Annotated in this window: 121 protein-coding genes and 1 pseudogene (2 of these 122 only partly in view); 68 read left to right on the top strand and 54 right to left on the bottom strand. The window is 63.6% G+C overall.

Going from position 1 to position 110,010, the window contains the following annotated elements; all coding sequences use genetic code 11:
* The 3 genes from CK224_RS23655 to CK224_RS23645 all read left to right on the top strand — a co-directional run.
* A protein-coding gene (locus CK224_RS23655) for a GSU2403 family nucleotidyltransferase fold protein (RefSeq protein ID WP_067001056.1) crosses the window boundary here: on the top strand, nt 1-477 show its 3' portion. The gene continues 612 nt to the left of window position 1, outside the view; 477 of the gene's 1,089 nt are visible here — the last part of the coding sequence; its start codon lies beyond the left edge, outside the window; its stop codon occupies nt 475-477.
* An 82-nt stretch (nt 478-559) separates the two neighbouring features.
* A complete protein-coding gene (locus tag CK224_RS23650; RefSeq protein ID WP_127215790.1) occupies nt 560-907 on the top strand; it encodes a hypothetical protein in 348 nt (115 codons plus the stop codon).
* Nucleotides 908-1,150: 243 nt separating this feature from the next.
* Complete coding sequence (locus CK224_RS23645; protein WP_095783411.1) at nt 1,151-1,363, top strand: hypothetical protein; 213 nt, start codon at nt 1,151-1,153, stop codon at nt 1,361-1,363.
* A gap of 94 nt (nt 1,364-1,457) precedes the next feature.
* On the opposite strand, the gene CK224_RS23640 is transcribed toward CK224_RS23645, so the two are convergent.
* From CK224_RS23640 to CK224_RS23630, 3 genes are all read right to left on the bottom strand, one after another.
* Nucleotides 1,458-1,709 (bottom strand): DUF2934 domain-containing protein, encoded by a 252-nt coding sequence (locus CK224_RS23640; RefSeq protein ID WP_095778871.1) that lies wholly within the window; start codon nt 1,707-1,709, stop codon nt 1,458-1,460.
* Between the two features lie 108 nt (nt 1,710-1,817).
* Nucleotides 1,818-2,027, bottom strand: a complete 210-nt coding sequence (locus CK224_RS23635) for a hypothetical protein (protein ID WP_067001047.1) — start codon at nt 2,025-2,027, stop codon at nt 1,818-1,820.
* Between the two features lie 74 nt (nt 2,028-2,101).
* On the bottom strand, nt 2,102-2,401 hold the full coding sequence (locus CK224_RS23630) for a DUF1236 domain-containing protein (RefSeq protein ID WP_067001089.1): 300 nt from the start codon (nt 2,399-2,401) through the stop codon (nt 2,102-2,104).
* Nucleotides 2,402-2,604: 203 nt separating this feature from the next.
* Here CK224_RS23630 and CK224_RS23625 point away from each other — a divergent pair, with 203 nt between their 5' ends.
* Nucleotides 2,605-2,958 (top strand): DUF982 domain-containing protein, encoded by a 354-nt coding sequence (locus tag CK224_RS23625; protein ID WP_245426151.1) that lies wholly within the window; start codon nt 2,605-2,607, stop codon nt 2,956-2,958.
* A 157-nt stretch (nt 2,959-3,115) separates the two neighbouring features.
* On the opposite strand, the gene CK224_RS23620 is transcribed toward CK224_RS23625, so the two are convergent.
* Nucleotides 3,116-3,334, bottom strand: coding sequence for a hypothetical protein (locus tag CK224_RS23620; protein ID WP_095778872.1), 219 nt, complete (start codon nt 3,332-3,334; stop codon nt 3,116-3,118).
* 260 nt (nt 3,335-3,594) lie between these two features.
* Nucleotides 3,595-3,897, bottom strand: coding sequence for a DUF1236 domain-containing protein (locus CK224_RS23615; protein ID WP_067001081.1), 303 nt, complete (start codon nt 3,895-3,897; stop codon nt 3,595-3,597).
* A 221-nt stretch (nt 3,898-4,118) separates the two neighbouring features.
* Here CK224_RS23615 and CK224_RS23610 point away from each other — a divergent pair, with 221 nt between their 5' ends.
* Together CK224_RS23610 and CK224_RS23600 are read left to right on the top strand one after the other, a co-directional pair.
* A complete protein-coding gene (locus CK224_RS23610; protein WP_095783410.1) occupies nt 4,119-5,003 on the top strand; it encodes a DUF1236 domain-containing protein in 885 nt (294 codons plus the stop codon).
* A 961-nt stretch (nt 5,004-5,964) separates the two neighbouring features.
* Nucleotides 5,965-6,312 (top strand): hypothetical protein, encoded by a 348-nt coding sequence (locus CK224_RS23600; protein WP_245426149.1) that lies wholly within the window; start codon nt 5,965-5,967, stop codon nt 6,310-6,312.
* Between the two features lie 282 nt (nt 6,313-6,594).
* Here the strand turns inward: CK224_RS23600 and CK224_RS23595 are convergent, their stop codons facing one another.
* The 5 genes from CK224_RS23595 to CK224_RS23570 all read right to left on the bottom strand — a co-directional run bounded on the left by CK224_RS23595 (nt 6,595) and on the right by CK224_RS23570 (nt 11,141).
* On the bottom strand, nt 6,595-7,002 hold the full coding sequence (locus CK224_RS23595) for a hypothetical protein (RefSeq protein WP_095783408.1): 408 nt from the start codon (nt 7,000-7,002) through the stop codon (nt 6,595-6,597).
* Nucleotides 7,003-7,742: 740 nt separating this feature from the next.
* On the bottom strand, nt 7,743-8,684 hold the full coding sequence (locus CK224_RS31480) for a hypothetical protein (protein ID WP_348628406.1): 942 nt from the start codon (nt 8,682-8,684) through the stop codon (nt 7,743-7,745).
* 385 nt (nt 8,685-9,069) lie between these two features.
* Entirely contained in the window at nt 9,070-9,480 is a 411-nt protein-coding gene (locus CK224_RS23580) for a TadE/TadG family type IV pilus assembly protein (protein WP_095783407.1), read from the bottom strand.
* On the bottom strand, nt 9,470-9,859 hold the full coding sequence (locus CK224_RS23575) for a TadE/TadG family type IV pilus assembly protein (RefSeq protein ID WP_245426147.1): 390 nt from the start codon (nt 9,857-9,859) through the stop codon (nt 9,470-9,472). The genes CK224_RS23580 and CK224_RS23575 overlap by 11 nt, the downstream gene beginning before the upstream one ends.
* Nucleotides 9,860-9,914: 55 nt before the next feature.
* The gene (locus CK224_RS23570; RefSeq protein WP_095783405.1) at nt 9,915-11,141 is read right to left on the bottom strand and encodes a pilus assembly protein TadG-related protein; all 1,227 of its coding nucleotides are present in this window, start codon (nt 11,139-11,141) and stop codon (nt 9,915-9,917) included.
* 279 nt (nt 11,142-11,420) lie between these two features.
* On the opposite strand from CK224_RS23570, the gene CK224_RS23565 reads away from it, so the two are divergent.
* Nucleotides 11,421-12,638 carry a TadE/TadG family type IV pilus assembly protein gene (locus tag CK224_RS23565; RefSeq protein ID WP_095783404.1) on the top strand — a complete coding sequence of 406 codons (1,218 nt, stop codon included), beginning with the start codon at nt 11,421-11,423 and terminating at the stop codon, nt 12,636-12,638.
* A gap of 24 nt (nt 12,639-12,662) precedes the next feature.
* Here the strand turns inward: CK224_RS23565 and CK224_RS23560 are convergent, their stop codons facing one another.
* Nucleotides 12,663-12,899, bottom strand: coding sequence for a hypothetical protein (locus CK224_RS23560; protein WP_095783403.1), 237 nt, complete (start codon nt 12,897-12,899; stop codon nt 12,663-12,665).
* A 483-nt stretch (nt 12,900-13,382) separates the two neighbouring features.
* On the opposite strand from CK224_RS23560, the gene CK224_RS31675 reads away from it, so the two are divergent.
* From CK224_RS31675 to dinB, 3 genes are all read left to right on the top strand, one after another.
* A complete protein-coding gene (locus CK224_RS31675; RefSeq protein ID WP_210199671.1) occupies nt 13,383-13,667 on the top strand; it encodes a hypothetical protein in 285 nt (94 codons plus the stop codon).
* Between the two features lie 758 nt (nt 13,668-14,425).
* Nucleotides 14,426-14,806 (top strand): cupin domain-containing protein, encoded by a 381-nt coding sequence (locus tag CK224_RS23550; RefSeq protein ID WP_095783402.1) that lies wholly within the window; start codon nt 14,426-14,428, stop codon nt 14,804-14,806.
* A 361-nt stretch (nt 14,807-15,167) separates the two neighbouring features.
* A complete protein-coding gene (gene dinB / locus CK224_RS23545) occupies nt 15,168-16,430 on the top strand; it encodes a DNA polymerase IV (protein WP_095783473.1) in 1,263 nt (420 codons plus the stop codon).
* A gap of 235 nt (nt 16,431-16,665) precedes the next feature.
* On the opposite strand, the gene CK224_RS23540 is transcribed toward dinB, so the two are convergent.
* The 7 genes from CK224_RS23540 to CK224_RS23510 form a co-directional block, all read right to left on the bottom strand.
* Nucleotides 16,666-17,550 (bottom strand): aldose 1-epimerase, encoded by an 885-nt coding sequence (locus CK224_RS23540; RefSeq protein WP_245426144.1) that lies wholly within the window; start codon nt 17,548-17,550, stop codon nt 16,666-16,668.
* Nucleotides 17,537-18,292 (bottom strand): SDR family oxidoreductase, encoded by a 756-nt coding sequence (locus CK224_RS23535; protein ID WP_095783400.1) that lies wholly within the window; start codon nt 18,290-18,292, stop codon nt 17,537-17,539. Before CK224_RS23535 ends, CK224_RS23540 begins: the two co-directional genes overlap by 14 nt.
* 10 nt (nt 18,293-18,302) lie before the next feature.
* The gene (locus tag CK224_RS23530) at nt 18,303-19,034 is read right to left on the bottom strand and encodes an ATP-binding cassette domain-containing protein (RefSeq protein ID WP_066993169.1); all 732 of its coding nucleotides are present in this window, start codon (nt 19,032-19,034) and stop codon (nt 18,303-18,305) included.
* A 3-nt stretch (nt 19,035-19,037) separates the two neighbouring features.
* A complete protein-coding gene (locus CK224_RS23525) occupies nt 19,038-20,015 on the bottom strand; it encodes an ABC transporter permease (protein ID WP_095783472.1) in 978 nt (325 codons plus the stop codon).
* Between the two features lie 113 nt (nt 20,016-20,128).
* Nucleotides 20,129-21,106, bottom strand: coding sequence for a sugar ABC transporter substrate-binding protein (locus CK224_RS23520; RefSeq protein WP_095783399.1), 978 nt, complete (start codon nt 21,104-21,106; stop codon nt 20,129-20,131).
* Between the two features lie 39 nt (nt 21,107-21,145).
* Complete coding sequence (locus CK224_RS23515; protein WP_095783398.1) at nt 21,146-22,348, bottom strand: mandelate racemase/muconate lactonizing enzyme family protein; 1,203 nt, start codon at nt 22,346-22,348, stop codon at nt 21,146-21,148.
* The gene (locus CK224_RS23510) at nt 22,348-23,067 is read right to left on the bottom strand and encodes a FadR/GntR family transcriptional regulator (protein WP_095783397.1); all 720 of its coding nucleotides are present in this window, start codon (nt 23,065-23,067) and stop codon (nt 22,348-22,350) included. Before CK224_RS23510 ends, CK224_RS23515 begins: the two co-directional genes overlap by 1 nt.
* Before the next feature lie 106 nt (nt 23,068-23,173).
* Here CK224_RS23510 and CK224_RS23505 point away from each other — a divergent pair, with 106 nt between their 5' ends.
* The 8 genes and pseudogenes from CK224_RS23505 (at nt 23,174) to CK224_RS23470 (ending at nt 32,621) form a co-directional block, all read left to right on the top strand.
* Entirely contained in the window at nt 23,174-24,073 is a 900-nt protein-coding gene (locus CK224_RS23505) for an SMP-30/gluconolactonase/LRE family protein (RefSeq protein ID WP_095783396.1), read from the top strand.
* A gap of 110 nt (nt 24,074-24,183) precedes the next feature.
* Entirely contained in the window at nt 24,184-24,627 is a 444-nt protein-coding gene (locus CK224_RS23500; protein WP_066993153.1) for an SRPBCC family protein, read from the top strand.
* A gap of 170 nt (nt 24,628-24,797) precedes the next feature.
* The gene (locus tag CK224_RS23495) at nt 24,798-26,033 is read left to right on the top strand and encodes a patatin-like phospholipase family protein (RefSeq protein WP_095783395.1); all 1,236 of its coding nucleotides are present in this window, start codon (nt 24,798-24,800) and stop codon (nt 26,031-26,033) included.
* Nucleotides 26,034-26,154: 121 nt separating this feature from the next.
* Nucleotides 26,155-26,859 (top strand): SDR family oxidoreductase, encoded by a 705-nt coding sequence (locus tag CK224_RS23490; RefSeq protein ID WP_095783471.1) that lies wholly within the window; start codon nt 26,155-26,157, stop codon nt 26,857-26,859.
* A gap of 108 nt (nt 26,860-26,967) precedes the next feature.
* Nucleotides 26,968-27,622, top strand: a pseudogene (locus tag CK224_RS23485) (pyrroline-5-carboxylate reductase dimerization domain-containing protein).
* Nucleotides 27,623-27,977: 355 nt separating this feature from the next.
* The gene (locus CK224_RS23480) at nt 27,978-29,489 is read left to right on the top strand and encodes a family 16 glycosylhydrolase (RefSeq protein WP_095783394.1); all 1,512 of its coding nucleotides are present in this window, start codon (nt 27,978-27,980) and stop codon (nt 29,487-29,489) included.
* 51 nt (nt 29,490-29,540) lie between these two features.
* Nucleotides 29,541-31,298 (top strand): type I secretion system permease/ATPase, encoded by a 1,758-nt coding sequence (locus CK224_RS23475; protein ID WP_095783393.1) that lies wholly within the window; start codon nt 29,541-29,543, stop codon nt 31,296-31,298.
* Nucleotides 31,299-31,301: 3 nt separating this feature from the next.
* Nucleotides 31,302-32,621, top strand: a complete 1,320-nt coding sequence (locus CK224_RS23470; protein WP_095783392.1) for an HlyD family type I secretion periplasmic adaptor subunit — start codon at nt 31,302-31,304, stop codon at nt 32,619-32,621.
* Between the two features lie 46 nt (nt 32,622-32,667).
* Here the strand turns inward: CK224_RS23470 and CK224_RS23465 are convergent, their stop codons facing one another.
* Together CK224_RS23465 and CK224_RS23460 are read right to left on the bottom strand one after the other, a co-directional pair.
* Nucleotides 32,668-33,198, bottom strand: coding sequence for a dihydrofolate reductase family protein (locus CK224_RS23465; protein WP_095783391.1), 531 nt, complete (start codon nt 33,196-33,198; stop codon nt 32,668-32,670).
* Between the two features lie 99 nt (nt 33,199-33,297).
* Complete coding sequence (locus tag CK224_RS23460) at nt 33,298-34,188, bottom strand: LysR family transcriptional regulator (RefSeq protein ID WP_095783390.1); 891 nt, start codon at nt 34,186-34,188, stop codon at nt 33,298-33,300.
* Between the two features lie 210 nt (nt 34,189-34,398).
* On the opposite strand from CK224_RS23460, the gene CK224_RS23455 reads away from it, so the two are divergent.
* From CK224_RS23455 to CK224_RS23425, 7 genes are all read left to right on the top strand, one after another.
* The gene (locus CK224_RS23455) at nt 34,399-35,334 is read left to right on the top strand and encodes a DMT family transporter (RefSeq protein ID WP_095783470.1); all 936 of its coding nucleotides are present in this window, start codon (nt 34,399-34,401) and stop codon (nt 35,332-35,334) included.
* A gap of 30 nt (nt 35,335-35,364) precedes the next feature.
* Nucleotides 35,365-36,087: a haloacid dehalogenase type II gene (locus tag CK224_RS23450; protein ID WP_095778896.1), complete on the top strand. Its 723-nt coding sequence runs from the start codon at nt 35,365-35,367 to the stop codon at nt 36,085-36,087.
* A 216-nt stretch (nt 36,088-36,303) separates the two neighbouring features.
* Nucleotides 36,304-36,735, top strand: coding sequence for a hypothetical protein (locus CK224_RS23445; protein ID WP_066993122.1), 432 nt, complete (start codon nt 36,304-36,306; stop codon nt 36,733-36,735).
* A 264-nt stretch (nt 36,736-36,999) separates the two neighbouring features.
* A complete protein-coding gene (locus tag CK224_RS23440; RefSeq protein ID WP_095783469.1) occupies nt 37,000-37,878 on the top strand; it encodes an ABC transporter permease in 879 nt (292 codons plus the stop codon).
* A gap of 13 nt (nt 37,879-37,891) precedes the next feature.
* Nucleotides 37,892-38,734 carry an ABC transporter permease gene (locus tag CK224_RS23435; protein WP_095783389.1) on the top strand — a complete coding sequence of 281 codons (843 nt, stop codon included), beginning with the start codon at nt 37,892-37,894 and terminating at the stop codon, nt 38,732-38,734.
* Nucleotides 38,731-39,873 carry an extracellular solute-binding protein gene (locus CK224_RS23430; protein ID WP_066993114.1) on the top strand — a complete coding sequence of 381 codons (1,143 nt, stop codon included), beginning with the start codon at nt 38,731-38,733 and terminating at the stop codon, nt 39,871-39,873. The genes CK224_RS23435 and CK224_RS23430 overlap by 4 nt, the downstream gene beginning before the upstream one ends.
* Entirely contained in the window at nt 39,866-41,026 is a 1,161-nt protein-coding gene (locus CK224_RS23425) for an ABC transporter ATP-binding protein (RefSeq protein ID WP_082980399.1), read from the top strand. The genes CK224_RS23430 and CK224_RS23425 overlap by 8 nt, the downstream gene beginning before the upstream one ends.
* A gap of 36 nt (nt 41,027-41,062) precedes the next feature.
* Here CK224_RS23425 and CK224_RS23420 read toward each other — a convergent pair whose 3' ends face one another.
* Nucleotides 41,063-42,043 carry a GlxA family transcriptional regulator gene (locus CK224_RS23420; protein WP_095783388.1) on the bottom strand — a complete coding sequence of 327 codons (981 nt, stop codon included), beginning with the start codon at nt 42,041-42,043 and terminating at the stop codon, nt 41,063-41,065.
* Between the two features lie 200 nt (nt 42,044-42,243).
* On the opposite strand from CK224_RS23420, the gene CK224_RS23415 reads away from it, so the two are divergent.
* The 9 genes from CK224_RS23415 to CK224_RS23375 all read left to right on the top strand — a co-directional run bounded on the left by CK224_RS23415 (nt 42,244) and on the right by CK224_RS23375 (nt 51,967).
* Complete coding sequence (locus CK224_RS23415) at nt 42,244-42,930, top strand: GntR family transcriptional regulator (RefSeq protein ID WP_066993109.1); 687 nt, start codon at nt 42,244-42,246, stop codon at nt 42,928-42,930.
* A gap of 376 nt (nt 42,931-43,306) precedes the next feature.
* The gene (locus CK224_RS23410) at nt 43,307-43,555 is read left to right on the top strand and encodes a hypothetical protein (protein WP_141245855.1); all 249 of its coding nucleotides are present in this window, start codon (nt 43,307-43,309) and stop codon (nt 43,553-43,555) included.
* Nucleotides 43,556-43,983: 428 nt separating this feature from the next.
* Nucleotides 43,984-44,976 (top strand): glycine betaine ABC transporter substrate-binding protein, encoded by a 993-nt coding sequence (locus CK224_RS23405; RefSeq protein WP_095783386.1) that lies wholly within the window; start codon nt 43,984-43,986, stop codon nt 44,974-44,976.
* 146 nt (nt 44,977-45,122) lie between these two features.
* Nucleotides 45,123-46,010 (top strand): proline/glycine betaine ABC transporter permease, encoded by an 888-nt coding sequence (locus CK224_RS23400; protein WP_095783385.1) that lies wholly within the window; start codon nt 45,123-45,125, stop codon nt 46,008-46,010.
* On the top strand, nt 46,003-47,043 hold the full coding sequence (locus CK224_RS23395) for a betaine/proline/choline family ABC transporter ATP-binding protein (RefSeq protein WP_095783384.1): 1,041 nt from the start codon (nt 46,003-46,005) through the stop codon (nt 47,041-47,043). Before CK224_RS23400 ends, CK224_RS23395 begins: the two co-directional genes overlap by 8 nt.
* Nucleotides 47,044-47,152: 109 nt before the next feature.
* Entirely contained in the window at nt 47,153-48,073 is a 921-nt protein-coding gene (locus tag CK224_RS23390) for a dihydrodipicolinate synthase family protein (protein WP_095783383.1), read from the top strand.
* Entirely contained in the window at nt 48,058-49,575 is a 1,518-nt protein-coding gene (locus CK224_RS23385; protein ID WP_095783382.1) for an aldehyde dehydrogenase, read from the top strand. The genes CK224_RS23390 and CK224_RS23385 overlap by 16 nt, the downstream gene beginning before the upstream one ends.
* Nucleotides 49,572-50,903, top strand: coding sequence for an FAD-binding oxidoreductase (locus CK224_RS23380; RefSeq protein WP_095783381.1), 1,332 nt, complete (start codon nt 49,572-49,574; stop codon nt 50,901-50,903). Before CK224_RS23385 ends, CK224_RS23380 begins: the two co-directional genes overlap by 4 nt.
* 68 nt (nt 50,904-50,971) lie before the next feature.
* Nucleotides 50,972-51,967 carry a 4-hydroxyproline epimerase gene (locus tag CK224_RS23375; protein ID WP_095783380.1) on the top strand — a complete coding sequence of 332 codons (996 nt, stop codon included), beginning with the start codon at nt 50,972-50,974 and terminating at the stop codon, nt 51,965-51,967.
* A gap of 43 nt (nt 51,968-52,010) precedes the next feature.
* Here the strand turns inward: CK224_RS23375 and CK224_RS23370 are convergent, their stop codons facing one another.
* The 4 genes from CK224_RS23370 to CK224_RS23355 form a co-directional block, all read right to left on the bottom strand.
* Nucleotides 52,011-53,039 carry a GlxA family transcriptional regulator gene (locus CK224_RS23370; RefSeq protein ID WP_176478001.1) on the bottom strand — a complete coding sequence of 343 codons (1,029 nt, stop codon included), beginning with the start codon at nt 53,037-53,039 and terminating at the stop codon, nt 52,011-52,013.
* A gap of 82 nt (nt 53,040-53,121) precedes the next feature.
* Nucleotides 53,122-54,675, bottom strand: coding sequence for a trimethylamine methyltransferase family protein (locus CK224_RS23365; RefSeq protein WP_095783378.1), 1,554 nt, complete (start codon nt 54,673-54,675; stop codon nt 53,122-53,124).
* Between the two features lie 234 nt (nt 54,676-54,909).
* Complete coding sequence (locus CK224_RS23360) at nt 54,910-55,674, bottom strand: glucose 1-dehydrogenase (protein WP_095783377.1); 765 nt, start codon at nt 55,672-55,674, stop codon at nt 54,910-54,912.
* A gap of 8 nt (nt 55,675-55,682) precedes the next feature.
* On the bottom strand, nt 55,683-56,450 hold the full coding sequence (locus CK224_RS23355; protein WP_095783376.1) for an SDR family NAD(P)-dependent oxidoreductase: 768 nt from the start codon (nt 56,448-56,450) through the stop codon (nt 55,683-55,685).
* A gap of 252 nt (nt 56,451-56,702) precedes the next feature.
* Between CK224_RS23355 and CK224_RS23350 the strand changes: the two genes are divergently transcribed.
* Nucleotides 56,703-57,758 (top strand): LysR substrate-binding domain-containing protein, encoded by a 1,056-nt coding sequence (locus CK224_RS23350; RefSeq protein ID WP_348628405.1) that lies wholly within the window; start codon nt 56,703-56,705, stop codon nt 57,756-57,758.
* Between the two features lie 454 nt (nt 57,759-58,212).
* Here the strand turns inward: CK224_RS23350 and CK224_RS23345 are convergent, their stop codons facing one another.
* The 5 genes from CK224_RS23345 to CK224_RS23325 form a co-directional block, all read right to left on the bottom strand.
* Entirely contained in the window at nt 58,213-59,166 is a 954-nt protein-coding gene (locus tag CK224_RS23345) for an EamA family transporter (RefSeq protein ID WP_095783374.1), read from the bottom strand.
* 137 nt (nt 59,167-59,303) lie between these two features.
* The gene (locus CK224_RS23340; RefSeq protein WP_245426166.1) at nt 59,304-59,873 is read right to left on the bottom strand and encodes an EF-hand domain-containing protein; all 570 of its coding nucleotides are present in this window, start codon (nt 59,871-59,873) and stop codon (nt 59,304-59,306) included.
* A 135-nt stretch (nt 59,874-60,008) separates the two neighbouring features.
* Complete coding sequence (locus CK224_RS23335; protein WP_095783372.1) at nt 60,009-61,160, bottom strand: FAD-binding oxidoreductase; 1,152 nt, start codon at nt 61,158-61,160, stop codon at nt 60,009-60,011.
* Nucleotides 61,161-61,184: 24 nt separating this feature from the next.
* Nucleotides 61,185-62,504: an aspartate aminotransferase family protein gene (locus CK224_RS23330; protein ID WP_095783371.1), complete on the bottom strand. Its 1,320-nt coding sequence runs from the start codon at nt 62,502-62,504 to the stop codon at nt 61,185-61,187.
* Between the two features lie 225 nt (nt 62,505-62,729).
* Nucleotides 62,730-63,635 carry an alpha/beta hydrolase gene (locus CK224_RS23325; RefSeq protein ID WP_095783370.1) on the bottom strand — a complete coding sequence of 302 codons (906 nt, stop codon included), beginning with the start codon at nt 63,633-63,635 and terminating at the stop codon, nt 62,730-62,732.
* A 196-nt stretch (nt 63,636-63,831) separates the two neighbouring features.
* On the opposite strand from CK224_RS23325, the gene CK224_RS23320 reads away from it, so the two are divergent.
* The 4 genes from CK224_RS23320 to CK224_RS23305 all read left to right on the top strand — a co-directional run bounded on the left by CK224_RS23320 (nt 63,832) and on the right by CK224_RS23305 (nt 66,416).
* Nucleotides 63,832-64,980 (top strand): amidohydrolase, encoded by a 1,149-nt coding sequence (locus tag CK224_RS23320; RefSeq protein WP_095783369.1) that lies wholly within the window; start codon nt 63,832-63,834, stop codon nt 64,978-64,980.
* Nucleotides 64,981-65,171: 191 nt separating this feature from the next.
* Nucleotides 65,172-65,534: a VanZ family protein gene (locus CK224_RS23315; RefSeq protein WP_067321824.1), complete on the top strand. Its 363-nt coding sequence runs from the start codon at nt 65,172-65,174 to the stop codon at nt 65,532-65,534.
* Nucleotides 65,531-65,857: a hypothetical protein gene (locus tag CK224_RS23310; protein WP_095783368.1), complete on the top strand. Its 327-nt coding sequence runs from the start codon at nt 65,531-65,533 to the stop codon at nt 65,855-65,857. The genes CK224_RS23315 and CK224_RS23310 overlap by 4 nt, the downstream gene beginning before the upstream one ends.
* Entirely contained in the window at nt 65,847-66,416 is a 570-nt protein-coding gene (locus tag CK224_RS23305) for a DNA-3-methyladenine glycosylase (RefSeq protein WP_095783367.1), read from the top strand. The genes CK224_RS23310 and CK224_RS23305 overlap by 11 nt, the downstream gene beginning before the upstream one ends.
* A gap of 18 nt (nt 66,417-66,434) precedes the next feature.
* On the opposite strand, the gene CK224_RS23300 is transcribed toward CK224_RS23305, so the two are convergent.
* Nucleotides 66,435-66,725 (bottom strand): DUF982 domain-containing protein, encoded by a 291-nt coding sequence (locus CK224_RS23300; RefSeq protein ID WP_095783366.1) that lies wholly within the window; start codon nt 66,723-66,725, stop codon nt 66,435-66,437.
* Nucleotides 66,726-66,874: 149 nt separating this feature from the next.
* On the opposite strand from CK224_RS23300, the gene CK224_RS23295 reads away from it, so the two are divergent.
* Entirely contained in the window at nt 66,875-67,234 is a 360-nt protein-coding gene (locus CK224_RS23295) for a hypothetical protein (protein WP_095783365.1), read from the top strand.
* A gap of 96 nt (nt 67,235-67,330) precedes the next feature.
* Here the strand turns inward: CK224_RS23295 and CK224_RS23290 are convergent, their stop codons facing one another.
* The gene (locus CK224_RS23290) at nt 67,331-67,933 is read right to left on the bottom strand and encodes a cupin (protein ID WP_095783468.1); all 603 of its coding nucleotides are present in this window, start codon (nt 67,931-67,933) and stop codon (nt 67,331-67,333) included.
* Nucleotides 67,934-68,152: 219 nt separating this feature from the next.
* Here CK224_RS23290 and CK224_RS23285 point away from each other — a divergent pair, with 219 nt between their 5' ends.
* The gene (locus CK224_RS23285; protein WP_141245854.1) at nt 68,153-68,671 is read left to right on the top strand and encodes a hypothetical protein; all 519 of its coding nucleotides are present in this window, start codon (nt 68,153-68,155) and stop codon (nt 68,669-68,671) included.
* Nucleotides 68,672-68,732: 61 nt separating this feature from the next.
* On the opposite strand, the gene CK224_RS23280 is transcribed toward CK224_RS23285, so the two are convergent.
* Genes CK224_RS23280 through CK224_RS23260 form a run of 5 tightly spaced genes read right to left on the bottom strand, consistent with a single transcriptional unit; the run spans nt 68,733 to nt 73,056 of the window.
* Entirely contained in the window at nt 68,733-69,890 is a 1,158-nt protein-coding gene (locus CK224_RS23280; RefSeq protein ID WP_245426141.1) for an arabinose transporter, read from the bottom strand.
* A gap of 48 nt (nt 69,891-69,938) precedes the next feature.
* Entirely contained in the window at nt 69,939-70,955 is a 1,017-nt protein-coding gene (locus tag CK224_RS23275) for a zinc-dependent alcohol dehydrogenase family protein (RefSeq protein ID WP_095783362.1), read from the bottom strand.
* A 28-nt stretch (nt 70,956-70,983) separates the two neighbouring features.
* On the bottom strand, nt 70,984-71,379 hold the full coding sequence (locus CK224_RS23270; protein WP_095783361.1) for a cupin domain-containing protein: 396 nt from the start codon (nt 71,377-71,379) through the stop codon (nt 70,984-70,986).
* A 19-nt stretch (nt 71,380-71,398) separates the two neighbouring features.
* The gene (locus tag CK224_RS23265; RefSeq protein ID WP_095783360.1) at nt 71,399-71,869 is read right to left on the bottom strand and encodes a cyclophilin-like fold protein; all 471 of its coding nucleotides are present in this window, start codon (nt 71,867-71,869) and stop codon (nt 71,399-71,401) included.
* Complete coding sequence (locus CK224_RS23260) at nt 71,866-73,056, bottom strand: MFS transporter (protein ID WP_095778933.1); 1,191 nt, start codon at nt 73,054-73,056, stop codon at nt 71,866-71,868. The genes CK224_RS23265 and CK224_RS23260 overlap by 4 nt, the downstream gene beginning before the upstream one ends.
* A 147-nt stretch (nt 73,057-73,203) precedes the next feature.
* On the opposite strand from CK224_RS23260, the gene CK224_RS23255 reads away from it, so the two are divergent.
* The 4 genes from CK224_RS23255 (at nt 73,204) to CK224_RS23240 (ending at nt 77,392) form a co-directional block, all read left to right on the top strand.
* Nucleotides 73,204-74,097: a LysR family transcriptional regulator gene (locus tag CK224_RS23255; RefSeq protein WP_095778934.1), complete on the top strand. Its 894-nt coding sequence runs from the start codon at nt 73,204-73,206 to the stop codon at nt 74,095-74,097.
* 147 nt (nt 74,098-74,244) lie between these two features.
* The gene (locus CK224_RS23250; RefSeq protein WP_245418747.1) at nt 74,245-75,072 is read left to right on the top strand and encodes a transporter substrate-binding domain-containing protein; all 828 of its coding nucleotides are present in this window, start codon (nt 74,245-74,247) and stop codon (nt 75,070-75,072) included.
* A 49-nt stretch (nt 75,073-75,121) separates the two neighbouring features.
* Nucleotides 75,122-76,402 (top strand): FAD-binding oxidoreductase, encoded by a 1,281-nt coding sequence (locus CK224_RS23245; RefSeq protein ID WP_095778987.1) that lies wholly within the window; start codon nt 75,122-75,124, stop codon nt 76,400-76,402.
* Nucleotides 76,403-76,420: 18 nt separating this feature from the next.
* On the top strand, nt 76,421-77,392 hold the full coding sequence (locus CK224_RS23240; protein WP_066993007.1) for an amino acid ABC transporter permease: 972 nt from the start codon (nt 76,421-76,423) through the stop codon (nt 77,390-77,392).
* A 3-nt stretch (nt 77,393-77,395) separates the two neighbouring features.
* Here the strand turns inward: CK224_RS23240 and CK224_RS23235 are convergent, their stop codons facing one another.
* Together CK224_RS23235 and CK224_RS23230 are read right to left on the bottom strand one after the other, a co-directional pair.
* Entirely contained in the window at nt 77,396-78,211 is an 816-nt protein-coding gene (locus tag CK224_RS23235) for a PfkB family carbohydrate kinase (RefSeq protein WP_095783359.1), read from the bottom strand.
* 32 nt (nt 78,212-78,243) lie between these two features.
* Entirely contained in the window at nt 78,244-79,257 is a 1,014-nt protein-coding gene (locus CK224_RS23230; RefSeq protein WP_095783358.1) for an SIS domain-containing protein, read from the bottom strand.
* A 186-nt stretch (nt 79,258-79,443) separates the two neighbouring features.
* On the opposite strand from CK224_RS23230, the gene CK224_RS23225 reads away from it, so the two are divergent.
* The 4 genes from CK224_RS23225 to CK224_RS23210 all read left to right on the top strand — a co-directional run bounded on the left by CK224_RS23225 (nt 79,444) and on the right by CK224_RS23210 (nt 83,383).
* Entirely contained in the window at nt 79,444-80,175 is a 732-nt protein-coding gene (locus CK224_RS23225; RefSeq protein ID WP_095783467.1) for a GntR family transcriptional regulator, read from the top strand.
* 433 nt (nt 80,176-80,608) lie between these two features.
* Nucleotides 80,609-81,175: a TetR/AcrR family transcriptional regulator gene (locus tag CK224_RS23220; protein ID WP_095778938.1), complete on the top strand. Its 567-nt coding sequence runs from the start codon at nt 80,609-80,611 to the stop codon at nt 81,173-81,175.
* Between the two features lie 39 nt (nt 81,176-81,214).
* On the top strand, nt 81,215-82,489 hold the full coding sequence (gene fabF, locus CK224_RS23215; protein ID WP_095783357.1) for a beta-ketoacyl-ACP synthase II: 1,275 nt from the start codon (nt 81,215-81,217) through the stop codon (nt 82,487-82,489).
* 78 nt (nt 82,490-82,567) lie between these two features.
* A complete protein-coding gene (locus tag CK224_RS23210; RefSeq protein ID WP_095783356.1) occupies nt 82,568-83,383 on the top strand; it encodes an oxidoreductase in 816 nt (271 codons plus the stop codon).
* A gap of 72 nt (nt 83,384-83,455) precedes the next feature.
* On the opposite strand, the gene CK224_RS23205 is transcribed toward CK224_RS23210, so the two are convergent.
* Nucleotides 83,456-85,405, bottom strand: a complete 1,950-nt coding sequence (locus CK224_RS23205) for a GGDEF domain-containing phosphodiesterase (protein WP_245426137.1) — start codon at nt 85,403-85,405, stop codon at nt 83,456-83,458.
* A 403-nt stretch (nt 85,406-85,808) separates the two neighbouring features.
* Between CK224_RS23205 and CK224_RS23200 the strand changes: the two genes are divergently transcribed.
* Entirely contained in the window at nt 85,809-87,344 is a 1,536-nt protein-coding gene (locus tag CK224_RS23200) for an FAD-dependent oxidoreductase (RefSeq protein ID WP_095783354.1), read from the top strand.
* A 268-nt stretch (nt 87,345-87,612) separates the two neighbouring features.
* On the top strand, nt 87,613-87,798 hold the full coding sequence (locus CK224_RS23195) for a hypothetical protein (RefSeq protein WP_066992988.1): 186 nt from the start codon (nt 87,613-87,615) through the stop codon (nt 87,796-87,798).
* A gap of 54 nt (nt 87,799-87,852) precedes the next feature.
* Here the strand turns inward: CK224_RS23195 and CK224_RS23190 are convergent, their stop codons facing one another.
* Nucleotides 87,853-88,185, bottom strand: a complete 333-nt coding sequence (locus CK224_RS23190; protein WP_141245853.1) for a hypothetical protein — start codon at nt 88,183-88,185, stop codon at nt 87,853-87,855.
* Nucleotides 88,186-88,510: 325 nt separating this feature from the next.
* Between CK224_RS23190 and CK224_RS23185 the strand changes: the two genes are divergently transcribed.
* The 4 genes from CK224_RS23185 to CK224_RS23170 all read left to right on the top strand — a co-directional run bounded on the left by CK224_RS23185 (nt 88,511) and on the right by CK224_RS23170 (nt 90,361).
* Nucleotides 88,511-88,741: a hypothetical protein gene (locus CK224_RS23185; protein ID WP_066992985.1), complete on the top strand. Its 231-nt coding sequence runs from the start codon at nt 88,511-88,513 to the stop codon at nt 88,739-88,741.
* A 363-nt stretch (nt 88,742-89,104) separates the two neighbouring features.
* Nucleotides 89,105-89,410 (top strand): hypothetical protein, encoded by a 306-nt coding sequence (locus CK224_RS23180; RefSeq protein WP_066992982.1) that lies wholly within the window; start codon nt 89,105-89,107, stop codon nt 89,408-89,410.
* 342 nt (nt 89,411-89,752) lie between these two features.
* Nucleotides 89,753-90,052: a DUF982 domain-containing protein gene (locus CK224_RS23175; protein WP_095778944.1), complete on the top strand. Its 300-nt coding sequence runs from the start codon at nt 89,753-89,755 to the stop codon at nt 90,050-90,052.
* Nucleotides 90,053-90,073: 21 nt separating this feature from the next.
* Nucleotides 90,074-90,361 carry a DUF982 domain-containing protein gene (locus CK224_RS23170; RefSeq protein ID WP_095778945.1) on the top strand — a complete coding sequence of 96 codons (288 nt, stop codon included), beginning with the start codon at nt 90,074-90,076 and terminating at the stop codon, nt 90,359-90,361.
* 50 nt (nt 90,362-90,411) lie between these two features.
* On the opposite strand, the gene CK224_RS23165 is transcribed toward CK224_RS23170, so the two are convergent.
* On the bottom strand, nt 90,412-90,921 hold the full coding sequence (locus CK224_RS23165) for a DUF892 family protein (protein ID WP_066992977.1): 510 nt from the start codon (nt 90,919-90,921) through the stop codon (nt 90,412-90,414).
* Nucleotides 90,922-91,133: 212 nt separating this feature from the next.
* On the opposite strand from CK224_RS23165, the gene CK224_RS23160 reads away from it, so the two are divergent.
* Both CK224_RS23160 and CK224_RS32385 read left to right on the top strand, forming a co-directional pair.
* Complete coding sequence (locus tag CK224_RS23160) at nt 91,134-91,322, top strand: DUF3606 domain-containing protein (protein ID WP_095778947.1); 189 nt, start codon at nt 91,134-91,136, stop codon at nt 91,320-91,322.
* A 44-nt stretch (nt 91,323-91,366) separates the two neighbouring features.
* Nucleotides 91,367-91,489, top strand: a complete 123-nt coding sequence (locus CK224_RS32385; RefSeq protein ID WP_259979811.1) for a hypothetical protein — start codon at nt 91,367-91,369, stop codon at nt 91,487-91,489.
* A 289-nt stretch (nt 91,490-91,778) separates the two neighbouring features.
* Here CK224_RS32385 and ligD read toward each other — a convergent pair whose 3' ends face one another.
* Nucleotides 91,779-93,548, bottom strand: a complete 1,770-nt coding sequence (gene ligD / locus CK224_RS23155; protein WP_095783353.1) for a DNA ligase D — start codon at nt 93,546-93,548, stop codon at nt 91,779-91,781.
* A gap of 239 nt (nt 93,549-93,787) precedes the next feature.
* On the opposite strand from ligD, the gene CK224_RS23150 reads away from it, so the two are divergent.
* A complete protein-coding gene (locus tag CK224_RS23150; protein ID WP_095824617.1) occupies nt 93,788-94,006 on the top strand; it encodes a hypothetical protein in 219 nt (72 codons plus the stop codon).
* Nucleotides 94,007-94,253: 247 nt separating this feature from the next.
* Here CK224_RS23150 and CK224_RS23145 read toward each other — a convergent pair whose 3' ends face one another.
* Both CK224_RS23145 and CK224_RS23135 read right to left on the bottom strand, forming a co-directional pair.
* Nucleotides 94,254-94,511 (bottom strand): helix-turn-helix domain-containing protein, encoded by a 258-nt coding sequence (locus CK224_RS23145; RefSeq protein ID WP_066992962.1) that lies wholly within the window; start codon nt 94,509-94,511, stop codon nt 94,254-94,256.
* Nucleotides 94,512-94,700: 189 nt separating this feature from the next.
* The gene (locus CK224_RS23135; RefSeq protein WP_066992956.1) at nt 94,701-94,895 is read right to left on the bottom strand and encodes a DUF3606 domain-containing protein; all 195 of its coding nucleotides are present in this window, start codon (nt 94,893-94,895) and stop codon (nt 94,701-94,703) included.
* A 393-nt stretch (nt 94,896-95,288) separates the two neighbouring features.
* Between CK224_RS23135 and CK224_RS23130 the strand changes: the two genes are divergently transcribed.
* The 5 genes from CK224_RS23130 (at nt 95,289) to CK224_RS23110 (ending at nt 100,789) form a co-directional block, all read left to right on the top strand.
* On the top strand, nt 95,289-96,287 hold the full coding sequence (locus tag CK224_RS23130; RefSeq protein ID WP_095778950.1) for a L,D-transpeptidase: 999 nt from the start codon (nt 95,289-95,291) through the stop codon (nt 96,285-96,287).
* Nucleotides 96,288-96,435: 148 nt separating this feature from the next.
* Nucleotides 96,436-98,874, top strand: coding sequence for an FAD-dependent oxidoreductase (locus CK224_RS23125; RefSeq protein WP_095783352.1), 2,439 nt, complete (start codon nt 96,436-96,438; stop codon nt 98,872-98,874).
* Nucleotides 98,874-99,983, top strand: coding sequence for a mandelate racemase/muconate lactonizing enzyme family protein (locus CK224_RS23120; protein ID WP_095783351.1), 1,110 nt, complete (start codon nt 98,874-98,876; stop codon nt 99,981-99,983). Before CK224_RS23125 ends, CK224_RS23120 begins: the two co-directional genes overlap by 1 nt.
* A 97-nt stretch (nt 99,984-100,080) precedes the next feature.
* Nucleotides 100,081-100,404 carry a DUF2934 domain-containing protein gene (locus CK224_RS23115; RefSeq protein WP_095783350.1) on the top strand — a complete coding sequence of 108 codons (324 nt, stop codon included), beginning with the start codon at nt 100,081-100,083 and terminating at the stop codon, nt 100,402-100,404.
* Between the two features lie 100 nt (nt 100,405-100,504).
* Nucleotides 100,505-100,789 carry a photosystem reaction center subunit H gene (locus CK224_RS23110; RefSeq protein WP_095778953.1) on the top strand — a complete coding sequence of 95 codons (285 nt, stop codon included), beginning with the start codon at nt 100,505-100,507 and terminating at the stop codon, nt 100,787-100,789.
* Nucleotides 100,790-101,001: 212 nt separating this feature from the next.
* Here the strand turns inward: CK224_RS23110 and CK224_RS23105 are convergent, their stop codons facing one another.
* Together CK224_RS23105 and CK224_RS23100 are read right to left on the bottom strand one after the other, a co-directional pair.
* Complete coding sequence (locus CK224_RS23105) at nt 101,002-101,274, bottom strand: PilZ domain-containing protein (protein ID WP_095783349.1); 273 nt, start codon at nt 101,272-101,274, stop codon at nt 101,002-101,004.
* A gap of 166 nt (nt 101,275-101,440) precedes the next feature.
* On the bottom strand, nt 101,441-101,590 hold the full coding sequence (locus tag CK224_RS23100) for a hypothetical protein (RefSeq protein WP_095778956.1): 150 nt from the start codon (nt 101,588-101,590) through the stop codon (nt 101,441-101,443).
* 204 nt (nt 101,591-101,794) lie between these two features.
* Between CK224_RS23100 and CK224_RS23095 the strand changes: the two genes are divergently transcribed.
* The gene (locus CK224_RS23095; protein WP_066992937.1) at nt 101,795-101,977 is read left to right on the top strand and encodes a hypothetical protein; all 183 of its coding nucleotides are present in this window, start codon (nt 101,795-101,797) and stop codon (nt 101,975-101,977) included.
* Between the two features lie 178 nt (nt 101,978-102,155).
* Here CK224_RS23095 and arsC read toward each other — a convergent pair whose 3' ends face one another.
* Genes arsC through CK224_RS23080 form a run of 3 tightly spaced genes read right to left on the bottom strand, consistent with a single transcriptional unit; the run spans nt 102,156 to nt 103,608 of the window.
* On the bottom strand, nt 102,156-102,566 hold the full coding sequence (gene arsC / locus CK224_RS23090) for an arsenate reductase (glutaredoxin) (protein ID WP_067321933.1): 411 nt from the start codon (nt 102,564-102,566) through the stop codon (nt 102,156-102,158).
* Nucleotides 102,563-103,261, bottom strand: a complete 699-nt coding sequence (locus CK224_RS23085; protein WP_095783348.1) for an MIP/aquaporin family protein — start codon at nt 103,259-103,261, stop codon at nt 102,563-102,565. Before CK224_RS23085 ends, arsC begins: the two co-directional genes overlap by 4 nt.
* A complete protein-coding gene (locus CK224_RS23080; protein WP_067321941.1) occupies nt 103,258-103,608 on the bottom strand; it encodes a metalloregulator ArsR/SmtB family transcription factor in 351 nt (116 codons plus the stop codon). Before CK224_RS23080 ends, CK224_RS23085 begins: the two co-directional genes overlap by 4 nt.
* A 42-nt stretch (nt 103,609-103,650) precedes the next feature.
* Here CK224_RS23080 and CK224_RS31470 point away from each other — a divergent pair, with 42 nt between their 5' ends.
* Nucleotides 103,651-103,791, top strand: coding sequence for a hypothetical protein (locus CK224_RS31470; protein WP_176478000.1), 141 nt, complete (start codon nt 103,651-103,653; stop codon nt 103,789-103,791).
* Between the two features lie 492 nt (nt 103,792-104,283).
* Complete coding sequence (locus tag CK224_RS31465) at nt 104,284-104,442, top strand: hypothetical protein (RefSeq protein WP_164747355.1); 159 nt, start codon at nt 104,284-104,286, stop codon at nt 104,440-104,442.
* Nucleotides 104,443-104,458: 16 nt separating this feature from the next.
* Here the strand turns inward: CK224_RS31465 and CK224_RS31460 are convergent, their stop codons facing one another.
* Entirely contained in the window at nt 104,459-104,641 is a 183-nt protein-coding gene (locus CK224_RS31460) for a hypothetical protein (protein ID WP_176477999.1), read from the bottom strand.
* 558 nt (nt 104,642-105,199) lie between these two features.
* On the opposite strand from CK224_RS31460, the gene CK224_RS23075 reads away from it, so the two are divergent.
* A complete protein-coding gene (locus tag CK224_RS23075; protein WP_066992923.1) occupies nt 105,200-106,600 on the top strand; it encodes a sensor histidine kinase in 1,401 nt (466 codons plus the stop codon).
* Nucleotides 106,597-107,241, top strand: a complete 645-nt coding sequence (locus CK224_RS23070) for a response regulator transcription factor (RefSeq protein WP_066992920.1) — start codon at nt 106,597-106,599, stop codon at nt 107,239-107,241. Before CK224_RS23075 ends, CK224_RS23070 begins: the two co-directional genes overlap by 4 nt.
* Nucleotides 107,242-107,410: 169 nt before the next feature.
* Here CK224_RS23070 and CK224_RS30880 read toward each other — a convergent pair whose 3' ends face one another.
* The 3 genes from CK224_RS30880 to CK224_RS23055 form a co-directional block, all read right to left on the bottom strand.
* On the bottom strand, nt 107,411-107,923 hold the full coding sequence (locus tag CK224_RS30880; RefSeq protein WP_141245852.1) for a hypothetical protein: 513 nt from the start codon (nt 107,921-107,923) through the stop codon (nt 107,411-107,413).
* 592 nt (nt 107,924-108,515) lie between these two features.
* A complete protein-coding gene (locus CK224_RS23060) occupies nt 108,516-109,094 on the bottom strand; it encodes a hypothetical protein (RefSeq protein ID WP_348628407.1) in 579 nt (192 codons plus the stop codon).
* A gap of 245 nt (nt 109,095-109,339) precedes the next feature.
* Nucleotides 109,340-110,010 carry the 3' portion of a DMT family transporter gene (locus CK224_RS23055; protein WP_095783347.1) on the bottom strand. It continues 214 nt past the right edge of the window, so the window shows 671 of its 885 coding nt (coding positions 215-885); its start codon lies off the right edge, out of view; its stop codon occupies nt 109,340-109,342.

Genomic DNA, 110,010 nt, shown 5'->3' with positions numbered 1-110,010 from the left:
TTCCTCACTCCGAACCGAGGCAGCGACGAGCATGCTGACCATGCCAGCCCGATGCCGTCGCTGGGCGGCGCCTCGGCCCAGCCCTTGCGCTTCCTCGATTTCCTGATCCGAGACCCGGTGCGGGCAGTGCTGCTCCACCGCTCCGGCGTGCCGGTGCTGGTCCCCTCGCCCGAACGCTTTGCGGCCCACAAGCTGATCGTCGCGGCGCGACGCGCGGGAAGCGCTGCCGCCAAGCGGGAGAAGGACCTGCATCAAGCAAGCCTGCTGGTCGAGGCGCTCGAGACCACGCGTCGGCAAGACGACCTCGCCCATGCCTTCGCGGAAGCGTGGAACCGGGGCGAAGCGTGGCGTGAGGCGCTGCGCAAAGGCTTGCAACTGCTTCAGCCTGACAGGCGCGAGATGGTGGACCTGGTCCTCGGCAGGGCGCTCGACGAAGCGCGCATCGAGCTCGACGGTTTCATGAGACGGTCCAAGTGAGTTATCGTTCAAATTGTACGAAACGTTCTTGACCACTTTTCGTACCTAATGTACGATATTGCCCTTCGTTGAGGGGATGTTCTTGAACACCGCGAACCATGCCGCTTTCGCCGACCTTTCCCGCCCATTGCTCTCGCCTTTGCCGCTCGCCGAGCGCGAACGCCTGGCCGGCGCGTGGCGCATGGCCAGCCAGGACATCGCCGACGACATCCGCTTCATCCGGCAATATCTGAAGGTGATCGCGGAGAAGGACGACCGGCTTTCGACCGGCACGCTGGTGCACGGCCGCGCCTATGTCGAGGCCTGCGCGGCCTGGCTGCCCGAAACGATCGCGCGATATTTGAGGAACCTCAGGCTGATCAGCGAATGCGAGTGCGCGATGACTGCGGCGGGCGTGCGCTTTGCAAAATCGAGCGATGCCTGGGAGTGAGATGTCCTTCCTGCTTCGCGGAGGAATACCACCAAACGCGACGAAACAGAGGGGCGCGAAGGAGCGCGGCGAAACGGTTTCCGCCCGCGCCGGGTGCAGAGAATTCGCTTTTGCAACTTTCGGATGCACCTCGACAAATGTATCGTTTCACACAATTGCCAATTGGTGGACGCGGGCGGGCGGCCGGTAGTTAATTCCTTTCGGGCCAAGGAAGGCATAGTCGCGTACCAGGGAGGAACTCGTTTGATAGACCAGCAAATCGACATCGGCGCACCAGCCGACGATCAGCCTTACGAAGTCACCTCATTCGCCATGAAGCATGGGCTGACGATCCCGATCGCGGACGCGGTGCTTTTTGCCAAGGGTCCGTCGCCGTCGCGGGCGGCCTGCGATACCGCCGCGCTGGCTTTCCTCTGCGCCGTTGCGCAATACGCCAGGAAGCAAGGGAGGCGATAGCCGTTTAGTCTCCACCTCCGCGCCCTATATCTTCGGGCGCGGGCTTGCTACATTTCGATTGTGCGGATGGCAGCGGCGGAACGGCCGCTGGGGGTCAGGCCTTGGCTTTCGGCTTGGCAGGAGCCTTGGCCTTGGCGGGGGCTTTGGCGGGCGTTTCGGCCTTGGCCGACTTCGGCTTGGCGGCGGCCGTCTTTTTGGGCGCGGCCTTGGACTTCGGCTTTACTTCGGCGTCGATCTCGGCGGCCGCCTGGTCCCAGTGCTCCATATGCGCGCCTTCCGGCCGGCCGGCCTGCTCCCAGATCTCGTGCGCCCGCCGGCGAATGCGTTCCTGCCTGTCGTCCGTCACTGTCGCCTCCTTTGAGTGGGGCCGCTCCCCGACGGAAACATTAGCTGAATTTTCCGGTGGCGTCTTGCGCATCGACGCGTAGGTGCCTGAACTTCGGCAGCGATTTCTTCAGTGCACGTCGGAGACGATAGCGACGCCCAGATACGCCGCCTTCTTTGTAATCAACGCGGCCAAATCGGCGTCAGAGCGTTCGGTTCCGGTGCGCCTGCGCAACAGGCCAATCGCTTCCTTCATCGATAAGAGGCCAGTGCGGCGTTCGGCCAGAAGCTGGTCGACCGCCTTTGCACAGTCGACTGATTCGACATGGGGGTGATGCATGGCTGCGACTCCTTCCTAGGAGCCGGCATCCCCCCGCCGGCATGGCGGGAGGATCGGGGCTCGTAAGCGTAAGATCACTCGATGACGTGGATGACCCTGCGTGTACCAGGATCGATCAGGACAGTGCGATCGTTGACCACGGCATATCTGTACTGAACGTCCGGCACCTCCCGCAGCTCGACCGTGTCAGGCACCGTCGAGCCAACGCCCAGTTCCAGCCCCAGTATGTTGACCGAGGCGATCGGGTGCTTGTGGACATATTCCTTGACGACAGTCTGCTGCTCCGGCGTGACGATGATCTGGTCCGCAGCGGCAAAGCCTACGCCGGCGATCAGAGCAAGGCCGGCAACAGCAGGAATAAGGGTGCGTTTCATCATAAGTCTCCTGTTGTGTTGGCGAGCTCCGCCCGCCTCCGCCGTCGCGGAAACCTGGCAGGTCGAACATAGGAGCTCCCGGGGCAAACGCGTGCATTGGGGTCTTGTTCCGTCTGCGGCGCCTAATTGATTGTTGCCGGCGGAACCGCCGGGGCAGCTTCGCATTGTTTGAATTGAATAAATTCGACCAGCAAAGGCCCGCCATGACTGCAGTTCACATCACAAGCGACATGCCGCTCCGCGCGCCGGTGGCGATCGCAGTCGGGGCCGGTTTCAAGCGCGAGATCGCTTCCCTGGCGGCGATGCAGAATTTCCTCAAAGAATGGCCGCCGGAGATGCGCGGCGACTGTTATGCCGCGGCCGTGCAGACCTGCGAGGCAGCGCGGACAGGCGAGAGGAAACTCGGGGAAGCGCGGCAGGCCTTCGTGGCATTCGCTCAGAAGGCCGGCATTCTGTGGACCGGCGTCGACCCCGTCACCGCGCTACGCGAAGCCAAGATCAGACGTCTCAAGGCCAGGAGCATAAGCCAGCAGCGCCGGCAATGGCCGCTGGCGTGACAGGCTGCTGAAGTCCGGGCCTGTAGGATCGGTCTTATCGAACCAAGCATCATCGAAAAAGCCCTCGCGGCCGAAGGCTTTTGTCGCACCAAGCGGCGTAGCGCCGCTCACTGCCGCCCAGTGCTGGACGGCAGCCAGTCGACATCGATGACGGCTGTCAGTTCAGCGAAGCTTCGCACGACTCGGTGAGGAAAGATGCGGCGATCAGATCGTCCGCATCGATGCGTAGGGAGCCATCGCCGCCCCCCATGATGGCCGCGACCTTCTGGAAGGTCTGTATTTCATGTGCGGTGATGTGGGCGTCTTCCATCCTGGCCCGCAACTCGGCGACGCGCATCCCGAGCGAGCGGGATGTTCCGATTTCTCGTTTCGACATGTTAACTAGTCCTCCTCGCCCCTGCCCATGCCTGTTCGCCGCCGCCCGATTCTGCTTTCTGCCACCGGTTTGTGTTGCCTATGAGACAGGTTTGTTTCTGCCACTGGTTTGTGTTGCCCATGAGACAGATTTGACCCAAAGCGCCCAACTTGGGTGTGGGTCAAAGGTTCCGTTAGGATATCGTAAATTAATAATTTTCCGTTAACCGCCCGCCGCCGTGACCGGCGGCGGGCCATCCGTTCGGCCGATTACGCTATCGGTTAATTGAGCACCTTGATGATCTTGCGCGTGCCGGGGTCGACGATCACAGTCCGGTTATCGACCACGACATAGCGATATTTGACGTTCGGCACCTCGTGCAGTTCGACCGTCTCGGGAAGCGTGCTGCCGATGTTCAGCTCGATGCCGGGAACCTTCACCGAAGCCAGCGGCTGCTTTTGCACATATTCCTTGATGACGGTTTCCTGCTCGGGCGCGATCACGACGGTGTCCTGCGCAGCGACGGCGCCAGCGCCGGCGAGAAGCAGGAGGGCCGCGGCGGCGGTGGTGATGTGCATTTTCATGGTCGTCTCCTTTGTGTGGTCAATCGCCTCCTCTGCTGCGCCTGCGATTTCCACAGCCGATCGGCACCGTCCTAACGCCGAGGGCCACGGCTTGTTCCTGCAAAATTCCGCACATCCGCCGGCGTAAGAACGCCGCCGCCGCTTGGCAAAACAATCTCGGAACAATGCCTTCCAAGTCGTGTTTAACCAACGAAGGGACCGACTTTCCGAGGAGAAATCAGATGAAGCATCTTCTGATCACGAGCATGATCGCGCTCGGCGTCGGTTGCGGCGCCGCGATGGCGCAGACCGAGTCCGTGCAGCCGAGCGGCGGCGATAGTTGTGCCGCCGGCCAGGCCGACTGCCCGAAGGGCGGCAAGGCTGGCGAGCAGGCCCAGGGCAAGATGAAGTCTCAGACCGAGCAGAATGCCCAGGGCACCACCAAGATGAAGACTGAGCAGAATGCCCAGGGCGAGGCTGGCGCCAGCACCGAGCAGAACGCCGAGGACAATACGCAGCTGAAGAAGAAGCAGCAGGCGCAGGGCAAGACCGACACCAAGACTGAGCAGAATGCTCAGGGCAGCACCAAGGTGCAGACTGAGCAGAATGCTCAGGACAACACCACGCTGAAGAAGAAACAGCAGGCCCAGGGCAAGACCGGCACCAGCACCGAGCAGAATGCTGACAGCAACACCAAGGTGCAGACCGAGCAGAATGCTCAGGGCAAGACCGGCACCACCGACCAGAACGCCCAGGGCACCACCAAGATGCAGACCGAGCAGAACGCTCAGGGCAAGACCGGTACGACCACCGAGCAGAGCGCTCAGGGCAACGTCCAGACCGACCAGGACAAGACGGCCTCGATCACCAATGTGACGGTCGAGCAGCGGACGCAGATCACGCAGATCATCCGCGAGACCAACGTCCAGCCGGTTCGCGATGTCAGCTTCGACATCTCGGTCGGCGTCGAGGTTCCGCGGCAAAAGATCCGGCTCCATCGCCTGCCGCCCCGCATCGTCAAGATCGTCCCGGCTTATGAAACCTATATGTATTTCGTGCTGGCCGACGGGCGCATCGTGATCGTGGATCCGGACACCTACAAGATCGTCGTGATCCTGGAGGCCTGATCCAGACAGCATTTCAGACAGGAGGCCTGCCGTGCCGCATGGCATGGCGGGCTTTTCTTATGTCGCTTCAGCCGCGGGCGCAAACGCCCCTTCCCGAGGCCGGGGCAGCCCGGTCCAAGCCTTATCGCCCGCCCTCGCCGCAACACAGCCGTCGGACTGAGGTCTGGTATGGGAGGGCATTGGTCCCCCCTCTCGAAACATACAGGCAGTTATCTTGTTGGAGTCATGACTGGCGAGCATAGGTCCCTTCATCGTCGGTTGCTGTTGCACCCGCCGCTACCTGCGATGCGGCGGGTGCTCCTTTTGGGGGTGCTGCATGCAACTCGGAGAGATCATTGCGAATCTGTTCGCCGCCGTTCTTCTGATCTGCGTTGTGGCGCTCGTATTCTTCACAGGCGGCAGGCCACTCTGGCCGGATCGCCAGGCCAAGATGGTCATCCTTCTGCCGCCGGATGCCATGACAACGGGATCAGTCAGGGCGCTGGCGCACGTTCGCCTGCCCGACGCCTTCGATACAAGACTGGTCCAGCCAAGGCCCCAATCTCGATAGCCGGTGGGCCAGCCCATAGCCGGCCGCGACGTGATCCGGCCGAATGGGGGTCAGAGCTAACCCTCCACTTCTTTCGCGGAAAGGCGGAGACGCCGGCCTCCCGCCGATGAAGGGCCGTGCTCGCGGGAGGCACTGCGGCGATCGTCGGAGGGCGTCAGCTCAGCAGCATTGCGGCAGCGGCGAAGACGATGCGCGTTCCAAAAGCAGGCGCAACAAGCCAGCGCGCCTCGTAGACGCTGCCGTCCATTAGCTACTCCTGATCATCGTTCCGCGAGGGAACGGAATCGGCCTCGGCTGGGTTCCTCAGGCGTAGGTCCTTCGGCGGGCCGGAATTAAGACCTATGGCAAGGGGTCTGCGTGAAGTCTTGCGATCCTGGCGGAAAAGGTGCAAGGGTCAAAATGGGTAGAGCAATGGGCGAGATCGTCGAAGACCCTAACTGGTCGCGGCGCTCGGTTGGGCAAATGTATTTTCCGCAGTTTGTTGTGGGAATGACGGCAACGCTTCTGGTGGTTCTCGGCTGGACCTTCATGTCCACCGGGTCCGTCTGGCAGTCGCTTGGCTGGACGTTCCTGGCGGGCGTGGTGCTGCAGGCAGGCTACTTCGTGGCCGTGCTGTGGCTCGTGCAAGCCGAAGGCCGGGCCACGGACGAGAGCAAGGCGAGCGACGCCGGCGCCCCCGCCAAGCTGCCCGGCCCGTTCGAACGCGACGGCATCGTCCATGCGCTGATCTCGCGGCTGTTCCCGAGGCTGCTGCCGTAAGGCGGCTCAGCGTCCGGCCGAAGCCCCACGCCGTCATCGTTGGGCGTAGCGACGCGAAGCGCAACGAAGACCCGAGAACCCACGCTGTGACCTCGTCGAGGAACGCAGCGCGGCAGAATCCTGCACCGTCGTAACGCTCTGAGCTTACGGCCTGCAATCTGCGCCGCGTCGCTTCGGTTCCTGCTCCGCCACAGGATGACGTACCAATCTTGGCCGCGTGCGATCGAGCAATTGAGCGCGTCGCACTGGGCCGGTTCAGGCGACGCGCTGTTGGGCGCACCGTTACTGCGCCGGAGCGACCGTGGCCGAGCGCACCGTCTCCGCGGACGAGAAGACGATGAAGGCAAAGGTCAGCACCGCGGCGGCGACGATCAGCGAGCCGATCGCCACGACCGGCTCGATCTCCGGACGGCCTGCGGCCAGCATCCAGTAGAGCGCCGGCAGCATGATCACGAGGCCAACCGTGTAGAGACCGTAATGGATCATGGCGATGCGGCGCTCGGCCTTGGCCGGATTGAGCGCGTAGTAGCCGCCGAAGATCGCGCTGGTCACCCAGCCGAGAAGGTTGATGTGGGCGTGCGCCGGGAAGGCGCCGTGGTCGCCCGAAATCGCCATCTGCAGCCCGGCGGCTATGCCCAGGATGAGAAAGATGACGGCCGTCTTGAAGAAAAGCTCCGAAACCCGTGGCATTTTGTTGTCCTCCCAATGCCCTGTGAAATCCCTCACCCGCTAAGCTACACACCGCAACGCATATTAGCCACAAGGCAGCGAAGTTTTGGTGTGCATTGCGCACAGCGTCAAGCGAGGCAAAAAGGCCCGCAAGGGTCGGCGCCGGCGGGGCAGCGCTCCCCGGGCCTGCAGTTGTTTTCCCCAATGCAGGGCGGCTCGCAAAAGAAATTGCCCGCTCCCCATTCCAACGCCGGCCATTATATCGTAATACGACATTCATAGCGAGATCTCGGGGGTGGCAACCGGGGGGCCGGGAGCTGACCACACAGCTCCCGGTCAAACTCGTTTTCGGCGCGCCGATTTTCGATTACCCGGTCTGCGTCACCGCCGTCGGTTCTGCCACCGTTTCAAACACGTGGCACAACGCCGACCAAAACCGACGAAAGGTTTCCAGCGGTGCAGACGCCGTGAATTTTTAGCTATTCCTTAACCAATGTTATTCGCTCGGTAGACCCGGCATGTTAACCTTCGGGCGCGGGTAGAAGCCGTCTGACCACCTCGGCTTTTGCTATTTGGGCTCGCCTCAAAGGCGAGCCTTTTTTTGAACTCCGCCTGTGCCTCGGCGTGGGGTTTCTGCTCGCCGCAACCAGAATTCCCCCCTGGCCTCACCTGGAGGTATTGCCGTCAAGCCAAACAAAATGCCGCCGGGTCGCCCCGGCGGCATGCATGCATTCCACTGCGGCAGGTTCGCCGCGTGTGCCTTATGGCGTGGACGTCGCCGCAGCCGCCTGGTCGATCTTGTCGGCCAGCACGTCCTTGGCCCAGTCCGTCACCTCCTGATCGACCGGCTTGTTGGCCATGTCCTGCAGGGCGGCGTCGAGCGTGGCGTCATCGGGCGCAGGGTTAGCGGTCACCGCGGCCTGGGCATCCGTGACCGCCTGGGTGTCAGCGGCGATCGCGGCGTTCTGGGCGTCGATCTGCGCCTGAACGTCGGCAACCTGCGCATCGAAAGCCGCCTTTTCCTCGGCCGTCATGTTGGTCGTGTCGGTTGCATTGAGGTCGGCGAGCTGTTGGGTGAGCGTGCCGAGCTGGGCCTGGTCGGCGGCCAGCTTCGCGTTTGCCGCGTCAAGCTTGGCCTGCGCGTTCTGGGCTACGGCGGCCTGGGTCACATAAGCCTGAATGCCCGCGAACTTCTTGCTCTTGGAATTCATGTAGGCATTGATGTTGCGCTGGAGCGAGTTCAGCCGGCCGAGCTTGGCATGGATGTTCTTTTCCTTCGGCGTCGCAGCCTTAGTGGTATCGTCCGTCGTGTCGTCAGTGTCGTCATCGGTTGCATCGTCGACCTGCGACTTGGCGGCCTTTGCCGATGCCGATTTGCCATGCGAGGCGCCGCTGTTGCTGCTTTGGCCCTTGCCGCCGCCCTTGCCGTTGCCGCCGCCGTTGCCGTTGCCCCCGCCATTGCCATTGCCATTGCCGCCGCCATGGCTGCCGCCATTGCCGTGACCACCGCCATTGCCGCCGGCTCCGGCAAGTGCGGGAGCCGCCGCGAGCGCCAGAATGGCAAGCGAAGCCAAAAGTGTTTTCCGGATTGTCATCATGTTTCTCCGCAGGTGAATCGCCACCAATGCCCAACCGCTAGATCGCGTCATATGAGATTTCCCTAACGGCTTGGAGTAACTTTTAAACAAATTCGGCGGCGGCAAGAGAGTATCCCGAGAAGCAGCTCCGGAAATCCCGCTGAACACCTGTTAACTTGCTGAAATTATTGCGTAAATAAATGGGCTAAGGCCAGGTCCGCCCTCTGGAACAATGAAGGCCCACCCCCCCGTCGGACCATGGGCCCAACGCTATGCGGCCAGCGTCCGTCGAGGAGTACAAGACGCCTGTTTATAAAGGCGATTTTCGGACGTGCGCGGCATCATTTCGGGCAACCGCGCGGGAGCCGTCATGGCACCAGCGCCAGGCGCGCGCTGACAAGGTCTTCTTATCCCGCTTCGCGGCTGATTCCAGATATATAGTTATATATTCTTTCCCGGCATGCCCTGAAGCGTGTCGCAATCTTTCGGCCCACACAGCTTGTTACGTGCTTCAGCTGTTGATCAGCGGCACGGTGACAGTGGTCGAGTAATTGATCGGAAAATCGCTGAAATAGGGAAAGTTGATGACGAAGGCATAGCTGGCGCTGACATGCGCCATCTTGAAGCCGCCGCTCGGCGGGTCGGTGGTGATCGTCACCGTCACGTTCTGCAAGCCGAGCGCCTGTAGTTTCTGCGTCGCGATCGCCTGGATCTGAGCCTGGGTCATCGTCCTGTCGAGCTGCAGCGAGCGCGCCGAGGCCTCGAGCGCATAGCGCACGCTGGACTCGTTGTTCATCGACCAGCCGAAGGCGAAGATGCCGAACAGAAGCATGATCAGGAACGGCACGATGAGGGCGAACTCGATCGCGGCGCCGCCAGAGGCGTTGCCGGCAAACAGCCTGGCTTTTCGCTTAGCGGACACGGACCACCTGTTGATGGCCCAGCGCGCTGTTATGGGGGAAAACGCCGAAGGTGAACGGCGGAATCCAGGTGCCCGACGCCTGGATCTGGACGAAGACCGAAGGCAGCTTCGAGCCCGCGCAGATGGTGGTCGAGGTGACCACGGTCGTTCCGCACTTGTAGGAACGGCTCACCGAAACGGCCGCATCGCCCGGTTTGTTTTGCCAGCTCGCAAGAGCGGCGGCCTGGACGGCGTTGTCGTCGGTTGCGCCGGCCAGCAGCAGGTTCGCCGCCGTCTTCACGCCCGCCCGCATCGCCATCGAGCTGGTGACATAGGACCAGCCATCGGCGATGCCGAACAGGACGGCGCACAGCACCGGCAGCACCAGCGCGAATTCCACTGCGGCTGCGCCGGAGCGATTCTTGCGGAAGCGGATCGCGAATGGCCCCATGCAGCTACTCGACGATCGCAACTGACTGGGCCGCTGGGATGTCCTTTATCCCCAGGCTCGAGCAGTTCTGTTTGATGCTCGTGCTGCCGGACCACTGGATGGTGTCGGCGACAACCTGGGTGCAGCCGCCGCTCCCTGAGAAGTTGCCCAGGTAGCTGACCTGCTGCTTGGGGAAATAGATGGCACCGGTCAAAAGCGAACTCGCGGTACCGTTGAAGGTGCTCGACGCGCTGGTGCCGTTCCTGTCGCCGTAGAACAGCACGCCGGAGTAGGGGCCCGATGTCTGCGCGCTGAGCGTTACGCTGGCGTTGCCGTTCATGCTGACGGTGTTGCTGCCGGACATGAAGATGGTCACGCCGTTTCCGGAGACGACCGCGTTGGCGTTGATCTTCAAAGGGCCCTGGACGACATAGACACCCGGCGAGAGCGTCACGTTCCCTTTGAGGTTCATGCCGCTGCAATAAGTTCCGGGGCCAAGCGTCGGTTTATTGTCGTTGAGACAGGGATTGGTGACCGCTGGCGTCGGCAGGTCAGCGTAAGGATCGGCCGCAGGCAGGGCCTGCGTGATCGGGGCGTTGCAGACCGTTGTCACCGGGTTGTTGAGCGAAACGCCGCCCACAGCCACGAGGCAGTCGGCCTGAAGCGCTGCCGACCCCTGCAGCTTGACGGCATCGGACTGAAGCGAATTCGACATGACCGAGCAGCCCGTCAGCTTGACGCTGGTGTTACCCGAGAAGAGCGCCGCCTGATGGGCTGAGGGATTGAGCGCGAGTACACAGGCCTTGGAAGCGTCGGTGATCAGCGCCACGGCCCGCGCCTGCTCCGGCACCTTGGTCTGCGTGAAGATCGAGGTGAACATCCGGTCGAGGTTCTGGTTGAGGATCACCTCGACCGCCTTCTTGGCCGTGTTCGGCCCCGAGGTGGGCGGCGAGTGGACGGTGATCGTGCCCGTGCCCAAACCGTTCGAGGTAGCCGACTGGGTGGCGGCCGTGGTGATCGCCGCGGTATTGGATCCCTGGATCTTTTCCAGCGCGCCGGCATAGGCGGCGGCGTCCGCCGTCGCCTGCAGCTTCAGGCTCGAATAGTACCAGTAGGACGTCTCGACCCCGAGCCCGGCCCCGCCGACGACGATCGGCAAGGTGAGCGCGAAGATCGTCGCAACATTGCCGCTCTCGCCGCGCCGCAGGCGGCGGGAGACGAACTGTCTGAAAATCCGACCGAATGTGTTCATGGCCGAGCGCGCCCAAGCTATCCCAGCCACCACGTTCAACACCCCGCGATAAACGAATGGCTAATTTTTTTCCTCGACTTGCGATTTTCAGACCCTTGTATGCATACCTACCGCCCTGCGCCGCAGCGACTCAGACTTAGGTCCCAGTCTATATAAGACCTAAGGTCAAGCTGCGGATAAATCAGCGATTTTAGCAATCCGCTGCATTTTATCTTTTTCGGAAATCGGTCGTAGAGGCGGCTGGGCTATTCCTCTGCCGTTTCCGGCAAGGGTGCTGCCATGATCAGACGGTTCTGGGCTTCGACGCGCGGCAATTTCACACTGGCGACCGCTATCGCCATGGTGCCGCTGATGCTGGTCGTGGCTGGCGCCGTCGACGTGGCCGGCACGAGCGATGACGCAGCGCAACTGCAGAACTCGCTGGATGCGGCCGGGCTCGCGGTGGGCACGAAATACCAACCGACCATGTCGGCCGGCGATGTGCGCCAGCTTGGCCTGACTTTCTTCTCAGCCAATATGAGCGTCGCCGACGCCGGCGAATATTCGGGCAGCGTCGGGGCCTTCCAGGCAGCGGCCAGCGGCGATCCGAGCGGCTACACCATCGCCCTGTCGTCGAGCATCAGCCGTGCGGCGTTCATCAGCGGCGCGCCGGCCTGGCAGGCGACCCGCTCCGCCTCGGTCGAGGTCAAACCCGGGGCGCAGGCGTGCGTTCTGGCGCTCGATCCGCATGTCGGCTCCGCCGTCAATATGCAGGGGTCGACCAATGTCGCGATGAACGGCTGCGTGATCGCCGCCAACTCGGACGCGGCCGGCGCCGTCAACCGCGGCGGCTCGGCCGTGGTCAGCGCCGCATGCGTCTCGACGGTCGGCTCGACCTCGGGGTTGACGCCGCCCAATGCAACACTCTCGTGCGGCGCACCGCTCGAAAACCAGTACGCATCTTTCGACCCGCTGGCCAATGTCACCCCGCCCGCCTACGGCATGTGCCAATCCATGCCGAACGGCAAGACGGTCACGCTCTCGCCCGGCACCTATTGCGACAAGACCTGGTCTGGGAAGATCACGCTTAATCCGGGCGTCTACATCCTGCGCAACGTCACCATAAAGCCCGGCGGCAATGGCATCCTCACCGGCCAGGGCGTGACGATCTTCCTGATGGAAGGCTCGCAGCTCTACATCAATGCCAATGAGCAGGTGAACCTCTCGCCGCCGACCAGCGGCCCCTATGCAGGCATCACAATTTTCCAGGCCAAGGGCAACACCGCGGCGCTGACGATCAACGGCGGATCCGGCTCGGTGGTCAGCGGTTTCATCTATGCCCCCGACGCGGCGATCTCCTATGCCGGGAATTCGGACATGAACGCGCAGGGCAATTGCCTGCGGCTGGTCGGCAATACCGTAGGCATGACCGGAAACTCGGCGGTGAAATCGGACTGCGCGGCCGAGCTCGGCAATCGCGAGATGTATGCCGGCAGGATGATCACCCTGGCGAAATAGCGCCGCTCTTCCGTCGAGGGGAAATCAGTACTCGCCGACTATATTGGCGCCCGGCTGTTCGTCGAACAACACCGCGCAGCCGCGCTGCAGCGCCACCTGGCTCAACGCGTTCGCCGCCGCTTCGTCGGATGAGACGAAGTCACCGGTCAAGACGCGCAGTTCCTCGACGGCTCTCGACATCGAAACAAGGCGCCCAGCCGCGCCATCGCTGGCGCAGGCGTCGACGACGCAGAGAAGATCGATCAGTTCGAAGCTGTCCATGGCGGCCTCCGCCCACAGGATCCCTTCGCGGAAGTCAACGGCGTGACGGGCGGCCGGGTTCCGCTCGGAGTGGTGCATCATGATTTGGCGACAGCCTGGGCGGCCCGCGCTGAGATCGAGCGAAGCGGCAGGCAGGGCATAAAAGTACGTCGCGCACGCCTGTGGTCGTTTGGATCGACCGGCAAAAGCGCGGCGAACAGGTTCGCGAATCTCGGCAGACTGCGGGATTGTGGGAGTTGCCCGCCACATCGCAGGAAATGGCGGGCAACTCCACTGTCAAACCGCCGATGAAGGGACGTTACTCGACGGTTGTGCCACAATGAGTTGTGGGCCTACTTGTTTCCAGAAATCGCCCATTCGGACCTCTGCGCTCAAAGGTGCGGCCTCAGGTCCCGCCTGACAAGGGACCGTGGCCCGAAAGCAGGAACATTCCAGCTTTGGCGCCGTTGCCACGACATCCCAATCGGCAGAGGAGAGGAAACCATGGCCGACAGACCTACAGTTGTAAACACCAGCGGCGGGGGCGGCGCCGGCACAGCAGTGGCGATCGTTCTTGCCATCATCGCGATCGTGGCCCTGCTGTTCTTTACCGGCATCATCAATGTCGGTGGCCGCACCGGCGGTGGCGGATCGACGGATGTCAATGTGAAGCTCGATGCGCCGAAGGTCGAGGCGCCCAAGGTGGAGATGCCTGCGGCTCCGTCGACGACGCCGGCACCCGCGCCTGCCGCTCCGGCTCCGGCCCCGGCTCCGGCCAACGGCGGTTGATCCGCCTGGCGCAACCGGTAGGCCGGTTGCGCGTTTATCGAATGGCTACTCCAGCTTCGGCCCGCGCATTCCTCTGGAAGGCGCGGGCCCTTTTTTTCTCGGGCCCTTTTTTCTCGGGCCCTTTTTGTCTCCGGCAGGTCCGCTCAGTCATCCAATTCCATCGGCCGATGGCCCGGCCTTTGATGCCAGACGACCTGGCGGAAGTCCGTCAGTTCGACGACTTGGTCGCAGGTCGGACAGATATAGTTGTCGCAGCACTGGCGAAGCGCCGGCGGAGTGCGGCGCACTGCCCCGACCGGCGGACGGGTTTCCGTTTTTCCTACCTGATGAAGCATCGATTCCTCCCAGTTTTTCTGATTTTTCGAGTATCGCCTTCCACCCGGCTTGGCCTCGCCTATGGCGGTTTCGATGGGCGCGGTGAGCGCGCGCCCGCGAGCGGAAATGAAAATGGACTATCGCGGACGGGGCCTGGCTTTGCCGCGGCACTATTGGCGAAATTCACTTGCCGAGGGTTCACAGGATTCTCCCCAAGGGGCGAGAAACGGGGTGGCCCCTCAACCACCGTCGTGCCAGGCGCAAGGAACAGCAAAACACCGGCAGAGCGTGCTTGCAATAGGGCCTGCGCGGCAAAATCGATTTCGCGCCGCGCCCGGCAATTACATTAGCAATCATTCATTGAAAGGCGTATCAATCCAGCGGCGGTCGCCGACGATCGTGTGTCAGGTCCCGCTTGCAATCCTTGGAAATGGGAGGATGCCATGGCCGAAGCTGCAATGAAGGTCACCAAGCTCGAATCCAAGTCGCACAACAATCCCGACGAGGTTCGCTCGCCCGCCAAGACCCGCGTCGAAGTGGTGCGGCTGCCGGGCTACACGCTCGGGCGGCTCAACATGGAGCCGGGCTGGAAATGGTCCGAATGCGTGAAGCCGGTGGTCAAGACCGACAGCTGCCAGGTCTCGCATGTCGGCTATGTCGTGTCCGGAACAATTACCATACGCATGGACGACGGGACGCAGAAGACCTTCGAGGCCGGCACGTCCTATACCATCCCGCCCGGGCATGACGCCTGGGTGGAAGGCAATGAGCCGTTCCAATGCATCGAGGTGCTGAGCGCCGAGCAATACGCCAAACCGGCCTAGCGGCGGCTGTCGGCGAAGGGACGGCCAGAAGATCGGAGGGGCGGTGCTCCGGCTCGGCCGCACTTCGTCATCCTGGTGTTCGCGCGTCGCTCGGCTCCTGACTTCGTCCTAGCATGACGCAGTTTCGGGCCGCGATCCTTCCCGCCCCTCCCTGGTCTCGCGGTCAACCCGTCAAAGGGGAGCACACCGGCGCAACCGGTCAAAGCCCTTGGTTGTGACGGGTTGCAGATGTTCTCATCCCCAGCTGGCCGGCTTGACAGGAAACTCCTTTTGTTCTCTTTATGTTCACACGCATTACCGCTTACAACAGTCGCTGCTAATGCTGCGATGCCGCAAAGCGGGACGGATGGAGCCGGGAGCGATGCCCGCCACGAACGCCGCTTCAGCCGCTACCATCCTGCATGCCGATCTCGACGCCTTCTACGCCTCGGTCGAGCAACTGCTCGACCCGTCGCTGCGCGGCAAGCCGATCGCGGTCGGCGGCGGCGTGGTGCTTGCCGCCTCCTATGAGGCGAAGATTTTTGGCGTTCGCGGCGGCATGCCCGGCCGCAAGGCGCGCGAGCTCTGTCCGCAGCTCATCTTCGTCGGCGGCCGCTTCGGCGAATACCAGCGTCTCGGCGACGCCGCGATCAAGGTGCTCGACGATTTCACGCCGCTGGTCGAGCGCATCTCGATCGACGAGGCTTTCGCCGATGTCGCCGGCTGCACGCATCTGTTCGGACCGCCGGACGAAATTGCGCGAACCATCCGCCGCCGCGTGAAGAGCGAGCTCGGCCTGCCGATCTCGATCGGCGTGGCCCGGACGAAGCATCTCGCCAAGATCGCCTCGCAGGTGGCCAAGCCCGACGGCTTGGTGGTGGTCGAGCCCGGCACCGAGCTTTCCTTCCTGCACGATTTGCCGGTGTCGCTGATGTGGGGCGTCGGTCCGGCAACCAAAGCGCGGCTCGCCGAGATCGGCGTCGAGACCATCGGGCAATTGGCGCGCACGCATAGCGGCGCGCTGGAGCGGCTGATCGGCCATGCCGCCGGCCAGAAGCTCGCGGCCCTTGCCTGGAACCGCGACCCGCGCCGGCTGGAGACGCATCGCCGCGCCCATTCCGCCGGCGCGCAGTCGGCGCTGGGCCGCAAACCGGCGCTGCCGCGCGTCTTCGTGCCGACGCTCCTGCATCTCGCCGATCGCGTCGCCAGCCGCCTGCGCGCCAAGGACCGGCCCGGCCGCACGGTGACGGTGCGCGTGCGCTTTGCCGACATGCGCGCGGTCACCCGCTCGGTGACGCTGGAGCAACCGATCCAGGCGACGACCATGCTCGCTGACGTCGCGGAAGAGCTGGTCAGAGGCGTGCTCGCCGCTCACCCTGGCGAACGGGAAATCTCGCTGCTGGCGATCTCGGTCTCGCATCTGGAAGAGCATGCCAAGCTGCAGCTCGAACTGCCGCTCGGCCTGGCGGACGAGAAGCTGAAGCCCGGCAGCCGCAAAGGCCTCGCCCGCTTCGGCGCCGACCGCGCCATAGACAAGATCCGCCAGCGCTTCGGCAAGCAGGCCGTCGGCTACGGCACCGTCGCGCTTGAAGCGGCGCGCTCGGTGCCGGATGAATTCAGGGAGCTGGCGGAGAAGGAGCTGTGAGGGAGGTGCTTCGGCATCTGCTCTGCGGCGCTGGAGATTGGCGAAAGCCGACGCGCCGTCCGATCTCCCCCTTGTGGGGAGATGTCGCCGAAGGCGACAGAGGGCGTCGCCGCGCGTGAAGCGCCGGCGTCTTCGGCGACGAAGACAATGCTGGCGATCTATGTGAGACGCCCCTCTCTGGCCTGCCGGCCATCTCCCCCTCAAGGGGGGAGATCACGCGCTCTGGCGGCTGCCCTCAACCCGCCACAGCCCAGTCCAGCCGCATCGCCGCGCTCATCGTTTGCCCATCTTCAAGCACCGTCAGCCCTTCGCCGTGATGCGCATCGACTGGGTGCGAGACCGGCTCGAAGCAGAAGAAGTCGGCGTCGGATGACGGCGAATAGAGGATATAGACGCCGAGCTCCGGCGAGGCGGTGAGCGTGATCCTGATCCCATCCTCGAGCTGCGTGATCGAGGCGCGGCGATTCCAGCCGTCGAAGGCGTTGTTGACCCAGTCCCACGGCAGCGGGATGGAGCGCGAGAAATCCCAGGCCGGGCGCTCGCTCACCGGCACGACGCCGACCGGTAAATGGCGCTCGTCCTCCAGCCAGACGCGCCTGGCCTTGGCCCCGAGCAGGGTTGTGTCGCCGCGCGGGAACCAGGGATGGAAACCGAGGCCGTAAGGCAGGCGCATGCCGGCGCGGTTCTCCACCGTCAGCCGCGCCTGCAGCGCGCCGTCCCGCAGCGCATAGGTCACGGAGGCCGCATAGCGGTAAGGACCGATCGCGCCATCGTCGAGCACCAGATCCGCCTCGGTGTCCGTGCGGCGGGCAAGCCGCCACGGTTTCTGGAAACCGTCGCCGTGGATCGGAAAGGCTTCGCCCGGAACGTTCGGCGCGACGGCGTGGAAGCGGCCGTCGAAAGTGAAGCCGCCGCCGGAGATGCGGTTCGACCACGGCACCAGGAGCTGGCAGCCGGACGTGCCGGTGCCATCGCCGGGCTTCAGCAGCGGAACCGGCGCGCTGCCGATCACCAGCGCGTCATAGCGCGCGATCGCCGCGCCCTTCTCCGGCGCCAGCACCAGCCTCGCCTGCCCGTCGTTCAGCTTGACCGCGCCGGCCATATCCTCACCAGCCGCCATCGATGGCGATGTTCTGGCCGCTGATCATGTCGGAGGCGGGTGAGACGAGGAACAGCACGAGCTCGGCGACGTTCTCAGGCTCGATGCGCGTCTTGAGGCTTTGGTTCTCGAGGATCCAGTCATTGTACTGCTTCAACCGGTCGCCGAAGACGCGCGCCTCCGCCTCCGAGACCACCGCGCCCGGCGACACGGCGTTGACGCGGATACCATGCGGCCCGAGCTCGCGCGCCAGCGACTTGGTGAGCCCGAGCATGGCGCCCTTCGAGGCGACATAGGGCACGTAGCCGTCCCAGCGGCCGTTGAGCGTGATCGAGCAGAAGTTGACGATCTTGCCGTAGCCCTTCGCCTTCATGCCCGGCGCGCAGGCCCGCGCCAGCGCAAAGGCGGCCGAGGAATTGACGCGGATCTGATCCTCATATTCGGCCAGCGAGAACTGCTCGAACGGCCGGTTGATGATCAGCGCCGCGTTGTTGATCAGGATATCGATCCCACCTTCCTTCGCCGCCAGCGCGGCAACGTCCGCTTCCGCCTCGGCCAGCCGGTTGAGATCGCAGCCGACGAAGGCAATATCGCCCCTGGCCTGCCCGGCAAGTCCCGCCACCGTCTGCTCGCCCTCACTAATGTCGGGGCGGTCGAGCACCAGCACGCGCGCGCCGGCCCGCGCCAGCGTCACCGCCTGGGCCCGGCCGAGCGAGCCGAGGCCACCCGTCAGCAACACTTTACGACCAGCGAGCGCCTTCATTGCCTAACCCTCACAGGACAGAATGGACTTCGTCGATCGAGGTGTCGCCGATGCGCTTGTCCAGCACGATCTCGCCGCGCGCCATTGCGACGATGCGGTCGCAGCACTCGAAGACGTGGTGCATGTTGTGACTGATGAAGACGCCCGTCACTCCCTGTTCCTTGAGGCCGCGCACGAAGCCGATCACCTTGTTGGTCTCCTTGACCGAGAGGTGATTGGTCGGCTCGTCGAGGATCATCACCTTCGACTTGAAGTGCATGGCGCGCGCGATCGCGACGCCCTGGCGCTGGCCTCCGGAGAGCTCGCCGACGAGCGCGTCGGGGGAGCGCAGATGCAGGTCGACATTGGCGATGGCGCGCACGCTTTCCTCGGCCATCTTCTTCTGGTCGAGGATGCCGACGCCGAGGATCGAGAACCGGGTCGGCTCACGGCCGATGAACAGGTTGCGGGCGATCGACATGGTGGGGACCATGGAATTGTACTGGTAGATGGTCTCAATGCCGAGATCCATCGCGTCGCGCGGCGTCGCGATGCTGACCTCCCTGCCCTCGACCTTGATCTCGCCCTGGTCGGCCCGATGGACGCCGGACAGGATGTTGATCAAGGTCGACTTGCCGGCGCCGTTGTCGCCGACCAGGCCGAGCGCCTCGCCGCGCTTGAAGTCGAGCGTGACGCCTTTGAGGGCATGCACGCCGGAATACCATTTGTGCAGATCGCGCACAGAGATGATGGCATCGCTCACGGCTCAGCCCTCCATCTTGATGGCCTTGGCGCGCTTGCGCATCCAGGCATTGGCGACGACGGCGAAGATGGTCAGGAAGCCGATGGCGAATTTGAACCAGTTGGCGTCGACATGGCTGAGCACAAGGCCGTTGTCGATGACCCGGATGAGCGTCGTGCCGATGATGCCGCCCATGACGGTGCCGATGCCGCCGGCGAGCGAGGCGCCGCCGATGACGGCGGATGCCACCGCCTGCAGCTCCATCCCCTCGCCGATCGAAGGCAGCGGCGACCCCAACCGCAGCACCTGCAGCATGCCGGCGAAGCCCGAGAGCACCGAGCACAGCATGAAGCAGACGATCTTGACCCTGGTGGTCGGGATGCCCATCGCGGCGGCGGCCGGCAGGAAGCCGCCGGTAGCCTTGATCCAGTTGCCGAAATTGGTGCGCGACAGCATCAGCGAGGTCAGCACCGCGACCGCCACGAACCACAGAAACGACATGCGGAACATGTTGCCCGGCCCGACGAAGGAGGTGAACAGCCAAGTCGGCAGGTCGGCGGGCAACAGCGGCGGAAAGCCGCCGGAAACGACAACGGTGAGCGATCGCGCCATGAACAGCATGCCGAGCGTGGTGATGAAGCTCGGGATGGCGAAGCGGATGGTGACGTAACCGTTGATGAAGCCGATGGCCGCCGAGGCGAGCAGCCCGGCGAGCAGCGCCAGCGGGAACGGCCAGCCCTGCACCATCAGCACCGCCATCGTCATCGGCATCAGCGCGAAGATCGAGCCGACCGACAGGTCGAACTCGCCGCTGATCATCAGGATGGTAACGCCGATGGCGACGAGGCCGGCCTCCGGCAGGATGCCGAGAATGCCGCGCAGATTGTCCTGGTTCAGGAACACGCCGTGAGAGCGGACCTGGAACAGGACAATGAGCAGCACCAGGAGGATCAGCCCGGCCAGTTCCGGCTTCTCGAGATAGGTCTTGAACAGGCGCTTCAAAGAGGGGCTCCGGTATTTGAAGGTGTGAGGCGCATCGGCGTCGCCGTCGGCGCCGATGCTCCAAGGTATGCGACTTGCCAGCGTGGGCAGCATCCGACCGGTCTGCGTTGAGCTTACCGCATGCCCTGCGCGGACAGCGCCATGATCGCATCGGCGTCCTTCTGGCGCACGATGCCCTGCCCCGTGTCGATGTCGGAAGGCGCAAGACCGAGCTTCTTGTTGAGATAGACTTCCATCACCGGCATGAAGCCCTGCATGTAGGGCTGCTGGTCGACCAGCGCCTGGACATAGCCCTTCTGCATCTGCTGCAGCACTTCCGGCACGAGATCGAAGCCGCCGAGCAGGACCTTGCCGGGCGCGACCCCGCGATCGGCCAGCACGCGCGCCACGCCGGCGCACCAGAAGCCGGTGTCGAAATAGGCCGCGGTGTCGGGATGCGCGTTGAGATAGGCGCCGACGCGGTCGGAGGTGATGGCGAGGTCGGTGCCGCTGTCGATGCGCTCCCACGAAACGTCGCGGTCCTTATGAGCGGCCTTGTACTCCTCGAGGAACTGCATGACGCCGGCGCCGCGGGTTTCCGACCAGTTCTGGCCCGGCGCCGAGATGCCGACCAGCACCTTGATCGGACCATCCTTCGGAAAGTTCTCGGAAATCGCCTTGGCGAGCGAGTAGCCGGCTGGCTTGAAGCCCTGGCCGATGAAGGCCTGGCGCGCATTGCCCTTGGCGCCTTCGGTGTCGTCGACATTGACGGCGATCACCACCACGCCGGCGTCGCGGGCCTCCTTGATGACATCGTCGAAGGCATGGTCGTCGACGATGGAGGTGAGCAGCGCGTCGGGCTTGGCGGCAAGGGCCGCGCGCATGTTCGCGACCTGCTGCTCGATCGATCCCTCGGTCTGGGTGAAGACCATGTTGCAGTTGGCCTCGACCTTGGCGCAGCCATCATCGAAACCTTTCTTCACCGCCTGCCAGAATGTGTTCGAGGCCGACGAATGATGGGTGAAGACGATGTTGAGCCCGTCGGCTTTGGCGGCCGATTGCCCGCCGATAAGGGCGGCGCCGAGCAGAAGCATTGCTGTCAGTTTTCTCATGTTTGTTCCTCCCTATGGATCTTAGATGTGCGCCTTGGGCTAAATGTCCGTCTGGTTGCTGACCCGGCGGTGGACGGTGTAGGCCTTGCCAAGATCGGGACTGAGCGCCAGCCCAAGCCCAGGCCCCGGCGGCACGGTGATCATGCCGTCTTTCACCTCGGGCAGCGCCGTCACCAAGTCGCGGTACCAGGTGCGGTAGAAGGCGCGCACGCTTTCCTGAACGAGCGCGTTGGGCGCGTTGAGCGACAAATGGGTGGACGCTGCGAGCACGACCGGACCGGTGCAGTCGTGCGGCGCCACCGGCAGCCGCCAAGCCTCGGCCATCGAAGCGATCTTGCGGGCCTCCGACAGGCCGCCGCACCAGGAGATGTCGAGCATGACGATCCCGGCCGCTCCGGTCTCCAGAAGGTCGCGGAAAGCCCAGCGGCTGCCCAGCGTCTCCGAGGCCGAGATCGGCGCCGGACTGGCGGCGGCGTAACGCCTCAAGTCGCCGAGGCTGTCCATGCGGATCGGGTCCTCGTGCCAATAGGTGGCGTAGGGCCTGAGCGCCTCGGCGATCCTCATCGCTGGCAAGAGCTGCCACATCGAATGGAACTCGACCATGATGTCGATCCTGTCGCCGACGGCTTTGCGAATCTTTTCAAAAGGCTCGAGCGCCGCCTTCAAGTCGGCTGCCGAGATGTCGTTGCCGCGCGTCTTCTCCGCCGCGTGGTCGAACGGCCAGATCTTCATTGCGGTGATGCCGTCGGAGAGCAATTCCTCGGCCAGCTCGCCGGCGCGGGTGAGGAAGGCGTTGAGATCGTCGTAATCGCGCCCGGCGCCGATGCCGTAATTGGCCGTCGTCTGGCCCTTGGCGTCCTTGATGTACTCGGTGCCGGCGCAGGTGTTGTAAGTGCGCATCGAGCGACGGCTGAAACCGCCGAGCAGCTGCGCGACCGGCTGGCCGGTAGCCTTGCCGAAAATGTCCCACAGCGCGATGTCGAAGGCGGAGTTGCCGCGCACCTCGGCGCCGCTGGAGCGGAAGCCGAGATAGCCGACGAGATCGGCGGCCAGGAGATCGATCTCCAGCGGATCGCGGCCGATCACCCTGGGCGCCACATATTCGTGCAGATATTCCTCGACGGTGCGCGATAGATAGAACGTCTCGCCGAGTCCGGTGATGCCCTCGTCGGTATGAACCTCGACCCAGAGCAGGTTGGGCCGTTCCTCGATGCGCACGGTCTCGATGGCGCGGATCTTCATCAGGCTATCCCCGCGTCGATCAGCGCCTTGACGCTCTTGTCGAAATGCTCGGCCATATGCTCGGCCGCAAGCCGCGGATCGCCCTTGAGGATGGCGTCGGCGATGTCCTCATGGCCCTTGATCATCTTGAGCTGGTCCTCGTCGGAGGAACGGGTTCGCCAGCCAATGACCCAGGTGCGCCGCGTCACGCCGCTGAAGGCGGTGACGATCAGCGAAAAGACCGGATTGTGCGAGGCCGCCGCGATCGCCTCGTGGAAGGCGATGTCATGCTCCATGACGGTCTCGGGGCTCTTGCAACTCTCGCGCATCAGCCGGGCGGACTGGGCGATCGCCGCGGCTTCCGCGTTGGTGCGGCGCAGAGCGGCCAGCGCCACCGTGCGCATCTCGATGGTGCGCCTGACGTCATAGACCTGCTGCACGCTGATCTGCTGGGTGGTGATGCCATGCTCGATCACCATCGACATGGCGCCGGTGTCGAGCTTGGCGACGGTGGCGCGGCGCCCGGCGCTCATGTCGATCAGCCGCATCGCCGACAGCGAGCGGAAGGCCTCGCGCACGACCGTTCGGGAAACGTTGAGCTGGCGTGTCATGGCGGCCTCGCTGGGCAGCGGATCGCCGGCCGCCAGGCCCTCCGAGCGGATGTGCTGGGTTATCGCCTGGATCGCGGTGCTGACCAGGCCAGGACTCGGCCCATCCGGCGGGTCGGTGTGCTCTTGCATCCGTTTCCTCAAAAACCTGTATGACATGTTTCTGTTGAATTGCTCATATTTCAGCTTAAAGATATATGTCAAGCTGATTTCTGACACCCCTGCCCCGAGGCGCCCCATGCACGAAACGCAAGCCGGCCTGATCTTCGATGCGCGCGACGTGGTCGGCGAAAGCCTGGTGTGGGACGAGCGCCGGGAAAGGCTGGTCTGGGTCGACATCATCGGCCGCAGGATTCATCGGCTGGATCCGCTGAGCGGCGCACATGAAAGCTGGCCGACGCCCGATCTCGTGACCTCGGTCGGACTGCGTAATGACGGCGGCGCGATCGTCGGATTGCGCAAGGAGATCGCGCTATGGGATTTCGACGGGCCGTTCCGGACGCTCGCGACGATCGAGGCCGACAGGCCGGGAACGCGGCTCAACGAGGGCGTGGTGGCGCCGGACGGTTCGTTCTGGGTCGGAACGATGGCCAACAACATCGGCCCGGACGACGCGCCGGTGCCCATCGCCAGCGATGAAGGTCGGCTCTATCGGGTCGGCCCGGACGGCAATGTGATGCCGCTCAGCGAAGACCGGTTCGGCATCACCAACACGATGGTGTGGCTGCCCGACGGACGCTTCGTCACCGCCGACACGACGAAGAACGCGCTCTACAGCTATGGCTGGGACAAGAAGGCGGGACGGCTCGGCCGGGCGCTCCCCTTCTTCACCGGCTTCGAGCGCGGCCTGCCGGACGGCTCCTGCCTTGACGCCGAGAGTTATATTTGGAACTGCCGGGTGGTTGGCGGAAGCTGCCTCGCTCGCATCGCGCCCGACGGCAGGTTGGACCGGATCGCCGAATTGCCCTGCAGTTGGCCGACGAGCTGCGCCTTCGGCGGCCCGGGCCTCGACACGCTGTTCGTCACCTCCGCGCGCTTCACGATGAGCGCCGAGCATCTCGACGCCAACCCCTTCGAGGGCGGCGTCTTCGCGCTCAGGCCCGGCGTCAGCGGCGCGCCGGGCAACCGGTTCGGATAATCTCCCCATCGAGATCGGCAGCAGCGATCAAAAACTTCACCGTCGATGTCGGACTGGCCAATCACCGTTCGTCATAGGAGCATAGACCGGCAATCAACAGGAGAAACGAAATGCCCAGCACTGTCCGCCTGCACCGTGTGCTTTCCACCAAACCTGAAAAAGTCTATCGCGCTTTCATCGAAGCGGACGCGCTGGCGAAATGGCTGCCGCCGAACGGCTTCACCTGCACGGTGCATCACTTGGATGCAAAGGCCGGCGGCAACTTCAAAATGTCGTTCCGCAACTTCACCACGGGCGAAAGCCATGCTTTCGGCGGCGACTATGTCGAGCTCGTTCCGGGTGAGCTCGTGCGCTACACCGACAAGTTCGACGATCCCAACCTGCCCGGCGAGATGCAGGTGACGGTGAAGTTGAAGAAAGTCTCGGTCGGCACGGAGATGGAGATCACCCAGGCCGGCATTCCGGACGCCATCCCCGCTGAGGCCTGCTATCTCGGCTGGCAGGAGTCGCTCAAGAACCTGGCAAGGCTCGTCGAGCCCGAGATCAATCAGTAAAGATCGATCGCAAGGTCTATGCGGCCGGCCGCGACGAAGCGGCCGGCAAGCGGCCCCGCTTTCCACTCCGCGACGTTACGCGTTTCCCCCGCTTGCCAGAATGGCTGCTCTGGGCTGGATTGAGCAAAGCCGAGCTCGAATGCCGAACAGACAGGCAGAAGGGGGGCGCGATGGAGCCGATTCCAGCCGGATCGTCACCGGCTGACGACAAGGTCGAGCATTACGAGCTCGGCCTTTGCCTGTCGGGCGGCGGCTATCGCGCCATGCTGTTCCATGCCGGCGTGCTCTGCCGGCTGAACGAGGCCGGCCTGCTTCAGAAAATCGACATGGTCAGTTCGGTCTCGGGCGGCTCGATCGCCGCCGGGCTGCTTGCGGTTCTCTGGCCGCGCCTCAGCTTTGCCGACGGCGTTGCCACGAATTTCCGCGAGCTTTACGTCGAAAAAATCCTCACTTTCTCGCAGGTCTTCCTTGACGCGCCGTCGATCCTCAAGGGCGTGTTCAACCCGTTTTCGAGCGCGGCGCGCGAAGTCGCCGCCTGCTACGAGCACCATCTGTTCGACGGCAAGGTGCCGACGCTGAAGAGCCTGACCCGGCGGCCGTGGTTCGTGTTCTGCTCGAGCAATCTCAGCACCGGCTCGCTGTGTCGCATGTCCAACCGTTACATTGCCGATTACCGGATCGGCATGGCCAAGCATGCGGACTTGCCGGTCGCGACCGCGGTTGCGGCGTCGTCCGCCTTCCCGCCGTTTCTGTCGCCGCTCAGGCTCGACCCCACGCAATTCGCGTGGGAGAACGACAAGCTCGACGCGAGCGTCGGCCCGCCCGTCCCGGCCGGCCGCGCCGTGCTCACCGATGGCGGCGTCTATGACAATCACGGCATCGAGCCGGCGCTGAAGCGCTGCCGCTCGCTGTTAGTCAGCGACGCCGGCGCGCCCTGGCGGGCGTCGAGCTCCGGTTATTGGAACTGGTTCTCGCAGTTGAAGCGCGTGCTCGACACCACCGACAACCAGGTGCGCTCGCTCAGGCGGCGCGACCTCATCGCCCGCTTCCAGGCGGCGAAGGATGCCGACGACCAGGGCCTGCCCAATGACGCGACCCGGCCCGATTATGCCGCCACCCGCGGCGTCTACTGGTCGATCGCCAGCAAGCCTGACGCCGCCGAGCCGAGCTTCGTGCAAAGCGCGGCAATCGCGCCTGCCGATATCGGCACGTCGCTGCATTTCCTGGGAAGCGAGGAGACGATCGATCTCGTCAATTGGGGCTATTGCGCCAGCGACCAGGCGCTGCGGAGCTGGTACCGGCCGGCGGTGCCGGCTGGAAAGGGCGTGCCCTTGAAAGCGGGCGACGTGAAGCCCGGACGCTGTGCAGTGGTGTCGAAGGCGCTGATGAGCGGTTTCAAGGTGTGAGCATGGCGTTCGGACTCCGCGTCCGCTTTCGCCAATCGCCATCGTGGCGCAATCCAAACCGGTTCGTGCCCTGCACCGCCTCGTGCTAACAGAGGCGCTTTCAACAAGGATGGACAGCGACATGGCAGGAGAAAAAGTAGCTCTGGTGACGGCGGGGGGCAGCGGTATCGGCGCGGCGGCGGCGAAGCGGCTGGCCGCCGACGGCTTCAAGGTCGGCGTGCTCTCCTCCTCCGGTAAGGGCGAGGCGCTGGGCCACGAACTCGGCGGCTTCGGCGTCACCGGCTCCAACCAGTCGAACGAGGATCTGAAGCGGCTGACCGACGGCGCGCTGGAACGCTGGGGCCGCATCGACGTGCTGGTCAACAGCGCCGGCCACGGGCCGCGCGCGCAGATCATCGAGATCAGCGACGAAGACTGGCACAAGGGCATCGACACCTATTTCCTCAACGTCGTGCGACCGACCCGGCTGGTGACGCCGGTGATGCAGAAGCAGAAGGCGGGCGTCATCATCAACATCTCGACCGCCTGGGCGTTCGAGCCGAGCGTCGCCTTCCCGACCTCGGCGGTGGCGCGCGCCGGGCTCGCCGCCTTCACCAAGATCTTTGCCGACACCTATGCGGCCGATAACATCCGCATCAACAACGTGCTGCCGGGCTGGATCGACAGCCTGCCCGGCGTAGAGGAACGCCGCCAGAGCGTGCCGATGAAGCGCTACGGCACATCCGAGGAAGTGGCGGCAACGATCTCCTTCCTCGCTTCCGACGGCGCGGCCTATATCACCGGCGAGAACATCCGCGTCGATGGTGGATTGATGCGGGGGTACTGAGGCTCGTTTTCGGCAGGCACAGCTGTCGCTCGCCGGTACGCGGCTGCGGCTGACCGCTGGACAATGGCCGCCGCCTCCCGCACCCTTAAGACTGCAAGGGAGACACGAATGAGCGCTTCACTCAGGCTGGGCATTGTCGGCGGCGCCGGCTGGCTGGGCGGCGCCATCGCGGGTGCCGCGCTTTCGGCCGGCGTGGTGCGGGCGGAGAACCTCGCCCTCTCCTATCGGAGCACCAAGCCGGATCGCTTTCCAGGCGTCTTCTGGAGCGACGACAACCAGGCGCTCGCCGACCGCTCGGACGTCATCATGCTTTCCGTGCGGCCGCAGGACTGGTCGTCGCTCGAGCTGGATGCCAAGGGCAAGCTGGTGCGAATTTGACCGCGCGACCGTGCGCGCGATCTTCGGAGCCTGCGGCGTTGAGGACGAGGTCGGCAGCGAGCGCGACATCGACTATCTCACCGGGCTGACGGGCTCGGGCCCCGCCTTCCCTGCCCTGCTCGCCGAGGCGATGATGCGCGACGCCGTGGCCTTCGGCCTCAAGCCGGAAGTCGCGCGCCGCGCAGTCAACACCGTGCTCACCGGAACCGGCCGGCTGCTGGAGCTCAACGACGCTTCACCGGCCGATACGGTCGAGGCCTTTCTCGGCTATCGCGGCACGACAGCGGCCGCGATCGAGACGATGCGCGAAGCGGGCTTCGACCAGGCCGTTGCCAAGGGACTGGCGGCCGCGTTCCTCAAGTCGATCGCGATGGGCAAGGCGTGAGCCGACGACGCCGCCCTTTGAGCGCGGAATGCATCAGGCGAGCATCCGCCGGATCGGGCCCCGCCGCTCAGGTGAGTCGTGCCGCCTACGCGAACTCCTCGCGCCGCGATGCTTAATTTTTGATAAAAGAAATTAGTAATATTGTGTAAAACTGATGAGCCCTCGCGTGCAAATTGTATTAGGGCGTTCTCACTCTCTTTTCTTGCGAATAATTGATCGCTGAACGGCAAATTTTCTCTGTACTATTACACAATTCCTTGGAACGATACCCGGAATTACAAGTTGACCCGCTAGCGATCGGTTGAGTTCGCATCGCCGATTCAAGCAAGCCGTGTATTGCGAGGAGGGTTGTCCGATGAGCAGCTTCGTCAATGCCGTAGGCGTTCCTCTCCCCTATAGCGGCTCGTCCAACCATTGGTACTCGGCGGCGGGGTCCGGACCGGACTTGTGGGGCACCTCCGGAAACGACACTTTCTATGGAGCTTCCGGCGTCAATGTCACCATGCACGGCGGCTACGGCGATGACATCTATTATCTCTATGCCGCGGGCAACAAGGTGGCCGAGGGCTATGGGGCAGGCATCGACACCATCAGCACATGGATGAGCTACACGCTTCCCGACAATGTCGAGAACCTGATCGTCACCAATGCCAAGAACTACGCTTTCGGAAACGACCTGGACAACATCATCACCGCCAAGGCCGGCCACCAGACGCTGGACGGCGGGAAGGGCAATGATGTGCTGATCGATGGTGGCGGCGGTTTCGACACTTTCATCATCGCGAAAGGCAACGGAAGCGACCTGATCGCCAATTTTGCCGCGACTGACAGCGTCCGTCTCGATGGCTATGGGTTCACTTCCTTCGACGCCATCCACTCGAACATGATCCAAGCGGGACCGAACGTCATCTTGAACCTCGGATCCGGCGAGGTCCTCATGTTCAAGAACACGACCATCGACAAGCTGCAGCCCAGCCAATTCCAGCTGCCGATCGACAAGTCCGACATGACGCTGTCTTTCAGCGACGACTTCAACGCGCTGAACCTCCACAACAGCCAAGGCGGCACGTGGGATACCAACTTCTGGTGGGGCGCGCCGAACGGCAGCACGCTCGCCACCAACAACGAGCTGCAATGGTATATCGACGCCAATTACGCGCCGACGAGCTCGGTCCACCCGTTCAGCGTGAACAACGGCGTGCTCACCATCACCGCGGCGCAAGCGCCGGCGGACATCAAACCGCTGATCAACAATTACGAATACACGTCCGGCATCCTGACCACGCATGACAGCTTCTCGCAGACATACGGCTATTTCGAAATGCGCGCCGACCTGCCGGAAAACGCCGGCGCCTGGCCGGCCTTCTGGCTGCTGCCGGAAGACGGCTCGTGGCCGCCTGAGCTGGACGTCGTCGAAAGATACGGCCAGACCCCGAACTCGCTTCTGATGACCGCGCATACGATGGAGACGGGGACGCACACCATGGTCGGGTCTACGGTGAATGTGATGGATACTGCCGGTTTCCACACCTATGGCCTGCTGTGGACGCCGGACAAGCTTGTCTGGACCTATGACGGCGTGCAGGTCGCGGAAGCGGCGACGCCCTCGGACATGGACAAGCCCATGTACATGCTGGTCAATCTTGCGATCGGCGGCCAGGCCGGCGCGCCGCCGGATCATCTTGCCACACCGGCCGAGATGAAGATCGACTACATCCGCGCCTATACGCTGGACGCTGTGGAGGCTAACCCCCTGGTCGCCACCAGCAGCACCACCAGCACCACCACCGCAACGCACAGCACTGCCACGCACAGCTTCGGCAGCAGCACGCTGCATCACGGTTCCGAGTTTGGGGGCCACGCTTAAGATTTTCAGGCGATCGGTTCGATGTCCCGGGATGATTTAGCGGCGGCCGATATGACTGAACCGTCGAGCCTGCGGGCGGTGTTCCTGCGCGCCATCGCCGATGTCGGCATCTTCTCGCTGCTGATCAACATCCTGCTTCTGGTGATCCCGCTTTATTTGCTGCAGGTCTATGACCGCGTGCTGCCCTCCTCCAGCGTCGAGACGCTGGTCTATCTGTCGGCGATTGCGGTTCTTGCGCTCGCTTTCCTCGGACTGCTGGACGCGATCCGCGCCGTCTACACGCAGCGCGTCGCGGCCGCCGTCGACAGGAAGCTCGGGGCAAGGACATTCGCCGTCTCGCTGGCGCCCAAATATGCCGGCGGCCTGTCGCCGCTGCGTGATCTCGCCTCGGTCTGCGCCTTCGTCCGGTCGCGCGGCGTGGCGGTGCTGTTCGACCTGCCCTTTGCGCCCGTCTTCCTCGCTTTGCTCTATCTGATCCATCCGGTGCTGTTCTGGGTGACAGTCGCCGGCGCGGTGCTTCTGCTCGTCCTTGTCGTCGCGAACCAGCTCGCCATTGGCCGGAACGATGCCATGTCCGCGGAACGCTCGGCGTTGGCGAGCCATGCGGAACAGGTCTTTGCCCGCAATGCCGAAACGCTGCGCGCCATGGGCATGGTCGAGAACGCCGCTCGGGTCTGGGGGCGGCATGTCGGGGCAGCGCTCACGCTTTACGACCGTTCCTCGAGCGCCAATGCGATCTTCAGCGGCGCCTCGCGGGCGCTGCGCATGATGCTGCAGCTGGCCATCCTCGGCGCCGGCGCGTGGCTGGTGCTCGAGGGGCAGATGACGGCGGGCATGATCTTCGCCTCCTCGCTGGTGTCGTCGCGCGCGCTGCAGCCGCTCGACCAGCTGATCGGCGCCTGGAGGCAAATCGTCGAGGCAAAGCGCGCCTGGAAGCGGCTGGAGACGGCGCTTGCTGCGCATCCGGCTGGGAAGCGGAAACTGGCGCTCCCCGATCCGTTAGGCGCGATTTCGGTGCAGGACGTTTTCTTCATGGCACCGAACGCGCAGCCCGGCACCGAACCTATCCTCAAGCGGCTGAATTTCCAGATCGGCGCCGGCGAAGCGGTGGCGATCGTCGGGCCGAGCGGCGCCGGCAAATCGACGCTGGCGCGGCTGCTTGTCGGTGCCGCGCAGCCGACCGGGGGCGCAGTGAGGATCGACGGCGCCGACCTCAGGACCTGGGACGAAAAACAGCTGGGGCGACAGATCGGCTACCTGGCGCAGGAGGTGGAGCTCTTTCCCGGCACGATCGGCGACAATGTCGCCCGCTTCGACGCGCAGGCCGAGGACGCCGCGATCGTCGAGGCCGCCAGGCGCGCCCAGGCGCATGAGTTGATCCTGGCGCAGCGCGACGGCTACCAGACGATGATCGGCCCTTCCGACAGGACGCTCTCGGGCGGCGAGCGCCAGAGGATCGGGTTGGCGCGCGCCTTCTACGGCAACCCGCGGATTCTCGTGCTCGACGAGCCCAGTTCCCATCTCGACGGCAGCGGCGAGGCGGCGCTCGAAGCGCTGCTGGCCGCCGCGCGGGCGGCGGGCATCACGATCCTCGTGATCACGCATCGCCCGTCCATCGCCACCGCCTGCGACCGCGTGATGGTTCTGCGCGGTGGTGTGATCGAGGCCTTCGGCCCGAGCGTCGAGGTGCTGCGGCGGTCCACGGTCGATAGAGGCGCCGGCAACGCCCCGGCCGCCCAGCAGGGCACGGTGGTGACCGGATCATTCGCGCCGACGATCCGCACGCACGGCATCCGCTTCGGATCCTAGACGATGACGATCGAGAGCCTTGCCTGGGATGGACAGCCGCGCACCGACTTCCGGCGCGTGGCCTTCATGGGGTATGCGGCAATCGCGCTCTTTGCGGGCGGCTTCGGCTATTGGGCGGTAAGCGCGCCGCTGTCCGGCGCGGTGATCACGCAGGGCACGATCTCGGCGACGGGCGGCAACATCCTCATCCAGCAGCCGGAGGGCGGCATCATCCAGCAGCTGCTGGTCCGCGAGGGCGACCGGGTGCAGCAGGGCCAGGACCTCATCCTGCTCGACCGGACGGCCGCGCAAGCCGAGCTCAACCGTCTGACCAGGCAGTCGATCGCGATCAAGGCGAGCATGGCGCGGCTGGAGGCCGAGCGCGACGGGCTGGACAGGCTCGCGCCGATCACCGAGGCAGCGCCGGCGCCGTTCCAGCAGGATTTCCAAAATCTCATCCGCGAGCAGCAGAAGGAGTTCGACACCAGGCTCGCCCGGTTCCGGTCGGAGCAATCGATCATGGCGCAGCGGGTCGCCATGCATCGCGAGTCGGTCGTGGGCTTGAACGCCCAGAAGCTCGCCATCCAGCAGCAGGCCGATGTCGTGAAGAAGGAGCTCGGCATCAAGACAGGCCTGCTCGACAAGGGCCTCACCAACCGCACCGAATATTCGCAGCTGCTGCGCTCGGAAGCCGATCTGGTCGGCCAGGCCGGCGCGCTGGAGGCCAATCTTGCCGGGGCCAACAGCCAGATCGTGGAGGCGCAGGTGCAGGTCGAGCGGCTGACCACGCAGCGCGTGGAGGAAGCGCTGACCAAGCTCGACGAGGTCCGCACCAACCTCGCCGACATCGAGGAGCAGATCAGGGCAGCCGAAGCGGTGCTTCAGCGCACGACGATCAAGGCGCCGTCGGCGGGCATCGTGGTGTCCTCCACCTATAATTCGAAAGGCAGCGTGATCGCGCCCGGCGAAAAGATCATGGAGATCCTGCCCACCGCATCGGGCCTCAACGTCGATGCCAAGCTGCGGCCGAAAGACGTCGATCAGGTGCGCGTCGGCCAGCCGGCGAAGCTCAGGCTGTCGGCGCTCAACACGCGGCTGACGCCAGAGGTATCGGCGACCGTGACGCAGATCTCGGCCGACCGGCTGATCGACCAGGCTACCCACGAACCCTATTTCCGCGCCAAGCTGAAGATCGCCGACGCGCTCCCGCCCGGCGTCAAGCCGGAGCAACTCTATCCGGGAACGCCGGTCGAAGCCTTCATCAACACCGGCGACCGCACCTTCTTCGAGTATCTGGCGCGGCCGATGGTGGATTCGTTCGCCCGGGCGTTTGCGGAGAGGTGAGCGGGCGCTCCGCCCGACGCGACGGCGCCGTCGGGGAGTTGCGTGCCTACGCAGGGACATAAGTCAATCTGATCGCTTCCTCCCCGATCAAATCACTGGCCACGAGGCGTAGCGGCGGCCGGGGGCCGGCGAAGAATGGCTTTCCGTGACCAAGCACGACGGGATGGATGTAGAGACGATACTCATCGATAAGCCCGAGGTCGGTCAGGCTTCGCGCCAGGTCCGGCCCGGAAACGGCGATCTCTCCAGCGAGCCGAGCCTTCAGGTCACGTATCACCTCCGCCAGGCCACCTTCGACAAGCGTGGCGTTGGGGCCAACCGACAGCAACGTGCTCGACACCACCCACTTCGGCTGGCTCCGCCACGCCGTCGCGAATTCGCGGAGCTCAGGGGTCCACTCGGAACAGTCTTCGTCCCAGTAGCGCATCACCTCGTACATGCGACGACCGTACACGCTGCCCGTCAGGCCGCGCACTTGCTCTATCCAGTGACGAAACAGCGCGGGATCGGGCGCAAATGCCTCGTGGTCGACATAGCCGTCCAGTGACTGATTCATTCCGAAGACGAGCTTCGCCATGCTAATATTCCATTCCAGCCTTCTTTTCAGGATACCGGTGAATCGCGCCGCTGCGTGATCTGTGACGGCCTTGTCGCGCTCCTGGCCAGCACGACGGTTTCAAACGGCGATCTGAAGCGCCCCGTAGCGTTTGACTTCGGCTTCGATCTCCCTGACCAAAGTCTCCAGCGCGGGATTTCGGGAGTTGCGCGCGCGCCTGATCACATAGGCCAGGTCCGGCGGTTTGGGGAAGTGTTTGTCGACGATCTCCATGCCGGGTTGCAGGTGCCGCTGGCTCAAGAGCGCGACGCCGAGCCCGGAGGTCACGCCGGCGATGATACCGGCTGCGCTGGAGCATTCGAACACGGTCTCGAACACCGTGCCCTCGTCCTGCCCAAGATCGAGACCCCAGCGCCGATAGAAGCAGTTCTCGTCGAAGGACAGGAACGGGATCGGCTTTTCCTTCGACAGGACCAGATCCGGCGACTTCACCCAGTGCAGCGTCTCGCGGTAGAGGACGATGTCGGCAGGGCGAACCTCGTGCTGGAACAGCTGGACGATCGCGGCGTCAAGGGCCCCCTGGCTGAGCTGCTCCCGCAAGACGAGGCTCATGCGCACTTGCGTACGGACGCTCACCTCGGGATGAAGCCTACGGAACCGGCCAAGAATGCGTGAGAGATCCGTGCAGGTCGTATCCTCGGTCATTCCCAGCGCGATCTTGCCTTGCAGCGTGCTTTTCGAGAGGCTCAGTACCGCCTCGTCATGAATACCCAGGATGCGCCGCGCATAAGCCAGGAGATCGTGCCCGGCCGTGGTGAACAGCGGCGCGTTTGGCTTCCGGCTGAGGATTTCGCAGTCGAGGCTCGCTTCCAGCCGCCTCATCTTGTGGCTGACGGCCGATTGCGACAAGCCCAGAACCTCGGCCGCACGGGTGACACCGCCATGTTTCTCGATCGCGACCAGCGCCCGCAGGGCATCGACATCCAGGCGGCGGCTCATAATTCCAGCCATGACAATCCTCGCTTGCAATGAAAGCACCGCGCCAAACCTCTGACACAGAGCGGGTTTTCGGGCAAATTCTTATGTCCTTATTCCTGGCTGTTTCATGAGCCTATCGAAATTTGTCATGTGCAAGGCAGCGAGTGTGCGGCCATAAGTCTGCGCCAGACAGCGCTGGTGATCCGCTTCAGGAACACGGCGCACCGTTCGAACAAGGCCGCCATGACGCTCCCTAAAAACAAGGCCCATTCGCTCGTATGGCCGACCGTGGCGGCAGCCCTGGTCCTAAGCTGGAGCTCCGGCTTCGTCGGCATCCGCTACGCCAGCGAGAACGCCGACGTCATGCTGGTCCTGTTCTGGCGGACTTTTTTGTCCGGAATGATCCTGCTGCCATTTGCTCTCCTGATCGGGCAGCGCATCAGCGGGCGCGCCTTGGCGCAGCAAATGGCGTTCGGCGTGGCGACGATGTTCCTCTATCTGGGCGGGTTCGCCCTTGCCATCGGCCAGCGCGTTCCGACCGGCCTCGTCGCGCTGATCTCCGATCTTGTGCCTCTCGCCATCGCGGCGCTGTCGCAGCCCATTCTCGGCCACCGGCTGAGCGCAAGGCAATGGATCGGAACGGCCCTGGGCGCGAGCGGCGTCCTTATCGTCTCCCTGGACAGCCTCAGTCTCGGCAAAGCACCGGTCTGGGCCTATGTCCTCACCGTCGCTTCCATGCTGGTGTTCGCCCTGGCGACCGTGGTGCAGAAGCGGATCAGGACGATCGATATGCCCATCCATCAGAGCTTGTGCATTCAATGCCTGACGGCGGCGATCCTCTTTGCCGCCTGCGCGGAATGGAACGGCGGCCTGACACCGCCGCTCGACGGGCGTTTCCAGTTCGGCATGGCGTGGCTGGTGCTGTTCTCGACCTTCTTCTGCTACGGCGTCTACTATATGAGCCTGCGCCACTACACCGCCGCACAGGTCAGCAGCGTGGTCTATCTCAGCCCGCCAGTGACGATGCTCTGGGCGTGGCTGATCTTCGGCGAACCGCTATCGAGAGCGATGTTCCTCGGCCTGGCGGTGACCCTGTTCGGTGTCTGGCTGACCTCATCGAGGAGCGCTGCATCGAAGGACAAGGCGCGTTTGAGCTCATGCGAGCAGCCTGCCGGATAATCACGCGACACCAACAAGGAGTGCAATTCCATGAAGCTGACCGATTTCAAGGCCCTGACCTTCGACTGCTACGGCACGCTCATCGACTGGGAATCCGGCATGATCGAGGGCCTGAAGCCGCTGACAGAGCGCGCCGGCCGCCGTTTGAGCCGCGACGACATCCTCGAGGCGCATGCCCGGCACGAATCCAGCCAGCAGAACTGGACTCCGGCAAGACGCTACCGCGACCTTCTGCCGATCGTCTACAAGCGGCTTGCCGAGGAATGGGGCGTCGTCGCCACCGCGGAGGAATGCACGGCCTATGGCGAAAGCGTGAAGGATTGGCCGGCCTTTGCCGACTCGGCGGAAGCCTTGCGGTATCTCAAGCAGCACTACAAGCTGATCATCCTTTCCAACGTCGACAACAAGAGCTTTTCGTTCAGCAACAAGAAGCTCGGCGTCGACTTCGACGCGATATACACGGCAGAGGACATCGGCTCCTACAAGCCCTCCGCCCGCAACTTCGACTATATGCTCGAAAAGCTGGCGACGATCGGGGTGGAGAAAAGCCAAGTCCTGCACACGGCCGAAAGCATGTTCCATGACCACGCTCCCGCCAATCGCGTCGGCCTGGCATCGTGCTGGATCTATCGCCGTCATGCCGACCAGGGCTTCGGCGCCACGATGCACCCCGGCGATATGCCAAATGTGGATTTCCGCTTCGACAGCATGGCCGACCTCGTCAAGGCGCACAGGCAAGAATTGGGCGCCTGAGGCCGCAGCGCGTGGAGGAGGCACCGACCGGGCCGAGGCGGATGACGGAGATAGCCGGACGACGCCACGCCGCCTGCTTGCGTGGCATCCTCCCGCAACCCGATTCAATCCGCGAGCCTTGGAACCAAAAGACCTGCGAGACTGTTCAGCTATCGTTTGATACAACGCTGACGTGCCCTGCCGGTTGGGCAATCGGCGCTTTCGAGGAGTCTCACCATGTCCAGAATTCGTTCAGCCGCGATTGCGGTCATCGCCGCTGTCGGCGTGAGCTTTGCCAGCGCAGCTCACGCCGACAGCGGCACGATCCGCTTCTCCATCTATAAGGCGGCCTTCTTCATCGGCGGCGCCGGCGGCGAAGGCACGCTGACCTTCCGTGGTCGCAACTATCCCATCTCGATCGGCGGCATCTCGGGCGGCCTCGCCTTCGGGGCTTCCAAGACCTATTTCAAAGGCACGGTGCGCCACATTCGCCGCGCCCGCGACGTGGCGGGAGTGTACGGCGCGGCGGGCGGCGGCGGGGCGCTCGGCAGAGGCGCTCAGGTGATCGTCATGACCAACGACAAGGGCGCCGAACTCCAGCTCACAGGCCGGCAGGTAGGCCTGCAGATCAATGCCGATCTCAGCGGCATGACCATCGGGCTGAAATAAGGGGGCGGGCCAAGCGGGTCATTCCCTCCGCCAATTGGCGCCACCTGATCCAGCCGCACCGAGTGTCCGGTAGAATGCGAAGGGCCCGATGTCGGGCCCTTTTCCTTGCTTGCCTGGACTGTTTGCGTGGAGGCACGACGCCATCGCCAACAGTCGGAGGCTCTCTGGCTCAATCGCCGCCTGTAGACATCGCGCGCCCAATCACCCAATCTGACCCGCGGGAACAAGAAGCGCTTCAAAGAAAGCGCGGACCTTCGGGTGCGCATGAAAAATCGATGGACCTTGTATGATCCACGGCTGGCCTGGATGCTGATCGCGCCGGTGCTGCTGCTCTTGATCTTCTTCCTGGTGCTGCCGATCGCCGTGATGTCGGTCTACACCTTCTTCACCTTCGTCACCGCCGGCGTGGAAACCAGCGCGCTGACAACCGCGAACTGGCACGAATTCCTCACCGACAGCTACTATCACGGCTTCCTGTTGAAGACGCTGCGGGTCGGCGCCGTCACCGCGCTGCTCTGCGGCGTGCTCGGCTATTTTCCGGCCTATTTCATCTGGGCGACGAGCTTCAAGCACAAGTGGCTGCTGCTTCTCCTGCTCATCGTGCCGTTCTGGATCAGCTTCACCATCCGCACCTTTTCCTGGATCAACATTCTCGGCGAACAGGGCGTCATCAACGTGGCGCTCATAAAGTTGGGCATTGTCAGCGAGCCGCTGCCGATGCTCTACACCGAGGGCGCGGTGATCATGGGGCTGCTGCATTTCCTGCTGCCCTACATGATCCTCAACGTCTATGTCAGCCTGGAAAGCATCGACCGCACGCTGATTGCAGCAGCCCGCTCGATGGGCTGCACCAGCGCGCAAGCGTTTCGCGAGGTGACGCTGCCGCTTTCGTTGCCCGGCCTCGCGGCCGGCCTGCTGCTCTGCTTCGTGCTTGCCGCCGGCAGCTATGTGACGCCGCAGCTTCTGGGCTCGGGCCGCGACGCGCTGTTCGGCAATCTGATCTACGACACCATCATGAGCGAGCTGAACTGGCCGATGGGCGCCACGCTTTCGATCGTGCTGTTCGTCGTGCTCGGTTTCTTCGCCGCCATCTACACCCGCTACATGGGCATGTCGCAGATCGTCAAAGGCCTTGGAGGATGAGGGGATTGGGCGGATGAAGCCTGCACGCCGGAAACAGGAAGGCAGATGGGCCTGGCGGCTGACCGGCTTCGTCACGCTCTGCGTCTACATCTTCATGTTCGCGCCGATTGCGGCGACCGTCATCCTGTCGTTCAACGCCTCGATGTTCGGCGGCTTCCCGATGACCGGCTTTTCGCTGCAATGGTACGGCAAGCTGATGGCCAATGAGGCGGTGCTGGCCGCGTTCCGGACGTCGCTGTGGATCGCTCTGGTCACCGCGGCCGCCACCACGGCGATCGGCGTCGTCACCTCGTTCGCGCTGGTGCGTTTCGACTTCCCCGGCAAGCAGGCGCTGAGCACGCTGGTGATCCTGCCGGCGCTGGTGCCCGAAACCATTCTGGGCGTCGGCCTCCTGGTGCTGATCAAGGCGGTCGACCAGCCGCGGACGTTGCTCCTCCTGGTGCTCGGCCATATTCTGCTCGCCGTGCCCTATGTGGTGCTGATCACCCAGGCACGCATGGTGGGCATCCGGCGCGTCTACGAGGAGGCCGCGCTTTCGCTCGGCGCCTCGCGCTTCTCGTCCTTCCGCGAGATCACGCTGCCGCTGCTCATCCCGGCGGTGGTGGCGGGCGCGCTGCTCGCCTTCACCATCTCGTTCGACAACACCTCGGCCAGCCTGTTCTGGCGGCCGGCCGGCGTCGAGACCATGCCTACCCAAATCCTTTCGATGCTGAAGATTTCGATCAGCCCGGAGATCAATGCGCTGGGCACGGTCATGATCCTGGTGACCGTCGGCATCCCGCTGATCGGCGGCGTTCTCATGCAAAGCCTGACAAAATTGAGAAGACGAGGCGAACCAAAGGAGGAAGCAAAATGAAACTATCCACCACCAAGCGGCTGGAACGGCTGCATGACCGCTACGTGAACGGCGATTTGAGCCGCCGCACCTTTCTGAGCCTGACCGCCGCCGCCGCGGCCTCGGCCGGCCTCTCCATGCCGTGGATGAGCCGCGCGCTCGCCGCGGTCGAGCAGGTGCGCTTCGACGGCTGGGGCGGAACCGTGCAGGAGGCGATCGACAAATACGCCTTCCAGCCCTACACGGCCAAGACCAAGATCAAGGTGGTCCAGGGCACGTTCGGCGACGAGAACGAGATCATCACCAAGATCAAGACGGCGAAGCCCGGCGACTTCCAGATCGTGCATTCGTCCGGCGTCAACTACTACATCAAATACGTCAATGCCGGCATGAACTCGGAGATCAACGAGGCCAACATTCCCAACATGGCGAATGTGCTGCAGCCGATGATCGAGCCGTTCCGCAAGCTGACGCCAAAGCTCTCGGCGGTGCCCTACGACTACGGCACCACCGGCATCGCCTACAACACCAAGGTGATCTCGCCCGAGGAGGCGAAGGAAAAGGGTGCCGGCCTGCTGCTCGACAAGAAATACGCCGGCAAGGTCGGCGGCTATGCCGACATGACCACGCGCGTCTGGTACGCGGCTTTGGCCACCGGACAGGATCCCAACAACATCAAGGACATGGACACGATCTGGGCCAAGGTGCGCGAGACGCGCGACCTCGCCAAAAAATTCTGGAGCTCCGGCGCGGAACTGATGGACCTGTTGTCCAAGGGCGAGATCGTGGTGACCGACGCCTGGTCGGGCCGCGTCGCCGCCCTGCAGGATCAGGGCCATCCGATCGGCTATCTCGATCCTGCTGGCTCCTATGCCTGGATGGAGGACATGCTGATCCTGAAAGGCTCGCCGATGACCGAATGCGAAGAGCTGATCAACTTCATGCTCGATCCGGCCACCTCCATCGCGGTGGCCGAGGGCCAGAGCTACCCGCCGTCGCTCGACCCGACCAAGGTGAAGCTCACCGAGAAGATCGAGAAGCTGCCGGCTTTCGACAAGACCGGCTCGATGAAGGCGCTGACCTTCGCCGATCCGGTCTACTGGGCGACCAACGAGGACGCCTGGACCAAACAATGGGACAGGATCGCGAAAGGTGCCTGACAGAAGCCAAGCGTCACTCAGCCCCCGGCCGGTCTCGGCCGGGGCACCCGGCACCGCTCCCAACATGGATGCGGAGCAGCCGGCGGTCGAGTTCCGCGACATCGACATCGCCTATGGCAAGTTCGTCGCGGTTCGCGACTTCTCGCTGTCGATCCGCAAGGGCAGCTTCGTCACGCTGCTCGGGCCGTCGGGCTGCGGCAAGACGACGATCCTGCGCTCCATCGCCGGGCTGGTCGATATTTCTGGCGGCCAGATCATGATCGACGGGCGACGGGTCGACGACGTGCCGATCTACAAGCGCAACATCGGCCTGGTATTCCAGAGCTACGCGCTGTTCCCGCACAAGAGCGTGTTCGACAATGTCGCCTTCGGCCTGAAGTATCGCAACGTGCCGAAGCCCGAGATCGCGCGCAGGGTCGGCCAGGCGCTCGACATGGTGCGGCTGCCGGGCAGCGAGAAGAAGCTGCCCTCGCAATTGTCGGGCGGGCAGCAGCAGCGCATCGCGCTGGCGCGGGCCATCGTCTTCGAACCGCAGGTGCTGCTGCTCGACGAGCCGCTGTCGGCGCTCGACGCCAACATGCGCGAGGAGATGCGCGTCGAGATCAAGAAGATCCAGAAGGCAACCGGCATCACCGCCATCTTCGTCACCCACGACCAGGAAGAAGCGCTCTCCATGTCGGACCGCATCGTGGTGATGAACGCCGGCTCGGTCGAGCAGATCGGCACGCCGGAGGAGGTCTATGAGCGGCCCGCCACCGCCTTCGTCGCCGATTTCCTCGGCAAGGCCAACATGCTTGCCGGCACTGTCAGCAGATCCGACGGGCAGATAGCGGTGACGCTTGCCGCCGGCCAGACCGTCCATGTAACGTCGCCGCGGCCGCTGGCGCCGGGCAGCAAGGTCACCGTGGTGGTGCGGTCGCAGAAACTGTCGGTCGGTCCTGCAGCAGGCGGCAACCGGCTCTCCGGCCGGGTCGTCTCGACCTCCTATCTCGGCGGCAGCGCCATTTACGAGATCGACTTCGGCGGCAAGACGAGCATCCGCGCCAACGCGCCGATCAACGGCCGCATCGTCCGGGAGGGCGAGATCATCGAGGTCGGGTTCGATCCGAGCGGCTGTGTTTTGCTGGACGAGAACGGGCAGCGAATTTCGTAGCCTACCAAGCCCCTGTTCGCATCGGCCTTCAGGAATTCACTGCTTAGCGGCTTGAGCAGGCAAGCGGCCGGGATGCCTGAGATTGGTCGGCGTGATGCCGGTGTGCTGGCGGAATACCCGGCTGAAGTGCCCGGCATTTTCGAAGCCGCATCTGTAGGCGATGTCGCCTATCTGCAGGTCGCTGCCTTCCAGCAGCGACTTGGCGTAGTGAACCCGGAGCGCCAGGTACGCGGCCATCGGGCTTGTGCCCAGCTCGGTCGCGAAAAGACGCTCGAGCTGGCGCCGGGAGCAATTCAACCGGCTTGCGATCTCGGTGACCGATATCTTTTCCTGCAGGCTGCTTTCCATCAGCAGCAAGGCCCGTTTCACCGCACGGCTCGACGCTTCGGGAAACAGGTCGCCGACGGGCTGCACGTCTCGGATGTTGCGGATGCGATCGAGCACAAGGATCTTGGCGGCCTTTTCCGCCGCCTTCTGACCGATGAATTGCGACACGAAATATCCGGCAAGGTCTGCCGCGCCGGTGCCGCCGGCGCATGTCGCGCGGCCGCGGTCGACGGAATAGAGGCTGTCGGCATGCGCATTCACATCGGGGAACTCGGCGCGAAAATCCTTGATGTGGAACCAGCTGACGGCGGCGCTGTAGCCGTCCAGCAAGCCGTAGCGGGCCAGCACGAAGCTTCCCGTGCACAGCGCGGTTATCGGCACGCCCTTGTCGGCGGCCCGCAGAAGGAAGGCCTCCTTTTCAGCGCTGAGATTGCGGTTGGTGTCGAGCAGGCCGCCGACCACGACGACGTTGTCGAAATCCTCCGGATTGCCGATCGCCTTGGTCGGCAGCAATTCGACGCCGCAGCTCGCCCGGATCGGCAGGCCGCGCTCGCCGATGATCTGCCAGTCGAACTCCACCCTGCGGCTGCGGTCGCCCTCGTCGCCGGCCAAACGCAGCGTGTCGATGAAAAGCGACAGCGGCGACAAAGTGAAATCACGCACCAGGAGAAACGCAAACTTCTTGGCCATGCTTTTGCGGACCTGTCCCTTGCGTTATCCGAAGCTCATTCAGACTAGATCGCCGTCCGGGCTGTCATTTGGGCCACCGATCCATCGGTCATATATTGTGTACCAAGAAAATACAATCCGTTGACTCACTTGCAAGTGCATGCGACTCTTCCAACCGTGCCAGATATGTCGATTGGCAGGGATGATTCCGAAGGTGCGCCATGAAGGGAAGCAAGGGCAGTCTCTATGACGATCTGAAGCGTCGCATCCTGACAATGGAGCTCGATCCTGACGAGGATCTGGACGAGGTGGCGCTGAGCGAGCGCTATGGCCTGTCGCGGACCCCGGTCAGGGAAATCTTCCGCCGGCTGGAGGGCGAAGGTTATATCGAAATCCGCGCGAACCGGGGCGCCAGGGTCGTTCCGATGAACCATTCGACCCTTCGGCAATTCTTCCTGGTCGCCCCCATGGTCTACGCCGCCATCGGCCGGCTGGCCGTGCAGAATTTCAAGCCTTCGCAAATGGTAGACCTGAAGGACACGCAGGAGCGTTTTCGTGCCGCCAGCAAGTCAGGCGACGCGCTTTCCATGGTGGTCGAGAACAACAGGTTTCACGAGATCATCGGTGAGATGTCTGCGAACGCCTATCTTCAGCCCAGCCTCGGCAGGTTGCTGATCGACCACGCCCGCATCGGCCATACCTTCTTCCGCCCACGCAATGACGACATGCGCAAGCGGCTGCAGACGGCGGTCGAACATCATGACGGCTTCATCTCAGCCATCGGCGCGCATGAGGAGGACGCCGTCGTCGACCTCGTGTTCGAGCACTGGGAACTGTCGCGCGAGAACATGGAAATGTTCATCGCGCCCCAGGGCATGAAGGCGGACGCGCTGGTCGGCGATAACTGACGGCCGCTTAGGAAAGCGACTGCGGCCGGGATAGGAAGAACGCCTGCTGCCGGGCCCGGTGCCGGCAGCGAAGCCTTCCACAAGCTCGGCGATTTTCGGCCTTGGCCCGTACGATCATTCGTCAGCAGGAAGAAGGCTCTGTCGGTTCTTATCTCCGACCGCAGCGGCCGCACGAGAAGCTTGTTGCTGAGAAGATAGTGAGCCGTCAGCGACGAACCCAGCGCGATCCCCTCGCCGGCAAGCGCCGCCTGCAGCGTTAGCTGATGGTCGTAGAAGACGATGTGGGGTTTGATCCCGGCGCCATCGCCTCCCGCCAGTTCCACCCATTCGGGCCAGCCATGCGCTTGCGGTAGGCGTCGGACGAATGGAGCAACCGGTGACGGCCGAGATCGTCGACCGTGCGCAGCTCGGCATGAGCCGAAAGGTAGCTTGGCGAGCAGACCGGGGAGATCACTTCGTCGCAGACGAACCAGCTGTTGGGGTCCTGAAAGTCTCGAGGCCGGACTCAGACGGTGACCTTTATGTCCTGATCGGGTTCGATGCCCCTGTCGATGGCTACGACCCTGATCCTGATATCCGGATGATCCCCCTGAAAATGATAGAGCTGCGGCGCCAGCCAGTGTGAGTTGCGAGCGACGAGCGCAAGGACGGCACGACAAGTCCCTGGAAGAGGCGTGCGGCCTCCGACGACACGCCCGGTGAACGGTCTTCGGCAGGCTATGTGTTATGTGATTATAAAATCTGTGTACGCAGATAATACAATTCGTTGACTCTGGCGCGCCCGTGTGCAATTTTGCGCCCCATCGAATGCGCCGGACCTGCAGGCCACAACTCCGGTTTCATTACCGATCTGCCGCACAAAGTGTCGGCCGAAGGCCTCAGTGGCGCCTCCGCAGCCGGAAGCAGGCGGGGACATCGCGATCTACCGAGCAATGGGGAGACGATGAGACCGCCGTTTTGCATCACCTGCTAGTCGCAGGCTCAGTTTCGCCGGGCGGCGTGGGTTCGGTGTCGGTTCATCAATAAGCCACGCGAAAAAGTGAGGAGAACACAATGAGACAATTGCTCTTTCCCGCCGTTGCCCTGGGGGCTCTGCTGAGCGCCGGAGCCGCACACGCAGCCTGCGGCGACATTACTTTGGCGGTCTTCAGCTGGCAGTCGGCCGAGGCCATGTCCAATGTCGACCAGTTCATCCTGAAGAACGGCTATGGCTGCAACGCCACGACGGTTGCTGGCGACACCGTGCCGACGATCACCGCGATGATCGAGAAGGGCCAGCCGGATATCTCTTCGGAATCGACGCCAAGCCTGCTTGGTGACGTCTATACCAAGGGCGCCGCCGAGGGGCGGATCAGCCAGATCGGGACCGCGATCAGCGACGGACAGGTTTCCGGCTGGTACATTCCCAAATACGTCGCTGACGCGCATCCCGACATCAAGACCGTCGACGACGCCATGAAGCATCCTGAGCTGTTCCCGGCTCCGGAAGACCCTTCCAAGGGTGGCGTTATCCAGGGGCCACAGGGCTGGGGCGACACGGTCGTGACGGCGCAGCTCTATAAGGCCATCGAGGGTGACAAGAAGGGCTTCGAGCTGGTCCCAACGGGCTCGGCTGCAGCGCTCGATGGCGTGATCTCCAAGGCCTATGAACAGAAGCAGGGATTTCTCGCGCAATATTGGGCGCCGACATCGCTGCTGGTGAAGTATCCAATGGTGCGCCTCGAAATGGCTCACGACGATGCCGAGTGGGCGCGTTGCACCTCCAAGCAGGACTGCCCCGATCCGAAGCCGAACTACTGGAAACAGGCTGAGATGGTGACGCTGGCCAGCAGCAAGTTCACCTCGCGTGGCGACGTCGGTCCGGTCAAGGACTATTTCGCCAAGCGCAGCTGGACCCAGGCCGAAGTCGGCAAGGTGATGCTGTGGATGACCGACAACCAGGCCAACGGCGAGGACGGCGCCAAGTGGTTCATCAAGAACATGCCGGAAGTCTGGACCAAGTGGGTCCCGGCTGACGTCGCCGAAAAGGTCAAGGCCGCGCTCTAAATCCGGCAACCGAGCAAAGTGGAGGCTTTGAGGATTCTCAAGGCCTCCGATGCGGCTCGGTCTGTCGGCGTAGCCTTCGTTCCCTGCTCTCCGCCCGTGGCCGGCAATGTGTCGCCTATGGCGCACTCACAATAGGGCATCGCGACATGGATTGGCTTTTCAGATTCCCTCAACTCGACCCTGAGTTCCTGCTTGCGGTCAAGCGGGCCATCGACGGCGCTTTGAAAGCGCTGACGCGCGGCTACGGTCAATCGATCGAGGATTTCTTCTATCCGCTGCAGCGCGTCCTCATCTTCTTCGAAAGCACCATCTCGAACGCGCCTTGGCCCCTGGTCGTGATCGCCCTGGCCGTCATCGCCTGGTTTGCGGCACGGCGCTGGGCCGTGGTCGCCGCCGTCGTCGGTACGCTCATCGCCATCGGCCTTCTTGGCCTGTGGCAAGATGCGATGAAGACGATTTCGCTTGTCTTCACCTCGACCATCTTCGCCATCGCCATCGGCATCCCGCTCGGCATCCTGATGAACCGCTACAAGCGCGTTGGCGGGGTCATGCAGACGGTGCTCGACGTCATGCAGACGATGCCACCTTTCGTCTATCTCATTCCGGTCGTCATGCTGCTCGGCATAGGCCGTGTGCCGGGGTTCATCGCGGTGGTGATCTACGCCATCCCGCCGATCATCCGCCTCACCGACCTTGGCATCCGCCTGGTCGACAAGGAGGTCCTGGAGGCCGCTGACGCCTATGGCTGCTCGCGCTCGCAAAAGCTCTGGAAAGTGCAGATCCCGCTCGCCATGCCGACAATCATGGCCGGCATAAACCAGACGATCATGATGGCGCTCGGCATGGTGGTCATCGCCTCGATGATCGGCGTGCAGGGGCTCGGCCTCAACGTTCTGCAAGCCATCGCCAACCAGTACTTCACGCAAGGCATCTTCAACGGCTTTGCCATCGTCGGCATCGCGATCATTTTCGACCGCATCAGCCAGGCCTATGGGCATCGCCTGCAGAAGCACCGGGGTGCAGCACATGACTAGCAACAACGCGTCAATCGAAATCCGTGACCTCTACAAGATATTCGGAAAGTCGCCGGCGCAACATGTCGACGCGGTCCGCAGCGGCATGACCAAGGCCGAACTGGCAAAGGTGCACGGACAAATCCTGGGTTTGAATAATATCAACATCTCCATGCCGGCCGGAAAGATCCAGGTCGTCATGGGGCTGTCGGGCTCGGGCAAGTCGACGCTGATCCGGCACATCAACCGCCTTATCGAGCCGACGTCCGGCTCGATCATGATCGATGGGCGTAACGTCCTCGATATGTCCGAGCTGGAGCTGCGGGAGTTCCGACGCAATCACACAGCGATGGTGTTCCAGAGGTTTGGACTCCTGCCGCACAGGACCGTCATCGACAACGTAACGTTCGGCCTGGAGGTGCGCGGTGTCGAAGCGGCCAAGAGCCGCGATACGGCCATGGGCTGGATCGATCGCGTGGGGCTTTCCGGATTCGAGACGCGCTATCCGAACGAACTGTCTGGCGGCATGCAACAGCGCGTCGGACTTGCGCGCGCGCTGAGCAACAATGCCTCGATCCTGCTGATGGACGAAGCCTACTCGGCTCTCGATCCGCTGATCCGGACCGACATGCAGACCATGCTTCTCGAACTGCAGACCGAGTTGGAAAAGACCATCGTCTTCATCACCCACGATCTCGATGAGGCGCTGAGGCTCGGCGACCAGATCGTCATCTTGCGCGATGGCTCGATCATCCAGCAGGGCGATAGCCAGGACATCCTGTTGCGCCCTGCGGACGATTACATCGAGCGGTTTGTCAAGGACGTCAATCGCGGCCGCTTCATCAAGGTCGATGCCATCATGGAATCCCTCCTGCAATCCGAGAGCAGATCGCTGCCGAAGCTGAAGTCCGGCTTGACGCTCGAGACCGCTGCCAAGGAACTGACGAACTCCTCCTATGATTCAGCCTTCGTCACAGGCGACGGCGGCCGGCCGCTCGGATTGATTTCGCTGCGGCAGATCACGGCGGCTCTTTCATCCGGGGCCGTCGCGTGAGGTACGCAATTGCGTTCTCGGAAAGCGACGACGCGAGCGTTCGCAAACGCCCCTGTTTTGCCGAACAGCCTATTGATCGAAATCGCCACTCCATTGATGGAGAATTATCTTGAAATTCGAAGGCATCTATACACCGGCGATCACGCCGCTCGGCCCCGACGGGCGGATCGACGACGCCGCTTTCGCGGATGTTCTGGAGTCGCTCATCGAAGCCAAGGTGCACGGCATCATCGTTGGTGGATCGACCGGTGAATATTATGCCCAAAGCGCCCAGGAGCGCTTCGAGCTCGGTGCTTATGCCAAGCAGGTGATCGGCACCCGCCTTCCGCTGGTCGTCGGCACAGGCGCTACCAGGACCGAAGATTCGGTCGAATATGCCAAGGCGGCGAAGGAGATCGGCGCCGACGCGATCCTCGTCTCGTCGCCGCCATATGCCTTGCCGACGGAGCGCGAGAACGCGGTTCATGCGCTCACCGTCGACCGCGCGGCCAACCTTCCGATCATGCTCTACAACTATCCGGCCCGCATGGGCGTGATGATGGGCGAGGAGTATTTCTCCCGCGTCGGCAAATCCCGCAACGTCGTCGCCATCAAGGAAAGCTCCGGCGAAATGGGCAATTTGCACCGGCTTGCCCGCAAGTTCCCGCACATCTCGCTTTCCTGCGGCTGGGACGACCAGGCGCTGGAATTCTTCGCCTGGGGCGCCAGGAGCTGGGTCTGCGCCGGCTCGAACTTCCTGCCGCGCGAGCACGTCGCGCTCTACGAGGCCTGCGTGCTCGAAAAGAACTTCGACAAGGGCCGCGCCATCATGAGCGCGATGCTGCCGCTGATGGACTTTCTCGAATGCGGCAAGTTCGTCCAGTCGATCAAGCATGGATGCGAGTTGATCGGCCTGAAGGCAGGCGGCGTGCGCGCTCCGCTGCGGCCTCTCAATTCGGAAGAAAAGCGATCCCTCCAGACTGTCGTCGCCACGCTGAAGCGGACGGTCGCCCAGATCACGTCGGGAGCAAACCAATGCATGAGCCTTTGACCGCCGCCGAATACAAGGCGCTCGCCGCCGAGATTCAATTCCCGACCAATGCCTTCATCGACGGAGGCTTCCGCCCGGCGAATTCCGGCAAGACCTTCAGAACGACCAATCCGGCGACCGGCGAGGTGCTTGCCGACATCGCGGCTTGCGACGCCAGCGATGTCGACTTCGCCGTGGCCAAGGCCAGGCAGGCCTTCGACGACGGCCGCTGGCAGCATCTCGCGCCTGGCGAGCGCAAGACCGTCCTGCTCAAATTCGCCAAGCTCCTGGAGCGCAACCGCCACGAGCTCGCGGTCATGGAAAGCCTCGACAGCGGCAAGCCGATCCGCGAATGCCAGACCGTCGATGTGCCGGACACGATCCATACCATCCGCTGGCATGCCGAGCTGATCGACAAGCTCTACGACAACACCGCGCCCGTTGGCTCGAAGGCGCTGACCATGGTCGTGCGCGAGCCGGTCGGCGTCGTCGGCTGCGTCCTGCCGTGGAACTTTCCGCTGCTGATGCTGGCCTGGAAGATCGGCCCGGCGCTTGCGGCCGGGTGCTCGGTCATCGTCAAGCCTGCCCAGGAGACGACGCTGACCACGCTGCGTGTCGCGGAGCTCGCTCATGAGGCCGGCATCCCGGCCGGCGTCTTCAATGTCGTGCCGGGCGGCGGCAAGGAGGCCGGCGAGCCGATCGGCATGCATATGGGCGTCGACATGGTGGCATTCACCGGCTCGACGCCGACCGGCCGGCGCTTCCTGCGCTACGCGGCCGACTCCAACCTCAAGCGCGTCGTGCTGGAATGCGGCGGCAAGAACCCGGCCGTGGTTCTCGACGACGCCGAAGACCTCGACCTCGTCGCCGAACAGGTGGTCAACGGCGCGTTCTGGAACATGGGCGAGAACTGCTCGGCCACCTCGCGGCTCATCGTCGACGCCAAGATCAAGGACGAGTTGCTTGAGCGGATCGGCGCCTACATGCGCGAATGGAAGACCGGCGATCCGCTCGACCCTGAAAACCGCATCGGCGCGCTGGTCAGCAAGAGCCATTTCGAGAAGGTGAAATCCTTTCTCGCCGATGCCAAAACCGAAAAGCTCGCCCTCGCCCATGGCGGCGCCACGCATAAGGGCGCCTATGTCGAGCCGACCGTCTTTGACGGTGTCACGCCGGCCAGCCGCCTGTTCCAGGAGGAGATTTTCGGGCCGGTCCTGTCGGTGACGACGTTCAATTCGCTGGCCGAGGCGATCGCGCTCGCCAACGACACCAATTACGGCCTGACCGCGTCCGTCTATACGGGGAGCCTGCGCAAGGCGATCAAGCTTTCGCGCGAAATCCGCGCCGGCGTCGTCACCGTGAACTGCTTCGGCGAAGGCGACGCGAGCACGCCGTTCGGCGGCTACAAGGAATCCGGTTTCGGCGGACGCGACAAGTCGGTCTTCGCCCACGACAACTACTGCGAATTGAAGACGGTCTGGATCGACGTCTCGGATCGCTCGGTTGACGAGACCGTCAGATGAGCGACCTCGTCGTCAAGCGTCTTCCGGCCGATTCCGGAACCTCGGGCTGGGAGGCGATCAGCAAACGCTGCTTCCCGGTCCGCACGCTCGACGGCGACATCAAGGCCGACTGGCTGATCATCGGTGGTGGCTTCGCCGGTCTCTCGGCGGCGCGGCGCCTCGTCCAGCTTCGGCCCGGCGACAGGATCGTCCTGCTGGAAGCCGGAGAGGTCGCCAAAGGCCCCGCCGGCCGGAATTCCGGCTATATGATCGACACCCCGCACAATTTGTCGTCGGGCGAATATTCCGTCGCCGGTGAGGCCGAAACAAAGGCGGAGATCGCCGAGAACCGCTTCGCGATCGCTTTCGCCGCCGAGGCGGCCGCGGAATACGGGATGTCCGCGCGCACCTTCGATCCTTCGGGCAAGATCAATGCCGCGGCGACCGAGCGCGGCATGACGCTCAATGCCAATTACGGCCGCTCGCTCAAGGCGATCGGCGAAGGGCATCGCTTCCTCGACGCGAGCGACATGCGGGAAATTACCGGGTCGTCCTACTATCTCGGCGGCATCCACACGCCCGGTGCCGTGATGATCCAGCCCGCCGACTATATCCGCGGCCTCGCGGCGGGGCTCGCACCGAAAGTCGACATCTTCGAGCACTCGCCGGTGCTCAAGCTCACCCGGGCGGGAGGAGCCTGGAAGGCGGTGTCGCGCACCGGAAGCGTCACCGCGCCGAAAATCATCCTCGGCGTCAACGGCCATATCGATGATTTCGGTTATTTCCGCAGCCGCCTGATGCACATCTTCACCTATGCATCGATGACCGCCCCTTTCACCGCGACGTCGACGGGCAAGGACCGGTGGGCCTTGCTGCCGGCCGATCCGATGGGCGCCACGGTCCGGAAGATAACCAGCGACGGGCTCTCGCGGATCGTGATACGGACCCGGTTCACCTATGACTGGCCCGTTCGGGTCAGCGAGAAGCGCCTGGCCGGCATCGCCGCCGAGCAGCGGGCATCACTCGATGCCAGGTTTCCGGACCTCAAGGATGTGCCGTTCGAATATGTTTGGGCCGGACGGCTTTGCCTCAGCCGCAACCACGTGCCGGCCTTCGGCGAGATCGATGACGGCCTTTATTCGGCGTGCTGCGAGAACGGTCTTGGGACCGTCAAAAGCACGCTCGCGGGCGTGATGGCCGCGGATCTCGCGACCGGCACCCGGTCGAAAATGCTCGACAAATATGCGGATCAACCGCAACCCGCGCGGCTTCCTCCCGAGCCGTTCGCGTGGATGGGCATCAACACGGTGATCCGTTTGCAGGAATTGCGTGCTGGCCGCGAGGGATGAGCCTGGCGGGGCAATGTGAGGACGTGGCCCGGATGGCGACGTCCACTTGATGGGAAATGAGAAAGATCATGCGCCGCAGCTTCTTTTGCATCGACGCCCACACCTGCGGCAATCCGGTCCGGCTCGTCGCCGGCGGCGGCCCCTTGCTGCCGCACACCCCGATCGCCGAGCGGCGCGAGTTGTTCATGCGCGAGCATGACTGGATCAGGCGAGCGCTGATGTTCGAGCCGCGCGGACACGACATCATGTCGGGCGCCATCATCTATCCGGCCTACCGCGAGGACTGCGATTTCGCCGTCATTTTCATCGAGGTCAGCGGTTGCCTGCCCATGTGCGGCGCCGGCACGATCGGACTGGTGACGGCGGCGCTCGAGGAAGGGCTCGTCACGCCGCGCGTCCCGGGCAAGCTCTCGATCGAGACGCCGGCAGGAAGGGTCGACATCGAGTATGACAAGCCGGGCGCCTTCGTCGAAAGCGTGCGCATGTTCAACGTCGCGAGCTACCTGCATGCCGCCGATGTCGGCGTCGATCTACCTGGTCTCGGCCGGCTCGTCGTCGACATCGCCTATGGCGGCAATTTCTACGCGGTGGTCCAGCCGCAACAGAACTGGCAGGGTCTGGACGGCATGTCGGCCAGCGACATCGTCGAGCTCAGCCGGCGGCTGCGCGACGCGCTGGCGCCTAACTGCGATCCAATCCATCCGGAGGATGACAGGATACGCGGCGTGCATCATGCCATCTGGTGCGACGGGCCTTCAGGCGATGGCGACGGCCGCGGCGCGGTGTTTTACGGCGACAAGGCGATCGACCGATCGCCGGGCGGCACCGGAACGTCGGCGCGCATGGCGCAACTGCATGGCAAGGGCCGCCTGAAGGTCGGCGAGACGTTCCGTCAGGAGAGCCTGATCGGCACGGTGTTCAAGGGCCGCGTCGAGGTGGAAACTAACATCGGTCCGTTCAAGGGCATCAAGCCGAGCATCGACGCCTGGGCGCAGATCATCGGCCACAATACGATCTTCGTCGACGATCGCGATCCGCTCGCGCATGGGTTCCAGATCCGCTGACGGCAAGCGGACACAAGCGCCGGCATGGCCAACCGGCTGGCCCCTACCCCAGGCCAGGCCCGACCCAGGCCGGCACCATCGCGCGACATTGTTGCGGCGAGATGCCGTTGAACGCCCGGAAGCACTTTGCAAAGTGCGAGGCGGATATGAAGCCGCACGCCATGGCGATATCGATGATGGGCAAGCGCGTCCCTTCGATCAGGCGCTTGGCATGGTCTGTGCGTATCCGCAGATAGTGCCGCACTGGCGGCACCTCGATATGAGCAGCAAACAAGCGTTCGAGTTGGCGCCGTGACACTCCGGCCCGATGTGCAACCTCATCCATGGAGAGCGGAAATTCCACATTCTCTTCCATGATCCGCATCGCCATCACGAGCTTGTCGCTCACCCCGGCGAAGGCAAGACCGGTCGGGCCGGTCTGCCGGTTTGAGCCTGAGCGCTGGCCCTCTACGGTCGCATGCCGGCACACCTCTTGCGCGATGTACCCGCCGGCATGACTGCCGATCAGATCGATCGCGAGGTCGAAGGCCGCCAGCTCGCCGGCGCAAGTTGAATATTGTCCGTCTTTGACGAACAGGGAGTCTCGTATTCGCGGCTGATTGAAAACTTCGGAAAATGCGGCGAGCCGAGACCAGTGGATCGTACAACGCGTTCCCGCAAGCAGACCGGTCTGCGCCAGCAGCCATGTCGCCGTTCCAACCGCCGATATCGAAACGCCGCGACGTGCAATCGTGCGCAGAAATCCATTAAGTTGTGAGGTCAGTTGCCGTTCGACCGGTTCGCCCGCCAATATCGCGAGCTGGTCCGGCTTGCGATCGTCCGATTTGCAACCCAGCTCATCGATTGTTGCATCGACTGCAATGGAGAGGGCGTTCGCACCTTCCACAGGCCGAGCGTCCACTCCCGCGATCCGCCAGCGGAATAGTGGCAAGCGCGATATCGTATTGGCGATGCGAAACGGTTCGATATAGGCGTGGAGCGCCAGATGCGAGAAGCCGGGCAACACCAAAACCACCAGGTCGAAGGGCCTGTCGGCGATCGCCGAAATCTCCGGCGTGGCGCAAGACTTCATGGCCCTTATGTTCGCGGACGCGTTCATCAGGCGCCGTAGATGCCGATTGGCTTGCCGGACGTTCCGGGCTCGGGGGTCACGCTCAGTATTCCTCGTTCAGCGCATCGACCGCGGGGATCTCGCGCGAGCGTCGGTCGATGTAGGCGCGCAGCTCCTCGTCTTTCGCTATATCGAGCGTGGGCTCTTCGTATTCGGCCAGTAGCCTGCGGGCATGCTCGAGTGCCCGCTGTTTGATGTCCTTGGCGCCGTCCGCGTACCACTGCTCGATCGAGTTGTTGTCGAACAGCTTCGGGATGAAGAAGGCCCGCTCGAAATTCGCCTGCGTGTGCGGATGGCCAAGATAATGGCCGCCCGGCCCGACGTCACGCACGGCAGCCAAGGCCTCATCGAAGTCGTCCCACTGGATTCCCTGCGTCATCCGATAACCCATCGAGCAGACCTCGGCATCGACGACGAACTTCGCGATCGAGCAGTGCATGCCGGCTTCGTTCCATCCCGCCGAATGCCAGATGTAGTTCGCGCCCGACATCAGCACCGCCATCATGGTCATCGCGCTCTCATAGCCGGATTGGGCATCGAATACCTTGGCACCGCCGAGCAGGTTGGACGTGCGCCAAGGCACGTTGTAGCGGCGCGCCATCTGGCCAATCATGAAGTTCATCAGCGAGATCTCGGGCGTCCCGGCCATCGGGGCGCCGGATTGCATCGAGACCGTCGACAGATAGTGCCCGTAGATCGCCGGGCAGCCTTTGCGGATCACTTGGGTATAGGCGAGCGCGGAGAGCGCCTCGGCATTGAGCTGCGCGACAGCGGCGGCTGTGGAGGCCGGTGTATTGGCGCCGCCCAGAACGAAGGGCGAGCACAGCACCGGCTGGTTGCGCCTGCAGAAGGCGCGCATGGCGCCGAGCATCACCTGGTCCCAGACCAGCGGCGAATTGCCGTTGCAATTGCCCGTCGCAACCGAGTGTGTCTCCAGGAAGCCTTCGCCGAACAGGATCTCGCACATGTCGAGCACGTCCTCGGCATTCTTGGGCGAAGTCGTCATGCCCATGAACATCTTGTCGGAATGCTTCATCGACGAGTAGGTGATGTGCAGGTGCCGATGCGCGACCACGATGTCCATCGGCTCGACGATGTGGTGCGCCGATGAGTGCAGCGCCGGCATCATGTGGGCCAGCTTGTGAAAGGTCCCGAGATCCGCGATCGTCGGGCCGCGCCTGACATCGTCGAGGTCGCGCATGTAGGGCGCACCGGTCATCGGCACGAAGATCGACTTCGGCCCGCCGAGCTCGACATTTTTCGCCGGGTCGCGGGCGAAGTACTCGATCCTTGAGGGAATGGTCTTGATGAGTTCCATGACCAGGCCGCGGTCGAGATGAACACGGTCGTCCGCTCGGACCTCGGCACCGGCCCTCTTCCAATCCTCGATCGCGATCGGGTCGCGAAACACGACGCCCACGTCTTCGAGGATCGCGAGGGAAGCCTCATGAATACGCTCGACCTGCTCGGCATCCATCGGCTCCACAACCGGCAGGCCGCGCTGGAGCGTCGGCAGCATATCGATCTTCGGTGCCGTGCGGATGGTCCGTCGCGCCTCCCGCCCACCTCTACGAGAAACTTGCAATTGAGCAGTCATGGCGGTCTCCGAGAAAAACTTTGCAGCCCTTGTGCTGGCGGAACTATTGCCGAAACAGGGAGATTTCACCTACTGCAAAAGTCTCACGCGCCTGTTGAGCAAAAGCGCGTAAAGGCCGAAGCTCCAGTGCTGAACAGCCGTCGCCGTCCGACGGTCACGACGCAGGCTTCGGGCCTGGTCGAGCTTGTCCCTAGTCGCGTTGTGAGCCTGTAACGGATTGCCGAGCTTTCAGCTTCACGAGACCGGCAGCGGAAGTTTCTTGGTGCGGCCGCCGTCGATGACGTAGACCTGACCGGTGACGAAGGCGCTTTCTTCCGAAGCCAGCCAGACCGCGAGGTTTCCGACGTCCGTTGGCTGGCCGAGACGCCCGACCGGATGCATGACAAGCAGTTCCCTGCGGACGCGGTCGCTGTCGGTCATGCTGTCGATGTAGACCTCGCTGAGGTCTGAATTGATCCAGCCCGGCGCGATGGCATTGCAGCGGATACCCTCATGCCCATGGTCCACGGCGACCGCTGCCGTGAAGCCGTGGATGCCCGCTTTCGAGGCCGAATACGCGGGATGCCCCGGATTGGACGCCAGCCCTTCGATCGAGCCGATGTTGACGATGCTTGCAGCGCCGCGCTTGCGAAGATGCGGCATTGCCGCTTTCGTCAGGAGGAACGGAGCCTTCAGATTGATGTCCATCATCTGGTCCCAATCTGCCTCGGTCATCTCGTCGACTGTCTTCTCGAACATGATGCCGGCGTTGTTGACCAGGATATCCAGCCCGCCAAGCCGCTCAACGACGGTCTCGACGGCCGAGGCAATGTCCTGGGAATTCGAAAGATCGGCTTTCACATAAATGGTGCGCTCGTTGAGGATTTCGTCGGGCGGGGCATTTCGCTGGACAATGGCGACTTTTGCCCCCTCCTCGACAAAGCGCTGGGTAATGCCGGCACCGATGCCGCGTCCGCCGCCGGTGATGATTGCAATCTTGCCTGCCAATCTGTCGGCCATGTGTATCCTCAATAGACAGGCTTTGCGCCGTTGACTTCGACTGTCGTGCCCGCGACGTAGCGAGCGGCGTCGGAACTCAGAAAATAGACCACCTCGGCGATATCTTCCGGCTCGGCGATACGGCCGAGCGGCACGGACCTGTTGAGCTCTGCAATGGCGGTGTCGGGATTGAAACCGCGCTTGGCGAAGCCGGTGCGCAGCATCGGCGTGTTGACCTCGTTCGGGCACACCGCGTTGACCCTTCTCCCATCACCGGCATGATCGCGGCCGAGGCACTTCGAGAACGCCGCCACGGCCGCCTTGCTGGTGCAGTAGGCCGCGTGGCCAGGCCCGGGGTAAAGTCCCCAGCAGGATGCGATGTTCACGATCGCGCCGCCGCCGTGGCCCTTCATGTGACCGATGGCTTGCCTGCACGTGTAGAAGATCGACTTCAGGTTGATGTCGAACGTCCGCTCCCAGTCGTCGTCGGTCGTCTCGAGGATGTTTCCGCGGGTGATGATGCCGGCGTTGTTGACAAGCACGTCCAGACGCCCTGTGGCCTGGATGGAATGGTCGATCAAATCCTCGCAATAGGCCTTGTTGCGGAGATCGCCGGCCTTGCTCCAGACATTCTTTTCGCCTCCGTTGAGCTCGACCCCGAGCCTGTCCAGCCCAGCCTGGTCGGCGTCGCCGGCAATCACACGATAGCCGTTGGCAATGAACTGTCTGCAGATCGATTGCCCAATGCCTCCGGCCGCGCCCGTTATCACGACCGTCTTCTTCGCAGTATCCGTCATTGCTCGAGCCATCTTCGTAGGGGAGAGTTCAGTGCATATTCTCGAAACCGCCGCCCAAGGCCAGCGGCGCGGGCCTGCAAAAGACTCACCTCCTTGTTGAGTTGCGCGGCGCCAAAACTCGTACAGAGGCAGCGCGCAGAAAAATCATTCGCACGCTTTGACGATATTGACGGCAGGTGCCTCATGGCAGCGGTGTCGGACGCTGATTGGAAGGCGTCGCGGTAGGCGGGGCTGGGCGGGTTGGATTCTCCTATGGTCCGCCGCAAAGGGTTGGGGGATCGCCGCCATAGCTGTCGAAACCGCTATCGCATCGGCTGCAGGCAGTTTCGGACAAGTCGGGCCTCTCTTGCTCAGGCTGTGGCGCTGCGCGATCATCGAAGTGTTGAGAGTTTGGACATGGTTCGCCGCTATTATGACCTGCCGTCATTGACCGCGTTGGCGGTTTTCGAGGCGTGCGCCCGGCACCTGTCGTTCAAGCTGGCGGCTGCGGAACTCAACGTCACTCCCGGCGCCGTGAGCCGACAGATCAAAGCGATCGAGGACGAGCTCGGAGTGCCGCTCTTTACCCGCCTCGGCAGCGGCGTGGCGCTGACAAGCGCAGGCGAAGATCTTTATGGCGTGCTGGCCAGCGGCTTTTCGCGAGCCGCCGACATTGTCCGAAATGTGAAGCGCGGCGATCGTTCGAAGAACGTTACCCTGGCTTGCTCGGATGCGCTGGCATCGATGTGGCTGATCCCGCGCATGCCGGTCTTCTGGACGCGGCATCCGGACATTTCCGTTGATCACCTGATCTCGGACAATCCTCGCGACTATCGCCGCGCCGAGGTCGAATTGCGCATCCGCTACGGATTTGGGTCGTGGCCGGACGAAACCGCCGAGTTGCTTTTCGACGAGACCATCTACCCGGTTTGCGGTCCGGGCTTTGCGAGCAGGCATCGCGATGCAACGGCGGACTCGCTGGCTGACTTGCCACTGCTGCATGTTGATTGGGTTGATCCTGATTGGGCCGGCTGGGACGAAGTTTTGCGACGCGCCGGCGTGCCCCACGGTTCGACCAGAGGTCGGCGCTTCGGCAAGTTTTTCGTGGCGCTGCAAGCCGCCCAGGCCGACCAGGGCGTTGCGGTTGGCTGGCACCGCCTGGTCAACGCGCAGGTCGACGAAGGCAAGCTGGTCAGATTGACCGATCTCGAACTGCCGGCGCCCGGCGGCTACTATCTCACCTGGAATGACAATCGTAAGCTTTCCCCCGCTGCAGAGAGCCTGCGCAGCTGGATCCGGGAAGTGGCGGCAGAGGAACGAGCGAGCTAGAGCTCGCTGCCGCAGCCTCGGCCAAGCGTCGGCGGGCTGGGCGCGGAGTGTCGGCCACGACACCATCTTCGTCGACGACCGCGATCCGCTGGCCCACGGGTTCCAGATCAGATAGGCGCTTGCTTCGATGCCTTGCCGTAGCCTCGGTCGTCCGAATGGCCGAGCATGCGAAGCGCACGGCCGATATTTACCTAAGCTGGCCAGTCTGGCCATCGTCCTTAGGGATGCGTTTCAATTGTATTAGCATTAGCGCATATTTCTATCAGCCGGTGCCCTCTTAGCGAAGTCCCCGTACTAGGTCCCCGCCGGTTAGGCCCGGTGGCCCTTGCCTTTCGCCACCAAACCCACAAGGGCTCCGGGCCGCTCCCGTGCCAGGGTGTCGACAGACCGTGTCATTCGAACGATCGACCGCGCCGATGCGGTACACGCTTTCCTTGCACTTGCCATCACCGGGCTACGCGACGCGAGCCGCATGCGGCTTCAACATCGTGGCAAGCACGATGCCGGCGACGATGAAGGCGGCGCCGATGAGATCGTAGTCATGCAGGCTCTCGCCGAGCAGCAGATAGGCGAGGATGGCGACGAACATCGTCTGCAGATAGAGCAGCATGCTCGCCCGGCTGGCGCCGAGCGTCGCCACGCTGCGATTGTAGAGATAGTACATCAGGGCGCCGCCCGGGCCCGCCAGGTAGGCGAGCGCGAGCCAGCCATGGGCGTTCAAGGCGGAGCGCTCGTCGTTGACCAGTTCCCACAGATGGAAAGGCAGGGCGACGAGCGCGCCGGCGCCGAGCAGGAGCACCACCAGCGGCAACAACTCGATGCCGAATTTGGACCGGCGCACCAGCACGGTGTAGAGCGCCCAGCAGAACGCGCTACCGACGATCCACAATTCACCCAGATTGAACTGGAGCTGGAGCAGCGCCGTCAGGTCGCCATGCGCGACGATGACCAGCATGCCGGCGAGCGCAACCACCGCGCCGAGCGCCTGCCAAAGCCCGAGCGGCTCGCCGAGCACGAAACGCGCGAGCACCATCGTCATGACCGGAGACAGCGCCATGATGATGCCGGCCGTGGTCGCGTCAGTGTCGGCGAGGCCGCGGTAGATCATGCCCTGGCAGAGCGTCAGGCCGATCGCTCCGACGGCGGCGATCTCCAGCGGCCGGGATTTGAGAAGCGCGATCATCGCCCCGTGATGACGATGCACGATCGGCAGCAGGATGGCGCAGGCGAGCGCAAGCCGCCAGAAGCAGAGTCCCCAGGGCGGCATTTCCGGCGCCACCCATTTGGCCGCGATATATACGCCGGCCGACAGCAGCCAGCACAGCACCGCGGCCGGATAGCCGGAGAGCGAAGGTACCGAGGCGGCGGCGGACTGTTCCGCCGGATGAGCTATCGGCACCGCCTGCATGTCATGCCCCCGTTCAAAGAACGTCAGCGCCCAAGGATGGCGGCAATATATCTCAATCCCTGGCCGTCACATATATGCGCTTCCATGGACAGCGGCGGCTAAGATGCTTCGCTCTGGCTGGATGTGCTTCGGCGCCGCTACCGCATGCGCCCGCCACCGGAGCCATGCATGAACGACTGCAGCTCGTCCAGGTCGAGGCTGCCGTCGCCATCCTCGTCGGCGGCGTTGAAGATCCTGCCGACGATATCCTGAACTTCGCCCTGCGACAGTGCGCCGTCGCCGTCGGCATCCACTATCGCGAACATGACCTGCATACGGGCGCGGGGCATCATGCGCGGTCCCATCCGATCAGGCCTGCCAGCCATTCTGTCGCCGTCGCGCCGCGCTTGTCTGTCTTCGCGGTGCCAACGTCCGCCATGCCGGGGTCCCTGTTCAGCCGAACGATCTTCCTGCAGCTTCTCCTGGAGCGCGTCGTCGATCATCTGGCGGATCATCTCGCGCGTCGGACCTGCGGGTTGAGCATTGGCTTCCGGTGTCGCGGTCGGTCCGGGCTTCTGCGGAATCGGCGTGGGCTCCGGCGCAGCACTTGTCTGGGCAAGGACCGGGAAGCTCATGAATAGCAAGGCAGCAGCGGCGGCTGTAGTTCTGTACGGAAGTTTCATCGGGTTCTCCCTTGAGCTGTGACTGTCTCTCAAACTGAGATGCACAACCAACCTGCTCTCGATCCGATGGTTCCGCGCGAAGCGCCGATGGCCCAAGAAGTGTTTCGAGCCTGCAGAATGCCGGCGCGCTCCTAGGCGCGTGACACGGACTTCGACATCCCGCCAAGCTCCATCGCTCAATCACCTAAGAGCAATGTTTCGCGCTGCCGACGGCAGCAGGCTCTCGGTGCCGGGCGCGGAAATCGGGGCGCCGTGAAGAACCCAGTCGGCCGCGATCTGCCCGATCACCGGGGCCAGCTGAATGCCGTAGCCGCCGGCGCCGGCGGCGGTCACCAATGTCGGCTCGGAAGCATCGATCGGGCCGACGAAGGGGCGATGGTCCGCGGACACGGGGTAAAGGCCGGCCCAACCCCGGCCAAGCCGCGCGCCCGGCAGGTCGGGCAGCCGCTCGAGGAGAAGCTCCGCCAGTCTGACCTTCGATCGTTCCTCGCACTGGTCGTTGTAATTGTCGGGATCCTCCGGCGCGAGCGAGTCCACCTTGTGGATCTCGGCGATCAGTTCGGTGCTTTTCTCATGGCGGAAATTGAGGCCGCTTCCCTCGCCGTTCACCAGATCCATGACCATCGGCATCGTGTAGCCGAGCGGCTCGTCGAGATGGATGACGACCGCCTCGTGACGCTCGGGCCAAATGTGCAGGCGCTGGCCGAAGAGCTCGGCGACCTGAGGCGCCCAGGCTCCTGCCGCATTGACCACGACATCGCAATCGATCGGATCGCCGCTGGTCTCCAGCGTGTAGCCGCGCGCTCGCCGCCTTACCCCGAGCAGCTTGCGATACTGGCGGATTTCGCCGCCCTCTGCGCGGACCGCCTGCGCCAGGAAAGTGCACATCTCGTGAGGGTCGAGGAAGCCATTGTCGGGCCCGAACAGCCCACCCTCCAGGCCATCCGGGTCGATATGCGGCACGAGTTCCGTGAGTTCGTTCGCACGATAGAGTCGCGAGCGCAGGCCGGCCGCTTCCTGAAGTTCCACCGACTTTGCAAACAGCTCCATCTGCTTCTGCGTGCGCGCCAGCCGCAGGTAGCCGATATGGTTGAAGCCAAGCCCCTGGCTCTCCCATTGGCGGAAGCGGCGCAGCGCATAAACGCGAAGCATGATCTCGAACGGATCGGTGAATTGCGACCCGACCACGCCGACCGACCTGCCGCTCGATCCGGAGGCGATCGACTGGCCTTCGAGCACGGTCACGCGCGCGCCCTGTTCGACAAGGTGGAGGGCCGAGCACAAACCCAACGTGCCGGCGCCGATCACCACCACATGAGGAGAAGCTGTCATCCGTGATCCTCCTGTCGGCCTGTCTCAGGACTGGCGAGCGATCTCGCCCAGGGTCTCGTCGATCGCCTGCAGAATGGCGCGGGCGTCCGCCTCGGTCATCGGTGTCGACAGCGCGAACAGGCCATAGCTGGCCGACAAGACGCCGCGGCCAAGCAAGCCCTTGTGGAAGGCATCGAGCTTCCTGCGTTCGGCCTGGCCGGGATAGACGGACCGGTAATCCGTGACCGGATGCGACGTGAAATGGACCTTGAAGAGCGAGCCCAGGCCGACGCATTGGCCGGCAAGACCATGCTTGCCCAATGAGGCCGCGATCCCGTCGCGCAACAACGCGCCGAGGCGATCGAGGTGGGCAAAGCTTTCCCTGGTCAGCGCCCGCATCGCGGCAAGCCCGGCGCGCATCGTCACCGGATTGGCGGTGAAGGTGCCGCCATGCGGCAAAGCGGGCTTGCCCTGGGTCGGATCGAACACCGCCATGATGTCGGCCCGGCCGCCGACGGCACCCACGGGAAAGCCTCCGCCGATGATCTTGCCCAGCGCCGTCAGGTCGGGCTGGATGCCCCACAGCCCCTGCGCGCCCGAATATCCGAGGCGGAACGAAATCACCTCGTCGAAAATGACCAGCGCACCCGCCGCATGGGCGATCTCGACCATGGCGTGCAGGTAATCCTGCCGCGCAGGAATGAGACCGGCGCGGTTCGGCATGGGATCGATCAGCACGCCGGCAATGGTATTGCGCTCAGCGGCGAAGACCGCGCGCAGCGCTTCGCTGTCGTTGAAGGGCACCGCGATCACATCGTCCAGCACCCCGCGCGGCGTGCCCCTCGCATAGGGCGTGGAATTCGGCATGTCTCCCCAATTGGCGGGAGTACTGTCGAGGCTGACTTCGGCGAAGTCGTATGAGCCGTGATAGGCGCCCTCGATCTTGACGATCTTCGGCCGCCCGGTGAAGGCGCGCGCGGCCTTGATGGCCATCATCACACCCTCGGTGCCGGAGTTGGCGAAGCGGATCCGGTCGACCGAGGGCAACCGCTCGACCAGCAGCTCGGCAAGCTCGATCTCGCTGACCGTGGGGGCGCCGAAGGCCGTGCCGAACGGCAGCTGGTCGACCACCGCGGCGGCCACATCCGGTTGCGTGTAGCCATGGATCATCGAGGTAAAATTGTTGATGCAGTCGTAATAGACGTTGCCGTCCACATCCCAGACCCTGCACCCCTCGCCGCGCGAGGCATAGATCGGAAACGGATCGACAAAGACCGTGGTGCGCGTGTTCCCGCCCGGCATCACCTTCTTGGCACGTTCGAACAGGGTCTTCGACAGGGGCATCGCGTCTGGATAGTGCGGCATGGTTCTCCGAAGCGAATTGGGGGAGCGAAGCGGAGCTGCAGCGGAAGCTGGAGTCGTTCACCCGGTGAGGATCGTATTGCTCGCCCCCGAATGTCCGCAAGCGGCCAGCCCGGCCAAGCAACGCGGGCCACAGATATCGTTTTCGCGACATCGAGCTGCCAGGCGCGGCCCGAGCATCAAAGCGGTCAGGTCGGGAACATGCCAATCCTGCCTAGCCGCCGGTGGCTACACAAATTCGCGGGCAAAGCTGCCCGCGCTCAGAAGCGCGCGCCGCCCGGCGCTCAATTGCGCATTCCAGACCGGCCACGCATGGATCATATGCGGCCAAATTTCGAGGCGTGCCTCGACGTCCGCTATACCGGCGGCCTCGGCGAGCCGCGTCGCGTCCGACAGCAGCGTTTCGGCGGAACCGACCTGGATCAGCATTGGAGGAAATCCGGTCAGATCGGCAAACAAGGGCGAGATCAGCGGATCGCGCCGGTCCACATCATGCGGAACATAGGCGCCCGCCAGTTCCTCCAGATAGGCCCGGTGGATGATGGGGTCGATCGCATCCTTGGCCGACAATGTCGTGCCGGACATCGAAAGATCCGTCCAGGGCGAGACCAGCCAAAGGCAGCCCGGCAACCGCTCGCCCGCCGCGCGCAACCGGCCGACCAGTGACAGGCTGAGATTGCCGCCGGCACTGTCTCCGCCGACAACGATGCGATCCGGCGCGATCCCTTGCTCGGCGAGGAAGCGCCACGCCGCGAGCGCGTCTTCGTGCTGCGCGGGAAAGGGATGTTCCGGGGCGCGCCGATAGCCGACCGCAAGCGTGCGCATTCTCATTGCCCGGCCGGCCTCGGTCACCATTCGACGATGGCTTTTGATCGAGCCGGAGCAGTAACCGCCACCGTGGAAGAAGAGCAGCACCTTGTCCGTGCCGGACCCGGGCGCCAGGGACCACTCCGCGGCGAGGCCGTCGAAGACCACCGCCGCGCATCGTATATCGCCCGCAACCGGCCAGGACGAGCCGACCTCGTCGAGCCGCGCCCGGCGTTCGTCCCAGCCCACCGGCCGCGGCTTCGACGCCAGCAAGGCGCGAATTGCGTTGATTTCCTTTAGAGCGAGGTTTTCGCCCGCACCGCTCATTTCTACGCCCCACGACCAAGCGCGCCGCGACTAGTAGCGCTTTGAGCTTTGGCAACGGAAATCGTTGGGATAGTCGCTGGATGTGTCAAGCTGCGTCAGCGAATTCGCGCATGGACTATTTGAATTGATCGGCATGGCACGGCGCGAGCAGAACCCTATTGTGTTTGTGTTAGCTGCAAACCACGCGGAGACGAACGTGACCCTGACCAACCGAGACCTGGTCGAGCTGACGGAATGGCGGCGCAAGCTGCATCGGCAGCCGGAAATCTCCAACGAAGAGGAGAAGACGGCGAAGGAGGTCGTCGACTTCCTCGCCGATACCGGGCCCGACAAGGTGCTGACCGGGCTCGGCGGCCATGGCGTGGCGGCGGTCTATGACAGCGGGCAAGCCGGGCCGACGGTGCTGTTTCGCTCCGAGCTCGACGCGCTGCCGATCCACGAGCTTTCGGGCGTCGCGCATGCCTCGCAGGTGCCGGGCAAGTCGCATATGTGCGGCCATGACGGGCATACCGCGATTCTGGCTGCGCTCGGCCGCCAGTTCGGGCGCCAGAGGCCGGCGCGCGGCCGCGTGGTGCTGATGTTCCAGCCGGCGGAAGAGACCGGCAATGGCGCGGCCGGCGTCGTTGCCGATCCGCGCTTTTCCGAGATCCAGCCTGACTTCGCCTTCTCGCTGCACAATCTGCCGGGTGTGCCGTTCGGCGAAGTGAGGCTCAAACCCGGCGTGGTGAATTGCGCCTCGCGCGGCATGCGGATCGTGCTCGAAGGCAAGACCGCGCATTCCTCCATGCCCGAGACCGGCAGCTCGCCGATGCTGGCGGTCAGTGAGTTGATGCCTCAATTGCCGGCGCTCGGGCGCGGCACCTTTGCCGACGACGATTTCGCTATGGTCACCGTCACCCATTGCTCGATGGGCGAAGCGGTGTTCGGCATTGCGCCCGGCTACGCCGAGGTGTGGGCGACCCTGCGCACCCGCCGCGACGAGCGCATGGCGGAGTTGGTTGCAGCGGCGGAGGCGCTGGCGGCAAGAATCGCCGCCCAACACGGCCTTTCCGTCCGCCACGACTATCACGAGATTTTCGTGGCCAGCGTCAACGCGCCTCACGCGGTGCAGCATCTCGAGCGCGCGCTGGACGAGGAAGGCGTGTCGCGCGGCGAGGAAGCCTTGCCGATGCGGGCCTCGGAGGATTTCGGCATCTTCGGCCATAGCGCCAAGTCGGCGATGTTCTTCCTCGGCGCCGGCGAGCGCTACCCGGCGCTGCACAATCCCGACTACGATTTCCCGGACGACCTGATCCCGATCGGTTCGAAGATCTTCATGCGCGCGGCGCGCAATCTGCTGGGGTGAGCGGCTGGAAAGGAGGCGCATTCTCCGGCCGGAATTGCGTCGGAACAGAGAGACAGGGCAGTTCACCTTTTCCATGAAACGCTGAACTGAGACGGTGCGCAGGGCCGGCCGGACAGCTTTCGCCGGCGGTTTGCGTGTGCCGCGTAGCGCCCTGTATTGTTATGCCGGCTTGCCGCTTGTATGAGCGGGGAATGACCTCGATCTCCCGTCTTACCGCCCTCGTGCTGCTGGCGGCCATCACGTTTGCCACCCTCTCACCCGTCCAAATGCGCCCGCATCTCGGTGAGGCGAACATGGAACGCGCACTGGCCTATGCCCTGTTCGGCCTTGCCTTGGCCTTCGGATTCCGCGCCCGCCTGATGCACGCAATGCTGTTTGTCTGCGCCGCGGCCGGCCTATTGGAATTGCTGCAGGCGGTCGATCCCGGCCGGCATGCCCGGCTCCAGGATGCGCTCGTGAAAGCGGCGGCCGGCCTCATCGGGATTGCCTTGGCGCGGATTGTGTTTGCCGTCGCGAGCAGGGCCGTCGATCGTTCGGCAGGTCCGAGGATTTGAATCCCGGCACCACAGAGCGGATAATAGCTCGGCGGAACCCGCTTGGGGTTCTTCGCTGGCGCCGCTATCGCGCGGAAAAGGTCCGGGAGGTCGGCGACCGGATCGCGACGATCATCAAAAGCCAGCTGGCGCGGCACCGGCGCGAGATCGCGCCCGACCTCGATCTGGGCGATGCGGCAGCGCTCATCGAGACACTCCTGGAGAACGTGGTCCACCGCGCCATCGAACGGCACCCCGTCAGCGTCGCCGGCGAACGCGCGATGGACCAGTGCCGCAGGATGATCATGGCTTACCTGACGAGCGTTGATCGCCATGCCGCCTAGCGCTCATGCCGACCAGCACCACACTTTCTTCGCGCGCGAAGCCGTAACTGTGGCGCGCGCCTTGATCGGCGCGCGGCTCGGCCTCGTCGGCGTCGGCGGCATCATTGTCGAGACCGAGGCCTATCGCCCCGACGATCCGGCCTCGCACAGCTATCGCGGCCGCACGCCGCGCAACGCGCCGATGTATGGCGCCCCCGGCACGGCCTATGTCTATCGCTCCTACGGCTTGCATTGGTGCCTGAATGCGGTGTGCCTGCCGGGCAGCGCCGTGCTGATCCGCGCGATCCAGCCGCAATCCGGCATCGCCGCCATGCGCGACAGGCGGGGAACCGACGATGACAGGCTGCTATGCTCCGGCCCGGGCAAGCTCTGCCAGGCGCTGGGCGTCGACGGCTCGCATAACGGCCTGTCGCTCATCGCGCCGCCCTTCGAGTTTTCCGCCTCGGAAACCAACGCGGCCGCTATTTTGAGTGGACGCAGGATCGGCATCACGAAGGGCGTGGAGGCGCAGTGGCGGTTCGGCCTCGGCGGATCGCCTTATGTCAGCCGGAAGTTTTGACAGATCGATAGCGATCGATCACGCCGCCATCCATTCCTGCGCGGCACGCGCCGCGGCCAGTTCCATCGCTTCGGCAGCGAGAATGCCGCGCGACCTCGCGAACGCTTCGAAGGCGACGCGTGCGGCTTCGGCATCCTGTTCACCCGCGACCGCCGCCCGGCACAGCGCGAGGGTCGTTGCGTAGGTCGGGCTGCGGCTGCCCGTCCATTCGTCGAGAAACTGATAGGCCTCGAAGACGGTGTTTATCTCGCGCGGAAAGCCTAGCCCGACGAAGATTGCGACGGGCTGAGAGAAACGCTTGGCGGGCATTGCTGTGGGCTCCATGAGGTAAGCTGCTTCGACAACGCGCGTCCCGCAGGCCGGTTGCAGCTCGAAAGCGATTTTGGTTCCCGTCGACGGATGCTTGCCCGAAGCCTCCGTGTGTGTTTTCTCGCCCGCACATTAGGAAAGGCTTGCGGATGCGAATCGCAATGATCCTTGCGCTCAACGCGGCGCTGGCTGGATGCGTGACCTCTCCGGTCGACTACGGAGCGAAGCTGTCGCAGCAGGACCCGAAATGGGCCTCGCCGGAATGCCAGCAGGCCCGCATTGCGGCCTCGGACTACGACGTGCGCGAAAAGGAGCATCCCGGCTGGGGTTTTGGCGTGCTGCTCGGTCCGTACAGCATGGGGATGGTGGCGGCGGTGAAGGAGCATGAGCAGCAACAGCGACGGCTTCTTGCCCGCCAGGTGCACCTGCAATGCTCCAGCCAGCCGTTGCCCAAGGAGCTGGATTTCGATCCGGCAACCTACGCGCCGAAGAAGACGCAGTATCCGTAGGCGAAGGCGCGCCGCTGCGACTTCGAATCGGCGGCCGCTGTTTCTTGTTGAAGGCGCAGGTGGGGATGGCCTCGCTTGATGGCGAGATGCTTGCATTCAGCGTTCGCCCCACGCCTTCAGCAATGGTCCGTCGCGGCCATAGACCGGGTCCTTGCGCGGCCGGCTCACCTTCGGGATCATGCGTAGCGCTTCCGCATGCTGCTCGGGCTTGGTGCATTCGTCATAGGTGCCGGAGGGCGGATAGGCGCCGACGACGAGGAAATCGTCGGAAGCCGAGAGCCGCTGGTGACCGGTGCCGGCCGGCAGGACCGCGACGTCGCCGGCCTTGACCGTGAGCGCGCGGCCCTTGTCGCCGCCGAAGCGCACCTTGGCCGTGCCGCGCGCAATGCCCAGCACCTCATGGATGCGCGAGTGGTAGTGGACATAATCGTAGATGCCGTTGCGCCAACTGCCGCCCCAGCCATTCGCCTTGAATAGCTCCTCGAAGACGGCTGCCGGATCGAGATCGTCCGGCAACGTCACGGCGCCGCGGTAAACGATCAGCGGCCAGGACGGATGGTTCGGAACCAGGCCGTCGTCCTTGAAGCGGAAGGCATTGGCTTTCCTCTGCCTGACCAGATCCGCGAGCCTGGACGTGCCCGGTCTTGCGATCCCAGTCAGCTTCTCCGCTGCTTTCTTGATGCTCTCGACAATGCTCAAAGCCGGGCCCTCCATAAGTGCCGCTTGCAACGCCTTGCGACCTCGGCCGACTGAACTCAACCCGTGGGGACGGCCTTGGTTCCAGAGGTTGGCGACGCACGATCGCGGCACGAGCGACCCCCATTGCTTCCCGGCATCGCAGCGGTCAAGCTGCGGGAGGTTGCCGGCGTCCATGCGCGACGCCAGGAATGGCCGCGCGCCCTTCCCGAGGAGTTCAAAATGCGTGCATTTTGCCTTTCGACCATCGGCGTTTTCGTTTCGGTGGTGCTTGCGGCATCCGCCTTCCCAGTGCTCGCTTCAGGCAGCGCGGCAAAGGCCCAAAATCTCCATCAACTGTGCCGCCAGGTGAAGAACGACGATACGACCCGCGCCTACTCGCACGAGCTCTACGGCGGCACGGTCAAGGCGTTCAGGAAGCTCTTTCCGGACGCCAAGGGCGCGCCGGCGGAATCGGAACTGCAGGCGCAGACCAACTACCGCTGCATGAACGGCAAGGTGCTGGCCTGCTTCGTCGGGGCAAACCTGCCCTGCGCCAAAATGAACGCCGCGCGCGACAATCCCGGCGCGGCCGAATTCTGCAAGGCCAACCCGAATGACGACGTCGTGCCAGCCTTCGCGACCGGTCACGACGCGCTCTATTCCTACAAATGCCTGGACGGCAAGGCGGTGGTGACCGGCGAGACCTGGGTGCTCGACAAGCGCGGCTTTGCCGCCCGGTTGTGGGCCGAAGTGCCCTGAAGCTGACCGAAGAGCCGATCCGACGACCTGCAGAAACGGCGCAGCGGCGGCGCGCTTGCCCTTACATCCTTGCCCGGGCTGACCTGCGGCGAAGCAAGAGCGCGATGGCCAAAGCCGGAAGTGCCGCCGCGGCGGCGGCGAGGAAGACGAACCGCAGCCCGGCGGACGCGGCGATCAGGCCGAGCGCCGGACTGCCGAAGCCGAGCGCCACGTCGAGAAAGACGGTGTAGAGCCCCATGGCAAGGCCGCGGCTGCTTGCGGGGAGATGGGCGACCGCCTCGGCGCCGAGGCCCGGATAGACCAGCGAGTAGCCGAGCCCGGTCAGGCCCGCTCCGATGGCCGCGACGAGCGGCCCCGGCGCCAGCCAGATCGATAGAAGACCCGCCGCCTCGACCACCACGAAGATGGCGGCGACGCGGGCGCCGCCGAGCCTGTCCGGCAGGTGGCCGAAGCACAGCCTTGCCGCGATCAGCGATGCCGCATAGGCGGTGAAGGGAAGCCAGACCGGATGCCAGCCGCGCTCGGCAAAGAGCAGTGCTGCGAAGGACAGGATCGCGCCATAGCCGAGGCTGCTGAGGGCCGCTCCGACGCCCGGAAGCCAGACCGCTTGCGCGACGCTCGTCCAGGACTGCCGCGCGGCGCTGCCGGCGGCCTTGACGCCGCGCATCGGCAGAGTGGCGAGCAGTGTTGCAAGGGGCAGGACCATTGTGGCGAGAGCGATCGCGGCGAAGCCCCCGGCTTCATAGAGCGCGGACCCGATCGGCGCGCCGAGCGCCAGCGCCGCGAACATTGCCATGCCGATCCAGGCGATGACCTTGCCGGAGTTCTGTCCGCCGGCAAGCGCCAGGCCCCAGGCGACGCCGCCGGTGATGATAAAGCTCTCGGCCGCGCCCAGCACCGCCCTGCCCACGAAGAGCACCGTAGCGGACGCGGCCGGCTGAGCGAGCAAAGCCAGCGAGCCGAGATAGACAAGCCCGGCCAGCGCGGCGGCGACAAGGCCGACCGCGACGGCCCGCTTGCCGCCACGCAGATCGGCATAGTTTCCGGCACCAATGCGCGAGAGCAGCGAGGCGACGAATTGGCTGCCCGTCACCAGCCCGACGGCGAACGGGCCGAAGCCGAGCCTGTCATGCAGATGCAGCGGCAGGACGGGCAACGCCAGGCCGATGAGCAGGAAGCCGGCAAAGACCGCCGCCATGATCGGCAGCAATCTCGCCATCGTCCGGCTTTCATCGGCTGCAGTGCCCGTCGCGACCATCGCCGGCGCCTAGACCTCGAGCATGACCTTGATCGCGCGCCGCTCGTCCATGGCGCGGTAGCCCTCAGCGACCTCAGTCAGCGGCAGCTTGAGGTCGAAAACCTTGCCGGGCTTGATCCTGCCCTTGAGCACGCGCTCCATCAGGTCGGGCAGGAAGCGGCGCACCGGCGCCGGGCCGCCGAGCATGCGCTTCTGGCCGAAGAACAGTTTCTGGCCGTCGAAGCTCACGCCATGCGGCACGCCGACATAGCCGATGGTGCCGCCGGGGCGCGAGCAGGCCAGCGCCTGGTCGAAGGATTCGGCCGTACCGACGCATTCCAGCACCGAGTCCGCGCCGACGCCCGCAGTCAGTTCCTTGATGCGGGCGATGCCTTCCTCGCCGCGCTCGGCCACGATGTCGGTCGCGCCGAACTCGCGCGCGAGTTTCTGGCGGCTCTCGTGCCGGCTCATGGCGATGATGCGCTGCGCGCCCATCTCGCTCGCCGCGAGCACGCCCATCAGGCCGACGGCGCCGTCGCCGACGACGACAACCGTCGATCCTTGGCGCACCTCGGCCGCATCCGCCGCATACCAGCCGGTGCCGAGCACATCCGAGACGGCCAACAGGTCAGGCACAAGGTCGGCCGCCGGAACCTCGGAAGTCGCCACCAGGGTGCCGTCGGCCAGCGGCACGCGGGCATAAGGCGCCTGCGCGCCCGACATGAACTCGCGTTGCACGCAGGAGGACTGGAAGCCGAAGCGGCAATGCGGGCAGGTGTTGTCGGAGAGGCAGAAGGAGCCGACGACGAACTGGCCGGGGCGCACGTTGCGCACCTCCGCGCCGACCTCGACGACGATGCCGCAATATTCGTGGCCCATATGCATCGGGCGATCGATCGGCTGCAGCCCGCGATACGGCCACAGGTCCGAGCCGCAGATGCAGCTCGCCGAGAGCTTGATGATGGCGTCCGTCGGGCGAAGGATCTTCGGGTCCTCGATTTCCTCGCAGCGGATATCGCCGGGCTTATGAAGAACAGTTGCGAGCATTTTGCTTTCCTTTTCGTTCGATCGGTGATCAGGCGCGGTAGTCGGCGTCGCTGACATGTTCCAGCCAGTCCACGACCTTGCCGTCCTTGACCTCCTGGAGGGCAATGTGAGTCATGGCCGTCTCGGGCGACGCGCCGTGCCAATGCTTCTCGCCGGGCGCGAACCAGACGACGTCGCCGGGGCGGATCTCCTCGAGCGGCCCGCCCTCGCGCTGCACGCGGCCACGGCCGGAGACGACGATCAGCGTCTGCCCCAGCGGATGCGTATGCCAGGCGGTGCGGGCGCCGGGCTCGAAGGTGACCTGCGCGCCCTGCACCCGCGCGGCATCGAAGGGATTGAAGAGCGGATCGATCCGGACCGTGCCGGTGAACCAGTCGGAAGGCCCCTTGCCGGACGGCCTCGTGCCAGCGCGAAGAATGTCCATGGTGATCTCCTTTGCGTTCTCACATGCGTTCGATGCGCAGCGGGAACTCGCCGCGTATGTGCAGGGCCTCTTCGCCCTCGTCGAAGCGGCCGAGCCTGATCAGCCCGGGATGGCGGTAGTCGGCGTAGAACATCGCCAGATTGCCCCAGGGCACGAAGTAGCAGAGGTCATAGGGCTGCTCGTTGCCGAACGGGCCGCTGCCCTCTTCGGTCAGCTTGCGCGGCAGATAGGCGATCTTCTCGTTATGCGCGTAGTCGTCGATCGTGAGATCGAGCGGCAGCATGGAAAAGAAATCGCGTGCCGAAGGATTGTCGTAGAGCGTGGCCGTCATGGTTCGGCCATTGAATGTCATCCTGATCTTCATGTCGGCGGGTTCCTGGCTGGCCGGGTCCCTGCCCTGCTGGCTGCGGGCGCGCCGCGGCAGGAGCGTTGATGCGAGCGCGGCGCCGAGCAAAATGCGGCGGCTGAGCGTGGGACGGTCGGTCGTCATGGCACGGCCCTCCCGCCCATGCGCGATGCGGCGAACGCGGCGAGCGCCGATCCGCAAAGCAGCGCCGCGCCGAAGGCAAAGGCTCCCCACCAGCCGACCGTGTCGAAAAGCGTGCCGCCGATCGCGGCGCCGCCGGTAATGGCAAGCTGGATGACGGCCACCTGCAACCCGCCGCCGGCCTCCGCGTCTTCAGGCAGCGTGCGGCTGAGCCAGGTGCCCCAGCCGACGGGCGCGGCCGTGCCGAAGAAACCCCAGACGAAAAGCAGCAGGGCCGTGGGAAGGGGTATTGCGCCGAGGGCGATGAGCGCGAGCGCAAGCACGGCCATGACCAGCGGAATGACGATCAGGATGCTGAACAGACGCGCGCGCAGCAGCCGGCCGATGCACCAGGTGCCGCCGACGCCCGCGAGCCCCATGACCAGCAGGATCGCCGAAAGCGTCGCGACGTCGACCTGGGTGACCCTTTCGAGGAAGGGACGCAGATAGGTGAAGAGCGCGAACTGGCCCATGAACAGCATCATGACCGATGCCATGCCGATGGCGACCGGAGGACGGCCGAGAAGAGCCAGGCTGTTGCCCGGCCGCTTTCGCCGGCGCGGCGGGAGCGGTGGCAGGCTGAGCCACTGCCAGACGAGCGCCAGGAACCCGAGCGGCACGACCAGGAAGAACGCGCCGCGCCAACCGGCATAGGCCCCAAGCAGGCTGCCCAGCGGCGCGGCAATGGTGGCCGCGACGGCGTTGCCGGCGTTCAGCATGGCGAGGCCCTTTGGGACCTGCTCCTCGGGGACGAGGCGCATGACGATCGCGGTCGACATCGACCAGAAGCCGCCGATCGCCATGCCGAGCAGCGCGCGGCCGGCCATCAGGAACGCGTAGTTCGGGGCGAAGGTGACGGCAAGCCCGGACGCGATGAGAAGCACGGTGAAGCCGGTGACGACCAGCCTGCGATCGATGCGGCGCGTCAGACCGGCGACCAGCAGGCTGGTCACGACAGCGAAAATGCCCGAAATCGAGATCGCCTGGCCCGCCCGACCCTCGGTGATACCGAGATCGGTCGCGATCGGCGACAGCAGGCTGACCGGCATGAACTCCGAGGCGATGAGCACCGAAACGCAAAGCGCCATCGAGAGCACCGCGCCCCGCATGGCGCGGTCTTCGACAAGCCTTGTGTCGTAAGTGGTTTCCATTCGTGGGCATCCTTGCAAGCGGGGCGCCGGAATCGCCACGGCCGCCGCGACCTGCCCGGAAGATATTGCAGTGCAACCAATTCGATTAGAGCCGATAATCCGTATGGACTTATCGACCTGTGATATAAATCGACCAGGAGGTTCAACATGCAGCGCGGCGACATGAAAGATTTGCTGTGGTTCCTGGCTGTCGCCCGGGAGCGCAGCTTCACCAGGGCAGCAGCGGAACTCGGCACGTCACAGTCGACGCTCAGCCACACCATCAAGCAGTTGGAAGCCCGCCTCGGCGTTCGCCTGCTTACGCGCACGACGCGAAGCGTGGCGCCGACGGAAGCCGGCGAGCGGCTCTACCAGTCGCTCGCCCCACGCTTCGAGGAGATCGAGGCCGATCTCGCGGGTCTGGTCGCCTTCCGAGACAAGCCCGCTGGCACGGTACGCATCACGCTGTCCGACCATGCGTTGCAGACGACGGTCTGGCCGAAGCTCGAGCCGATGCTCTGCGACTATCCCGACTTGCGCGTCGAGCTCTACAGCGACAACGGCATGCGCAACATCGTGGAGGAGCGCTTCGACGCCGGCGTGCGGCTTGGCGAGAGCGTCGACAGGGACATGATCGCGGTGCGGATCGGCCCCGACTGGCGGCTGGTGGCCATCGCCTCGCCGGAGTATTTCTCCCGCCGCCCAGTCCCGAGGATACCGCAGGATCTCGTCGGGCATGACTGCATCGGCCTGCGGCAGGCGACGTTTGGCGGGCTCTATGCCTGGGAGTTCGAGAAGAAGGGCCGCGAGCTTCGGGTCCGGGTCGATGGCCAGCTGACCTTCAACTCGACCCTGCCGATGATCGATGCGGCGCTAAGCGGCTACGGCATCGCTTATGTCCCGGAAAACCTCGTCAGCCGCCACATCGCGGACGGGCGGCTGACGCTCGTGCTCGATGATTGGAGCCTGCCCTTTCCGGGCTATCACCTCTATTATCCGAGCCGGCGGCAGCTCTCTCCGGCGATGGCAGTCGTCGTCGAGGCGCTTCGGCATCGGAGTTGAGCCTGGGGCCGGGGGCGGCACGAGCGCCGAGCAGTGGACGCTCATTGCAGGCTGAACTCGGCAATGCCCGACAAAAGATGCTTGACTCGCCCTGCCCCTTCCGGACAATTGCGTTGTCAGACATCTTACATACGAGAGGGAGGTTTCGTGAGGAGATTGATCGCTTGTTTCGCGCTGGCTGCCGGCGCGCTCGCATTCGTGTCGGCAGCGCGAGCGGGAGAAACCCTGGATCGCGTCACATCCAAGAAGGCCATGGTGGTCGCGACCAACAGCGGCTGGCCGCCGCAGAGCTTTCTCGACGAAAGCAACCAGTTGGTGGGTTTTGATATCGACGTCTCGAAAGAGATCGCCAAGCGTCTGGGCGTGGAGGTCAGCTTCGAGACGCCCGACTGGGCCACAATGACCGGCGGCCACTGGCAGGGCCGCTACGACCTCGGCGTCGGCTCGGTGACGCCGACCAAGGCCCGGGCCAAGGTGATCGATTTCGCCGGCATCTATTATTACAGCCCTTATGTTTATGTGGTCCACAAGGACAGCAAGGCGAAGTCCGTGAACGACCTGAACGGCAAGGTGATCGGTGTCGAAACCGCCACGACTTCGGAAGATTTCATCCGCCGTCAGCTGGAGATCGACGCTCCGGGCCTTCCGCCAGTCGAATACAAGCTGCAACCGGGCGAGATACGGACCTTTGCCGATTCCATGCTGCCATTCGACGATTTGAGACTTGGGGACGGCGTGCGGCTCGACGCAGTCATCGCGCCCGAGCAGACCGCCCAGAACGCCATCAAGAACGGGTATCCGCTGCGCATCCTTGAGGGCGACTACGCCTTCCGCGAGCCGCTGGTGGTGATCGCGGACAAGGGTGACGCCGAGTGGACCACCAAGGTCGGCGGCATCATCGACGAGATGAAAAAGGACGGCACGCTCGCCACGCTGACCACCAAATGGTACGGCAAGAACTACAGCGCCGACTGACGTTCTTCGCGGGCGGCTTTCAAGGCCGCCCGCTCTCATGCGATTCATCATGACCTATCCCGATACTTACTATCGCCGCACGCTTGCCGACGAGAAGGTCAGACCACCTTTGGCCGGTCTGGCCGAATGCGACACGGTCATTGTCGGCGGCGGACTGGCCGGTCTGACGACGGCGCTGCAGCTGGCCCGCGCCGGGCGCGAAGTCGTCCTGCTCGAAGCCGAGCGCGTCGGCTTCGGCGCCTCGGGCCGCAACGGCGGCTTCGTCAGCCCCGGCTTCGCCACCGGCAGCGACAATATCGCCGCGATGGCCGGCACCGCGGCGGCACAGAAGCTGCACCGATTGTCGATCGAAGGGGTCGAATTCGTGCGCCAGACGATCAAGGATCTCGACATCAAGACGGCAAAGCCTCGCCCCGGAATTATCGGCGTGCTTCGCCATGACGGCGGCGCCGAACTGAAGGCCCACGCCGAACGGCTGGCGCGGGATTTCGACTATCCGCTCGAATATCTCGAGCGTGACCAGGTGCGCGCGGTGCTGCAGTCCGAGCGCTACTATCAGGGCCTGCGCGACGCCAACGCCTTCCACATTCATCCGCTCAACTATCTGCGCTCCGTCGCCGAGGAGATCGAGCGGCTGGGCGGCAGGATCCACGAGGCTTCGAGCGCCGTCGAGGCGAGACTCGACGGCCCGCAAAAGACCATGCGCACAGCAAACGGCGAAGTACGCGCGCGGCAGGCGGTGTTCGCCACCGGCGGCTACACAGGACGGCTGCTCGGCCAGTTGAGGCGGGCCATGTTGCCGATTGCGACCTATGTGATGCTGAGCGAGGAGGCCCCGGAGCTCATCGCCAGCGCCATCGCGACGACCGACGGCATAGGCGATAGCCGCCGCGCCGGCGACTACTACCGCGCCGTGGAAGACGGGCGGCGGCTGCTCTGGGGTGGGCGCATCACCACGCGGGCCGCTTCGCCGGCGGCGCTGGCCAGGGAATTGCGCCGGGAGATGGTCGGAACCTATCCTCAGCTCGCTGCGCTCAAGACCGAACTCGCCTGGTCGGGGCTGATGGCCTACGCCCGGCACCTGATGCCCCAGATCGGACAGCTGCAGCCAGGCGTCTGGTATCTCACGGCGTTTGGCGGCCATGGCATCAACACCACCGCCATGGCCGGCAAGGTGGTGGCCGAGGCGATACTCGGCCAGTCGGACCGTTACCGGCTGTTCGAACGGTTCGGACTGACCTGGGCGGGCGGGCCGGTCGGGCTTGCCGCGGCGCAACTCACCTATTGGAAGCTACAGGCGCAGGATTGGTGGCGCGAACGCCCCCGCTGACCACAGGGAGATCGACAGGTGATCGGCAGACTGCTGCTCAATTATCCGGACGCCGCGCGTCGCATCGGCATGTGCCTGGCGCTCGCCGCGTTCGCTGCAGGCCTCTACGGGCTTGGCATCAAAGCCGACTGGATCGGCAAGCTGGTTCCGAGCTCCCTCGAATGGCTTGCCGCCAATCCCGCGGCAGCGCGGGGCGTTTCGGCGGTGCTGATCGCGCTGATCGCGGCGGCCAACTGGAAAGCCCTGCAGCAACTCGGGCGCAAACAGCAGATCGTGGCGGTGTGGATCGAGCTGTTCGTGCTGCTGATGCTGTTCTTCTATTCCTTCGACCTGTCGTTCTCTTTCATTGCCAGGAAGATCGGCTTCCTCGTCTCGCAGGGCGTGGTGACGACGCTCTACATCTCCGCCATTTCGATCGCCATCGCCACGGTCATCGCCTTCATCGGCGCCATAGCCAAGCTCTCCAAGAACGGCGTCGTCTATGGCCTGGCAACGTTCTACACCTCGCTGTTCCGCGGGCTGCCGTTGCTGATGCAGATCTACATCATCTATCTCGGCCTGCCGCAGGTCGGCTACGTGATCGGGGCCGTGCCCGCCGGCATCATGGCGCTGTCGCTTTGCTACGGCGCCTACATGACCGAAATTTTCCGCGCCGGCATCGAAAGCATTCCGCGCGGCCAGACCGAGGGCGCCACCGCGCTTGGCCTCAGCCCCAACCAGACGATGTTCCTGGTGATCCTGCCGCAAGCGATGCGCGTCATCGTTCCCCCGACCGGCAACCAGTTCATCGCGATGCTGAAGGATTCCTCGCTGATTTCGGTGGTCGGCGTATGGGAGATCATGTATCTGGCGCGCACGCAGGGCCAGACCGAGTTCCGGCACATCGAGATGCTGATCACCGCCTCGATGATCTACTGGCTGCTGTCGATCGGGCTCGAATTCCTGCAGTCCCGCATCGAGGAACGCTTCGGGCGCTCGCTGAAGCGCTGAACTTCAGTGCGGCATTCCCTCCTGGGGGAAGCCGCCGAGATGGCAGCAGGTCAGCGCGGCGCGGTCGCGGCCGCTTTCGAGACATTGCAACAGCGGCTTTTTGGCCAGCCAGGCGTGGAGAAAGCCGGCAATGAAACTGTCGCCGGCGCCGGTCGTGTCGACGACCTCGACCGGACGGATGCCGGTCTCGGCGCGCTCGCGGGTCGTCACCGCCATCGATCCCTCGGCACCGCGCATGACGACGGCGCAGCCTGCGCCGCGCGACAGAAGATCCGCCGCCATCGCCGCCGCGGCACCATAGGGTTCGCCGGTCGAGCAGAAGGCTATGCTCAGGCCCTCGACGCCGAGATTGGCCGGATCGGCGTTGACCGAAATGTCCTGCGAGACGCTGACGCCTGCCCGCGACAGGCGCCTGCGCAAGGCGCCGCCGTCATCCAGCCAGCCGATATGGACGTGATCCATCGCCTCCAGGATCGCAAGTTCGGCCTCGTGCGGCGCGTATCCGGCGCAGGCGCCGAAATCCTCGGCAGCAATCAGCCGCTCACCTGACGGCAACACTTTGATGTCGGTCCAGGCGGTGTTGCGGTCGCCGACGCGCAGGTGGTCGACCACGACCCGATTGGCTTCGAGCTCGGCGCGGGTGCGCTCGCCTTCGGCGTCGCGGCCGACGGCACCGAAATAGAAGCTCCTATCGCCAAGCCGGGCGAGCTGGACGGCGACGTTGAGCGCGTTGCCGCCGACCAGCGAGCGCCCGATCGGCAAGCCGAGGCGGTCAGTGCAATTGTCGCCGACGGCGGCAAATCGAAATTGAGCCGTCATATCCCCTCTGCTACGCCGCTAAAGGCACGCGCTCAATAGGCTACGCGTTTATAGTAGCGGCGCGTCGTCAGCGGGTGGTTGCGGATCACCTCGAGATGAGCACTGACGCGTTCGAGGGCGGTGGCCAGCACGACCGGCGAAACCAGCGCGCGCACGTCCGCAGAAATGCCGGGCAGTTCGAAGGCGGCGGTGTCGAGCACCGTCGTCTTGTCCGTGTAGTTAGCGGCGAAATTCTCGACCCGCTCGGCCAGCGGCCGGGCGCTGTCCTCGCCCTTGAAGAGAACAACGCTCACGTCTTTTTCCACCAGCTCCAGCGTGCCGTGGAAAAAATCGGAGGCATGCACCGGACGGGTCCGGATCCATTGCATCTCTTCGAGGATGCACATGCCGTAATACCAAGCCTGCGGCCAGACGTTCCCGGCGCCGGTTATGATGTGATAGTCGGAGGCGGCCAGTTTTTGGGCGAAGTCGGCGGCTTGCTTTTCATAGCTCCGCTTCACCTCCAGCAGCAATCGCGGCAACTGCGCCAGCTCGGCGAAAATTCGTTCGGATTCGGCCATCTCGCCGCGATGCTTCAGCACCGAAAGCGCGATGAACAGCGACTGGAGGTAGAAGGACTCGCAGGAGGTGTCGTCCTCAGCGAAGTTGACGAAGACGTGGTCCCCGCCCCTGCCGAGCGGCGTCTCCTCATGCCCGACCAGCGTGATTACCGTCGCTCCGATCTCCCTGATCCTGGCCAGCAGCGCCACGCTTTCCTTGGTGGTGCCCGAGAGCGAAGGCAGCACGACAATCGATTTCTCGGTCAGGTGCACGGATTGGGCAAGCTGCAGCTCGGCAGTGATATCGACGAAGGCGGGAAAGCCGGACCGGCGCTGCAGCAAATGCGCGGCCGGATGCATCAGAATCGCCGCGCCGCCGGTGCCAAGGAAGAAGATGTTTTGTGCCCCGCCGGCGAGACATCGCGCAACGGCGGTTTCGATGCGCTCCCGCAAAGCCACCGCCCCCGATTGAATGCGTACAAACCGGGCTTCGTCGAAATTGAGCATCGTTCCCTCGATCGCTTCTGTTGTAAGACAACTGACATCTTCATGAGGGCATTTCAAGAGAAATCTTGCGGACCGGCTCCGGTCCATTTGGGTGTGCAGCATGTGAAGCGCCACGACATGCCCCGCTTGACCTAGCCGCGATTGTCCGACAACAAAAGGAGAGTTGGCACAATGGGGATCAGGGACTTGGACGAGCCGCTTCGGGATGCGCGCACACTGGCGGTCCAGCTCCGAGACCGCCTTGCCGACCTGATCAGAAGCGAGGGGCTCAAGCCCGGCGACCGGCTGCCGACCGAGTCGCAACTGACGCAGCGCTTCCGCATCTCGCGCCCTGCCCTGCGCGAAGCGCTGAAACTTCTCGAACAGGACGGCGCCATTTCCGTCACCCACGGCCTCGGCCGCTTTGTCACGGCGAACTCTGCCGTGCAGGTCGACCGGCCGATCACGATGTTCGAAAGCGTGACCGACATGTCACGCCATTATGGCTACGACACCATCAACAAGGTTCTGTCTATCGCCGAGGAAACGCCCGATCCGGTGATCCGGCAGCAATTGCGGCTGGCCGACGGAGAGCGCGTCATAAGGCTGGAACGGCTGCGGCTGCACAACGACGTGCCCCTCATCTACTCGCTGGATTACGTGCCGCGCAGCCTTTTGCCCGGCCGCCTTTTCGACATTGAATGGAGTGGTTCGCTGCTCGCGCTGTTGGAAAAACACCGCCACCAGCCGCGTATGTCGGCCGCCTCGGTTTCAGCCGTGACGCTGCCGGACGAAATCGTGCAGCGCAACGACCTGCGCGATTTCGGGCCGGCGCTGCTCATTACGGAAACCTGTTTCGATGCGACCGGGACACCGGTCGTCTATGCCGCCGTCTATCATCGCGGCAGTCATTTCGCCTTCAGCTTCGCACGGCGGTGACGCCCAACGCCGGCGATTCGGGCCCGGCGACGGCGGTGTTCACCGGGACGCTGCCGCTTGGGAATTGAGTTCGAGAAGAAGCCTTCGAACAGGTCCTCTGGTTCACGCGTCTTTTCTTAGGCCCTGGCCAACGAACGCTCTGAGACTCTTGTCCGGCAGCTTGCCAGGCCGCGATCCGTGGCGGGGTAGTCCGGCAGCGTTGCGCTCATCTGCATGTCGCCCACGGTCGAGACCGTCACCTCCCCGCCGGATCTCGAGAGCGCGTAGAGCTGTTCCGGGTAGCCCGGCTCACGGAATCCCGGTCGGCGGGCGCATCTGGCCTGCCGCAAACCTACGCCCCGACGAGCCGCCTATCCCGGATCCTTATTTAGATTGCGCTCAGTCTCTAAATGGCATATAGATTTCGTACGCAATCTAAATGTGGAGGCCGATCATGCGCGTGAGCCGCATTCAGGCTGAGAAGAACCGGCAGACCGTGATCGACGTGGCCAGCCGCCTTTTTCGGGAACATGGGTTCGACGGCATCGGCCTCAAGGATCTGATGAAGGGTGCCGGGCTGACCCAAGGCGCCTTCTACAAGCAGTTCGCGTCGAAGGAGGACTTGGTCGCACAGGCTTCCAGACGGGCGGTGGAGAGTACGGCTGCCCGATGGGCGACGGCGACCGCAGCCAATCCCCGCGATCCGCTTGGGGCGGTGATGGCATTTTACCTCAGCATGGGCCATCGCGAGCAAAGGATGGACGGCTGCCCGGTCGCGGCGCTCTGCTCGGATGCCGCGAGACAGGGGGCCGAGGTGAAAGGGTCGTTCGAAGCCGGCATCAAACAGTATCTCGAAATCATCGGCCGATTGATTGGCGAAGAGCCCAACAGCAAGGCCATGGCCATTCTTTCGACGATGGTCGGCGCGCTGACATTGTCGCGCGTCGTCAACGATCCCGACCTCGCTCAGGCCTTTCTGGATGCGGCGGCCGAACAGGTTCGCGACGCAGTCACGGCTTGAACCGCGCGGGACTGACGACTGGGATTGATAGGAGAATAGATGCGACGGATTGTTGTAACGGGCATGGGCGCGGTCACGCCGCTTGCGGCGGATGTCGAGACGTCCTGGTCGCGTCTCCTGGCCGGCCGCTCTGGTATCCGCAGGCTCGCGGACGAGGTGGTGGAAGATTTGCCGGCGAAGATCGGCGGCGTGGTCCCTTCCCTGGAGGAAGATCCCCAAGGCGGCCTCGATCCGAACGCTTTCCTGGCGCCGAAGGATCAGCGCAAGGTCGACCGCTTCATCCTGTTCGCGCTGGCCGCTGCGGAAGAGGCGCTTGCCCAGGCGAGATGGAAACCGGCCTCGGAAAAGGATCGGGTTCGCACGGCGACGATCATCGCTTCTGGTGTCGGAGGTTTTCCCGCCATCACCGAGGCGGTCCGGACCGTCGACCGGCGCGGCGTTCGGCGCCTTTCACCGTTTACGGTGCCGTCTTTCCTGGTGAACCTCGCGGCTGGCCACGTCTCGATCCGCTACGGCTTCAAAGGCCACATCGGCGCGCCGGTAACCGCATGCGCCGCCGGCATCCAGGCGATCGGCGATGCGGCTCGCATCATCCGCGCCAATGAGGCCGATATCGCTTTGTGCGGCGGCACCGAGGCATGCATGAACACCGTCAGCTTGGGCGGCTTCGCAGCGGCACGCTCGCTTTCGACCTCCTTCAATCACCGCCCCGATCAGGCTTCTCGTCCGTTCGACATGTCGCGGGACGGGTTCGTCATGGGCGAAGGCGCCGGCATCCTGGTCATCGAGGAATTGAGCCATGCGCTGGCTCGCGGCGCGAAACCGCTCGCCGAGGTCGTCGGCTACGGCACCACGGCGGATGCCTATCATGTCACTTCCGGCCCCGAGGACGGCGATGGCGCGCGACGTGCCATGGAGATCGCGATTGCCCAGGCCGGCATCTCGCCACGCGACATCCGCCACCTCAATGCGCATGCGACCTCCACGCCGGTGGGCGACCTGGGAGAAATCGAAGCGATCAAAAGGGTCTTCGGCGCGGATTTCTCGATCGCCGTCAGCGGGACCAAGTCGGCGACCGGACACCTGCTCGGCGCTGCCGGCGGGCTCGGCGCGATCTTCACGATATTGGCGCTCAGGGACCAGGTGGCGCCGCCAACCCTCAATCTGGGCGCGCCCGATCCGGCCGGCGAGGGGATAGACTTCGTCGCGAACCAAGCCCGGCCAATGGAAATGGACTACGCGATCTCCAATGGTTTTGGCTTCGGAGGTGTGAACGCCAGCGCGCTGTTCCGGCGCTGGGACGGACAGGCATGAACGGTCGAGCCGCTCCCTGGCTGAGGCTTTTGTTTCGGCCTTCCGATTTCCCCACTCCAGCCGCAAGAAAGTGATCTCATGGAAAAGACCAATCCTGGCGTCGCCCTCGTCACAGGGGCATCCTCGGGCATCGGGCGCGCAACAGCCGCAGCCCTCCGGAACGCGGGCTTTCGCGTGTTCGGAACCAGCCGTCGCGCGATCTCCGAACAGTCCGACGGCGTTACCATGCTGACCGGCGACGTGACCGACGACGCGTCCGTATCGAAGCTGGTCGAAGAGGTGCTGGCCGAAACCGGACGCATAGACCTGCTCGTCAACAATGCCGGCATCGGCCTGCTCGGCGGCGCGGAGGAATCCTCGACTGCGCAGGCTCAGGCGCTGTTTGATGTCAATGTCTTTGGTGTCATCCGGATGACCAACGCGGTGCTGCCGACAATGCGACGCCAACGGAGCGGCAGAATCGTGAATTTGAGTTCCGTGCTGGGCCTGATTCCGGCTCCCTATTCCGCTCTCTATGCGTCGACCAAGCATGCGATCGAAGGCTATTCAGAATCGCTGGACCATGAACTGCGCTCGTTCGGAATTCGCGTGGTGCTGGTCGAGCCCGCCTACACCCGCACGTCGTTTGAAGAAAATCTCGCAAGGCCCGATCAGTTGCTGGACATCTATGGCACCGCGCGCGCCGGCATGGATGTGGTTCTGCGGAAAGCCATCGAGACAGGCGATGCGCCCGAGATCGTGGCCAAGACGGTCTTGCAAGCGGCGACCGCCTGCGTTCCACGGAGGCGCTATGCTGCCGGAAAAATGGCTCGCCAGATCAGCTTGCTGCGCCGTTTCGTTCCCGAATCCGCCTTCGACAAGAGCCTGCGAAAGCAAAACGGCCTGCCGGCCTGATATCCAAGTCGCCGACAGGGTCTTTCGAGGCTCTCTGACACAGGAGTTGGGCAGCCATAGCCGCCCACCCCCTTAGGCGGCGCTGCCGGTTCGGCGCGACGGGAGTTGCCCGGGATCACAGGCGGCCCTTGCGGGGGCAGAGGTGTCGAAATGCCTCGGCTCGAAGGCCAGCGCATCGTGCATGGGAAGCGCCGCCGAAAAGAGGAAGCCCTGCGCGATCATGCAATCGAGCGAGCGCAGGATAAGCCGATCGGCGTCCGTTTCGACCCCCTCCGCCATGACCTCTATGCCAAGCGTTCGTCCGAGATCAATGACCGCCTTGACCAGCGCCTGATCTTCCACGGACTTGGCCAGATCGCGAACGAAGTCCTTGTCGATCTTGATCTTGCGGATCCGACTGTCCTTCAGCGAAACCAGGGTCGAAAAGCCGGTGCCGAAATCGTCCAGCACGATCGATATGCCCGCGTCCGCCAGGCGTTCCAGCTTTTCGTCGACCCGGGCGCGATCCACGGGCGCCTCTTCGGTGATCTCTATCTCGAGCATGGCCGCGGGGACATTCCTCGTCTTCAGGATGTCCAGCATCATATCGTCGACATTGCCTGCCTCGAGTTCACGCGGCGACAGATTCATCGCAACGCGCACATCCTGGCGCCCTTTCCTCGCCAGTTCCTCGATCATGGAGCAGCAATTGAGAAAGACCTTCTCCGTCAGCAAGGAAAGCAGACCGGTTTCGCGTGCCGCTGTCACGATCTCCGGCGGGGGAATGGCGCCGTGAACCGGGTGCTGCCACCGCAGCAGCGCTTCGAAGCCGGCGACCGCTTGCGTGTCCAGCCGAACGATGGGCTGGAACCAGGAGCAAAGCGTGCCTCTCTCGATGGCTGCGCGCAGGTCGCGCTCGATGCAGTGCTTGCGTTCGAGCCCTTGATCGAGCTCGGCATCGAAGAGGCAGTATTCGTTCCTGCCGCTGCGCTTGGCCGCGTAAAGCGCGAAGTCGGCGCGCAGCAGCATCTCCGTCAGTCGCGGTGTCTCCGATACGTAGATACCGATCGAGGCGCCGACACGCACCGATTTCAATGCCGGATCCGGATTGGCGATGGCCGCGATGATCAAGGTCGCAAGCTCGTCTATCGAGTGCTGCGAGCTTGCGGCGGAAAAGAGCAGCACGAACTCGTCGCCGCCGATGCGCGCGATCGTTGCCCCCGGCGGCGCGTGGTTCTCTATCCTGCGCGCGACCCGGACCAGCAGGTCGTCGCCGATATTGTGACCATAGGTGTCATTGACGGATTTGAAGCCGTCGAGATCGATCAGCATGGTCACGAACGGACCGTCGGAAAAACCCATCTCGCCGATTGCGTGCTCGAGCCCGTGCCTGTTGAGCAAGTTCGTCAGCGGATCGCACCTGGAGTTTCGTTCCATCCGGGCCGCGAACGCCCGCGCTTCGTATTTGAGGCGGCTCGTCTCCTTGAAGCGAGCCTGCCCGAGCAGCGAGCTTCTGATCATGCCTCCAAGAAAAAGCAGGACCGTGAAGCCGAGGACGTAGTTCTCGATATTGCCTTTCGCCAACACGCATCCTGCGGCGATCAGAAGCGGCAATGTCAAGAAGTTGATCGAAGCCGGCGCGTATGACGCACCATAGGTGACCGAACCGGCCGACAGGCCGGCGAGGACGACCAGATAGAGCGGCGCCTGGGGAGTGGTGTATCCATCCGACAGCACCGCCAGAAAAGACCAGGCGATGCCCGATGCCAGCGCCAACAGCCCGTAAACGGAAAGCCGCGCATCGACCCGCGTCGACCGGCCATCGGGCCCATTAAAGGCAATTTCCGGCTGGGCGAGCGCCAGTCCTATGCGGGCGCCGTTGATGATCGTGACCGCCGCAAACCACAGAACCGCCGCCGGGCCACCGCCCGAGAGCATCTGCACGGCCAGGATCAGGGCCGAGAGAACGGTGCCGATGGGCATCGAGATGAAAAGGCCCTTCTTCAGGTCAGCGAACTGATCCCGCAGAATTCCCGCTTCCACGGCTTCGCTTTGCCCCTGAAGGGCTGAATCTGGGCCAGGCTGGTCGGAATCTCTCATGCCTAGTGGCTAAACGAGCGGAATGAAAATCGCGTTAAGGATTTCAGCGACTTACGGCGCATCAGTCATCGATAGGCGAGCGCGACGGTCCGGCCCGCCTCCCCCGGTGTGGCCGGAGCTTGCGAAAATCTGTCGGTCCGTTGGGAACCGATCTGACGAAACTCCATCAAATCATTCTTCGGTCGCTACGGTCACCAAAGGATGGGCGTCGATGTCGCGACAGGCCTCGAACTTTGCTGATCGACTGGCGCAAAGCAAGCCAGGCGATCATTGATTTGCCCAAACCAGCGTCGGGAGTCAGTCTGGCTCGGTCGGACTCCAATCGAATAGCGCAGGGAGAAAGAAGATGGCTCAAGACCACTCTAAATCGAGCGGACCGGATCTGGCCCAAGGCATCGCGCTATCCGACCTTGCCGATGGCGCAAAGCTGGTCGGTCACTATGGCGGTGAACAGGTGCTGTTGGTGCGCCGCGGGACAGAGGTCTTCGCAATCGGGGCGGCGTGCACGCATTATGGCGGGCCGCTGGTCGACGGTCTTGTCGTGGAGGATACCGTTCGATGTCCGTGGCACCACGCCTGCTTCGATTTGCGCACCGGCGAAGCCGTGCGTGCGCCTGCGTTCAGTCCACTCGCCTGCTGGTCGGTGGAACAGCGCGGCGATCGCATATTCGTGGGCGAGAAGCGCAAGCGAGTGGCTCAAAAGCCCGGCAGCGGAGGAGCTGGCCAGTTTGCCGGAAGAATCGTGATCGTCGGAGGCGGCGCGGCTGGTTTCGCGGCCGCCGAAAGACTGCGTCGTGAAGGCCATCAGGGCAGCATCGTCATGCTCAGCGACGACGAGGCGCCGCCCGTCGATCGCCCCAACCTTTCCAAGGATTACCTCGCCGGCAAGGCGCCGTCGGATTGGGTTCCGCTGCGCGGGGAAAGCTTCTATGCCAAGAACGGCATTGATCTGCGCCTCAAGACCAGCGTCGCCGACATCGATGTCGGGTCCGGCGAGGTCGTGCACGCAGACGGGAACCGAACCGCCTACGACCGTTTGCTGCTTGCTACGGGAGCCGAACCGGTCCGCCTCACGATCCCGGGCGCCGATCAGCCACAGGTCCATACGCTGCGCTCGCTCTCCGACTGCAGCACGATTATCGAGGAAGCCGAGACGGCCCGCAGCGCCATCGTGCTGGGCGCCAGTTTCATCGGCCTCGAGGTTGCCGCGTCCCTGCGTGCGCGGAACATCGAAGTTCATGTCGTCGCGCCCGACGAACGGCCGATGGGGCGGGTCCTCGGGCCGCAGATGGGCGACTTCATCCGCAGCCTCCACGAGCAAAATGGCGTCGTCTTTCATCTCAAGGACACCGCGACCGCCATCGACGGCACGAACGTGCAACTGAGCAGCGGCCTTACGCTGACCGCGGATCTCATCGTCGCTGGCATCGGCGTGCGGCCGCGGCTCGGGCTTGCCGAAAAGGCTGGGCTCAGGCTCGACCGCGGCATCATGGTGGATGCCTTTCTGGAGACGAGCGCGCCGGGCGTTTTCGCGGCAGGCGACATTGCGCGATGGCCCGATCCCCACTCCGGCGAAAACATCAGGGTCGAGCACTGGGTGGTCGCAGAAAGGCAGGGGCAGACTGCTGCTCTGAACATGCTCGGACAGCGCGAGAAATACACTGCCGTGCCGTTCTTCTGGAGCCAGCATTATGACGTCCCGATCAACTACGTTGGACATGCGGAGCGATGGGACGAGATCGCGGTGGAAGGCGACATCGCCGCCAAAGATTGCCTCCTGCGTTTCAAGCGCAAGGGACGCACACTGGCGGTCGCCTCGATTTTTCGCGACATCGAAAGCCTGAAGGCCGAATTGGAGATGGAACGCCAGAGCGCTACCTGATGAAGCATGCAGAGGCCGCTTAGAGCAGCGCACGCACGGAGGCGGCCGGCGTCGGTCTGCAATGCGCTCAAATCCGACATCCGACCGGAACGGCCGACCGCTGCAAATGTGATGCAGTTGAAGACCAAAGGCCGTTTTGCCGTTTCAGACGGCCTGGCGAAGGCTGATTTGCCGCCATGCGATCGGCGGTACCAATCGCCTACGAAAAGCAACAACGCGATGAAACCTTTCAGGGCTTCTTTCCGTTCGGTCGGAGGAGGATCCAACAATGACCGAACCCGGCGAAAGCAGTTCCCATAACCGGATCGACGACAAGCAGCTCGTCATTTTGCTGAAACAGAAAACAGGCATTTCGGACGCGCAAGCCAGGAGGCTGATAAAAGCGGTTGGACGCGATCGTCCTGCGCTGTTGCGGGAAGCCAGAATCATCAGGGCGAGGCACTCGGGCGTCTAGTTCACGCCGCCGCTTGAGCCGGTCGATGGACCTTTCCGAAAAACGGCCATCCCCTCAGCGTGCGACCAGCCGAGAAACCTTGAACCGCGGCGCGAAGAAGCAGCGCAAATAGGGCTGATTGGTTATCACGTAGTTGTTTTCGCAGATATGATATTGGCCGTCCGGCGATTCCTGAACCCGATCTCGCGGGATGTTGAATCCGTCGGGCAAATAGGTATAGCCGCCGTCGGCTCTGGACCGCACCGAAGACTGAGGGATGGCGCGGCAATCTTGACTGCCGCAGCACTTGAATTTCGTTACCGGGTCAATCTTGTCTTCGTACCAATCATGCGCATTGGCGCCTGTTGCGGCGGCAATGCACATGGCTGTAAAGATGACCCTTCGCATGGCATTCCTCGTGTGCGGAGGCGCTGCTCATTCGGGCGTCATGTATATTAGCGTTGCGCCGAAAATGCCATTGCATCGCGAAGGCACGGCACGGCAGCCCTCTGCCTCGCCCGCTCACACCAGCCATCGTTGTGGATGGTCTCGCCGGTCATGAACGCGTTCTGCATAAGATACAGACGGGCGGGCGCGCGATGTCGGAGGGCGTGGCGAAGCGCTTTTAGTCGTTGGTTGCTGCGTCTCGCTGCCCCAGAATCGCTGTGCCTCCTGGCGGCATGCACAAGAATCGGCGGCTTGCGCAGACCTGCCGATTGCGAGATGGTGGGCGATGATCGCCGGTAGGTATCTGGATCACAAATTGGAATGCCCGTATTGCGGTGTGATCCGGTTGCAGATCCCCATCGATGCTCAACCCACTACCCAAATCCATTGTGCCGAATGCGGCAAATATCTGGGTACGTGGGACGAACTCCAGACCGACTTTGAGCGCCAGGGCGGCACCGAGGGGGTGTTCCGTCTGGACAAAGGGCGTATCCAGAAGCTCGCTTCCAGCCAATGACGGACCGCCGGTGGCAGCCAAGCCCGGAATTGGCGGGAACTAATTTCTGACTTGAACGTTGCGCCGCCATAGGGGACTCCCCATGGCGCTCACATCTGACAGTCAGTCACAGGAATCTGTTGTTCAACGGCTTGTCCGGGAGATCGGCATTACCGAAGCGCAGGCTTTGGAACTTGTTTCTTTCCTAGGCTTGAATTGGGGTTCGCTCGTTCGCGAGGCGAAGGCACTGTCGCGTAGGAAGTAGCCTGTTGACGAGCCAGATCCGGTTTTCTTGCACGTGTGCCAAGGCACGCGCTGGAAAGTGCCCAAAGATCACATTAGCGATCGCTTGACGAATCCGCCGACCGCACCAGTCTTGCGTCTATGGCAAGAGGCATCAAGGTCGGAGACGAGGTCGCCATCACCGCAACGGTTCGCCGGCGGGTGACGGAGGACCGCGTCAGCGTGTCGATTCCCTCCTATGAGCAGCCGCATTCGATCATCGACCGCACGTCGACTGTGAAGAGAGGCCAGCCGATCGAGCTCGTCGGAGATGTAACGCGCGTCAATGGGGACCGGGTGACCGTGAAGCTCGGCGTACCGGTTACAGTGGACATCGACAAGGTCAGGCTGGTGACGACCAGCAAGCCTCCCGCGCGAAAGCCACCGGTGGTTCAGCGGCCGGCGTAAGGAAGACTGTGCCTGCCGGCAGTTCCGGACGGAAACCCGAGTCACGCTTTCTAGAATTGCTCCGGCAAAAACCCGCCCGGGGAGGAGCGCGGGCGGGTTTTCGCAAGAGCGGCCACATGACCCGCTCACGGATGGCGGCCCTCATTTCGGAGCAAAGGTTCGCCCCGCCGCTGCGTACCGAACAGCAAGACCCGCGGAAGGTTCCCACCGAGCCGAACGCTCCCGCACGCGCCCTCATCTTGACGGCCAAAAACCGCAAACCCATATCGCAGCCAGGCCAGGATCGCTGCCGGTTCCGGCCTGTCTCAGAACTCAAATTGTTCGTTCGACTTGGAGGATCTTATGAACGATCGGATGTTTGACAGCCCCGTTTTCGTGAAGAACGGGAACAGCCTCATCCAGGAAATCGCCTGCCTCGATGACGCCCTGGAATTTCTCTACGAATGGCCCAAGAACAAACGCGGCACCATCTACGAGACCGCCCTGCGTGCCTGTCAGCGAGCATTCGACAGCGACTATCCGCTAACGGCCGCCAGAGACGCGTTCTGCGGCTTCGCAAAGTCGGTCAAGATCCACGAGGACGTGACTGTCACTTTGCCTTGGATGACCGGCAAGGGCCCAGGCAGCGGCGTGGCTGCGTAGCCGCAAAAGGAGGCAGTCGCGATGCTTGCAAAACCGTTCGAAAAGCCGATCCGCGTCTGGGTCGGACTGGGATTTCCGCGTCAGCTGAACACTGTCGTAGATGCCTATCAGTTCGTCGTCGACTGGTGTGGCAACAGCCCTGAGCAGAAGGCGGCGGTGCGTGCCTGCAAGGCCGCCTTGGCCGGCGAAATCGACGCAGAAACGGCGAGAGGCGTCTTCGTTGCCTTTGCCCGCCGGAAGGACATCCTCATCGAGGATGGAGCAGTTCCGCTCCCAACTGGAAAGGCAGCCCAGCCGAAGCATGCTTGATGTGACCGAGGCGGCGGCCACGCCGCCTCGGTTCACCTGTAGGGCGCGAACTAGCGCTTGGCGCTGTCGCTGTCGGCATCGGCCCGGGCGAGGAATGTCTCGGTGACCTGCGGAAGATTGTCCTTCAGCCACTCGGCCATCGCTTCTTCTTCGCGCAGGTTCTGCTCACAGACCCGAGCAATCTCGGCTTCACCCACGGCTTCAGCGGCAGCCATGAGGATCGTATAGGAAGCGATCTCCATATGCTCGAAGGTGTAGCTGGCCAGAGAGCCTTTCATCACCTCGTCGCCGGCGAACACGCCGCTGATCGACTGCGCCATTGCGGTCAGTTTTCCGCCTGCGTCCTTCAGTGTTGACGAACCTTCTTCCAGGCCATCCAGGCAAGACTTCAATCGTCTCGCCTGCTCCTTGGTCTCGGCGAGGTGAGCGCGGATGCGTTCGCTGAGGTCCGGATAGCTCTCGAGCCGACCCAGCTGGCCGGACAGCATCGTCTCGGCTTGCTCTTCCATTGCGTGAGCATCCCTCAGCCACTGGATCAGCCATTCGCGGGATTCAGACATAGTTTGTTCCTCCTGGTTGGGTGCGCCCGAACCACAAGGACTGCGGATTGTTCCGTGGCGAGAGTGACGGGAGTGGGCATGACGAGCAGCAGGCCCGCGGCTCCTCGAAAAGCGTCGCTGACAGGACGGAAGCCGCGTCCGCATACCAACCTCCCAGAGGCTGGAACATTCCCAAAGGGAGGCGGTTTTGTTCCTATCCAGGAGGAACAACGATGGCAGACGACACGACCAAGCGCGATTTCCGCGACCGCGGCCGCGTGTCAGGCGATGAGGAATATGAGGTCGCCCACTTCGCGAGGAAATTCCAGCTGACAATCCCCGAGGCTCGCGACCTCATCAAAAAGCACGGAAACGATCGTGCGACGCTGGAGCGCGAAGCAAGGGCGGTGGCGAGCCGCTGACGGGCGTTCACACTTGTGCGGAGATACTGCGAAGGAGACTTGACATGGCTAACAACCTATCCCGCGAGGAGGAGCAGCGTGGCACCAGCAGGGTCTTCATGTGGGGCACCGTCGCCGCGGCCGCAATCTTTGTGGCTCTTCTGGCGCTATTTTGGTTCGGCTCGTGATTGCCGTCGGCCCACAAGGCCAAAGACCTTGCGGCGTACCACAGCCCTGCTCGACCGGTCAGGGCTGCGTCCTTAATTTGAGATTTCGAAATGAGGCAACCGACGGCATGGGCGGGGGGCGATGGGGAGCCGTCGGTTACCAGGAACAGGGGCCATCGAATCAAAATATGCATAGGCCCTTATATGATCATGCCAGCAATTTGCGTTCTTGGAAACTGGTTCCGCCCGAAAATTCAATCGCCTATGACTAAGAACGCAGATTCGGGATGATCTTCACGGGCCTCGCCCGCTACGCCGCATTTCGCTGAGCCGCCCTGAACGGATGGTCCATGGTAAACGCATCCGGCCGGATACGCCGCTCTACCTGCACCCAAGTAACGGGATGCGCGATGGGGAAGCCAGGGCGGGCCCGCGGCGAAAAAGCGCCGGCGGCCGTGTTGCATCGCCCGTTGCGAAGATAGTCGATAAAGATGCGGCCCTTGCGGGCCGCCGGCGCGGCCGACAGCAAGTAGCGGTCGGGTTCTGCGTCGGCGAGGACCTGGGCAATCGACCTGGCGAGCTGCCGCGCTCGGTCGTGGGTCATTTTCGCCGCCAGCGGCGCCAACAAGTGAATGCCCTTGCCGCCCGTGACCTTCGGCCAGCTTTCCAGACCTGACGCTGCCATGATGTCGCGCAGCGCCAGCGCGGTCTCAGTCACTTGCGCCCATTCCACGCCCTCACCAGGGTCGAGATCCAGCACGATCCGGTCGGCATGCTCTATGTCATCCACCGTGGCATTCCACGGGTGGAGCTCGACCGCATCCATTTCGACCAGCCCGAGCAAGCCGTCGAGGTCGTCGACCCAGACCCGAGTGCCCTCCCCACCTTCTCGCTTCTCGACGCGCAGCTGGTGCACCGCTGCCGGGATCTCGGGCAGCGTCCCCTTGTGGTAGAAAGTTGCCCCGAAGGCATGACGGACGAGCTTCAGTGGGCGACGGCCGAGGTGCACCAGCGCCTGATCGGCGACCAGACTCCAATAGCGAACGAGTTGATCCTTGGAAGGCGAGACCGCATCGGGCAGCAGCTGCAAGATATTCTCACGCGGCACGCCGTGATCTCGGTCCGCTCTTCGTTTCGACGCCGCCGGCGGCTTTGGCGGGACCGCCACCAGGTCCTCGCGGAGCCCCTTGAACACGGCCTCGCGCAAAATCCCGCGATCGGTAACGCCGCTGAACTGCACCTCGGCCAGGACTTCGGGTCTCACCCAGGTCGCCTTTGGCTTCACAATGGGCTCCGACAAAGGCGATCTGCCGATGATCAGCGGATCGAGCCGTTCGCGAACGCGTCGCGCCACTTCAAGCGTATAACCGCTCTGAGCCTTGCCTGCATAAAGCAGCCGATCGCCCTCGCGCCTGCCGATGTAGAGCGATGCGATCCGGCGCGGCTCAGCGCCAAGCTTCTCGACGAACGCGACGATCGGAAAGGTGTCGCTCTTGATGCATTTGACCTTGACCCAGCTCGTCTGCACGCCGGAACGGTAGGGCGCGTCCGCGCGCTTCGACACGATCCCCTCCAGGCCCATCCGGCAGGCATGATCGAACATCTCCCTGCCGCTCACCTCCAGATGCTCGGCATAGGTCAGCGTCGGCGCGCTGTGCTTCAGCAGCGTTTCGAGCGCTGCCTTGCGTTCGACCAGCGGCTGCTGTCGCAGATCGCGGCCGTCAAGGTGCAGCAGGTCGAAGGCATAGAAGATCAATCTCGGAGAGTTTGGGTTGCCCAACTCGCGCTCCAGCGCCTGGTAGTCAGGCAGGCCGGTGTCGCCGATCACGACAGCCTCGCCATCGATGATCGCAGATTTCACCGGCAAGCCTGCCGCCGCCTGGACAATCCTCCTGTAGCGATGCGACCAGTCATAGCCGCGGCGCGTGAAGGCTCGCGCTGTTCCGCCTTCCACGATGAGCTGGGTTCGGTAACCGTCGTACTTGATCTCGTGCAGCCATTCGCCGCCTTCGGGAGCTTTCTCGACCAAGGTGGGCGATTGGAACTCGATGAAGGAAAGCCGGTCTTTGCCGCTGGTCATGCACGCGCGACTCCAGGAACCGCGACTCAAGCCGGAGCAGTCCCATCAGTTCCTTCCATTTTAGTAAAATCGTATGTTTGTCCGACTTGGCCAAGCGTGGCCTCGCAAAGGCAACGCGTTGCCCTCCGACCCGCAGAGTGCTCCGATTATCTGAGTAGATGTTTTATTAGTTGAGTGCGGAACAATCCTTAGCCGGCGACGTTTGGCTGCGGGGTGGATCTTCTTCAGGTGGGCCGTCAATGAACAAGTCAATCGTAATGGATTCGGTCGAGATCGACACGCTGGAAGACAGGTATTACGTGCGCGTTATCGAGGATGGCGTTGTCACCATCAAGGGTTTCGGTTCCGAAGCGGACGCGAAAGCTTTTGCCAAGCACGAACACACCCGACTGGGACTTGACGCTGTCAAGCAGCCGGGCACCGGCCAAAAGCTGCGATACGGGTTTCCGGAAAGTTGATGCCGCCTCGAAGATCGAGGAATCTCTGACTTCCCCTTCGGGAACGCGGCAACGCGCGGCCGCGGTCCTGCCCTACAAATAAGTCAGCCATAGGCGTCGTTCATTTGCCTGGTCGAGGTTGAACCAGCTTGAAGTCGAAGCTCTCCAGCAAACGTCCACGAGTGCTCACAGGCCTCACGGAGGACGCGACCTCCGGTTTGCGTGGACAGTTAGCTCGCTGCCAGCAGCGCTCGGCAGCGGGACTAGCTTAGCGGCGCTGTTTATGGCGATAGCCATTCATTTCGGGCCTGAGGCCCGAAAGCGAGGGCCCCTTCGCCGTGAACACGACGCCCGCCGCCTCAAAAGCGCGACGGATGCGGGTTCGTTTCTCGACCCGCAGAATTCTGATCCCGTTCTCGAAGTCGCGAATGGTCCCTTCGCCTAGGCTGGCCTTGGCGCCGAGGCGCACCTGCGACCAATGCAGGAGTTCTCGTGCGGCTCGCGACTCCTCTGGCGTCAAATCCATCAAGGGGTCTCCCCTAGGGCTTTTCAGCTGTCAATTTCCAGCTTCGTGTGTCCCGGCTGCTCATGCCAGATCACCTGCCGGAGGTCGCCCCAGTCCACTGCCTGCCCACAGGCGGGACATATCCGGAACTGGTCCTCTTCGTTGGCGGCTGCTCTGACCCGCAACCGGGCAAAGATCGGCGGTCCCAAATCAGAAAGCTTTGTCACCCAGCTTTCTTGCCTCACGTTGCAAAATCTTACGGTCGTTGCCGTGCTCGCTGATCAGCTCCCGAACCTGTTCAGGCGTGATGCGATGCTGCTTGGCAAAGTAGCGAACCTCATAATCGTCGTCCGCCGACACACGGTCGCGGTCCCGGAAATCGCGCTTCGTTTTGACGTCTGCCATGGTTGCTCCTCCTGGCAAAACGAACACCGGGAAGGCAGGAATGTTCCAAACCGCTAATATGTGCGTGAAGCGCTAGCGTTTTGCCGGAATCGGGTCGGCCACGGCATTGCCTGGGACTGAGGCCTCAAATGAAAGTAACCGGCGGCATGGGCGGGGGGCGTTGGGGAGCCGCCGGTCACCAGGCAAGGGCCCATCGAATCAGAAAATGCATAGGCCCTTATATGATCATGCCAGCATTTTTCGCTCTTGGGAACTGGTTTCGGCATAAAATTCAAGATCGTACGCCCAAAGGTGCACGTTCTAATGATTTGCACGCCGGCGCTGCGACAGGAACCAGATCGGCACGCCCGCGTCATAAAGACAGGTTTTTGTCGTAACCCGGGAGTGAAGTCGATGGTCCGGCTCTTCGTTGTCGCTGCCGTGGCGTTCGCGCTCGCATGCAGCGGAGCTCAGGCGGCCAGGCTTGATCTCGACGCGGTCAATCAGGCGCAATTCAGCGAGGACGAGCCGAAGGACGTCAGTCCGATGCTTCTCAAGGCGCAGATCCTTCTCGATCGCGCCCGCTTCTCGCCGGGCCTGATCGACGGTCGCCTCTCCGACAATTTTGCCAAAGCCGTGGCGGCGTTCCAGGCGGCCAACGGACTGGCTTCCGACGGCAAGCTCACACGCGAGACCTGGGACAAGCTGACGGCGAGCTCCGCCGAGCCGGTTCTGGTGACATATGAGGTCACGGTCAAGGACGTGCGCGGCCCCTTTACCAGGCGCATCCCCACCCGCCTGGAGCGGATGGCTCGTCTGAAGCGCCTCGGCTATCGCAATGCGCGGGAGAGGCTGGCCGAGCGTTTCCATATCAGCGAACAATTGCTGAAGACGCTAAACCCGCGCGTCGGGTTCCGGAAGGCAGATGTGAGCCTCGTGGTGCCCGATCTCGGACGGGGCGACGCCCCGGCGGAGATCGAGACCATCGAGGTCGACAAGGCATCCCGCCAGGTCCGCGCGCTCGATCCATCAGGCAAGCCGGTTGCGGTCTATCCGGCCTCGATCGGCAGCGAGGAAAAGCCGGCGCCGAGCGGCGCCGCGGAGGTCAAACGCGTGGTGCGCAATCCGACCTATCACTACAATCCGAAATTCGCCTTCAAGGGGGTCAAGAGCAAGCGGCCCTTCACCATCGCCAAGGGACCTAACAATCCGGTGGGATCGGTCTGGATCGACCTCTCGATCGAAAGCTATGGCATCCACGGCACGCCGGATCCCGGCAAGATCGGCACGACCTACTCGCATGGCTGCATCCGGCTGACCAACTGGGATGCCGAAGACCTCGCCGCCATGGTCAAGCCGGGCACGAAAGTCGAGTTCAAGGACGAGACGGCGCAGGACGGGCAGGCGCAGTAAAAACGCCGGGAGGAGCGAGCCGCCAAGGCGGGATCGCTGCATAAGCCCAATTTATCGTTACCCCTAGTTTTTCAGAACGTTACACGGCCTTCCGTCGCCTGTAGCTTCGGCGGCGCGCTTTTGAAAACGATCTGGAATTGGTGGTTCGATGCAAGCACATGCGAGAGTGGTGATCGTCGGCGGAGGATGCGTCGGCGCCGGCATCCTTTACGGCCTGGCCAAGCGCGGCTGGACCGACGTTGCGCTGCTCGAGCGGACCCAGCTTACGGCCGGCTCCACCTGGCATGCGGCGGGCCTGATCCCGTCCTATACCCGCAACATCAATGTCGGCCGCATGATCAAGAAGACCATCGAGATCTATGAAGGGCTGGAGGCCGAAACCGGCCAGCCGGTCGGCTGGCACAAATGCGGCCAGCTGCGCATTGCCAACAGCCGCGACCGGCTAGACGAATTCAAGAGCTATATGAGCGTGGCCGACGTCCAGGGCATGCGCGCTGAGTTGCTGACGCCGGCCGAGGCGAGGCAGCTGGCGCCGCTGCTCGACAACGACCACATGCTCGGCGCGCTTTATCATCCCGACGACGGCCACATCGCGCCGGCCGATGTGACGCACGCCATGGCCAAAGGCGCGCGGGATCTGGGTGCCAAGGTGTACTTGAACACCGAGGTCACCGGCTTCAGGCGCACGCCCGGCGGCGAGTGGCTCGTCCAGACCAACCGGGGCGACATCACCTGCGAGCACGTGATCTCCGCGACCGGCAATTATGCGCGCCAGACCGGCGCGCTGCTCGGCCTCGATATCCCGGCGATCCCGATCCTGCACCAGTACTGGATCACCGAAGCGGTGCCGGAAATCGTCGAGCGGAAAAGGCAGGGCCGCCCCGAAATGCCGATCCTGCGCGACGAAGGGTTCGAGGGCTATCTGCGCGAAGAAGGCGACGGGCTGATGTTCGGGCCTTACGAGCGCACGGCGAACCTGAAACTGTTCGCCGAGGACGGCGTCCCTTCCTGGTTCGGCGCCGACCTCGTCGAAGAAGATTTCGAGGCGGTGTCGTGGAACTGGGAGCAGGCTCTGCGGCTTGTGCCGGCGCTGGGGCGCGTCGGTATCAAGGCCAATGTGCGCGGACCGTTCCAGATGACCGCGGACGAGCTTCCCTTGATGGGGCCGGCCTGGGGGCTGCCCAATGTCTGGCTGGCCGAAGGCGTGCCAGGCGGCATCCTGTGGGGCGGCACGATCGGCTATTACCTGTCGGAACGGATCGTCGAAGGCGGCAACAGCCTCGACACCTCGGATCTCGATCCGCGCCGCTTCGGCGACTACGCCAACAAGGCCTGGACGCGCGAAAAGGTCCGCGAGGCCTGGGGCACACATGCGGAGCAGAAGTATCCGGGACAGGACATGCCCGCCGCCCGGCCGCAGAAGACCGCGCCTTCCTATGACAGGCTGACCGAGCTCGGCGCCGTCTGGGGCGTGCTCAATGGCTGGGAGATGCCCAACTGGTTCGCGCGCGACGGCGTCGAAGCCAAGGACCAGTATAGCTGGCGATGGACGCCAAAGGGGAACCTCGTCGCCGAGGAAGTCCAGGCGGTGCGCACTGCCGTCGGCCTGGTCGAGATGACGCCCATGACCAAGTTCGAGGTGTCCGGACCGAACGCGGCCGCCTGGCTGGACAGGATCATTGCCAATCGCTTGCCGGCTGTCGGAAAGGTGACGCTTGCGCATCACCTCACTGCGGGCGGCGGCGTGCAGGCGGAGTACATGGTGGCGCGGCTCGGAGAAGACCTGTTCTACCTGATCTCGACGCCGCGCGCCGAGCGCTGGAATTTCGACGATCTCTCAAGGCTGCTGCCCGCCGACGGCAGCGTATCACTGAAGAACGTCACCAACGATCGCGGCTGCTTCACCGTCGTCGGGCCCAAGGCACGCGAAGTGCTGCAGCCGCTGACCGAGGTCGATCTTTCGAACCAAAAGTTCCCGTGGTTCAGCGTGACGACCGGCAGCGTCGCCCTGGCCAGCGACGTTCGGCTCCTGCGCGTCAACTATGAGGGCGAGCTCGGCTGGGAACTCTATCATCCGCTGCCCTATCAGCGGCAGCTGCTGGATGCCATCCTAAAGGAGGGCGAGAAGCACGGCATGCGGCTTGTCGGGCTGCATGCGCTGGAGTCGCTCAGGCTCGAAAAATCCTATCGCGCCATGTATCGCGACATGAACCCTGAGCTCAACGCGCTGGAGAGCGGGCTCGAGCGCTTCATCCGCCTCGACAAGGGCGATTTCGTCGGCCGCGAGGCGATGCTGAAATACAAGGCGAGGAACGACCAGCGCCGGTCGGTGACGCTCAAGATCGAAACCGACGGCGCGAGCACGCTTGCCTCGGAGGGCCTTTATATCGACGGCGAACTTGTCGGGCGCATTACGTCGGGCGGCTACGGCTACGCGCTCGGCCATGACGTGGCGCTGGCCCTTCTGCCGCAGCGTCTGAGCAAGCCTGGCACCAAACTCGAGGTCGCCATTTTGGGGGAATGGAAGATCGCCGAGGTGATCGCGGACTCGCCTTACGATCCGACCTCGGCCAGGGCGCGTATGTGATGCGCGTCGATCGGATCAACGTCTATTCGGCGCAGTTGCCCGTCAAAGGCGGCATCTACCGCATGGCCAGCGACGACGTGGAGTCGCTGGACTCCACCCTTGTCGAGATCGTGACCGATGACGGCTTGACCGGCTGGGGCGAGACCTGCCCGATCGGACCGGTCTATCAGCCGCACCATGCACTGGGCGCCCGCGCGGCGATCGCCGAAATCGCCCCGGGTCTGATCGGTGCGGAGATCGCTTCTATCAGACTGCTTGCGAAACAGATGAACGAGCGCCTGAACGGACATGGCTATGCCAAGGCCGCGTTCGACATGGCCTTTCTCGACCTGCTCGGCCAAAAGCTCGGCGTGCCGGTCTCGACGCTGCTGGGCGGCGCGCTGACCGATCGCGTGCCGGCCTATTATTCGCTGATCGTAGGTCCGCCGGACGAAACGGCGAGGATCGCCGCCGACAAGGTGAAGGCCGGCTATCCCCGCCTCCAAGTGAAGATCGGTGGGCGCAACCTCGAAGAAGACGTGGCCGTCGTGCACAAGGTCTGGGAAGCTGTCGGCTACAAGGCGCGCATCGCGGTCGACGGCAACCGGGGCCTGACAATCGCGTCGGCAATGCATCTCGACCGGCTTTGCCAGGCGATCCCCTTCGTCTTCGAACAGCCCTGCAACACCATGGATGAAGTCGCTACGCTGAAGGGCCGGGTGACGCATCCGGTCTACCTCGACGAGAGTACCGAGGACCAGAACGCGGTGCTTCGAGCGATCTCCATGGGCATCGCCGACGGCTTCGGCTTCAAGGTGACGCGCCTCGGCGGCCTCACGAAGATGACAACCGTGCGCGACCTTTGCGCAATTCGCTCGCTGCCGCACAGCTGCGACGACGCCTGGGGCGGCGACATCATCGCGGCGGCGTGTGTCCATCTTGCTGCCACGGTCGAGCCGCGCCGGATGGAGGGGGCCTGGATCGCCCAAGAATATATCGACGGGCATTTCGACCGGAAGAACCCGGTCGTGATCGAAAAGGGCCACATAGCCGTGCCGCAGCGGCCGGGCCTGGGCGTGAAACCCGAGGCCGGGATATTCGGCAGTCCGCTGGCGACTTACGGAGCCTGACAACCGGCCAGGCTTTGGCCCAGCCGATCACTTCTTGGGTCTCGCGGATCGTTCCGCCTCATCCCGCGTTGAGTGGCACGCAAAGGGAGGAACGGCAATGGATGATGATCGGACCGAGAAGATCAGGCAGCGTGCCTATGAGCTCTGGCAGCGCGAGGGCAGTTTGCATGGCGACCATGAGCGGCACTGGCGCCAGGCCGAGATGGAGATCGATCGCGAGGCGGCGCTGCCGCTCACGGCAGGCGATGCGCTGCCTGCAACGCGCGAGATCGACAGCGCGGATGTGCTGACGGTCGAGGCGCTTGCGATACGCACCGGCATATCGGCCCAAGAAGCGCAGGAGTTGCTCGACAGGCTGGGCAGCGACCGCGCCGCGATCGAGCAGGCGGCGCGGAGCATCCGGGCACGGAAAGGGCTGTAGGTCAGGAACCACGACGCGTGCGACGGTTGCCGGCATTCGACGTCGGCGGAACCCTCGTTGCCATCGACAGTTCCTCCTGTCTAACCACAGGAGACCTGTCATGGATCACACCAACCACGTAAGGCTGACAAACGCCGAACTGACTCCCAGCATTCTCGAAGGCGCAACCATCTACGGCCCGGACGACGAAAAGATCGGTTCGGTCGACCACATGCATGGCAGCCAGGTCGTCATCGATGTCGGCGGCTTCCTCGGCATCGGTGCAAAGCCGGTCGCCGTCAGCGCCAACCAATTGGATTTCATGCGCGACGAGGACGGCGACGTCCACGCCGTGACCAGATGGACGAAGGACCAGCTGAAGTCGATGCCCGAGCATCACGACTGAGCACGGGAGGGTCCGACGAGAGCCGGGCCTCCATTCAGCAGGTCGCGCTCGGCGGCCTGCACGTGGCCCCCGCGCTCAACGAGACGACGGCGGTGGAGAAGCCGGCGACGCCGCTCCGCCGCGGCTCCCCCTCAAAAACTGGTAGATTGCCGTGAGCCGCACTGTCTGGTTGGATATTTCGAGCTTGTTGCCGGGGCTAACGAAGGAGGCCATCAGCCCTTCATTGAATTGCTGTAGACCTGCACGCCGACGCGCTCGTTGCGGCGCCAGCGCACCACGGCCCGATAGACGGCGTCGTCATCGGGAACAATGAGCGTGAAACGGTCGGGCAATTCCACCTGCGGCCCGACGCGCAGTTCGGCGCCATGCTCGTGCTGGTTACGGACGGAGCACTTGATGCTGGCGTCGCCGGTGACGATCGTGGCCTCCTTCAGCACGAATTCTCGTGAATGAAGACGGCGCTCTAAGTGGGGAAAGGTGGCCATGATGCACTGGTCCCGAAACTTGCCCGGCGGGCTCAAACTCCCTCGCCCGACGCACCACCCTAGCGCAGACGTGTTTCCGTTCCGTTAGCGTTTTCTAATCACTGCCCACTCGCCGATCCCGTTTCCGCACAGGCGGCGCCGGACCGAACGAGGTTGCCGCAAGACGCTAATGCCGCTTGAAATACTGCACCTCGCGCTCGTGCTTTTCGGCAGCCTCGCGCGACTTGAAGGTGCCGAGATTCCGGCGTTTGCCGGTCCTCGGATCCACCTTGCGCGAATAGAGCCGGTAGTCGCCGGACTTCAGCTTGCGGATCATGGGACACCTCCTCTGCTCGTAAGTCTAATCCACTCGACCTGTCCAGGGTTCCAGCAGCGAACGTGATCCATTTCACGGAAGCGCCGCGCCGAATGTCGGAATCGACGCGGTAGCGACACGATTGGGTCGGATTATTTGTACTCAAACGACTTCCGCGGCGTTAGTCTTTGCGTCCGCGAGCATGCCGGACTGGAGGAGGGTGAGATGGCGACGGCCAAGCTTCACGGCGTTGAACTCGTCAAGGGCCAGAGGTGGACGGTGCGCGTCACCGCCTACGGCACAACGATGACCTTCCCTTTCGAAGCCGAGCAATATGCGCGCTCCTATGCCGATGGTCAGGCCTTCCGCCTTGGCGTCGAGGTGGTCGAGTTGAAGGACTGCGCCTGATCGGCTGCCGGCGTAGCGATCGCCGCCATGGGTTCGCCGCGCGACAAATCTATCGCCAAGCTCCGATAGCGGCGGACCTTATGCAGAAACTGGCAAGAAGTCGGTGTCGTGCCGCATCACTTTGTCGACCCGTTCGCAAACCACGAGCCTCGATCTACTTCATGAAGCATCTGGCGCTCTAGGTTTGCGGCAACCAGGCGACCTTCTCGCCATCCTCCTTGATGAATTCGCGCACGGGGTTGTCGAGCAGCGGCAGCACCGCCTCCGACGGCCGGCAGAGCCTCGTGCCTTTGGGCGTCTCCACGATCGGCCGGTTGATGAGGATGGGATGGGCGAGCATGAAACCGATCAGCTCGTCGTCGCTCCATTTCGGATCGGCGAGGCCAAGCTCCGCGTAGGGCGTGCCTTTCTCCCGCAACAGGTCGCGCGGGGTGATGCCCATCGCCGCGATCAATTCGAGTAGCCGTTCGCGGCTCGGCGGCGCCTTCAGGTATTCGATCACCATCGGCTCCTCACCGCTGGCGCGGATCATGGAAAGCGTGTTGCGCGAGGTGCCGCAAGCGGGGTTGTGGTAGATGGTGACCGTCATGGCTCGGCTTTCAGTGGCTCGGATTGCTCGATGGATTCGGGCCGCAGCAGCCATCCCATCAGCGCCAGCGCGATCAAGGCGCCGAGCAGTTCGGCGACGATGAAACCCGGGAGATCGGCCGGCCTGATGCCGGAAAAGCTGTCGGTGAGCGCACGCGCCACGGCGACGGCCGGATTGGCGAACGACGTAGAGGCGGTGAACCAGTATGCGGCGGTGATGAAGAGGCCTACCAGCCATGGCACAGCCCGTCGCTCAAAGCGCAGGCCGGCGAGAATTACAGCGACCAGGCCGAATGTCGCGACAATCTCTGAAAACCATTGCGCCGGTCCGGCGCGCAGCTTGGTCGCGATTTCCAAGGGCGGCAGGGCGAACATGAGGTGCGCGGCGATCGTGCCGGCGATGCCGCCGGCGAACTGCGCGGCGAGATAGGCAGGCAGATCGCGCGCCGGCAGCGACCGGTTCAAACAGAAGACGAGCGAGACGGCCGGATTGAAATGCGCCCCGGAGATCGGTCCGAGGATGGTGATCAACACCACCAGCATGGCGCCGGTCGCGAGCGTGTTGGCGAGCAGCGCCAGCGCGGTGTCATGCGTCAGCGTCTCCGCCATGATGCCGGAACCGACCACCGTTGCCACCAGCAGGCCGGCGCCCAGGGCTTCAGCAACGGCACGTCGCGGCAGATCGTAAGAGATCATTGCCGGGGTCCCTCGCCCGGCCGGCAGCACGGGGCGGCGAGCGCCGGCGCGCAGATTTCCGGCCGGCCCGAGCAGCAATCCTCCATCAGGAAGCGGATCAGAGCGGAAAGCGCATCGTATTCCGCGCTGTAGACGATCGAGCGTGCGTCGCGGCGCGTGCCGACCAGGCCGGCGCGCTCCAGTTCCTTGAGATGGAAGCTGACATTGGACGGAGAGACCTCGACCTGTTCGGCAAGCGAACCGGCGGCGATGCCGTCCGGCCCGGCAACCACCAGCAACCGAAGCAGTTTCAGCCGCGTTTCCTGCGACAGCGCACCAAAGGCCATCAGGGCTTGACGCTCATCCAAGTTTCAACAATCCTTGAAATATTGAAACGAGGAATAGCCGTCATGCTCACTCCTGACAACCAAAAAATCGTCGCTGCTCCTCCATTGGATCCGTCTGACCTGAGTATCGGCGATCTGCTCCACGCGCTGGCTGATTGCCGAGACAAGCCGCTGGTGTTTCGTTATGACGCGGCCGGACGGTGAAATTCCACCCCAACTAGGATAGTGGGTCGGTTTGAATCACGGGTTAGCCCAAACTCCCCCGTCGATCACGCTCTATTGAACAAATGTGAATGATCGCCAGCTTCCTTCAAACCCTTGATTGTGATGATTATCCGGCCGCTGGGAGCACGCCCAACAATGTCGCTCTTGGCAAGGAAAAGGGCTCGCGCCCATTCGCCGCGAGCCCTTCTCTTTTTACGTCACGCGCTTTTTGTAAGGGCCGCGCACCGTTGGCTTCTTGGCTTCGACAAGCTCAACGATGTCCGCGATCTCCCAAAGCTTGTCGGTGATGCCCGTCTCCGCCTATTTCCGGACGGGGCCTAGGCGAAAGCGCCTATTCTGATCGGGGTGGACTTTCAAACTGATCCACTACCCAAATTAGCGATCTCTTGTATTTCTTGAAAATGAGGATCATGCTTGGCTCAATGCGTGGCAACCTGATGCGCAGCGGGGTTGATAATAGGGTGAGGCGCCATGGAATTCGCAGTCTGCTATGACCACAGCGTGATCGATCTGGCTTGGTCGATCTTCCTCGGCATCACGACGGTTTTCATGTTCTTGGCGCCATTGGCCGTTGCGCGGCTGATTGCGATCTCGCGCGGGGCACCTGTCGGACGGCTTCAGCCGGCCTGACAGCCAAGGGCCTCTCCTAGCCGATGATTTTTAGCCCAGGCACTTCACCGAACAGCGCCGAGCAGTCGATCTCGTCCCGAAAAAGCGCGTCGGGATCGAGCACCAGCCACGATGTATGCGTACGAAGATCCCTCAGTCTGGCGTTCTTTTCGGCGCGCGCCCGGCGCTCCGCCTCGGCAATCGAGGCCAAGCCTGGCATCTCGGCCTTGTGAAGGTGAGAACTCCTCGACATAGCGAGACAAAACGCGGTCGCCCTATTTTGCGTTCCAGCCCATCCGCCTGAAAACAAGTGCGGTGATCATCCCCACGAGCACGACCGAAAAGCCGGATGGCCAAGGCCGGCCCAAGCCGCCGCACGTTTCATTCGCGCCGCCAATCGCTACAAGCGGCCCGGCTCGAATCAGCGCAGACCCAGAAAACTCAAAATGGCGATCACGATGACGATAGCACCTACGATCCAGATGATGTTGTTCATGGTCCTCTCCACATGTCAGCGGTCAGGAAACGCGCCTGCCAAGGGGGCATAGGCCGAAGTTTCTTTCGGGAGCCCTCGCAAAGACCTCAACACTTAGAAACTGCTAATGTTCCGCCCGCATCTGAGCCGGGGGCCGGACTAGGCGTTCTTGGCACCTGCAAGCGGTTTCTGCAGCCTCGACGGCCGCGCTGTTAACCGCTCGCCTGAAGGCCGGACCAAGGTCGGTGTCGCAATTGCCGCGGCTGGCCTATACTCTTTTTCGTGGTGGGGTGAATCGCGCGTATGGTCAGGGAGACCTTGAAGCGACCTGTGCAAATCTGGAGCGGGCTGTCGCTGGCCTGGCAGTTTGTGATTGCCGGCGGCATCGGGCTTTTGGCGGTGATGCTCGTGGTTGGCCTCTGGGTGACGTCGCAAATCCGCGAAGGCGTGATGCACAACTCCGCCACCACGACGGCGCTCTATGTCGACAGCGTGATCGCGCCGCTGCTGCCGGACCTGCGCAAGAGCCGCGAGCTCGACGACACGGTCAAACGGGCGCTGGACGAGACGCTCGGCCAGGGCGCGCTCGGCAAGAGGCTAGTGTCATTCAAGCTGTGGCGGCGCGACGGCACGGTGCTTTACGCCGATAACTCGAAGCTGATCGGCAAGACGTTTCCGCCCAACCCCAATCTGATCTCGGCCTTTGCCGGCAATGTCGTGGCGGAATTCAACAACCTCGCCGACGATCCTGAGACCAGCGAAGAGAAAGCGGTGACCGCGCCGTTGTTCGAGATCTACAACCCCGTGCGCGAACCCTGGTCGGGCGAAGTGGTGGCGGTGTCGGAATTCTACGAAGTCGCCGACGATTTCCAGGAGACGCTGAACTCAGCGCTCAGATGGACCTGGCTGGTGGTGGCCGGCGCCACCGCCGCCTCGCTGGCGCTGCTGTCGGGCATCGTGTTTCGCGGCAGCCGCACCATCCAGACGCAGCGTGCCGCGCTCGAAGCCAAGGTCACCGAGTTGCAGGAGGCGCTGGCGCAGAACTCGTCGCTACGCCAACGCGTGCAGCGCGCCTCGCGGCGAGCCACTGCCATCAACGAACGCTACCTGAGGCGCATCGGCGCCGACCTGCATGACGGCCCGGCGCAGCTGGTGGCGCTTGCCGCGCTCAGAATGGACAGTCCGGTGCTGGTCGACCCCGCCACGCCCAAACCGCAGCGCGAGGCGGAAATCGCCGGCATCCATAAGACGCTGGGCGAAGCGATGCGCGAGATACGCGGCATCTGCAACGGCCTGGTGCTGCCGCAGATCGAGACGCAGGCGGTGGCCGACATATTGCGGCTGGCGGTCGCCGAGCATGAGCGCCGCACCGACACCAAAGTGCTGCTGACGCTGCCGGAGCGCTTGCCGGAACTCGGCACCTCGGAGAAGATCAGCATCTATCGTTTCGTGCAGGAAGGACTGAATAACGCCTTCCGGCACGGCAAGGGCAAGGGCCAGCAGGTGAGAGCCACGATGAAGGGCGGCAAGCTTTTGGTCGAGGTGCAGGATACCGGTCCGGGCTTCAATCCTGCGCGAAGCGAAGGCCTCGGGCTTGCCGGCCTAAGGGAGCGTATCGAAAGCATTGGCGGGCAGTTCGAGACGCTTTCGGGGCCGGGGGGAACGAGACTGGTAATCACATTGTCTGTCGAGGAGCAGCCGTGACCGCACCCATCCGCATCGCTATTGTCGACGACCATCCGCTGTTTCGTGAGGGCGTGGCGCGCAGCCTCGGCGAGATCGGCGGCTTCGAGCTTGTGGGCGAAGGCGCCAGCGCCGAGGACGCCGAAAAGCTGGTCCGCGCCAGCGCGCCCGACGTGCTGCTGCTCGACATCAGCATGCCCGGCGGCGGCCTCAATGCGCTGGCCAGCATCCTTTCGGCGGCGCCCGAGCAAAAGATCGTCATGCTCACCGTGTCCGAGACCAATGCCGATGTCGCCCAGGCGCTGAAGGCGGGCGCGCGGGGCTATGTGCTGAAGGGCGTCGGCTCCAAGTCGCTGGCCGAGATCTTGCGCGACGTCGCCAACGGCCAGAGCTACGTTTCGCCGACGCTTTCTGCCCGGCTGCTGTCGGACCTGCTACAGCCCACCAGCCGCAAGCCCGACCCGCTCAGCCAGCTCACCGGCCGCGAGGCCGAGATCCTGGGGCTGGTGGCGGAGGGCCTGAGCAACAAGGAGGTTGCGATGCGGCTGTCGCTGCAGGAAAAGACGGTCAAGCACCACATGACCCGAGTGCTCGCCAAGCTCAACGTGCGCAATCGGACGGAGGCGGCGCTGCTGATGCATGAAGCGAGAGAGAGGAATTAGTGAATAGTGAATGGTGAAGCGCCGGCGCGTTCCATTCGGTGAAGTGCCGTCCGTTGATTGCTATTCACTATTCACCATTCACCGTCCCCTCAAAAGCAAATCACCCCCGCCTCTAAAGGCGGGGGTGATTTGCGAAGGCGCGGGAAAAGGGGGTAGCTTCTCTCGGCCCTCACAAGCCTAGCAGACGGGCCAGATCCTTCTCGGTCGCCCGGCGCTCGACGATGGTGCGGCCTTGCGCATCGCTCATCTCGAAGCGTCCGTTCTCGATCTCTTCCTTCATGCCGTTTCGGTGGATGATGGTGATCCTGTTGCCGTCGATCTCGACTGTGTCGCCCGTCGCCGCATTGACACGGCTGGCGGCCTTGCCGCCGGGGTTGGTGTTGCCTTTGCCGCTGTTGTTGCCAGGACCGGCATTGGCATTGCCGCCACCGGCATTGCCGTTGCCGGAATTGCCGCCAGCGTTTCCGCCGCCGCTATCGCCCCCGCCGCCGTTGCCGCCGCCATTGCCGTTGCCGCCGCCATTGCCGTTGCCGCCGCCATTGCCGTTGTCGGCATAAGCGGTGGCCACCAGGAGCTTGGCGAGGCTATTGGACGTGAAATGACTAGGCGCGGCAAAAAGCGCCAGCGCGGCCGCGGCGCGCAGCGTAAGGCGGACAAACCTTTTTGAGGCGGGTTCGCGCATGCCGTCCTTGGTTCATGCCGGTTCCGCCTCGGCCCTGCCGAAGTTCCGCTCTCAGCCCGCCAAGGCGGAACCGGTGTCTTGACCAGACAAGATTCACGCTTTGGTAAGGTTACGGAAGCGGCCCACGACCCATGCCATGTCCGGTCGGACCTTTTTGCAGTCACTTGGGGACCATTGTCGCACCAGCCGGGAACACAACTAGAGGCTGCGACTGCCGTCGCGTTAACCAAAATCGCTTGGAAAGCGGTTAGCAATTCATTATGACTGTCGCACGCGAGAACGGCGCGGACACTCAACGAACCGCGGCATGCTACGGCGCATGCGCCCTCCTGGGCGGAAAAGCGCCGTAACCTTTGGTTTGCGCATGAATTGTTCCCGGACTGCGGGGGGCATGCGCCAAGAGCCCGCCTTATCCGGCAGCCGTCTCAAGGGCCCCCAAAAAGTACCCCCGCCAAAAGGCGGGGGCAAGGTGAGCAGCGGGAGTTCTGTCGTAAGACGATCAGGACCGAAGAGACGAAGCAAAAGGTGGCAACCTGATTTTGCAGCGCTGGCTTTTGGCCCCTTAAGATCTAATCCAGATAGAACCTCGCTCTCACAAACTCTTCAGGCGATCGAGATCGGCCACTGTGGCCTTGCGCTCGACGATGGTGCGACCAAACTTGTCCTCCATCCTGAAACGGCCGTTCTCGATCCTCTCCTTCATTCCGTTCCGGTGCGTGACCTGGATGCTATTGGCACCGACCTCGACCTTGTCGCCGGTCGCAGCATTCACATGATCATCGACATCGGCGGCGGCGGCAGTGCTCGTTGCGCCCTTGCCTTTGCCGCTATTTCCGTTGCCGTTGTTGCCGCCCGAGTTGCTGTTTCCGTTGTTGCCGCCCGAGTTGCCGTTGCCGTTACCGTTGTTGCCGCCGCCGTTGCCGTTACCGTTTCCGCCGCCGCTGTTCCCACCGCCATTGCCGTTGCCATTGCCGCCTTTGCCGGCATAGGCCTTGGCCACGACGGGACCGTCGAAGGAGAGATGAAAAGGCGCGACAACAAGCGCCAGCGCAACAAGCGCCCGCAAGACATGCCTGCAGCCCATGCGCGATACGCGCATCCCAATCTCCCCTTGCCAGCCATCCGACCCTTCGGCCGAACTACCCCACCGGCAATGTCGCAACATCAGCATCCCCAATCAACCCGTCGTGGGGAAGTGGCCCACGACCCTTGTCTTGCTTTTTCAGACCTTTTTCGCAATGAAATCGGACCTAAGTCCTATCTCAACCAACAGATGTAGTCGGACGCGGCTGCGCACGGCTTTTTTCAGGCGTGAATGAGCGCGTTTCGCTGAAACGAATTCGAGCGACGCGCTTCGAGTCTTTTGTTCTCATGCTCTCCCAAAACGGCGCGCCCTCAGGCGACATGCATTGATCCTCAACAGGGTGACGGAACCGGCGCTCTCGCCGTTACGGCCGCGCCGAACGCGGCGGCAATCACGGCGCCAATACCGGCGCATTGCAAAACGCTCAAGCTCTCGTGCAGGAAGAGAAACCCTGTAAGCGCGGCGCCTGCGGGTTCCAGGCAGACGATCATGCCATAGACTTTCGCCGGCATTCTGGCGAGCACTAACATCTCCAGCCAGAAGGGCAGCGCGCTGGAAAACAGCCCGACAACCGCGGCCCCCATGACATGCGGGTCGGTGAGATAAGGTTCGGCTGCGGTGAAGCCGAAAGGCAGCGCGACGAGCGCGGCGATCGCCATGCCATAGGCCGAGGTGCGGGCGCCAAGCTCGGCGCCGGCCTTCTGCGCGAAGATGATATAGAGCCCCCAGCAGGCGCCGGCGGCAAGCGCAAGCAGCACGCCGATCGGATCGAGCCCGCGGCTGATATCGGCGAACGGCGAGAGCAGCACGATGCCGGCGACGGCAAGCACCACCCAGACGAGGTCGAGAAGGCGCCTCGAGCCGAGTGTGGCGACAAAAAGCGGGCCGGTGAATTCGAGCGCCACGCAGATGCCCAGCGGAATGCGCTCGAGCGCGGCATAGAAGAGCAGGTTCATCACCGAAACGGTGACGCCATAGGCGGCGAGCCAAGGCAATCCCTTTC

This window comes from Mesorhizobium sp. WSM3862 (assembly GCF_002294985.1).
In the GTDB taxonomy this organism is placed as follows: Bacteria; Pseudomonadota; Alphaproteobacteria; order Rhizobiales; family Rhizobiaceae; genus Mesorhizobium.
Note: the sequence above shows the minus strand (reverse complement) of the source record. Positions and strands in the feature narration are given on the sequence as shown.

Bases quoted from the DNA above. Each gene is read 5' to 3' on its own strand.
- CK224_RS23615 (WP_067001081.1), bottom strand. From the start codon at position 3,897: ATGAAAATGCACATCACCACCGCCGCCGCGGCCCTCCTGCTTCTCGCC.
- CK224_RS23550 (WP_095783402.1), top strand. From the start codon at position 14,426: ATGGCCGAAGCTGCAATGAAGGTCACCAAGCTCGAATCCAAGTCGCAC.
- CK224_RS23635 (WP_067001047.1), bottom strand. From the start codon at position 2,027: ATGCATCACCCCCATGTCGAATCAGTCGACTGTGCAAAGGCGGTCGAC.
- CK224_RS23285 (WP_141245854.1), top strand. From the start codon at position 68,153: ATGCGTGCATTTTGCCTTTCGACCATCGGCGTTTTCGTTTCGGTGGTG.
- CK224_RS23620 (WP_095778872.1), bottom strand. From the start codon at position 3,334: ATGTCGAAACGAGAAATCGGAACATCCCGCTCGCTCGGGATGCGCGTC.
- CK224_RS23280 (WP_245426141.1), bottom strand. From the start codon at position 69,890: ATGGCGAGATTGCTGCCGATCATGGCGGCGGTCTTTGCCGGCTTCCTG.
- CK224_RS23255 (WP_095778934.1), top strand. From the start codon at position 73,204: ATGCAGCGCGGCGACATGAAAGATTTGCTGTGGTTCCTGGCTGTCGCC.
- CK224_RS23505 (WP_095783396.1), top strand. From the start codon at position 23,174: ATGCACGAAACGCAAGCCGGCCTGATCTTCGATGCGCGCGACGTGGTC.
- CK224_RS23480 (WP_095783394.1), top strand. From the start codon at position 27,978: ATGAGCAGCTTCGTCAATGCCGTAGGCGTTCCTCTCCCCTATAGCGGC.
- CK224_RS23115 (WP_095783350.1), top strand. From the start codon at position 100,081: ATGGATGATGATCGGACCGAGAAGATCAGGCAGCGTGCCTATGAGCTC.
- CK224_RS23430 (WP_066993114.1), top strand. From the start codon at position 38,731: ATGAAACTATCCACCACCAAGCGGCTGGAACGGCTGCATGACCGCTAC.
- CK224_RS23315 (WP_067321824.1), top strand. From the start codon at position 65,172: ATGACCTCGATCTCCCGTCTTACCGCCCTCGTGCTGCTGGCGGCCATC.
- CK224_RS23190 (WP_141245853.1), bottom strand. From the start codon at position 88,185: ATGCGAAGGGTCATCTTTACAGCCATGTGCATTGCCGCCGCAACAGGC.
- CK224_RS23370 (WP_176478001.1), bottom strand. From the start codon at position 53,039: ATGAAGTCTTGCGCCACGCCGGAGATTTCGGCGATCGCCGACAGGCCC.
- CK224_RS23175 (WP_095778944.1), top strand. From the start codon at position 89,753: ATGAACGATCGGATGTTTGACAGCCCCGTTTTCGTGAAGAACGGGAAC.
- CK224_RS23565 (WP_095783404.1), top strand. From the start codon at position 11,421: ATGATCAGACGGTTCTGGGCTTCGACGCGCGGCAATTTCACACTGGCG.
- CK224_RS31460 (WP_176477999.1), bottom strand. From the start codon at position 104,641: ATGCCAGGCTTGGCCTCGATTGCCGAGGCGGAGCGCCGGGCGCGCGCC.
- CK224_RS23100 (WP_095778956.1), bottom strand. From the start codon at position 101,590: ATGATCCGCAAGCTGAAGTCCGGCGACTACCGGCTCTATTCGCGCAAG.
- CK224_RS23300 (WP_095783366.1), bottom strand. From the start codon at position 66,725: ATGCCCGCCAAGCGTTTCTCTCAGCCCGTCGCAATCTTCGTCGGGCTA.
- CK224_RS23335 (WP_095783372.1), bottom strand. From the start codon at position 61,160: ATGACAGCTTCTCCTCATGTGGTGGTGATCGGCGCCGGCACGTTGGGT.
- CK224_RS23210 (WP_095783356.1), top strand. From the start codon at position 82,568: ATGGAAAAGACCAATCCTGGCGTCGCCCTCGTCACAGGGGCATCCTCG.
- CK224_RS23355 (WP_095783376.1), bottom strand. From the start codon at position 56,450: ATGACGGATACTGCGAAGAAGACGGTCGTGATAACGGGCGCGGCCGGA.
- CK224_RS23125 (WP_095783352.1), top strand. From the start codon at position 96,436: ATGCAAGCACATGCGAGAGTGGTGATCGTCGGCGGAGGATGCGTCGGC.
- CK224_RS23395 (WP_095783384.1), top strand. From the start codon at position 46,003: ATGACTAGCAACAACGCGTCAATCGAAATCCGTGACCTCTACAAGATA.
- CK224_RS23110 (WP_095778953.1), top strand. From the start codon at position 100,505: ATGGATCACACCAACCACGTAAGGCTGACAAACGCCGAACTGACTCCC.
- CK224_RS31465 (WP_164747355.1), top strand. From the start codon at position 104,284: ATGGAATTCGCAGTCTGCTATGACCACAGCGTGATCGATCTGGCTTGG.
- CK224_RS23095 (WP_066992937.1), top strand. From the start codon at position 101,795: ATGGCGACGGCCAAGCTTCACGGCGTTGAACTCGTCAAGGGCCAGAGG.
- CK224_RS23415 (WP_066993109.1), top strand. From the start codon at position 42,244: ATGAAGGGAAGCAAGGGCAGTCTCTATGACGATCTGAAGCGTCGCATC.
- CK224_RS23510 (WP_095783397.1), bottom strand. From the start codon at position 23,067: ATGCAAGAGCACACCGACCCGCCGGATGGGCCGAGTCCTGGCCTGGTC.
- fabF (WP_095783357.1), top strand. From the start codon at position 81,215: ATGCGACGGATTGTTGTAACGGGCATGGGCGCGGTCACGCCGCTTGCG.
- CK224_RS23345 (WP_095783374.1), bottom strand. From the start codon at position 59,166: ATGCAGGCGGTGCCGATAGCTCATCCGGCGGAACAGTCCGCCGCCGCC.
- CK224_RS23630 (WP_067001089.1), bottom strand. From the start codon at position 2,401: ATGAAACGCACCCTTATTCCTGCTGTTGCCGGCCTTGCTCTGATCGCC.
- CK224_RS23295 (WP_095783365.1), top strand. From the start codon at position 66,875: ATGCGAATCGCAATGATCCTTGCGCTCAACGCGGCGCTGGCTGGATGC.
- CK224_RS23260 (WP_095778933.1), bottom strand. From the start codon at position 73,056: ATGGAAACCACTTACGACACAAGGCTTGTCGAAGACCGCGCCATGCGG.
- CK224_RS23270 (WP_095783361.1), bottom strand. From the start codon at position 71,379: ATGGACATTCTTCGCGCTGGCACGAGGCCGTCCGGCAAGGGGCCTTCC.
- CK224_RS23450 (WP_095778896.1), top strand. From the start codon at position 35,365: ATGAAGCTGACCGATTTCAAGGCCCTGACCTTCGACTGCTACGGCACG.
- CK224_RS23385 (WP_095783382.1), top strand. From the start codon at position 48,058: ATGCATGAGCCTTTGACCGCCGCCGAATACAAGGCGCTCGCCGCCGAG.
- CK224_RS23330 (WP_095783371.1), bottom strand. From the start codon at position 62,504: ATGCCGCACTATCCAGACGCGATGCCCCTGTCGAAGACCCTGTTCGAA.
- CK224_RS23165 (WP_066992977.1), bottom strand. From the start codon at position 90,921: ATGTCTGAATCCCGCGAATGGCTGATCCAGTGGCTGAGGGATGCTCAC.
- CK224_RS23520 (WP_095783399.1), bottom strand. From the start codon at position 21,106: ATGAGAAAACTGACAGCAATGCTTCTGCTCGGCGCCGCCCTTATCGGC.
- CK224_RS23460 (WP_095783390.1), bottom strand. From the start codon at position 34,188: ATGGCTGGAATTATGAGCCGCCGCCTGGATGTCGATGCCCTGCGGGCG.
- CK224_RS23465 (WP_095783391.1), bottom strand. From the start codon at position 33,198: ATGGCGAAGCTCGTCTTCGGAATGAATCAGTCACTGGACGGCTATGTC.
- CK224_RS23305 (WP_095783367.1), top strand. From the start codon at position 65,847: ATGCCGCCTAGCGCTCATGCCGACCAGCACCACACTTTCTTCGCGCGC.
- CK224_RS23400 (WP_095783385.1), top strand. From the start codon at position 45,123: ATGGATTGGCTTTTCAGATTCCCTCAACTCGACCCTGAGTTCCTGCTT.
- CK224_RS31675 (WP_210199671.1), top strand. From the start codon at position 13,383: ATGGCCGACAGACCTACAGTTGTAAACACCAGCGGCGGGGGCGGCGCC.
- CK224_RS23180 (WP_066992982.1), top strand. From the start codon at position 89,105: ATGGCAAGAGGCATCAAGGTCGGAGACGAGGTCGCCATCACCGCAACG.
- CK224_RS23560 (WP_095783403.1), bottom strand. From the start codon at position 12,899: ATGGACAGCTTCGAACTGATCGATCTTCTCTGCGTCGTCGACGCCTGC.
- CK224_RS23060 (WP_348628407.1), bottom strand. From the start codon at position 109,094: ATGCTGATGTTGCGACATTGCCGGTGGGGTAGTTCGGCCGAAGGGTCG.
- CK224_RS23535 (WP_095783400.1), bottom strand. From the start codon at position 18,292: ATGAAGGCGCTCGCTGGTCGTAAAGTGTTGCTGACGGGTGGCCTCGGC.
- CK224_RS23230 (WP_095783358.1), bottom strand. From the start codon at position 79,257: ATGCTCAATTTCGACGAAGCCCGGTTTGTACGCATTCAATCGGGGGCG.
- CK224_RS23145 (WP_066992962.1), bottom strand. From the start codon at position 94,511: ATGGATTTGACGCCAGAGGAGTCGCGAGCCGCACGAGAACTCCTGCAT.
- CK224_RS30880 (WP_141245852.1), bottom strand. From the start codon at position 107,923: ATGCGCGAACCCGCCTCAAAAAGGTTTGTCCGCCTTACGCTGCGCGCC.
- CK224_RS23135 (WP_066992956.1), bottom strand. From the start codon at position 94,895: ATGGCAGACGTCAAAACGAAGCGCGATTTCCGGGACCGCGACCGTGTG.
- CK224_RS23085 (WP_095783348.1), bottom strand. From the start codon at position 103,261: ATGATCTCTTACGATCTGCCGCGACGTGCCGTTGCTGAAGCCCTGGGC.
- CK224_RS23075 (WP_066992923.1), top strand. From the start codon at position 105,200: ATGGTCAGGGAGACCTTGAAGCGACCTGTGCAAATCTGGAGCGGGCTG.
- CK224_RS23245 (WP_095778987.1), top strand. From the start codon at position 75,122: ATGACCTATCCCGATACTTACTATCGCCGCACGCTTGCCGACGAGAAG.
- CK224_RS31470 (WP_176478000.1), top strand. From the start codon at position 103,651: ATGCTCACTCCTGACAACCAAAAAATCGTCGCTGCTCCTCCATTGGAT.
- CK224_RS23150 (WP_095824617.1), top strand. From the start codon at position 93,788: ATGAACAAGTCAATCGTAATGGATTCGGTCGAGATCGACACGCTGGAA.
- ligD (WP_095783353.1), bottom strand. From the start codon at position 93,548: ATGACCAGCGGCAAAGACCGGCTTTCCTTCATCGAGTTCCAATCGCCC.
- CK224_RS23235 (WP_095783359.1), bottom strand. From the start codon at position 78,211: ATGACGGCTCAATTTCGATTTGCCGCCGTCGGCGACAATTGCACTGAC.
- CK224_RS23475 (WP_095783393.1), top strand. From the start codon at position 29,541: ATGACTGAACCGTCGAGCCTGCGGGCGGTGTTCCTGCGCGCCATCGCC.
- CK224_RS23185 (WP_066992985.1), top strand. From the start codon at position 88,511: ATGATCGCCGGTAGGTATCTGGATCACAAATTGGAATGCCCGTATTGC.
- CK224_RS23365 (WP_095783378.1), bottom strand. From the start codon at position 54,675: ATGACTGCTCAATTGCAAGTTTCTCGTAGAGGTGGGCGGGAGGCGCGA.
- CK224_RS23495 (WP_095783395.1), top strand. From the start codon at position 24,798: ATGGAGCCGATTCCAGCCGGATCGTCACCGGCTGACGACAAGGTCGAG.
- CK224_RS23195 (WP_066992988.1), top strand. From the start codon at position 87,613: ATGACCGAACCCGGCGAAAGCAGTTCCCATAACCGGATCGACGACAAG.
- CK224_RS23275 (WP_095783362.1), bottom strand. From the start codon at position 70,955: ATGCTCGCAACTGTTCTTCATAAGCCCGGCGATATCCGCTGCGAGGAA.
- CK224_RS23625 (WP_245426151.1), top strand. From the start codon at position 2,605: ATGACTGCAGTTCACATCACAAGCGACATGCCGCTCCGCGCGCCGGTG.
- CK224_RS23515 (WP_095783398.1), bottom strand. From the start codon at position 22,348: ATGAAGATCCGCGCCATCGAGACCGTGCGCATCGAGGAACGGCCCAAC.
- CK224_RS23595 (WP_095783408.1), bottom strand. From the start codon at position 7,002: ATGCCACGGGTTTCGGAGCTTTTCTTCAAGACGGCCGTCATCTTTCTC.
- CK224_RS23455 (WP_095783470.1), top strand. From the start codon at position 34,399: ATGACGCTCCCTAAAAACAAGGCCCATTCGCTCGTATGGCCGACCGTG.
- CK224_RS23600 (WP_245426149.1), top strand. From the start codon at position 5,965: ATGGGCGAGATCGTCGAAGACCCTAACTGGTCGCGGCGCTCGGTTGGG.
- CK224_RS23375 (WP_095783380.1), top strand. From the start codon at position 50,972: ATGCGCCGCAGCTTCTTTTGCATCGACGCCCACACCTGCGGCAATCCG.
- CK224_RS23220 (WP_095778938.1), top strand. From the start codon at position 80,609: ATGCGCGTGAGCCGCATTCAGGCTGAGAAGAACCGGCAGACCGTGATC.
- CK224_RS23130 (WP_095778950.1), top strand. From the start codon at position 95,289: ATGGTCCGGCTCTTCGTTGTCGCTGCCGTGGCGTTCGCGCTCGCATGC.
- CK224_RS23570 (WP_095783405.1), bottom strand. From the start codon at position 11,141: ATGAACACATTCGGTCGGATTTTCAGACAGTTCGTCTCCCGCCGCCTG.
- CK224_RS23200 (WP_095783354.1), top strand. From the start codon at position 85,809: ATGGCTCAAGACCACTCTAAATCGAGCGGACCGGATCTGGCCCAAGGC.
- CK224_RS23325 (WP_095783370.1), bottom strand. From the start codon at position 63,635: ATGAGCGGTGCGGGCGAAAACCTCGCTCTAAAGGAAATCAACGCAATT.
- CK224_RS23440 (WP_095783469.1), top strand. From the start codon at position 37,000: ATGAAAAATCGATGGACCTTGTATGATCCACGGCTGGCCTGGATGCTG.
- CK224_RS23405 (WP_095783386.1), top strand. From the start codon at position 43,984: ATGAGACAATTGCTCTTTCCCGCCGTTGCCCTGGGGGCTCTGCTGAGC.
- CK224_RS23380 (WP_095783381.1), top strand. From the start codon at position 49,572: ATGAGCGACCTCGTCGTCAAGCGTCTTCCGGCCGATTCCGGAACCTCG.
- CK224_RS23445 (WP_066993122.1), top strand. From the start codon at position 36,304: ATGTCCAGAATTCGTTCAGCCGCGATTGCGGTCATCGCCGCTGTCGGC.
- arsC (WP_067321933.1), bottom strand. From the start codon at position 102,566: ATGACGGTCACCATCTACCACAACCCCGCTTGCGGCACCTCGCGCAAC.
- CK224_RS23170 (WP_095778945.1), top strand. From the start codon at position 90,074: ATGCTTGCAAAACCGTTCGAAAAGCCGATCCGCGTCTGGGTCGGACTG.
- CK224_RS23350 (WP_348628405.1), top strand. From the start codon at position 56,703: ATGGTCCGCCGCAAAGGGTTGGGGGATCGCCGCCATAGCTGTCGAAAC.
- CK224_RS23490 (WP_095783471.1), top strand. From the start codon at position 26,155: ATGGCAGGAGAAAAAGTAGCTCTGGTGACGGCGGGGGGCAGCGGTATC.
- CK224_RS23105 (WP_095783349.1), bottom strand. From the start codon at position 101,274: ATGGCCACCTTTCCCCACTTAGAGCGCCGTCTTCATTCACGAGAATTC.
- CK224_RS23470 (WP_095783392.1), top strand. From the start codon at position 31,302: ATGACGATCGAGAGCCTTGCCTGGGATGGACAGCCGCGCACCGACTTC.
- CK224_RS23360 (WP_095783377.1), bottom strand. From the start codon at position 55,674: ATGGCCGACAGATTGGCAGGCAAGATTGCAATCATCACCGGCGGCGGA.
- CK224_RS23435 (WP_095783389.1), top strand. From the start codon at position 37,892: ATGAAGCCTGCACGCCGGAAACAGGAAGGCAGATGGGCCTGGCGGCTG.
- CK224_RS23160 (WP_095778947.1), top strand. From the start codon at position 91,134: ATGGCAGACGACACGACCAAGCGCGATTTCCGCGACCGCGGCCGCGTG.
- CK224_RS23540 (WP_245426144.1), bottom strand. From the start codon at position 17,550: ATGGCGGCTGGTGAGGATATGGCCGGCGCGGTCAAGCTGAACGACGGG.
- dinB (WP_095783473.1), top strand. From the start codon at position 15,168: ATGCCCGCCACGAACGCCGCTTCAGCCGCTACCATCCTGCATGCCGAT.
- CK224_RS23120 (WP_095783351.1), top strand. From the start codon at position 98,874: ATGCGCGTCGATCGGATCAACGTCTATTCGGCGCAGTTGCCCGTCAAA.
- CK224_RS23500 (WP_066993153.1), top strand. From the start codon at position 24,184: ATGCCCAGCACTGTCCGCCTGCACCGTGTGCTTTCCACCAAACCTGAA.
- CK224_RS23265 (WP_095783360.1), bottom strand. From the start codon at position 71,869: ATGACGACCGACCGTCCCACGCTCAGCCGCCGCATTTTGCTCGGCGCC.
- CK224_RS32385 (WP_259979811.1), top strand. From the start codon at position 91,367: ATGGCTAACAACCTATCCCGCGAGGAGGAGCAGCGTGGCACCAGCAGG.
- CK224_RS23610 (WP_095783410.1), top strand. From the start codon at position 4,119: ATGAAGCATCTTCTGATCACGAGCATGATCGCGCTCGGCGTCGGTTGC.
- CK224_RS23420 (WP_095783388.1), bottom strand. From the start codon at position 42,043: ATGGCCAAGAAGTTTGCGTTTCTCCTGGTGCGTGATTTCACTTTGTCG.